Raw genomic sequence first — 102,390 nt, forward strand, 5'->3', positions numbered from 1 at the left:
GCTGCATCGCTATCTGCGTCAGCATCGCCAGGTCACGGACCTGTTGGTGACCGGTGGCGATCCCATGGTGATGAAGGCCCGCCACCTGTCGTCCTATCTGACTCCCTTGTTGAGCGCCGATCTGGAGCACGTTCAAAGCGTACGTATCGGTACCAAGTCGCTGACTTTTTGGCCCCATCGATTCGTCACCGACGAGGATGCGGACGAGATGCTCGGGCTGTTCGAGCGGCTCATCGCGGGCGGCAAGCACGTGGCCATCATGGCGCACTACAATCATCCGCGGGAGCTCTCGACTCGAGTCGCGCGCGAGGCGATTCGTCGATTGCGCGATGTGGGTGTCGAGATCCGCAGCCAGGGGCCGTTGCTGCGTCATATCAACGACGATTCCCGCGCCTGGTCCGATCTCTGGTCGACCCAGGTCAAGCTCGGGATCATCCCCTATTACATGTTCGTCGAGCGCGATACCGGTGCCCAGCACTACTTCGCGGTGCCGCTGGGACGGGCCTGGGACATCTATCGCCAGGCCATGCAGCGCGTATCCGGGCTCGGCCGCACGGCACGCGGTCCCTCGATGTCTGCGGGTCCAGGCAAGGTGGAGATCCAGGGCGTCGCGGAGATTCGGGGTGAGAAGGTCTTCGTCCTGCGCTTCATTCAGGCACGCGATGCTGACTGGGTACAGCGGCCCTTCTTCGCCAAGTACGACCCGGAGGCGACCTGGCTCGATCAGCTCAAGCCGGCCTTCGGAGAGGACCGTTTCTTCTACGAGGACGAGTATCTCGCGATGTGCAAGGGGCAGGTGAGACCCATCCAATAAGTGCAGCGTCCCATTCGGGTCGCATCCTGACAGGCTCAGTCGTTCGACGCCCCGTGTGAGGGGCGTCGGCGCGTCCTGTGGGTTAGAGTCCATGTCATTCCGCTACCTGGAGATCGTCGATTGGAAACCTTTACCGTTTCGTCGTGGAGCGAGTTGCAAGAGGTGCTGTTCGCCGATTCCTGGGTGCCCGAGATCGGACGTTTCCGCTCGCGCTACGCCTTTCGAGGGCTCTCGGATGTCGACTATGCACTGGAGACGACCTTGATGCGTCTGGGCGGGGGCTACGCTCAACTCGAACGCCATCTGCTGCGCAACTTTCGCAAGTATGCCCATCGGCGGGTGGTCGAGCGCGATTCGGTCTGGCATTGGCTCTCGGTTGCCCAGCACTATGGTCTGCCGACCCGGCTGCTCGACTGGACCTATTCGCCCTTTGTCGCCTTGCACTTTGCGACGGCCCACATCGACAAGATCGATCGCGATGCCGTCATCTGGGCGGTCAACTATCTCGAAACGCACCGTATGGCACCGGAACGGCTGCATTCGCGACTGGAGATGGAGGGCGCAAACGTCTTTACTGTGGAGATGCTGTCGGAGACGGTCAAATCGCTTCAGGAGCTGGACCAGCTGTCCGAACAGCCCTTTACGCTCTTCTTCGAGCCGCCCTCGATCGACGACCGCATCGTCAACCAGTTCGCCTTCTTCTCGGTCAGCTCGGATCCCATGTTGGCCATGGATCGCTGGCTCCTGGACTATCCGGAGATCTGTCGACGGATCGTCATCCCCGCTGAACTGAAGTGGGAGATTCGCGACAAACTGGATCAGTCGAATGTGACCGAGCGGGTGTTTTTCCCGGGGTTGGAAGGGTTGACCGCCTGGTTGAAACGTCACTACAGCCCGCGCTGCTAACGCACAGGGCGGGCCGCCGACTCGAAAGCCGAGCGATCCGCATAGTCTGTGTGGCGCGGCCTATTTTTCGTCTTGGATGCGCTTCTCGCCGCACGGCAGATAGCCGGCGGTTGGGGAGGGGGCATTCTTGAGCGCCTCGGTGAGGGTGTCGCAGATGGTGCTCAGGACCTTGACTCGTGCATAGGGCTTGTCATTGCCCTCGACCAGGGTCCAGGGTGCGTGCTTGGTGCTGGTTCGCACGACCATCTCGTTGACCGCCTCCTTGTACTGGGGCCATTTCTCGCGGTTGCGCCAATCCTCCTCGGTGATCTTGTAGCGCTTGTAGGGCACGTCCTCGCGGTCCTTGAAGCGCTTGAGCTGTTCGTCCTGGCTGATGTGGAGCCAGAACTTGAGTAGGACGACGCCGCTGTCGACGAGCTGTTCTTCGAATCGGTTGATTTCGGAGTAGGAGCGACGCCACTCGGCGTCGGCGGCGAAGCCCTCGACCCGTTCGACCAGGACGCGCCCGTACCAGGAGCGGTCGTAGATGGTCATGTGTCCGGCGCGCGGGATGTGACGCCAGAAGCGCCAGAGATAATGATGGGCCTTTTCCTCGTCGGTAGGGGCCGCGACCGGAATGGAGCGGAATAGCCGGGCATCGACGGAGCTGGTGATGCGCCGGATGGCGCCGCCCTTGCCACCCGCATCCATCCCCTCGAAGACCAGCACGATGGAGCGCTTCTGGTTGTAAGCGGTCCAGGCGAGTTCGTTGATCTCGGCCTGCAGCTTCTTGAGGCGGCTTTTGTATTCGTCGCGCTTGATGCTGCGCGATAGATCGAGCTGGTCGAGCAGCGTGATCTGGGCGCTGGAGCTCTCCGGGAGTTCGGGGCCGCCGAGCTGTCCGTTCGGCTCTTCCGTCGTGGATTCGGCGAGCCGCGAGCGGATGGCGTGGAGCAAGGTCTTGCCGACCGTGAGATCGCGATAGCGCCGGTCGCCGGCCTCAATCAGGTACCAGGGCGAGATACCTCGGTCGGTGTGCAGGATGATCCGCTCGGCGACCTGTTCGAAGGCGGCATAGTGCTCGGAGAATTTGCTCTTGTCTGGCACCATCTTCCAGCGGCTCTTGTCGTCGCGCGACAGCTCCTTGAGCCGGGACTTCTGGTCGGATTCGGACATGTGGAACCAGAACTTGACGATGAGTGCACCGTCCTGGGTCAGCATGCGCTCGAAGTCGACGATGCGGTTGAGTTCGCCGTCGAGCTCTGCCTCGCTGCAATATCCCTTAAAGCGATGCTCGATGGGTGTCTGATACCAGCCGCCGAAGAGGATGGCGATTTCGCCGCGCTGCGGCATGGAACGCCAGAAGCGCCAGTAGCGCGGGCGTTCGCGTTCCTCGTCGGATTCGTCCCAGAAGGCGAAACTCTGAACCCCCCGGGTGTCCAGCCATTCGTTCAGGCGGTTGACGACCTCGCCCTTGCCGGCGGCCTCGATCCCCGAGACCAGCACGATGACCGGAATGTTCGAGGCTCTCAGATCACGCTGCACGGCCAGGAGCTGTGTTCGGAGCTCCTCCTGCTGTTCCTTGTAGTCCTGCTTGCTGACCGTGCGACCGACCTTCGTTGCTTCGAACATGCCTCGTTTCCTCGTGGGACTGATTCAGGCGGGTGAGTGTAGGTCAAGTTGGGGACGTCGCGGCAAATCGAGAATAGGCGCCCGAACCGCTCGTCGACCGTCTGATCAGGGGCTGCGATGGGGTTCGCTTGATTTATATCAAGATTTCAGAATCTTCTTATGGAGCGGCTTCCAGACATTACTTTAATGTTCCGGCCCGCTCTCTCGCTCGTTGATGTACCGCAAGCATGCCACTCAGATCCCGCGCCCATGACCTGGGATCACAACGACCACCTTGGAGGACTTCCCATGGCTTGGAGCATTCCACGCCTGTCGCGTCGTGCGTTCCTGAAAACATCGGGATATGGCGCGGCCGGGCTGACGCTGTTATCGCCGATTTCGCATGCTGTGAAGGATGCCGTTGCCAAGGATGAAGTGACGGAAGAGGTGTCCTACAGCATCTGCAATTTCTGCTCGTCGCTGTGCAATTTGAAGGTCACCAGCCATACCCGTAACGGAGATAAGCGGGTGGTGAAGCTCGACGGCAATCCGCACTCGACGCTTAACCGAGGCAAGATTTGCGCCCGTGGCCAATCCGGATTGCGTCAGACCTACGATACCGACCGGCTCAAGACCCCGCTGATTCGTGTCGAGGGCAGCAAGCGCGGCGAGTACGCCTTCCGCGCCGCAACCTGGGAAGAGGCTTACGACTACATCGCCCAGAAGACCCAGGCGGCCGAGATCAAGCCCTGGGAATGGACCATGGTCGGCGGCTGGACCTCCTGTATCTTCTATATGAGCTGGGCCGTGCCCTTCGCTATGGCCAACGAGGTGCCGAACATCGTCGCCTCGCCGATGCAGCATTGTGTCACCACGGGCCACATCGGCACCGATCTGGTCACCGGCAACTTCAACATCCATGACGAGATGCTGCCGGACTTCGACAACGCCAAGTACATCCTCTTCATGGGCAACAACGCCTCGATTGGCGGGGTTTCGACCTGTCGCATGGTGCGTTTCGCCCAAGGGCGTAAGAAGGGGGCGAAGATCGTCTCTTTCGATCCGCGACGCTCCGAGACGGCGGCCAAGGCCGACGAGTGGATTCAGATCCGGCCGGGAACCGATCTGGCCTTTCTGCTGGCCATGATGCGCATCCTGATGGAGGAGGGGCTCTACGACGCGAGCTTCCTGCGCAAGCACACCAACATGCCCTTCCTCGCCTATCGCGACGAGGATGGCGAGCTGCGGCTGTTGAACGATCCCGAGGGACGTCCGCAAGTCCTGGTCGAGGGCACCAACGAGGTTCGCACGCTCAAGACCTTCACCAACGACAACAACATCGATGTCGATGGCAACGCCTTCACGCCGTCATTGCTGACCCCCGTGGCCTACAGTCTGGACGGCAAGGCGGTGATGACCGTCTTCGAGGCCCAGCTTCAGGAGCTCGCCTCCTATACGCCCGAATGGGCCGCCGAGATCACCGGCGTTCCGGCGCAGACCATCGTGCGCATCGCCCACGAGTTCGGCACCACGCGCCCGGCGATCATCGATCCGGGCTGGCACGGCGCCCGTTACGGCAGCATCATGATGCAGCGTCGCGTGCAGGCCATGATCCAGGCCCTGACCGGCGGTCTCGACCGCACCGGCGGCTGGATGAACTCGGCCGAGGTCCATCACAAGGCCGCGCGCATGTACGAGGCCATGGAGCACGGCTACGAGATGGGTTCGCCGCTCGCGACGCTCGCCGGGATGGCCTTCGCCAAGATGGTTATCGGCGCGCTCTCGAACGGTGACAACTTCTCGCACGGCCACCCGGGCTGGGCCTGGAGCTGGAACGCACAGGAAAAGGCGGCGGGACGTTTCAACGTCGCGCTTCCGGTCATGACCGAGTCCGGTCTCAAGGAGTCGGTCGAGGGGCGCGTCAAGCATGGTGACGAGCCCTATCTGACCCGCGGCTTTCTCATCAATGCCTCCAATCCGGTGCGTCACTATTATCCGGATTCGCGCTGGAAGGAGACGCTCAGTCACGAGAACGTCGAGCTGGTGGTCATGATCGAGGTGCTGCCCTCGGACACCGCACCCTATGCCGATGTCATCCTGCCCAACACCACCTATCTGGAGCGCGACGAGCCGGCCATCTACGGTAACGGGGTCAATCACGACCTGGCGCTGACCACGCGCTATGCGGCCATCCCGCCGCTCTACGACACCGAGGAAACGGCCGACATCCTGTTGCGTATGACCGAGATCATCTCGGGCAACACCGATGTCTTTCACGAGTGGGTCGAGAAGCTCACCGGGCTCAAAGCAGAGCCGATCAAGGCCGCCCTAGAGCGCAATCGCCAGACGATGAAGAAGGGCGCCTATCAGATCGCCTGCCGCGAAGTGTCCTTCAATCAGACGGCCGAGCGTCTCGGCGTGACCCCCGAGCATATCGACGAGGTGCTGCGGGCCAAGGGCATCTATCACGAGCGCGACCGCGAATACATTCTCGATCATCACGCCATGCCCTGGCGCATGCCGGTGCCGACCGAGTGCGGACGGGTGGAGTTCTTCTCCAACCTCATGCGTCAATTGCGCGACGACGGTCATCTGGAGCCCAACTTCGGCGTCCTGGCGACCTATATCCCGATCAAGTTGCGCTCCGGTTCGCCCCAGGAGGTGTCGGCCCCGCTGGCCAAGGACGAGTTCTATTTCACCTATGGCAAGACCCCGACCGTCTCGCACGCCTCGACCAACAACAACAACCCGGTCCTGGCCGCGATCAACGACTTCAAGAGCGACGTCTACAAAGGGGTCTGGATCCATCCGGACCGCGCCAAGGTGCTAGGGATCGGAATGGGCGATTCCATCCAGATCACCAACACCCAGTCCGGTCAGCAGACTGGCGGACACGCCTACGTGACTCGTCTGATTCATCCGGACGTCATCTTCATCTACAGCTCGTTCGGAGTGGAGAACAAGGCCCTCTCGCGTACCCACGGAGACGGCACTGCCACCAGCAAGCTCATTCCCTACCAGGTGGAGCCCGTGGTGGCGGGCTTCCGCTCGCAGGAATTCACCGTTCGCATCGCCAGGGCCTGAGGAGGACCGAGATATGCCACATTTCGCGATGGTTATCGACCTCAACACCTGCGTCGGCTGCAACGCCTGCATGGCGGCCTGCGCGATGGAGAACCAGGCTCCGGTCTGGGACAAGGATAAATGGCGCACCTATGTGCACGACAAGGAGATCGGTCTCGGCTCCGACGTCAATCGCCGCTTCTTCCCCCGGCTGTGCAACCACTGCGACAACCCGCCCTGCATGTCGGTCTGTCCGACCGGTGCGACCCAGAAGAAGGCCAACGGTATCGTCTTCGTCGACCAGGAGCTGTGCATGGGGTGCCGTGCCTGCGCCATGGCCTGTCCCTACCATGCTCGGGTCGCCATCACCAGCGACGACATGCGCGAGGGCCGGGAGTTTTACGGCTCGGACTATCGTCGCACCAGTCCCAGCATGGACAAATGCTCCTTCTGCGATCACCGCGTCGAGCAGGGCATCAAGCCCGCCTGCGTCGAGACCTGTGTCGGCTCGGCACGCATGTTCGGCGACCTGGACGACCCCAACGATCCGGTCGCCCAGATGGTGGCGAGCGGCGCCGCTCGGGCGCTGATGCCCCATATCGGCACCCGACCGAACGTCTATTACATCGACGACATCAAGTGGAGGGGCTGAGCGATGGACGTCAACATGACCTATGCCACCCAGGACATCTGGACCTGGTGGCTTGCCATCTATCTCTATTTCGGCGGTTTGGGTGCGGCGACGCTCGCGGTGACCTTCCTGACCGACATGTATCTCAAACCCCACCGCCATCTGGTGATCTGGGGCGCCGGTGCCGGCGTGGTGCTGCTGGCGCTGGGTTCGCTCATGCTGTTCGGCCATCTGCTCGACAAGACGGCCGTGCTCAACGTCCTCAATCCGATGATCCTCTTCCGCAAGCCGGATGCCTGGATCGCCTGGGGCACCCAGTTCATCATCTGGATGATGGTGTGGGGCGTGCTCTATGCCTTGCCCTATGTGCGCGAGACCGACTTCCCGCGTAAGGTGCCCGGACTCAGGAACCTCATCGATCGACCCTTCGTCGTCACCATCGGCACGCTGGTGCAGCGCTTCCATTACACGGTCGGCTGGCTCGCGGTTATCAACGGGGTTGGGGTCGCGGTCTACACGGGCCTGCTGCTGCAGTCCTTTCCGGCCGTTGCGCTCTGGCACAATCCGGCGGTGCCGCTGCTCTTCACCGTCTCGGCCTTCTCGACCGCCATGGCCTTCCTGTTGCTGCTGATGTACACCCTGATCAACGATCAGGCCGACGAATACATCCGGGTGCTCTATGAGCGTATCGACTTGGTGCTCATCGCCGCCGAACTGGTCATCCTCTTCTCGCTCTACCAGTACCTCAAGAACGGGTCCGAGTCGGGGGTGCGCTCGCTGGAGCTGCTCTGGAACGACTACGGTTGGCTGATCGGCTTCATCGGTTTCGGTCTGATCGTGCCCTTTGTTCTGGAGCTCAAAGGCGTCATCAAGGGCTGGGCGACCCGTGTGCCCATCATCACCGCCTCGATCCTGGTGCTCACCGGCGGCTATTTGCTGCGTTACTACTTCATGTACGCCGGCGTCTACGCCTATCCATGGTGAGTCAGAATCCGAGCTCTGCCGGGGCCGTTCAGGGTGCCGGAACACGCCATGCTCCTGCGCATCTGCGCCGTCTCTCCGTCCTGCTGTCCATGCCGGAGGAGGGGGCGCTCGATGCGCTGCGCGAGATGTCCGATCAGGTCCCTTGGCTCGGGGAGGCGGTCGCCGAACTGGAGGGCGTCGCCCTGGATCGCTGGCAGGCCGAGCACACCTGGCTCTTCGTCAGTGGCTATCCCAAAACACCCTGTCCGCCGTTCGAGTCGGCCTATCGCCAGGGACAGATGGGGGGCACCATGGCCTCGGATCTCGTCGCCTTCTATCGGCGCGTCGGTCTCGAGCCGGAAGGCGTGCCGGCGGACTATCTGGGAACGCTTCTGGAGTGTGCCGCCTATCTCGCCGACCTGGCTCGCTCAGAGGAGACCGAATCTGCCCCCTGTCTGGTGGTCGCGTTGGAGCGCGAGCTGTGGCAGGAGCATCTGGGGCATTGGCTGCCGCGCTTTGCGGTCGATCTGGAGCGTGCCGCCCAGCTCAAACTGTATCGTGCGCTCGCCGTCCAGCTCGGCGCGCTGATGGAGGAGTGCGCGATCGATGGCGATGGATGAGGTCGGTTGGCGGGTTCTGGGTCCTGAGTTCGGCGACGACGAGGCGCTTTCCGCCGAGGTCTTGGCGGTGCACCGGTCCTTGCTCGATGGTCCATTGGCGGGCGATCCGTCGCTCAATCTGGCGCTGCCGATCCAGGTCCGTGCCCTGAGGCGTGTTGAGGACTGGCGGGTGCTTCTGCTGCTCACGCCTTGGATGTTCGCGCGCCTGCTCTTTCCCGACCGGCCGCTCGACCTGGATCTGCCGTTCGGCTGGTCCGCGGCCGAGCGTGACCAGGCCGACTATCTGGTTCTGGGGCCTATGCTGACTCCGGAACTCCTGGGTCGGGTCCAGCGTGCCCATCTGAACTATCACCCCAGACTTGGGCATTATCTGCTCCAGCCCATCTGTCTCGATCTGGAGCGCTATACGGATCCGGAGTCGGTGTTCGAGGAGTGGAATGCCGTTATCCGGACCCGCGACGAGAACATGGAGCAGGCCAAACGCGACTGTCCCATGCAGCAGGAAATCTCGCGCCGCGAGCTCTTTCGACGCCTCAAGCCGAATGCCTGATCGACCGCTCTTTCCGGTTCGTCCGGGTATTACGGCAATCTGCGAACCAGCTCCCGCTTTGTCCCCCAAGAACGTCCTAAGCTGATATCGAAAGGAGACGTTGAGGTAACGCGAAACCGCTGGATACCACATCAATGGTGACGGATCTGAAAGGATCCGGTCCTCCCGGCCTCGGATACCAGGTGTGCGATGGACCGCTCCACGCAGTCGGTCAGCCCATGGGAGGTGTCCAATGACATACGTCTATCAATGGTTCGGTGCGCTCAACGGCTGCGCCTTCCTCTACGGTTGCATGCTCGGGATGACCTCGCAGATGATGCGTCAGGCCGGTAACCCGCTCTATCTGCCGCGCCCGACCGGAGCGGCCGGCACGCCGAGTCCCCACGACCCGACGGTCGACCCTCGACCTTCCCACTGAGGCCCCATCGAGCGCAGCGGAATCCAGGAACGGGTCTCGGTCAACGCCAAGATGTCGGCTTGACGAGACGCGGTCCCTGGATTGCGCTCGCGCTGCATCCGGGCGACGCGGGGATCTTCAGGCCACTCCCAATCGGTTTGCGATCCGCGTCCATAAGGCCGTTACGGCCTTGGTGGCGGCATGATCTTCGCCCTCGTCGATCAGGCTGTGTCTGTTGGCGAGTGCGCGATGCACCGCTGGATCGAAGGGGATGTCTCCGGCGATCTCGACGCCCGCGCCATCGCACCAGTCGCGAATCATGGCGCTGTTCTGGGGACTCAGGTCGTGCTTGTTGATGCAGACCGTCAGAGGAACCCGGAAGTGCGCGCACAGCCCGGCGACCCGTTGCAGGTCGTGCAGTCCGGAGGGCGTCGGTTCGGTAATGGCCAGGACCAGATCGACGCCCGTGATGGCCGCCGTCACCGGACAGCCGGTACCGGGCGGCCCGTCGTTTAGGATCAGCTCCGCGTCTTCTTCCTCGGCCAGCTGTCTGGCCTGGCGTCGCACCAGCGTCACCAGCTTGCCGCTGTTGTCCTCGCCGATGCCGAGCCGGGCATGGACCAGGGTGCCGCGTCGGGTGTCGGAGATCCGCCAGTCGCCGCAGATGTGGTCTTCCATCTGGATCGCCCATTCGGGACAGATACGGGCGCAGAGACCGCAGTGCTCGCAGGCCAGTTCGTCGATGACGTAGCCCGCATCGAAGTCGAGCTGGATGGCGTCGAAACGGCATTGGCTCTGACAGATCCCGCATTCGGCGCAGAGCTCGGGGTCGATACGCGGGCTGCGCATGGCGCTGAATGGCTCGACGCTCCGGGGCTCGGGATCGAGCAGCAGGTGCAGATTGGAGGCGTCCACGTCGCAATCGGCCAGCACCTTGCGATGGGCCAGCGCGGCGAAGGCCGCGCTCACCGTGGTCTTGCCGGTGCCGCCCTTGCCGCTGATGAGGGTGAGTTCCTTCATGCGGCCATGTCCTCCTGAATTCGCTGATACAGTGTCTGGAAGCGCTCGCGCCAGATGGGATCGGCCTCGACCCAAGGCTTGCCTTCTGCATAGGCCTCGGCGAGTCCTCGGTCGAATGGGATCTCCATCAGCACGGGGACATCCTCCTTGGCGCAGAAGTCCTGCACAGCGCGGTCTCCGATGTCGCTGCGGTTGAGCACCAATCCGCAGGGCAGGCCGAGCCTGCGCGCCACGGCGAGTGCGAGCTCCAGGTCGTTGAGCCCGAACGGCGTGGGTTCGGTGACCAGCAGGCAGTAATCGGCCCCGTGCAGCGTTTCCACCATGGGGCAGGCGGTGCCGGCCGGTGCGTCGAGGATGCCGATACGTCCCGGTCTCAAGCGTTGCTTGGCCGCCTTGATCACGGCCACAGTGGCCGTTTCGCCCAAATTCAGCAGACCCTGGGCGAATCCGATGGAGTGTCGATCACGCTGTATCAGCCCGCATTCGATCGATCCGATCTCCTGGGCGGTCTCTTCGATCGCACCCGGTATCCGGCACACCTGTTCGCAGACCCCGCATCCGTGGCAGAGCTCCGAGAACAGCAGGACCCGCTGTTTGGTCAGGGCCAGTGCGTTGAACTCACAGGCATCGGCGCATTCGCCGCAGCGGGTGCAGAGCTCGGGATCGATGCGTGGCAGCGGTTTGGTGACGGCGGAGCGTTCGAGGAGCTCCGGGTGCAGAAACAGATGCCCGTTCGGTGTCTCCACATCGCAGTCGATGTAGTCCGTTTCCGTCAGGGCGAGCGCCAGACTGGTGGCCACCGACGTCTTGCCGGTGCCGCCCTTGCCGCTGGCGACGGCGATCGTCAGTGGTCTCATGAATCAGGTCCGTCCGCGACGGCCCAATCCCTTGCCGGCACCCGTGCCCCGTCCGGCGCCGCGACCTCCACCGCATCCGCCACCACCGCCTCCGGCGCGTCTGCAGCGACCGGCGCCAGGTCCAGCGCCCATGCGCGATGGGGTGAGGGCGACGGCTGGCGCCGTAGACGTCACCAAGGCCGATGCCTCGCGCACACTGCCCGAGGCGCCCTCGACGATGCGCAGACCGCTGTCCCGAAGCACGGCTGTGGCCTTGGGACCGCACTGCCCGGTCAGCAGGACATCGGCCTCCTGATCCAGGACCCATTGGGCGGCCTGGGTTCCGGCGCCGCCGGCGGCGTCGAGGAAGGGGTTGGAAACGGCCTCAATGGCACCGGAATCGGTGTCGAGGCGGACGAAATAGGCGCAGCGCCCGAATCTGGGGTCCAGGGCGGCATCCAGATCCTGACCGGTGGATGTGGCAATGATCTTCATGAGTTGACTCCGATGGCAAGGCGTCGAGGTGAATTGGCGCCGGATGAAATGGGTTGCATGCGCTGTGGGATCAGTGCTTGTGGTCGCATTCGGCGATGCCGTCGACCGCGCCCGCGAGATAGGCGTCCAGGGTCTCTGCAACACTCGGACGCGCCCCCGTGACGACCTGGATCCCGAACTGGCTGAACCATTGGATGGCCTTGGCGCCCATGCCGCCGGCGACGACCACGTCGGCACCGAGCGAGTGGATGAACTCCGGGATCTGGCCGGGCTCATGGTGCTCGGCATAGGGATTGGCATGGACCTGGGTGTCGACGATCTTGCCGTCCGCGTCGATCTCGGCCAGCAGAAAGTGGCTGCAATGTCCGAAATGCATCGACATTTCGCCAGCAAGACCACGGTCGTCATTCGCCGTCAGTACGATTTTCTTCATCTTGGATTCCTGAATGTTCGGTGGGTGATTGATCGGTCGCCGCGTCGAGTGGCTGCCCCTTGATGGTTCTCTGGGTCGCGTCCGTTGCGTGGGCATCGGGCTCGACCAGCAGTCGCTTGCCATGGATCAGTGCCTCGGCAAGCTTGCGCCGGGCCTCGGCCAGGGTGCGCGACAGGGTGCTGCGCGAGATCCCCATCCGTTGGGCGCTCTGCTCCTGGTAGAGTCCTTCCAGGTCGGTCAACCGCAATGCCTCCAGTTCGTCGGCGCGCAGGATCAGTGTCTCCAGCTCGCGGCTCTCGCGTCCGCAGGGCTTGAAACAGCGCACGCTGGGCGTGAGTCCGATACAGCGGGCACGTCTTCGTCTGCCTGGCATGAGGTTCTCCTAGGGGTGAGCTACTCGTCACTCGGGATCTCATTAAAATGCACATATGTGCATTGGTGCATTGAGAATTATCAGACCGATCCGGTGGGAAATCGCGGCGCGCTGGATTCTCCTTGAATGAAGGGAGAGGATGCAGCGGTGTTTTTCATGCCTTGCGGCGCGACCGATTCGGGCGGCAATGACATGAAAATTCATAAAATTAGAAGACTCTAAAATTTGATCGAACCGTGTTAAGATCCGCGAGATTTTGGAGCGAGGAATCAACTAATGACCAACGCAGAGAACACATCCGCCGATGTCAAGTCGGCCTCCGGAGCGACGCGTCCGAAAGGTCGCTCGCTCGTACTATTGACCTTCATCTTGGCCATCGTCTTCGTCGGTTCTGGCCTCGTCGGTCATGCGCCCTGGAAGCTGCACGAGGTGCAGAGTCTGGAGATGGTGCAGACGATGGCCGACAGCGGCGATTTCGTCGTGCCCATGCAGGCGGGGCAGCCCGCGCTCGATACGCCTCCACTCTATGTCGATGCCGCCACCCAGATCATGGAGCGGCTGGCGGATGGCGTTCCCAAGGCCGATGCCGCGCGTGTGACCAGCGGCCTCTTTCTGGCGGTCACGTTGCTGTTCGCCGGACTGCTCGGTCGGCTGACCTGGAAACCGGCCGAGTCCAAGGGTGTCGGGCCGGCCGGGTCCATGACCGTCCTGCTTCTGATCGGCACGCTGGGCCTCTTCTGGTTCGGGCATGACGCGGTCGCCGACAGCGCCCTGTTGGCAGGTGCCACCATGGGGCTGTACGGTCTTCTGCTGTTGCCGAAACGTGTCCTTTTGGGCGGGCTTTGGTTCGGTACCGGACTCGGTATCGCCTTCATGGCGAAGGGTCTGCTCGGGCCGGCGATTCTGCTGATTACCGCCCTGGCGATGCCCTTCCTGGCCACCTGGGGTGGATTGGGCCGACAGATTCGCGGGATCATCGTCGGACTCCTGTTCGCTGCGCCCTGGCTGCTGTTCTGGCCCTGGCTGCTGCATGAGCGCGATCCGCAGCTCTTCGATCAATGGCTGTGGGGCAACACGCTCGATCTCTATCTGAACAACCTCGCCCTCGGCACCCCGGAAGAGAATATCCGCTGGCTCTGGACCGGACTTCTGATCGCCTTCCCGGCCTGGTTGCTGGCCCCCTTGGCCTTGCTGGTGCGTCCCTTCGCCTTCTTCGGTCTGCCCGGTGTGCGCCTGGCCCTGCTGGCGTCTCTGGTCGGCTGGGTGGTCATGCTGGTTGCCGAACCGGCCCAACCGATCGATGCACTGATGCTGCTGGTGCCGCTGGCGGTGCTCGGAGCGGGTGCCGTCACCCGCATGCCTGGCATCCTGGTGCTGCCGATCAAATGGTTCTCCGCGCTCCTGTTCGCCGCCGTGGCGATCGCGCTGTGGGGGCTGTGGGGCTATCTGCGCTTCGGTGCCCAGTTGCCCGAGATCGCACAGCTGAACGCCTTTATCCCGGCCGACTACAGCTTCGTCTTCCAGCCCGGGCTCTATCTGGTTGCGGCCTTTGCGACCGTCATCTGGCTCTGGATCGTCATGCGCTTCCGTTCGCCCAATCCGTCGGCGCTGCTGGTCTGGCCGGCTGGTGTCGTCATGGCCTGGGCCTTGCTGACCCTGCATCAGCCTCTGATGGATCAGATCATCGCCGAGCGCGGCATGATCAAGGAGCCTGTCGTGGGTCAGATCGCGCTCCTCTTCCAGGAGCCGAGCGAGGCCGAAGCCTCTCCAGCCACTTCAGCGGCATCGGTGCCCGCCACCGAGCAGCCCGCTACTCAGGCCGTCGAAACGCCTTGAGCCCCGTCCTGGAGGCGCGTTTCGCGCGCCTCCAGGTCATTCCTCCTCGATACTTCTGGTCTGGATAGATCCGAGACTGTTCCCTGGATTGGTGCGCCGCATCCAGGCTGCGCAGGTCTACGGGGGCTGGGTGCGAGGCAGTTCGATTCTGAATTCGGCACCTGGTTCGCGGCCGATCAACTCGACCCGTCCATCCATGGCGAGTGTGAGGCGTCGGACCAGGGCCAGTCCGATGCCGGTTCCCGAGATGGCACGCTGCTTGGCTTCCTCCCCGCGATAAAAGAGTCTGAAAACACGGTTGCGCTGGCCTCTAGGGATGCCCGGTCCGAAATCGCGCACGCTGAGACAGATCCGTTGCTCGCCACGAGACTCGCATGCGATCCGGATGCGGCGCTCGGGGGTATCGGCTGCGAATTTGAGTGCGTTGTCGACCAGGTTGATGAAGATCTGGACGAAGGCATCCGGATCCACCTGTACCCAGCCGGGCGTGTCGCACACGATCTCCAGGACGAATCCAGCCCGCTCGACCTGGGCCGCGACCCGCTCGTGCACCGTTTGCATCAGTGTCTCGACGGCGATTGGCTGGATCTCCAGGACCAGTGCGTCGCGTCCGATGCGGGCGAGTTGCAGCACGTTGGCGATGAGTCGCGACAGACGCTCGCTCTCTTCGTGGATCAGGCGGTAATAGGTCTGCTTGCGATGCTCGGCGGCGAATCCGGCACTCAGCATCTCGGCGTACATGCGGATCGATGTAAGCGGCGTCTTCAGTTCGTGGCTCACCGATGACACGAAGTCCTGTTGCTGACGGACCAGCTCGATCTGTCCCATCCCCAGCCGATACATGAGCCAACCGCCGGCCAGGAGCACCGAGGCCAGGGCTGCCGCCATCCAGCCGATGACGGCTGCGCCCGGCGGGTTGGGTAATCGGGTGACGCTGAAGATGAGTTCGAGTCCGCCGAAGGGCTCTTGCATGCGCGTGCGATAGAGCGGGCTGCCGCTCAGCGCCGGCGTGCCGCTGACGAGGGTGCGTTCCGGTGGCGAGCGGAAGCTGGCGAGCGATTCGCCTCGATAGGTCAGTGTCAGATCGCAGTTGCGGGCCAGGGCCGTCGTCTCGAAGGTCTCTCCGGCGATCGCCTCCAGGAAGGCCCCTTGCTTGATGAGCGCGCCCTGGATGATGCGCTCGCCGTCGCGCCAGACGCTGCGGAACAGCAGGAAGTGCCCGCTGTCCAGCCGACCGACCTCCATGGGTTCGATAGCGGTGTCGAAAAGCTGAACGGAGTGTCGGTTCGACAACTCGGCAACCGGTGCGCTGGGCGTGCTTGCAGCCGCTGGCGGTTCCTCAAGCCCGAGGCTGTCACTCGGTTCGCTCGGTGATGATTTGGCCTGCGCTGTCTCGGCCTGTTCGCTCAGCTCGGCAGACCGCTTGGCACGTCGCTTGGTGAGCGACGAGACGTCGCTCGTCGCATCCTCGGCGAGTCGCTCGAAGGCGGCCTGAGAGAGTCGGTTGGATGCCGGACGGGGTGATGGGTGCGCGTTGAGCGAATTGTCCTGGGTCCTGTCGTATCGGTAGGCGCTCTGTTCGTTCGCATGTCGTTCCAGCTCCGCAGTCTGGATATCGGTCCGAGCGGTGGGGGTGTCGAGTTCGCGCGCGCCGCGCTCGACCAGCCGATTGCCGACCAGGATGTCTTCGATCCGCTGAGATTGTGCCTGGCGTAGCGCGATCTGGCCCGAGTCGAGCCCGAAATCGGATGGCGATACGCCAGGTTCCGGGACCAGCGGTGAGCTGAAGCGGCCGTCCGCGCGGACCTGGAACCAGCCGACGAGTCCGGGGATGGCCTGGGTTGCCGTCAGCTCGGACAGTGGCGAGCGGCGAGGATAGGCGCTTGCGGTCCCGATGACGAAACCATAGTCGTCGATTCCGCGCGATTCCTCGTCGCGAACCAGTTGGGCCAGGGCGCGGTCGATCCGGGCGGCGAATTCCTCGGCGGCGATCTGTTGCTGGCGGAAGGACTCCCATTTGATCTGGTCGTAGGCCTTGTCGACCAGCAGGAGGCTCGGGATGGCGAGCGCGAGCACGAACGACAGGATTCCGAGCCGCAGCCGGGTCCGGGCGTTGCTCATCTCCAGTCCGCTCATTCGACCAGGCGGTAGCCGACACCGCGCACCGTGACCAGACGAGACGGATCGCTCGGATCCGGTTCGATCTTACGGCGCAGCTTGGCGATATGGATGTCGACGGTGCGTGTCTCCAGACCGCAATCGCGGGCGTATCCCCAGACCTTGTTCAAGAGTTCCTCGCGCGAGACCGTGCGTCCGCGATGCGCGGCCAGGTAGGCGAGGATGTCCATCTCGCGGCGGGTGAAGAGGAGTTCTTCGTCGCCACGTCGTCCGCACAGTGACTGGTTGTCCAGCTCAAGATCGCCGATACGGATCGGCGAGTCGGTGTCCTCGCGTCCCTGCGCGCGGCGCAACACGGCCTGGACCCGTAGAACCAGTTCGGTGACCGAGAAGGGCTTGGAGACATAGTCGTCGGCCCCGAGCCGCAGCCCTTGAATGATGTCGCTGTCCGCGCTGCGGGCAGTCAGCATGATGATCGGCTGGGTGCGGTCGACCGCGCGGATGCGGTCGCAGATGGCGAATCCGTCGAGTCCAGGCAACATGATGTCGAGGAGCAGCATGTCGAAGGTCCCGGTCAGCGCCTTGGCGAGCCCGGTCGGTCCGTCGGAGGCCGTTTCGACCTCGTACCCGTGATAGACGAAGAGGTCTTCCAGCCCGATGCGGATGGCCGCTTCGTCCTCGACGATCAGGATGCGCGGCTTGGTCGAGGTGCTCATAGTCGGTGAGAGATGCTCCAGTTTGGGCGCTTTCGGAAGGCTAACACCCGTGCGTTCTGGCACGGGTAAATTCACTGTAAAAGATGCGTGTCGGGTTTTACCAAACCCTGTCTGGGTGCGTCGCCGCGTCCTCCGTAGACTGAAATCGCTATCACACGAGCGATGTCGGAGGTATGACGATGACGATCCTGTTCCGAATGGCGCGACTGCTGCGCGCCGATATCCATGCGCTGCTCGACCGGTTCGAGGCGCCCGATCTCATTCTGTCCCAGGCGCTGCGCGAGATGGAGCAGGCGCTGGATCGCGACCGTCAGGAACTGGCGCGGCTGGAGCGCGAGTCCAGATGGTTCGCCGAGCGCGAGGCCGAGTTGCAACGCCTGGCGCGGGACGAGGAGGGTGCGTTGACCGACTGTCTCGTCGCCGGCCAGGACGATCTGGCGCGCTCGGTCATCCGACGTCGTCTGGAACGCGAGCGCCAGGCTGAATCTGTCCGTCGCGGCGCGGCGGGCATCGCCGAGACCCGCGCGGGGCTGGAGCGAGAGATCGCCGCGAGGTCGGGGCGTCTGGCCGAGCTGCGCGCCCAGGCGGCGCTCCATGAAGAGACCCAGGTCGAGGATCCGATGCATCCGCGCGCGTTCGACCTGGATGCCGTTTCGGTCGTGCGCGATGCCGATGTCGAGATCGCTCTGTTGCGCGCCAAGCGTGCGCGGGAGTCGCGGTCATGAAGAAACCCGGTTTCGGTGAAGGCGTTCTGGTCGCCCTGGTGGCGGCGATCCTGGGCGCGGTCGTATTCGACGGCTTGACCCTTTTGGTTCCGGCGTCTGTCGCGGCGAATTGGGTGCTCATGGGGCTCGGGTTTGGCTATGTCCTCTACCTGCTCGGGCGCGCCGATCCCTCGGTGGGGCGGCTGCCGCTGTTCTTGCTCTGGCTGGCTGTCACCCTGGTGTCCTGGTCGCTGACCTCGGATTTCGGGATTTTCTGTCTCGCTCAACTGGCCGTTCTCTGGCTGGTGCGAGCACTCTGCTTCCATGCCGGTCCGGTCGCGGCTGCGATGGATCTGGGGCTGTTCCTGCTTGGCGGTTTGGCCGGGTTCTGGGCCGCTCAGCGCACTGGTAGTCCATTCCTCGTCATCTGGACCTGCTTCCTCGTCCAGGCGTTCTTCGTCTACATCCGTCGGCCAACAGGGGCAGTGTCCGGTGCGTCGGTTGAGTCTGACGCCTTCGGCCAGGCCGAACGGGCCGCAGAGCGCGCCTTGAGCCGTCTCTCCCGGTTCTGAAGCAAATCACACACCGAACTTCACACGCAGAGGTCCATCGCCATGAAATCGCAGTCCATCCGATCCGCTTTCAAGAACCGCCCCGCGCTCAAGATCCGGCTGTTGGCCGTGAGTCTGCTCGGGCTCACCGCCGCCGCCTTGCTCTATTACCCGAGCCTCATGTCCGCCGAACGGGGCGTCCCCGACCAGCCGGTCCAGCAGCCGGCGGTGCTCGGTATGCCGGATAGCGCCCAAACGCCGGTCATCGAGGCCGTTTTCGTGCTCGACACTACAGGCAGCATGGGCGGTCTCATCCAGGCCGCCAAGGACAAGATCTGGTCGATTGCCACCAGCATGGCATCGGCGCAGCCGGCCCCCGAGATCCGCATGGGGCTCGTCGCCTATCGCGACCGGGGCGATGACTATGTCACCCGGGTGGTCGATCTGTCGTCCGATCTGGATGCCATTCAGGCCCAGCTCATGCGCTTTCAGGCCCAGGGCGGTGGCGATGGGCCGGAGAGCGTCAATCTGGCGCTGAACGATGCGCTGCACCGGATCGGCTGGAGTCAGGGGGCGGGCGTCTATCGGGTCATCTTCCTGGTCGGCGATGCCGAGGCGCATATGGACTATCAGGACGAGGCCCAGTATCCGGCGATCCTGAAACAGGCACGCCGTCAGGGGATCCGCATCAATGCCATCCAATGCGGCGACCTCTCGGGGACGCAGGAGCAGTGGCGGCACATCGCCCAACTGGGCGATGGGAGCTATTTCCAGGTCGGCCAGTCTGGAAGCGCCGTGGCCATCGCCACGCCCTTCGACGAGACCTTGGCCAAGCTCGGTGCCGATCTCGACGACACCCGGCTCTATTACGGCGCGGCGGACGAGCGTGCGCACAAACGCGACAAACTGGCCGCGACCAAGGCGGTCCAGGCCGAGGCGTCTGCGGCTAGCCAGGCGCGCCGCGCCGAGTATGCCTCGACCAAGAGCGGCGCGGCCGGTCTGCTCGGCGACAAGGAGTTGATCGAGGAGGTGTCGACGGGGCGGCTGGCGCTGGAGGATCTTCCGGCCGAGCAATTGCCCGAGCCGCTCAAGGCGCTGGAGGTCGAGCAACAGCGTGAGCTGATCGCCAATCAGGCGGCCAAGCGCGATGCGCTGCGCCAGGAGATCCAGCGGGTCTCGGCCGAGCGCGCCAAGTATCTCAAGGATAGGCTCTCCGAATCGGGCGATGCCGAATCTTCGCTCGACAATAAGATCTTCGGCGCAGTCCGTGAGCAGGGGGCCGATGTGGGCCTCTCATTCGGATCTGCGGCACCGGCCTATTGAGTCTCGACGGAGACCGAGACATCCGTGCTCGCTGGTGGTGCGGATGTCGCCCCATCTTGACCCTGCAAACCGCTCACGCGATAGTGCCGCGCGTTTCCTCCATCAAGCAGATCTACATCATGTCAACATCCACTCGGGAGAGCGTCTCCCTGGTTCTCGGAAGCGGTGGCGCTCGGGGTCTCGCTCATATCGGAATCATCGAATGGCTGAACGATCACGGCTATCGTATCGCCTCGATCAGCGGTGCATCGATGGGGGCGCTGGTCGGCGGTATCTATGCCGCTGGCGAGCTGGATGCCTACAAAGGCTGGGTCTGCTCGCTGGGGAGGACCGACGTGCTGCGGTTTCTCGACTTCGCCTTCAGCGGTGAGGGGCTGCTCAAGGGGGATCGCATCATGGATACGCTGCGCGAGATGGTCGGGGAGTGCGCGATCGAGAATCTCCCGATCAACTTCACGGCGGTCGCGACCGACATCGAGCGTCAGCGCGAGGTCTGGATCACCGAGGGACCACTCTTTGACGCAGTGCGGGCCTCGATCGCCGTCCCCGGTGTCTTTACCCCCTATGAGTACCAGGGCATGACGCTGGTGGACGGTGGCTTGCTCAATCCTGTTCCGATCGCGCCGACCTTCCGCGACTTCACCGATCTGACCATCGCGGTCAATCTCAACGCCAAGGCGTCTCGATCGAAGCGGACGGATCCGCCGCCTACGCCCCGAAAATCTGAGCCGGATCGCGGCTATCAGGCGCGGATAAGGCAGTTTCTTGACGCGATCGGGGAGAATTTGATGAGTTCGGGGGATCAGCGGTTGGGCGTCTTCGAGCTGACGACGCGCTCCTTCGAGACCATGCAGAACGCCATCGCGGCGACCAAGATCTCGGGCTATCGGCCCGACGTGCTCATCGATGTCCCGCGTGACTCCAGCGCCGCGCACGAATTCCATCGTGCACGGGAACTCATCGACTTGGGGTATTCGCTCGCGGAATCGGCGATGGGGGCTGGCCGAAACTGAGTCGCGGAGATCGGGAGTGCCGCGAGCCTCCGTGGACGATTCGACTCAGTGTGCGGACGCCTTGATGGCCTCTTCGCGGGTGAAAAAGGCGTTGTCACGGACGAATCCGGAGACGATTTCTGTGCGTGCCGCCGTAACGTGGCCTTCGGCGTCCCGATCGGCGATCCAGGACTCGGGCAGGCCGTCCAGTACATGGATCGGGGCCAGGGTCCCGTCACTGAAGCGTGACAACAGATATTCGCCGGTGATGCGGTTGAGATAGCCGGGACGGAATCCGTCGTTGCGATTGTTCTGACTGATCCCGCGTGTCTGGGCATAGAGCCGGTTTTCGTCACGTAATGACATTTGGGTCAGTGCACCGCGCAGGCGCTGTGCGCGCTCGCGCTCCCGCTCCCGCTGGACATCCTGGGTGATCGTGACGGTCTGAAGCTGTTCGTTGTACATATCTTCACTCCCCATTCGGAGATTCGGCGGCGGGTCTTTCGGCTTCGAGTCAACCAATGCCTCTTTGGCACTGTTAAACCAAGCAAACCTCGCGCCAGTCCCGCCGAATTCGTCTCGCCCACTGTTGGGTGAGGCGCTTCATTTAGGTTATCGGCAGATTCGTCCGTTCCAGTACCCTTCTGAGAACGAAACTGGAATGTACCCCTGAAACACCGTCGATGCGTGTGATCCTGTTCAATAAAAGCTCTTGATAGGCATCCATGTCACGAACAATTACCTTAAGTTGGTAATCTGCGTCACGTCCCGTGATCAATAGGCACTCCAAGACCTCTGGCATCTCCTGCACGGCCGTCTCGAAACGCTCGAAACGCTCCGGTGTGTGCCGATCCATCGAAATGCTCAGGATCACCATGAGGTTGAGTCCGAGTCGCTGGGCATCCAGCCAGGCCCGATAACCACGGATGACGCCCGACTCCTCCAGCGCCCTGACGCGTCTCAGGCAGGGCGAGGGGGAAAGCCCGATGCGTTCCGCAAGGTCCTGATTGCTCATGCGTCCATCCTGTTGGAGTTCCTCCAGGATGCGTCTGTCGTAGCGGTCCAATGTGACCCTCTCCTCCTCGATACACGCGAGGGATCTCTTTGATGAACGCCTTCTTGGCGTGGCGAATATTGGCAGAATATTGCTGATTATCTGCTTCATGCGCCTTTATTCGCAATCCTCTGTCGTGCGGCTCGACGTATCCTTTCAACCGTCGACCAACCAGTCGGCATCTGCGGCAAGCGCTCACGAGGCGCGCGCCATCAGGCTTCGGATCCTAACCCGGATCGGAGCGGCCCGAGCCCTACCAGGGAGAGGCCAGAGATGTTTTTCACGCCAATCAATTCCAATGATCAGGGAGAATTCCATGAGCAGTTTCGACCACCGCAGATATCGCCCCGGCCCGGTGGTGCATCTGCCCAACCGCCAATGGCCGAACCGAACCGTTCAGACTGCGCCCGCTTGGACCAGTGTGGACCTGCGCGACGGCAATCAGGCACTGATGGAGCCCATGGGCGTGACCCAAAAGCGCCGTCTTTGGAACCTGCTGGTCGGAATGGGATTCAAGGAGATCGAGGTTGGTTTCCCCGCCGCCAGTCAGCCGGATTTCGATTTTGTCCGCTGGCTGATCGACGAGCGACAGATTCCAGAGGACGTGACCATCCAGGTTTTGGTTCAGGCGCGCGAGGATCTGATTCGCAAGACCTTCGAGGCACTGCGGGGTGTCTCCCGGGCCATCGTGCACGTCTATAATTCGACCTCGCCTGCTCAGCGCGACTGGGTGTTCGGTCAGGATCGTGACGGCGTGAAGGCGATCGCCCGCCGGGGCGCCGAGTGGGTGCTGGCCGAATCGCGCCGCTATCCGCAGACCCACTGGACCTTCCAGTATTCGCCGGAGAGCTTCACGGCTACAGAGTTGGATTATGCGCTGGAGGTCTGCGAGTCGGTCCTGGACGTTTGGGAGCCGACCCCGGAACGGCCCAGCATCATCAACTTGCCGGCGACGGTGGAGGTGGCCAGCCCCAATGTCTTTGCCGATCAGGTGGAATATTTCTCCACCCATATCGGGCGACGCGAGGCGATCGTACTCTCGGTTCATACCCACAATGACCGTGGTGGCGCGGTCGCTGCTGCCGAGCTGGCCCTGTTGGCGGGGGCCGACCGGGTCGAAGGAACCTTGCTCGGCAACGGTGAACGGACCGGCAATGCCGATCTCCTGACCTTGGCCATGAACCTCTACAGTCAGGGCGTGGATCCGCGCCTGGATCTGAGCAATCCGGACGAGATCGTGCGGGTTTGCAACGAATGCACCGGTTTGCCGGTGCATCCGCGCCATCCCTGGGTCGGCGAGCTGGTCTACACGGCCTTTTCGGGAAGTCACCAGGATGCGATCCGCAAATGTCTGGCGCGCCAAACGCGCGAGGAGCCCTGGCAGGTGGCCTATCTGCCGATCGACCCGCAGGACTTGGGGCGTAACTATGAGGCGGTGATCCGGGTCAACAGCCAGTCGGGCAAGGGCGGGGTGGCATTCGTCTTGGAGCGAGAGTACGGGCTGGTGCTGCCGCGCTGGATGCAGGTGGAAATGGCCCGCCTGGTTCAGAAAGAGACGGAGACGCGTGGCGGCGAGATGGATCCGGCCAGCATTTACGCCATTTTCGAGCGTTGCTTCATGACGGATCGCAGCCCGTACCGCTTGATCGGATACCGTCTGGATCGCAATGACAGCGATCGCATCGAGGTCCGGATCGGTTCTGCTGCGGGCGAACAGATCCTGCATGGCGCGGGGCAGGGGGCCATTGCGGCCTATGTGGACGCCTGGACGCGTTGGAGCGGACGATCGCTGCGGATCATCGACTATCAGGAGCATGCGATCGGTGCCGGGACCGACGCCGAGGCCGTGGCCTATGTGCAGCTGGAGATGGAGGGAGTCCGGGTTGCTGGCGCGGCGATCGATCGCGATACGGTCGCGGCATCACTGCGCGCGGTGCTCGCGGCGCTGAACCGGAGCGGGGCGGAGTGGATGCAGGCCGCTTGAGGTTTGGTACGCAAAAAAGCGCGAAAAATCTGGCGCGACGTCAAGGGGGCGGGTCATATGACCCGCCCCCTTGAACTTAGGCGATATGCGGAAACCGCCTTACCGTCAGGCCGACAGAAGGTCTGTCTCGGCGGCTGAGGTGTCGAACGTGGACGAAGAATCCTGCGGGACGACATTCAATGCGTTGCTGAGAACGCGCGGTGTCCGGCGAAGAATCTCGGGATGATCGCTTAGAACCACTACGGTGGCTCCAATGCGCTGGAGCCGTTCGTTCAGCATCCAGAGTAGCGCAAGCCCCGAGTCGAAGACTCGATCGAGCCTGGTGAGATCCAGGATGCAGGTGCGCAGGGTCGTAGGGATGGTGGCTGAAACCAGACAGACGTCTTCGGATATTGTCAGGTCGAGATCGCCATGGAAGGACAGGTCCAATCTGTCTTCACTCGGAATAAACGACGTAATCATCGGCATTAACCCATCCTCCTGTGGTGCGCCGTGGGCCGATACCCCAAGGCTGCAGCAATGAAAACTGGTCCTGATCGGACCGCTACAATCCCGGAAACCGGCTGCGCGTCGATTATGGACCCATTGATCCGTATTGCCCAGTATTCTTTTTAGGTATTTATCGCAAGGCTCTGAGCTAGATCGGAGGGATCGGTTTTAAGCCTATATTATAGAAGGAAATAAGACGAGAGTGTAGTCCGTAAGATTACTTACCGTGACGTTTGCGGGGTGCGATCCATGTGGGCTCACGTCGGCAATCGATCTCGGAGGCGGCCCCCATTGAGCGGTCAAGAGGGAAGTAGAAGCAGCTCCGGGGGGTCGATGCCCCAGTTTTTCGGCAGTTCGGCGCCGACGATGCGTTCCTCGGATGCCTTGTTGATACGGGATAGATCGAGATCGCTGACTGCGAGGAAGCGCCGCTGCTTGGCGTCCATGACGATCCGGATCACCGGCTTGAACAGATCCTCGCGTCCGGATTCGATGACCACGCCCAACCTGCCACTTCGCAGTTTTACCAGGGTGCCTACGGGATAGATGCCGACGCAGCGGATAAACTGCTGGACCAGTTCCGGATCCAGATGATGGCGCCATTCCAGGAGTTTGCGTAGCGCTTGATGCGGCTCGACCCCCTTGTGATAGACGCGCTCGCTTGAAATCGCATCATAGATGTCGACGATGGCGGCCATTTTGCCGTAGAGCGAGATGCCTGGGGCGGACTTTTTGTTGGGGTAGCCGCTGCCGTCCATGCGCTCGTGGTGTTCAATGGCGACCGCCAGGGCGATCGACGGGAAGTCGGGAATCTTGGACAGGATGTGATGGCCCTGATCCACGTGCCCGCGCATGATGTCGAACTCCTGCTCGGTCAGTCGTCCCGGTTTGTTGATGATGCGACCGGGGATCATGGCCTTGCCGATGTCGTGCAGTATGGCTCCAAGGGCGATGTCCTCGATCTCTTGTTGCTCCATGCCCATCGCTCTGGCGAAGCAGGTCATGAGGACGGCAACGTTGACCGAGTGCTCGAACTGATAGAGCCCGACGCGCCGAATTCGGCTGAATGCAAGCAGGGCATCCGGATTGCGGAACACGGAGGACACCAGATCGCTGATCAGCGGGCGTGCCTGATCCAGGCTGGGGGCCTTGCCGAGACGGGCGGCGCTCATGAAGTCGCCGATGAGGGCGATCGCTTCGGTATGAATACGTTTCGCCGCGAGGCGCTCGACGCTGAGCGGAACCTCGTGCGCCTCTCCGCCGCCCTCTTGGGCGACCTCGGCCAAATTCTCTTCCAGCGCCTGGTTGACCTCCGTTTCGGTCGGCGCCTCTTCGACGTCCAGCCCGTACTCGGTATCGATGTAGAGTTCGCGGATTCCGAGCGTGCGGATCTTTTCCAGGGCGTTGTCGCTCTTGAGCATGAAGCGGCTGCGGATGAATCCGTGATCCAGCCAGCCACAGTTCAGATCGTGGATGTACATGCCGATCTGGAGTTGATCCACCGCGATCTTCTTGATCATATCGATGCGTTCTCCGGCAATAGCGGGGATAGATATCCGGTTCGACCTAGACGTCTATCCGGTCCAGCATTTCGCTAGCGTGTTCGCGTGTCTTGAGAGTGATCTCCGTTCCGCCGAGCATGCGGGCGATCTCCTCGATCCGGTTTGCGTCGTCCAATGGCTCGATGCGCGTATGGGTCTGGCCATCGATGGCTTCTTTGCGCACCCGATACTGTTGGTGGGCCTGCGCCGCGACCTGGGGCAGGTGGGTGACGCAGAGCACCTGGCGCGAGGCGCCGAGACGGCGCAGGAGACGTCCGACGATCTCGGCGATTCCGCCGCCGATACCGACGTCGACCTCGTCGAACACCAGGGTTGGGACGCTGCCGCAACTGGCGGTGGCGACCTGGATCGCCAGGCTGATGCGCGAGAGTTCGCCGCCCGAGGCGACCTTGACCAGTGCCTGAAGTGGCTGCCCCGGGTTGGCGCTGACCAGGAATTCGATCCGTTCCAGACCGCCGCCTCCGGCGCGTTCCGGCTCCAGGTCTTCGATTCGAACCTCGAACCGGCCTCCGGCCATGCCGAGTTCCTGCATGGAGTCGGTGACCGTCTCACCGAGACGCGATGCGCTCTGGGCGCGGGCCGCACTGAGTTCGCGTGCTCGGTCGAGGTAGTGCTTATAGGCGGCGTCGCGCTTCGCGCGCAGCGCGTCCAGGGTGATGTCGGCCGCCTCCAGCGTTTCCAGTTCGGAGCGACGTTCGACCAGAAAATCGGGTAACTGGTTGGGAAAGACCCGGTATTTTCGCGCCAGGTCGTGAATCAGGGCGAGACGCTCGGCGACGGTATCCAGTGCGCCCGGATCGATTTCGAGTCCGTCGAGATAGTGTCTCAGGCTGGCGGCGGCCTCTGCGGCATTGATCGCCGCAGTTTCGAGCAGATCCCGGCAGACGCCGAGTTCGGGATCGATTTCCAGAAGTTCGTCGACCTCGCTGGTTGCCGATCTCAACTGGTCCTCCAGCGAAGGCTCGGTTTCCGACAGAGTCTGGAGGATGCGCGCCGCGCTCTGCTGGAGTCGATCCAGATGTCCGAGTCGGCGCTCTTCCTGACTCAGTGCTTCGATTTCGCCCGGATTCAGGTCGAGACGCTCCAGTTCATCGACAGTGAAGCGCAGCAGGTCGAGCCGGGCGGCCCGGTCATGGCTGGCCGCTTCCAAGGTCGAGAAATGCTGTGCCAGTGCGCGGTAGTCGGCAAAGGCCGCAGCGACCGTCTGGGCGAGTGCGGTCTGTCCGCCGTAGGCGTCGAGCAGATCGCGCTGCGCCGTGGCCCGCAGCAGTGACTGGTGGGCGTGCTGTCCGTGGATGTCGACGAGTAGATCGCCCAACGCCCGCAGTTGGCCGCCATTCGCTGGTCTTCCATTGATATAGGCCCGCGATCGGCCCTTGCGCGGGATCAGGCGGCGCAGGATGCAGACGCCCTCGTCGTCGTCCAAGTTCTGTTCGGCGAGCCAGCGGGCTGCCGGGGGGCAGTGCGTCAGGTCGAGTTGAGCGACGATTTCGGCGCGCTCGGCACCCGCGCGGATGAGACTGGCCTCGGCCTTGTCGCCCAGGACCAAGCCGAGTGCATCGATAAGGATCGATTTGCCGGCGCCGGTCTCGCCCGTGAGCGCGGTCATGCCTGCGCTCCAGTCGAGTTCCAGGCTGCTGACGATCACCAGGTCGCGAACGAGCAGATGGCTCAGCATATCGACTCCCGAGTCGCGGGCGTGTTGTGTCCCCAATGCAGTTTGGCGCGCAGGATCGTGTAATGATCGTGCCCCCTAGGGTGTAGCAGGCGCACCTGGTTGGGGTGGCGTGCGATCTCGACGACTGAGTCGGGCGGCAATTGACGGATGATTTGTCCGTCGCATGTCACCTGGACATGCCCCAAATCGTGTGCGAGCACGCGAATCTCGATGCGCCGGTTACCCGGCACCACCAGCGGACGGTTGCTCAGATCGTGCGGGCAGATGGGGACGAGCAGGATGGCGTCGAGCGCGGGATCGACCAGCGGACCGCCGCCGGAGAGCGCATAGGCGGTCGAGCCGGTCGGCGTGGATACGATGAGGCCGTCCGAGCGTTGGATGTTGACGAAGACCCCGTCGATATAGGTCTCGAACTCGATCATCCGTGCGGTATTCCACTTATGGATGGCGACCTCGTTGAAGGCGGGGTAGGGCTCGCTGGTCTGCGTACCGGTGCGCACCAGGGCGCGCAGCATGGAGCGGGACTCGGATTCGAACTCACCGGCGATTACCTGGTCGATGGTGGTTTCGATTGCGTCTGGAGACACGTCGACCAGGAAGCCGAGCCGGCCCAGGTTGATGCCCACGAGCGGCACGTCGTGGACGGCCATGCTGCGGGCGGCGTGCAGCAATGTGCCGTCGCCGCCAACGATGATGATGAGATCGCTGCGGGCGCCCAATTCCGACGCGGCCACCGCCGCGCCGACATCGGCATCGAGCAGATGTGCGCCTTCGGCGTCCAGTAGGACCTCCAGGGCATGTGAGCGTAGATGATGGACGAGACGGCGCAGCGTCCGTTGCACCCGCTCGGGATCTCCTTGTTTGGCAACGATGCCGACGGTTTCGAATAGCGGCATGGATCTTCTGAATGATGGATGGGCAAGGCCGGGGAGAGAGAACGCACAAACGTTAGCATGGGGTCCAAGTGACGCCAATACCGCCGCTGAAGTCGGGGCTGCGACGGCGGGTCTTGGTGTTCATCGCATTGTGCTCTGATGTTGGTGGTTTCGGTGCGTCTTTTTTTCAGTGGCTTAGGTGCTCTAGATACGGTTGTTCATCCCCGCGTCATCGCGGAAATGCTGGCGATTTCGGCCTTCCTGGGGGCGGCTCGAACGTTGGTTCGGCTGGAACGAGCCTTGACAGTATCCATGCGAATCCCTAAATTGCGGTGTTAGCACTCTATGTAGGTGAGTGCTAAAGCACGGATCCGGGAATTGGCCCGGTTACGGCACAATAATCAACGGGTATCGGTGGCAAGACTTGGCTAACGACACGCGAAGCGGTGACTCCCAGGTAAGCGATCGTGCGCAGCATTTCCTGAAGGCGCTGGTCGAGCGCTATATCAGGGACGGGCAGCCTGTCGGCTCGCGAACCTTGGCGAAGGATACCGGGCTGGAGCTCAGTCCCGCCACCGTGCGCAATGTTATGTCCGATCTGGAGGATCTGGGGCTGGTTGTATCGCCCCACACCTCGGCTGGACGGGTCCCGACGGCGGCCGGATACCGGATGTTCGTCGATTCGCTGCTCACGGTGCGGCCACCCTCGCCGGATGATATCGCTTCGCTGCAAGGCCGTTTCGAATTCGGGATGGATTCGAAGACCCTGGTCGAGACCGCATCGAATCTGCTGTCCGGGATCACGCATCTCGCTGGCGTGGTGATGCTGCCGCGCCACGAGCGTACCGCCTTTCGCCAGATCGAGTTGCTGCCGCTGTCCGAGAATCGGGTGCTCGCCATTTTGGTGACCAGCGAGGGCGAAGTCCACAACCGGATCGTCAACACCGACCGGAGCTTCACCGCGTCCGAGTTGGAGCAGGCGTCGAATTTTCTGACCCAGCTGTTCACCGGTCAGGATATCCGCGAGGTGCGCAAGCGTCTTCTGGACGACCTCAAGCACACGCATGCCAACATGGATCAGATCATGGTGCGTGCCCTGGCGCTCGCGCAGGGTGTGGTCGAGTCTGCCGAGTCGCGTGACGATTGCTTCATCGCCGGGCAGACCAATCTGATGGAATTCGGTGAACTGGCGAGCATGGATCGGCTCAAACAGCTATTTGACGCCTTCAACAAGAAGCGCGAGATCCTGCATATCCTGGATCGTTGCATCGCCGCCGACGGCGTACAGATCTTCATCGGCGAAGAGTCCGGATACGGACTTCTCGACGATTGCAGCCTGGTCACGACCAATTATCGCGTCGAGGGCAAGGTGATTGGCGTGCTCGGTGTGATCGGGCCGACGCGCATGGACTACCAGCGCGTCATTCCAATCGTCGATATCACGGCGCGGCTGCTGTCCGCCGCGCTGCGACAGTAATCATAAAGTCACATTTATCCCCGCCGTCCCTGGCGCCGACAGTTGGTGCTGGGATCAGGCTGTACAGAGAATCGGAGGTCATGATGAACGCGGATCCACATCGCCCGGAGTCCACGGAGGAGGGCAGTACGCCACAGGTGGAGGATGCGTCTCTGCGCGCGGCCGTGGATGCCTACATGGAGACGACGGCGGCCGAGCCACCGGCGCAGCAGGGCGCGTCGGGCGAGTCGGAGGCTCAGGCCGAGGGCGAGTCCGAGCAGATCTCGGCCGAGGAGTTGGTCGCCGCGCTTGAGGTGGCGAAGGCCGAAGCCGACGACCATCGCGAGCAGGTGCTGCGCGCGCGCGCCGACATGGAGAATCTGCGTCGTCGGCACAGTGCCGAGCTGGACAAGGCGCACAAGTATGCGCTGGACAATTTCGTGCGCGAACTGCTGCCGGTGCGCGACAGCCTGGAGCTGGGACACCAGGCCGCCATGGACGAGACGGTCGACATTACCAAGCTGCGCGAGGGGACCGAGCTGACCCTGAAGCTTCTGGGCGATGTCATGGATAAATTCGGCGTGTCCCTGATCGATCCTCAGGATCAGCCGTTCAACCCCGAACTGCATCAGGCCATGACGATGCAGCCGCGCGAAGACGTGCCGCCCAACACCGTGGTCGGGGTCATTCAAAAGGGTTACACGCTCAACGGCAGACTGGTGCGTCCGGCGCTGGTCATGGTGTCGCAGCAGGCATCCTGAACCCAGGCTTGAACGGGGTCTGATCCTCCCCAATTCGACTGAATTATTCGGCGCCTCAGCGCCCCTGAAACATTTTTGGAGAAGAAAAAATGGGAAAAATCATCGGCATCGATCTCGGTACCACGAACTCGTGCGTCGCCGTGATGGAAGGCGACAACGTCAAGGTCATCGAGAACTCGGAAGGCGATCGCACCACGCCTTCGATCATCGCCTTCACCGGCGACAGCGAGGTTCTGGTCGGTCAGTCCGCCAAGCGTCAGGCCGTCACCAACCCGGCCAACACGCTCTTTGCGATCAAGCGTCTCATCGGCCGCCGCTTCGAGGATGGCGTGGTCGGCAAGGACAAGGACATGGTTCCGTACAAGATCGTCAAGGCGGATAACGGCGACGCCTGGGTCGAGGTGAATGGCAAGAAGATGGCTCCGCCGGAGATCTCGGCCAAGGTCCTGCAGAAGATGAAGAAGACCGCCGAGGACTATCTCGGTCATGGGGTCAGCGAAGCGGTCATTACCGTTCCCGCCTACTTCAACGATTCGCAGCGTCAGGCGACCAAGGATGCCGGACGTATCGCCGGTCTTGAGGTCAAGCGCATCATCAACGAGCCGACTGCGGCCGCGCTCGCCTACGGCATGGACAAGCAGCGCGGCGATCAGAAGATCGTCGTCTACGACCTGGGCGGCGGCACCTTCGACGTCTCCATCATCGAGATTGCCGAGATCGAGGGCGAACACCAGTTCGAGGTGCTCTCCACCAACGGCGACACCTTCCTCGGCGGCGAGGACTTCGACCTGCGTATCATCGATCATCTGGTCGAGACCTTCAAAAAGGAGCAGGGCTTCGATCTGCACAACGATCCGTTGGCGCTGCAGCGTTTGAAGGAGGCCGCCGAGAAGGCCAAGATCGAGCTCTCCACCAGCCAGCAGACCGATATCAATCTGCCCTATATCACGGCCGATCAGACGGGTCCGAAGCACCTTAACGTCAAGCTGACCCGTTCCAAGCTGGAGTCGCTGGTCGAGGATCTGATCGAGCGCACCATGGCCCCCTGCCGTACCGCGCTCAAGGACGCGGGCGTTAACGCGGGCGAGATCAACGAGGTCATCCTGGTCGGCGGTCAGACCCGCATGCCCAAGGTGCAGGAGAAGGTCGCCGAGTTCTTCGGCAAGACCCCGCGCAAGGACGTCAACCCGGACGAGGCGGTTGCTATCGGCGCAGCCATCCAGGGCGGCGTGTTGGGCGGCGAGGTCAAGGACGTGCTGCTGTTGGACGTCACCCCGCTGTCGCTGGGTATCGAGACCCTCGGCGGCGTCATGACCAAGCTGATCGAGAAGAACACCACCATCCCGACCTCGGCCCAGCAGGTCTTCTCGACCGCCGACGACAACCAGACCGCAGTGACCGTTCACGTGCTCCAGGGTGAGCGCGAGCGCGCGGCCAGCAACAAGTCGCTGGGTCGCTTCGACCTGACCGACATTCCGCCGGCGCCGCGTGGCGTGCCCCAGGTCGAGGTCAAGTTCGACATCGACGCCAACGGCATCCTCAACGTTTCGGCCAAGGACAAGGCGACCGGTAAGGAACAGTCCATCGTCATCAAGGCCTCTTCCGGTCTGTCGGATCAGGAAGTCGATCGCATGGTGAAGGACGCCGAGGCGCACGCCGAGGAGGATCGTCAGTTCCAGGAACTGGTCGCCGCGCGCAATCAGGCCGAGGGGATGATCCATGCGGCCCGCAAGTCGATGGAGCAGCTCGGCGACAAGATGGAATCCGGCGAGAAGGAATCCATCGAATCCGCGATCAAGGAGCTCGAAGAGGCCGTCGCGGGCGAGGACAAGGACCGCATCGAGGCAGCGAACAAGGTTCTGGGCGATCTTTCTGGCAAGATGGCCGAGCGCCTCTATGCCAACGCCGGGGATGCTTCGGCGCCTGGCGCCGAGGCTGGCGAGAACGCCTCGACCGGGAAGAGCGCGGATGGTCAAGACGATGTGGTCGATGCCGAGTTCGAAGAAGTCAAGGACGACAAGAAGTGAGGTGACGAACTAGCAGCTGACCCTGGGTCCTAGGAGCGAAAGCGTACAGGTGCCAACACCCGTACGCTTTCTGCTTGATAGGGCTGTTAAACTGATCAGTTGCCGGTAGCTGGAAGCAAATCAATGTCAAAACGCGATTACTACGAAGTCTTGGGCATCCAACGCAATGCGAGCGAGGCCGACGTCAAAAAGGCCTTTCGCCGTCTGGCGATGAAATATCACCCCGATCGAAACACGGGGGATGCGGATGCGGAAACCAAGTTCAAGGAAGCCAAGCAGGCTTACGATGTCCTGAGCGATGCGAAGAAGCGCTCGGCCTACGATCAGTTCGGCCATGCTGGTGTCGATTCGGGTGCGGGAGGCTTCGGTGGCGGTCCAGGGGACTTCGCTGGCGCGGGCTCCTTCTCCGATATCTTCGGCGATGTCTTCGGCGACATCTTCGGTGGACGTACCGCCGGTGGCAGACGCAGCCAGCGCGGGGTGGACCTGCGCTACGACCTGTCGCTGACCCTGGAAGAGGCGGTTGCCGGCAAGGATGTCAAGATCCGTATTCCCACTCTGGTGGATTGCCAGTTCTGTGGCGGCAGCGGGGCCAAGCCGGGCACCCAGCCCAAGCAATGTCCAACCTGTGGGGGCATGGGGCAGGTGCGGATGCAGCAAGGCTTCTTCTCCATTCAGCAGACCTGTCCGGATTGCCGCGGCGCGGGCGTCGTGATCGACGAGCCCTGCTCGCACTGCCGTGGTCGCGGTCGGACTCAGGAGGAGAAGACGCTGTCGGTGAAGGTTCCGCCGGGCGTCGATACCGGGGACCGCATTCGCCTAGCCGGGGAAGGCGAGCGTGGCGAGCAAGGCGGTCCGCCAGGGGATCTGTATGTGCAGGTCCAGGTTATGGAGCACCCCATCTTCACCCGCGAGGACAGCAATCTCTATTGCCAGGTACCGATCGGCTTCGTTACGGCGGCGCTGGGAGGCGAGTTGGAGGTCCCGACGCTCGACGGCAAGGTGATGCTGAAGATCCCGGCGGGTACCCAGACTGGCAAGATGTTCCGAGTGCGCAATAAGGGCGTGAAGCCGGTACGTGGCGGCGTGGTGGGCGATCTCATCTGCCGAGTGACGCTGGAGACGCCGGTCAACCTGACCGACCGTCAAAAGGAATTGCTCGAGGAGTTCGAGGTCAGCGTGCGCGAGGGTGGCTCGCGGCACAATCCGCAGTCCCATTCCTGGCTCGACGGCGTCAAGAGTTTCTTCGAAAAAATGGGTCTTTGACCGACCGGACCCGGTAACAGCACAGGTTGGATGCCGCCGAATGCATGGCGGTTTGACCTCGCCGGCCCCGATCCGGCATGCGCGAGCGTCCCGATTAGGAGTCGAATGAATATGAGTGAGATCAGAATCGCCGTCGCCGGCGCGGGCGGGCGTATGGGGCGCAACCTCATCCAGGCGGTCACCGAGGCCCAAGGATTGCGATTGGGTGCCGCGACCGAACAACCCGAGAGTTCGCTGCTCGGCACCGATGCGGGCGAATTGGCCGGTGTCGGCCGTTTGGGCGTTCCACTGGTCGCCGATCTGTCCGAGGTGATCGACGATTTCGACGTTCTGATCGACTTCACCGTTCCGACCGCGACCATGGTGCATCTGGCGCTCTGTCGTCGTTCCGCAAAGCGAATGGTGATCGGTACCACCGGGCTCGATGAGGCACAGCGGGTTCAGGTGACTGCCGCTGGCGAGGAGATCGCCATCGTGTTCGCGCCCAACATGAGCGTCGGCGTCAACCTCTGTCTCAAGCTGCTGGATATTGCGGCGCGGGTTATGGGTGACGACGTCGATATCGAGATCATCGAGGCCCATCATCGTCATAAGGTCGATGCGCCTTCCGGAACGGCACTGCGGATGGGCGAGGTCATCGCCGACGCGCTCGGGCGCGATCTCAGAGAGGTTGCGGTCTACGGTCGGGAAGGGCAGACGGGGGCGCGCGAGCGTCGGACCATCGGATTCGAGACCATCCGCGCGGGCGATGTCGTTGGCGAGCACAGTGTCTGGTTCGCCGCCGAGGGCGAGCGGATCGAGATCGCCCACAAGGCGTCGAGCCGCATGACCTTTGCGGGCGGTGCCGCGCGTGCGGCGGGTTGGATCGCCGAGCGCGAGCGTGGTCTGTTCGACATGCAGGACGTCTTGGGGCTGCGATCCCTTTGAGGGTTCCGGTTATGGGTGGCGAAGCCTCGTTTCGTCACCCAACCTATTGATACATGCGGCGCCGGGCTTCACCCGACATGTCAATCCTCGCAGGAATACCCGTGGGCGATGAGCCCTTCCGTCAGGTGGTCGGCGATCATGGGGTGCGATAGCAGATAGGCGGCTGCGTTCAGCGAATAGTCTCCGATCGCGTCATCGACCGCCGACTCCCAGTCCTCGATGGCGTAGTCTCCGCGTCCGAGCCACATGAGCGCGACCAGTTCGGCGCGTTGGCGCTCGCTCATTGTTCCAATTGTCTGCATCATCTCCTGGACGCTGTAGTCCTCGCTGTGATCGGCGAGGACCTGTAAAGCCCAGTCCTCCGTGGGGCTCGACGGGCTGTCGGGGATCACCACCTCCTCCTTGGCTTGGAACTCCCGTGCCTTCGCGACGATGTGGCACAAGGTCTCTAATTTGAGGTGCAGCATACTTGGTGTCCTCTTCCACCTGTTTCAGGTCGACCCATCGCTTCGCCAGGATGGCTGTCCGTAGGGTGACGCTCGGTCTGATTGGAGTCCATTGTACTGCGATCCACCCGGTTGTCGGGTCGAACGCAGATCAGTATTGGCATGATCCTCGGTTCCCGAGGCGCGCCCGATGCCACCAACATTTATGCGTTCGATGGGTTGCGCTCTGGCGATAAGATCTCTATACTTGTTTCTTCTGATGCGGGGTGGAGCAGTCAGGCAGCTCGTCGGGCTCATAACCCGAAGGTCGTAGGTTCAAATCCTGCCCCCGCTACCAAATTAAAAAGGCTTAGAGTTTATGACTCTAAGCCTTTTTTCGTTGTGTCCGACCTTGAGTGGGGTGCTCGTCCTTGCTGCACCTTGGATTATGCCGAGGTCTGTTGTGCGGGAGAATCGGACGTTGTCATTGTGCGCTGCGTCGCGATCGTTTGCGTGCGACCAGAGCGGCGAGGATGGCAAGGCCCGCTATGACATAGAGAAAGAGGCTTGCGTCTTTCGGGAGCGAGTGCGGAATATATTCGCCGAGATAGAAGCCGATCAGGCTGAAAATCGTGGCCCAAACTGAGGTCGCGATAGCGCTGAAAATCAGGAATCGGCGCAGAGGAATCTCGCTCAATCCCGCCATCATCAGAAAGAGCGTTCTCATCCCGTAGAGATAGCGATAGGTGAGCAAGAGGAGCATGGAATGCTTCTTCAGCCAGACCTTTGGGGCATGAAGACGACTGGAGAGTACGGGACTCTTTTCGATCCGTTCGGCGCCGAAAAAACGCGCCATGATGAAATAGAACCAATCCGCTAAGAGCGTTCCGGCGAGTGCGGCAAGAAAGACCCAGTGAAGCGTCATGAGGCCGCGTTGGGCCGCAAAGGCCGCTGCGATGAGGGTCAGTTCACCTTCGAACATGGCGCCGAAGGATATGCCGAGATAGATCAGCATCGAAGGGTTTCCATTGCAAGGGATTCGATCATTGATGCGGCGGGAAGTGACGGCTGTCGACGTGGGCCCGAGCATATTGCGACGTTTGTCGAGTGAGTTGGATACACTATCACCGCTCGGGATCGGAAAAATGCCGTTTTTGGCGGCTCTTGAGTATGCTGGTGTTTTAACACTCTTTTTGGACGATTCGAAGACGTCGGGTGTCGCGCGTCGATTTCCCATCTTCGATGAAGATCATGGCCATTGATAATGTCGAATCGAAACGATGTCTCCTCGTTCTCCTCTGGAAGCCCAGGGCAGCTATCCGAGAGACATGAGGAATCATCCATCTCGCATCTGTTCCCGCGCCTTGGTTTCATCTCTCTCTACGTGCTCAATCTGCTCACGCTAGGCCTGTTGTCCTACCTGCTCGCTCCCTTTACGAGTCTCCTCTTCTTCGACGATCCGCGTTTCTGGCGGCACTGGCACAAATTCCACAAGCTGACCCTGCGCAGCATGCATCACACGCTGGCACTGTTGCGTCAGTCCGAGTATTCCCAGGTTTTTCATGTGCCTTGGCTCAAGGCGCCCAGGATGTCGCCGGATCGAACCCGTCTGCGCGTCAGGCCCGAGTGGCTGCGTTTGCATGGCGAACACTGTGACGGCTGCACGACCTGCTGCGAGCGGATCGACTGCACGCTTATCGATCCAGACGTCAAGGGTTGCATGGTCTACGGCTCCTTTTTCTGGAAATACTTCACCTGCGGCCCCTTTCCCGAGAATCGGCGTCAGATCGACTACTACGGCTGCGAAAAGTGGCAGTCGGACGTGTGACATCGGAGCTGGATTTTCCGCGTTCTTTGATCCGTCGACGAGGTTGATGTCGACGGAGCGTCCCAGGCTACGCGGCCTTTCTGAAGGGCGGTCTCTGCCGCTGACAACGGGTGTCGTCAGCGGTGTTCCCGCTGACGCTAGAGTCCGACCTTGAACTGACCGATCTCGTTGCGTAGGGCGCTGGCCAGGCGTGCTAATTCCTCGGTCGAGGTGCTGACCTGCTCGGTCGCGCTGGCGACACGCGCCGTCTGCTCCTTGAGGTTGCCGACGTTGCGCGCGATGTCTCCGGCCACGGCGGTCTGTTCCTCGGTTGCGGTGGCGATCTGGGTGGTCATGTCGTCCATGGTGCGCACCCTGGACACGATGCCGTCCAGCGCCTGGTCGACATGCTGGGCCTGGTTGACCACGTTCTCGGTCTGCTCGCGGCTATGGTTGATGCGCTCCACGGCCAGGCGCGTACTGCTGCGCAACTGCTCGATGGTCTGGCGGATCTCCTCGGTGGAGTTTCGGGTGCGCCCGGCGAGCGTGCGCACTTCGTCCGCTACCACCGCGAATCCGCGTCCCTGCTCTCCGGCCCGTGCGGCCTCGATCGCGGCGTTGAGGGCGAGCAGGTTGGTTTGATCGGCGATGCTTTTGATCACCTCTACCACGATGTCCACGGTCTCGCTGGCGCGCCCGACCTCCTCGATCACGCTTGCGCTTTCCTGGATGTCGCTGTCCAGGGTACGGATCGCGATCAATGCTTGAGCCTCGGCCTCGCGACCTTGGCTCGCCTCGGTACGTGCCTGATCGGTCGCCTTCGCCGTGTCGTGAACATTGCGCGACACCTCTTGCAGGGTCATCGACATCTCTTCGACTGCTGCGGCGACCTGCTCGGTTTCGGCGACCTGTTGTTGAATCGTCGTGCGATTTTCTTCGCTCACCATATTCAGCTCTTCCGCCGACGATGCCAACTGTGCGACTGAGCCTTGGACCGCGCGGACGATCCCTTGGAGCTTATCGACGAAGCGATTGAAGCTGTGGGCGAGTGCGCTCAGTTCGTCCCGCCCGTCAGCGGGAAGACGGGTCGTGAGGTCACCATCACCATCGGCGATATCGGCGAGCATCAGGTTCATTTGGCGCAGTGGACGGGTGATGGCCCGAATGACCATCCAGGAGAGCAGCACGCCGAATATGACGGCGACGCTGGTCAGCACGATCAGGCGCAGCTCGGTCTCATTGAACTGGTTCTCGATGCGCTCGGATTGCTGGTTCAGGGACTCGGCGACGCTAGTACGCAATGCCTCGGCCTTCTCCGCGATCTGGGGTCCGATCTCGTCCAGCGTTTGAATCCCCGCGTTTCGGGCCTCAATGACCCTGACCACTGTATTGAATGCCTCCTCATAGCTGGATAGAAGCCCTGCCACCTTCAGGGTCAGCGCACGCCGCTCGGGTTGGTCGCCAATGGCGCTCAAGGCGTCGTTCAGCGGTACGAGTTCCCCTTTCACTCCCCGCATCGAGTCGGCATCGTTTTCCAGCAGATATTTGACGACAAAGAGGCGCAGTTGCAGTAGATGCCGTTGGGCGACACCCACGCGGTAGCTCGTCTCGATGTCCCCATTGCGATGCGCGGTTTCCATCATCTCGGTCAGCGCATCCGCGATCTGGGGACCGATGACGTCGAGCTTCTCCTCGACGAGCGCATTGCGCTGCTCCATATTGGTCACGATCGTCGAGTCGAACGTGTCGATGTATCGGGCATTCAATGCGGCGATTTCCTCCATCAGCTTTACCCGGCGCGGTTCCTGGATCGCCTGGCGCGCCCGCTCCAATTCCGTCTGGCTCGTTGCACGTTCCTCTCTGAACGTTTCGGCGTCTCGCGGGTCGCGCGATTTCAGGTAGGACTTCACCGCAAGGCGCTGTTGCAGCAGATCGGAACGGATTTTGGCGGCGACATCGGCGTTCGGGATCAGGTTCTGGGTAATCGTCCCGACCGCTCGATCCACCGTTCGATTGGCCTGGAAGGCCACGATTCCTTCAGAGACCAGGAGGAAAATCAGTAATCCGGGTACGAGCCAGATTTTGAAGCCAACGGATAGCTTGTTGAGCAATGACTGCATGTCCTCGTTCCTTCATCAATGTAGGAATGGTCCCAGCTGAATCGGCATCAGGCGATGACAGCGTTGACTGGGGTTAGGGGGGGCTGTGCGTTGAATCGGACTCTATGCCGTTCTCGCACATCTGCATTCGACCGGTGCGAAGAATAGCGCCGCCGCTGGAATCGAAATGAGGTGGGTATCGCAGAATTTCGCACTAATAAGGTCGGGATTGGGGCGCGGGGGATAGGCGGTGGCCAAATCGAGTGCATGCGAAGAAAACGTGAATGGCGTGCATGCTGGAAAACATTCGTGCTTGCTGCGTTACTTCATCGTGAGTTCGGCCCTGCTTGCGAGTCGTGCTCTGCGATCTGGACTCGGTTGCGGCCTTGTTCCTTGGCGTCGAGCAGGGCATCGTCGACACGCTTGAGCAGGGATTGGATCGGTTCCTCCAGTTCGGCTTCGGCAACCCCGAGGCTCACGGTGAACTGCTCCAGCGGAGGAATCCGCAGCGACGCAACGCAGGCGCGCAAGGTTTCGGCAACGGTAGCGGCGGCACGCAGTCTGGTGTTGGGGAGCAGGATCATGAACTCCTCTCCCCCCCAGCGGGCCAGTTTGTCGGTTTTGCGCAGCCGCTCCGAGAGTGTTTGGGTCAGGCGTGTGAGGGCAAGATCGCCCACATCGTGCCCGAAGGTGTCGTTGATCGATTTGAATCGATCGATGTCGAGCATGATCAGCGAATAGGGTGTCCCATGACGCTTGGCCAGATCGTGCGCCATCTTCAGCATCTGTTCGCAGTAACGACGATTCCAGATGTCGGTGAGTGGATCGTGATGGGCGGCGTGCTGGAGTTCGGCCTCCAGGATCTTGCGGTCGGTGATGTCGATCAGTACGCCGTTGAAGAGCGTGAAGGCGTTGGTATGCTGGCGTGGTCGAGAGCGTCCGAGCAGCCATTTGACGCCTTTGGGTGTCTTGACGCGCCACTCGCATTGCCAAGGGTCGTGGCTGCGAACGGCGCGCTGAATGCTTCTGCTGAGCAGCCCCTGGTCGTCTGGATGGGTCGTGGCGAGCAAGGGAATGGGATCGGGCAGATCCGGCTCTTCCGGTAGACCGAGCAGTTTTCCCAGTCCGGCGCTGACGAACAGCATGTCGATCTGGCCGTTGGCGTCGACCTGCATCTGGAAGACGACGCCGGGAAATGAATTGGCCAGATCGATGACCTGCGCCTCGCGCGCCTTCTGTTCGGTTAAATCCGAGAAACTGACGACGACGCCGACACATGTCCGCGCTCGCACGATGGGTGCGGCGTAAAGGAGGGTGGGTATCTGTACGCCGTCGCCACGGATCAGCCATTCCTCGTGGTTTTTAAGTGCCTGTCGGTTCGTTCCCACGCCTTGAATCGCGTAGGTCTTCGATTCGCTTGCGTCGGGGAATATGGTCCGCAGATGCGCGTTCAGCAGTTCGCTCTCATGGCGATATCCGAGTAGGCGCAATGCCGCTGGGTTGACGAAGGTGAAGCGGCCGTCCAGGTCGATGCCGAAGACGCCGTCATGGATGCTGTCGAGCAGGAGTCGATTGAAATGCTCCGTCTCTTTTTGTGCGGTGATGTCGTGGATGATCGAGAGGAGTAGACGCCGGTCACCCACCTCTACGGGACCTGCGTAGGTTTGTACATCGCGCAGACTTCCGTCCGCGAGACGATGCTTAAAGTGCAAGGGTTTGTGGCCGCCTTTCCAGGAGGCGATGCGTTGGGTGATGGGCAGGGCGGATCTGCCCAGTGAGTTGATTTCCCAGACATGCAGCGAACAGAGTTTATCGTAGGGATATCCGTAGAAGGCGACTGCGGTTGGGTTGGCGTCGACGATGGCGCCTTCCCGCTCCGGATCGATCAGCAGCATGGGGGCCGTATTGGCGCGGAACAGGCTTTCGTAGAGCGTGCGCTCGCCGTTTTGATCCGGGCCGGATGCGCGTGCCGTTTCGGCATTTGGATGCGGGTGGGTCTGGATGCGAGTCGACTGTTGATGGTGGAGCGCTGGCGCCGGATGTCCCTCTGCAAGCCAGCCGATGCGCCCGTCGGCGAGCCGAGTCTCGAAGCAGTGGCAGGTCATGACGGTCTCGGCTTCGGGCGAACGGATGTGCCAGATCTCGGAAACCGTTGACATTCGGTCGGCTTGAGCTGCGCAGATGTCGGAACGCGACGCATCCTGGTGTTCGTCGACTCGGCGCTCGAGTTGCCCGTGCGTTGGACCATCCCAGTATTCACGCGCGCTCGGGTTTGCCCACAGTAGGGCGTCCGTTGCGGGATCGATGATCCATACTGGGGTCTGAAGTCGGGTCAGGATCTGCAGCGCGTCTAACATCGGGAGGCCGTCTTGTGGGGCATGGGGGTTGGATGGAGCTTGGGGGTCAGGTGATTGCAGGAGATGGAATCGTCCAACGATCTCGGCGTGGATCGATGGTAAACGAGGGCGAGCCTGAATAGCGGGGTCTTGATCCGATCTATATTCGCGTACCCGTTCGATTGACCGCGCGCTCGCCTGACCTCATGCTTGAAAGGCCAGCAGCCAATTCCGTCGGTTCCAATGGTGTTCTCTGCGCGTTCCTTGTGGTGTTTGCCGATCATCCTTCTGTGCGTGTCCGCTCCATCGATGGCGGGGGATTGGCGGTCCGTCGAGGCGTTCGACGAAGCGATCTCGGTCTCGGATCTCAGCGAGGTCAGCCATCACCTGATCCGGGCCTCGGATGGGGAGAAAATTGAGGCGCACCTCGTTTTTTTCACCTCCAGCGCCTTTCGTCTCAAGGTCGTCGACCTCGGAGACAGGGCGCTGACCGGCCATATCGATTTGGCCGATGCGCTCAGATCCGCCGGATGCGTTGCCGGCGTCAACGGCGGCTTTTTTCATCGCGATGGCAGACCGCTCGGTCTGGTGATCGCGTCGGGGCAGAGGATTAACCGCTTCGAGACCTCAAGGCTGCTCAGCGGCCTGATCTATGGCGATGCGCGTGGGATCTATCTGATACGCCGGGGCCGATTCGAGGATCGCCCGGGCATCGATGCCTTGCTGCAAAGCGGGCCCTACCTGGTCGAGGCGGGCAGGGCGGTTCGAGGGCTCTCGGACGCTGCGACCGCCTCAAGAACCTTCGTCGCCACCGACTGGCGCGGTCGTTGGCTGCTCGGCGCGATGCATGCTCGCATTACCTTGGCCGAGTTGGGTGAACTGCTCGCGACTTCTGGGTTGCTGGCGCCCTGGCGGGTCGACCGCGCGCTCAATCTCGACGGGGGCTCGTCGACCGGCTTCTTTTTCGCCGGTGCCGCCGATCGGTCCTCAGTGATTCTCCGCCCGCGTAAGGCCGTGCGCACGCTGCTCGGAATCGTGCCACGCTGACATTTGCCGACCACTTCCAATCGGAGACCGCACGATGCCTTTTTCACATGGCTATGCGTTCGACCCAAGCTACGGCTTCGACCTTGAGCGGCTTCTCGCAATCGCGCCTCCCCAGGAACCGGACGATTTCACCGCCTTTTGGCGTGCCAGGCTGGAGCGCGCGCTCAGGGTCGAGACGAATCCGCGTCTATCGACATCCACACTGGTGGATCCGCATTTCCGCGTCATCGATCTCCAGTACCGATCGACCGACGGCTTTCAGATCGGTGGCTGGCTGCTGATTCCGATGCATGCAGACATCCGGCGCGGCATCCTTTTGGGACACGGCTACGGCGGTATCGATCGGCCTCCCATCTCCCTGCCGCGCCAGGATTGCGTCTATCTGGTTCCCTGTTTTCGAGGCCTCTCGCTCAGCCGACGGCCACCCATTTCTGAGGATCCGAATTGGCACGTCCTGCATGATATTCAGAGCCCCAATCGCTACATCATCGGTGGTTGCGTCGAAGACATCTGGACCGGCGTCAGCGTACTGCTGGATCTCTTTCCCGAGGTCCAAGGACACGTCGGCTATGCGGGCATCAGCCTCGGGGGCGGATTGGGGGCCATGGCGATGGCCTGGGACGCACGTATTGGGCGCGGACACCTCAATGTGCCGACCTTCGGCCATCAGCCATTACGGTTGAAGTTGCCGAGCGCCGGCAGCGCCGAGTCGGTGCGAGACTTCGTGAACGATCGCGGTCGCGTACCCAACGCCTTGCGTTACATGGACGCCGCAATCGCCGCGCGTTACATCCGCCAGCCGATGCACATCGCCGCCGCGCGCTTTGACCCCGTGGTTCCTCCGCCCGGTCAGTTCGCGGTCTACAACGCCATTCCGGGCGACAAGCGACTGATGGTGCTGCAGGCCGGGCATTTCGACTATCCGGATCGGGTGGGCGAGGCGCGGGAACTGGTCAGTCAGCTGTGGAGCTTTTTCGCACCCTTGTGAGGGTGTTTGCGCGCGCGATGCGTCTCTTTCAAGTCTCAACGGCTCATTGGCAGCAGGAGTGCGAGTCCTGGGAAGGCGATCAGGGCGCCGATGCGGATGAAGTCCATGGTGACGAAGGGTAGGAGTCCGTGAAAGATGCTCGACAGGGGCACGGTTTTGGTGACCGACCGCAGGACGAAGGCGTTCATGCCGACCGGCGGTGTGATGTAGCTGATCTCGGTGGCGACGACCACGAAGATGCCGAACCAGATGAGATCGAAGCCGGACGCGGCTACCACGGGATAGAGGATCGGCACGGTCAGCAGCACCATCGACAGGCTTTCAAGCACGCTGCCGAGCAGGAGATAGACGCCCAGGATGGCCAGAATCAGCAGGAGCGAGCTGTCTGCGAGCGGCCCGAGCGCCTCCCGGATGTCGGAGGCCATGCCGGAGAGGTTGACGTAGTTGGAGAAGGTGAGGGCGCCGAACAGGATGAAGAACATGATGGCCGTCAGCTTGGCCGTCTCGGCCAGGGTCTCGATGGTGCGCCGTATCTGGAGTTGCCCTCTGAGCGCCGTCAGCAACATGGCACCGGCCGCGCCCATGCCGGCCGCCTCGGTGGCGGTGAAGACCCCGAAATAGATGCCGCCCATCACGAAGGCGAATAGGACCATCGCACCGGCGACACCGCGCAATGCGGCCAGACGTGCTCGCAGTGGAAGTTTGGGTTCGACGGGGATCTCGCGGCCCTTGCCGACCGACACGCTGAACCGAACCGCCACCATGTAGCCGACGACGCCGAGCAGTCCGGGCAGAATGCCGGCCAGGAACAGTTTGCCGATGTCCTGCTGGGTCATGATGCCGTAGAAAACCAGGATGACCGACGGTGGAATCAGGATGCCGAGCGTGCCGCCGGCAGCAACGGAGGCCGTCGCCAGACCGTCCGGGTAGCCGAAGCGCCGCATCGAGGGCAGTGCGATCCGCGACATGGTCGCCGCAGTCGCCAGCGAGGAGCCGCACACAGAGGAGAAGCCGCCGCAGGCGACGACGGTGGCCATGGCGAGCCCGCCGCGCCGATGACGCAGCCAGGCGTAGGCGGCGTCGTAGAGTTCGTGGGCGATTCCGGACTGCACCACGAAATTCCCCATCACCAGGAACAGCGGCAGCACCGAGAGCGAATAGGTGCGACTGTTGTCGAAGACGGTCTGTCCAAGCAGCGACAGCGCCGGGTCGACACCGATCAGTGTCGCGGTGCCGAGCGTGCCGACGAGGAGCATGGAGGCGGCCAGCGGAACGCCGGCCAGCATCAGAATGACGAGCAGAAGAATACCGTAGGGCCAATCCATCAGGGTCTCGGGGCGGGTCAGTGGGGTAGGCTGCTTGAGTTCAGTCGATGCATGGGGCACCGTCGGTCTGGCGATGACCCTGGGTGCGGAAGATCACCATACCGATCAGCAGGACCGAGGCCAGCCAGCAGAGTACCGCCGCCCCATAGGCGAAGGGGGCGATCGGTAGGCGCAAATAGATGCTCGTCTGGCCGTAGCTGGCGAGCATCCCGCCCATGACCAGGAGCCGCCAGCCGATCACGCCCAGCACCAGGGCATTGACGAGCCGCGCCAGGGTGAGCAAGGGGGTGCGCGTCCAGGCCGGCAGGCGCTCGGTGAGGAGATCCACCGTGACGTGACCATCGGACAGCGAGACCAGCGGAAGGCCGAGGAAGACCACGCCGACGAGCATCAGCTCGGTGAGTTCGCCGGCCCCCGGCAAGGGCGCGGCGAACAGATAGCGGCCGATGACATCCACCACCGTCAGCAGAATCATCGCCAGCATGGTCAGGGCGCAGGCGCCCCCGAGCAGTGCCGAGCCGATATCAGCGAGCGAGCGGCTTGGCATGAACGGCAGTCTCATCGGGTCTCGGCGGCGATACGGGCCTTCATATCGTCCATGGCCGCCTTGGCGTCGACACCCGTCGCCGCGATTTCATCGAGTTTCGACTCGATGACCGGATCCAGCATCTGGTGCAGTGTGCCGAGCTGTTCCTCGGTGGCGACATGGAGCTGGACCTTGCCTTCCAGCGCGTCGCGTCCGGCTGCGTCGGCTGCGTCCCAGGCCTCGCCGGCGAGACGGGCCAGTGCCTCGCCCGAGACGCTGTCGATGGCGGCCTTGTCGGCCTCGGACAGACGATCCCATGTGCGCCTGTTCATCACGAAGAAGAACGAGGTGTTGTAGAGACCGCCGGGGACCACGAAGCCCTGGTCGACCAGGCCGTCCAGACGAAAAAAGGTGACGGATTCGAAGGGGAACAGGATGCCGTCCGCGACCCCGCCCGAGATGAGCTCATAGGCCTTGGACGAGGGGCTTTGGACCGGGACCGCGCCGAGCGCGGTGGCGACGTCGTTCGCCATGCCGCCGCCGATGCGCAGCTTGGCTCCGGCGATACCGTCGAGCGAGGAGAGATCGCGTCCCTTGGTGAAGACCTCGCCGGGACCGTGGGTGAAGACGCCCAGGACCTTGACGCCTGCATATTCTCCAGCCGCTTCGAGCCGCTCCTTGAATACCTGCCAATAGGCGATCGAAATGGCCTCGGAGCTGTCACCCAGGAAGGGAAGCTCAGCGAGCATGGAGGTCTTGAAACGGCCCGGCGTGTAGGCCTGGGCGCCGAAGGTGATGTCGGCAATTCCGTTGGCCGCGAGATCGTAATGGGCCGGCGGTGGTCCGAGCGGCGCGTCTAGGATCTGGATCGAGACGCGTCCTTCGGTCGCCTTCTCTACAGCCGCCTTCCAGGGCAGCATCACATCCTTCACGACCGGATGGCTCGTCGGCAGCCAGTTCGAAAATCGAAGCGTCTCGGCGGAGGCCGATCCAGCGAGCGCGATCAGTCCGGCGGTTACGCCGGTCAACAGGGCACGGAGCATAGAGATCCCCTTAGATTATCGGTGTGTCCGAGCCGAGCGCGGCATTTCCGGACACTTTATGCGGAAAACGTAACATGGAGAAAGTCGCCGAGAAAGCGGAATTTCGAATCAGTCCACGAACCTCATCATCGCCTGGGTGAAGCGCAACGACACTCCGGAGCGCTGCCAGCGCCCTTTCGGTGCGCGTTCGCGCCTGGCCCCAATGGGGACAACTTCCTCGAAAAGGTCATGCGATCGTCACTCGCATGTCATAGATCCTCAATCGGACCTGCTTAGCATCCTTCTCGAATTCGACGTCCAGGCGCGCGCATGGCGCGGTTTCGGACCCATTTCCACAATACGAGAAACGACGATGCAGACATCGACACGGGGAATCTTCCTGCCCTCCTTGCTTGCGATGGGGGTGGCCATGGCGACTCAGGCCCAGGCCGATACCGGCTGGAATGGGGTATCAGCCACGATTTCCGACCTGAGATCCGGTGAGGTTGGCGCGCGCTTTCAGCGCATCGCGACGTTCGGCAACTATCTGAACCTCGATGCGGAGGATCTCGACGAGGAGACCGTCTCCGAAATCGTCGCCGCCACCAAGGATGGCGAGACGCTCGTCTATACCGACAGCCCGGGCGAGTCGATTGGGTTCGTCGATATCAGTGATCCCACCAAGCCGATGCCACTCGGCCGTGTTGCGGTGGGCGGCGAGCCGACCTCGGTCGATGTGATCGGCAACCTGCTGGCACTGGTCGCGGTCAACACGAGCGATGATTTCCTGAATACCAGCGGCCGACTGCTGGTGGTGAACATTCCGCGACAGACCCTTGTCGGCTGGATCGAGCTCGACGGTCAGCCGGATTCCATCAAGATCAGCAGCGATGGCGACTATGCCGCCATCGCTATCGAGAACGAGCGTAACGAGGAGGCGACGGTCGACGGCGTTGAGGGCGGTCTGCCGCAGGATCCGCCCGGCTATCTGGCGATCGTCGATATCCATGGCACGGATCCGAGCGGCTGGAATCTGCGTCGCGTGGAACTGACCGGTCTCGCCAGCTACGGCAGCAGCGATCCCGAGCCCGAATTCGTCGACGTCAACGCACAGAATCAGGTGATCGTCTCGCTTCAGGAGAACAATCATCTGGTGGTCGTGGATCTGCCGAGCGGCGAGATCCTCAAGGACTTCGACGCTGGCGCGGTGGATCTCACCGGGGTCGACGCCACGGAGGACGGCATCATCTCGCTCACCGAGACGCTCGACGGCGTTGCGCGCGAACCGGATGCCGTGTCCTGGGTGCCCCTGGATCCGCGCGGCGACAGCCATTTGATCGCGACCGCCAACGAGGGCGATCTCTTCGGCGGCAGTCGTGGCTTTTCGCTCTTCGATCCGAAGCTCGGAGGCGACCCGCTGGTCTTCGACAGCGGGGCCTCGCTCGACGCCATCGCGGCCCAATTCGGTCACTATCCAGAGGACCGCTCCGAGAACAAGGGGAGCGAGCCGGAGGCGGTCGAGTTCGGCCGCTTCGGCCGCCAGGACTATCTCTTCGTGGGATCGGAGCGCGGCAGCTTTGTCGCCGTCTACAGGATGAACCAGGGACAGCCGGAGTTCTTCCAGCTTCTGCCGGCACCGCTCGGTCCAGAGGGCCTGCTGGCGATCCCGTCGCGCAATCTGCTCATCGCCTCGGGCGAGAAGGACGATCCTTCGTACGGCGTGCGCTCGAGCATGATGATCTATCAGCTCAAGCGCGGCAGACCGGACTATCCGCAGATCCTCTCAGCAGACGACGGCACCGGCGCACCGATCACCTGGGCGGCGCTTTCCGGGATGGTTGCCGACCCCAACGATTCGAACCGACTGTTCGCCGTTTGGGACTCCTTCTTCTCCGAGAGCCGCATCCTCACCATCGACGTCTCACAGTCCCCCGCCGTCATTACGGACGCCATGACCATGAGCGGCGGCACCGGCAACTATGACCCTGAGGGTATCGCCATTGCGCCGGACGGTAGCTTTTGGATCGCCAGCGAGGGCAACAAGGACGACTCGCGCCCCAACCGCTTGCTGCAGGTCGACTCCAGCACCGGCACGGTCCTGCAGGAGATCGGTCTGCCGAGCGAAATTCTCGCCTGTCGCGCGGCCTCCGAGGAGACCGCGACGCTTGGTTCGGGCTTCGAGGGGCTCGCGGTTCAGGGCGATGCCTCCGGGTACCGTCTGCTGGTCGCCCAGCAGCGCGGCTGGAACTACACCACCTCGGCCTGTGAGGATCTGGATGACGATGCCGGTGGGCTCGATGCCAACGGCCAGCCGCTACGGACGCGGATCTGGACCTATGATCCGGTCAGCGGCGACTGGGGCCACATCGGCTGGGAATTGGCGGCGGTTCCGGAGCATGCGAGCTGGGTCGGTTTGTCCGAGATCAGTGCCATGCCGAACGGCGCCTATGTCCTGATCGAGCGCGACAACCGCTCCGGCGATTTCGCCGTGACCAAGAACCTGGTCGAAGTGAGCGCGGCCGCCATGACCGATGGTCTGATTTCCGCGTCGGAAAAATCGACCTTCGATCTCATCCCCAGCCTCAAGGCCACCAACGGCTGGATGACCGACAAGCCGGAAGGCGTTGCCGTCACCCGTCGAGGGCGCGTCTATCTGGTGACCGACAACGACGGTGTCGATGGCTGGTCGGGTGAGACCTGGTTCCTCGACCTGGGTCGTTATCCGCGTCTCTTCGACTGAAGCAGACCCTGATCGGAGGTCCCGCCCCGCGTCGGGGCCTCCGATGGCACGACCGGGCGGGTTGGACTGAATACCCGGTGGATATATTTCGTCAGTGCTGTAGCATATCCCTCGGCTACGCAATGTGGCCGATTGGATCGGCACCCTCGTGTGCCACATCAAGACGGCGGCTTCTGACCGCCAACTCAATCACAGTCTCTGTGTTCAGCGCGGGTCTTCGCCCGCACGACACGACGCAGCATCCGCGTCGATCGATCGTTCGTATCTTCTGGAGTCTCGAGCATTCGCGTGCCTTGACTTCGCACAAACAGGGATGGCGTGTGCCTGCTCGGCATGCGTCTTTCGCTGATTGCATTTCCATTCCATTGACGGGAGTCGAGATCGCATGATCAATACAGCAGTCAAACAAGAATTCGGGTCGAACCCACTCAAGGTTCGCGACACGAATCACTATCAGGCCGAGTACGTTCATTCGTTCGTCGATAGATGGGATCAGCTGATCGATTGGGACCGCCGGGCCGAGAGCGAGGGCGACTTCTTCATCCGTCTCCTCCAGGAGCAGGGCGCCAGGAAGGTGCTGGACGTTGCGACGGGGACCGGTTTCCACTCGGTCCAGCTGCTCAAGGCCGGTTTCGAGGTGACCAGTGCCGACGGCAGCCCGGTCATGCTCGGTAAGGCGTTCGAGAACGCGCGCAAGCGCAACCATATCCTGCGGACCGTGCATGCCGATTGGCGCTGGCTCAATCGCGACGTTCACGACTATTACGACGCGGTCATCTGTCTCGGCAACTCCTTCACCCACCTGCACGATGAGAAAGATCGGCGCAAGGCGTTGGCCGAGTTCTATGCGACGCTGAGGCACGACGGCGTGCTTATCCTCGATCAGCGCAATTACGACGCCATCCTCGACCACCAGATCGAGCCACGCCATAACTTCTATTATTGCGGTGATAACGTCCGTGCCACCCCAGAGCACATGGATGACTCGCTGGCGCGCTTCCGCTATGAATTCCCGGGCGATGAGGTCTTCCACCTCAACATGTTCCCGCTGCGCAAGCAGTATATGCAGCGTCTGTTACACGAGGTCGGCTTCCAGCGCGTCACCACCTATGGCGACTTCAAGGAAACCTACCGCGAATCCGAGCCCGACTATTTCATCCACGTTGCTGAGAAGCGTTACATCGAAGGGGGTGACGAGGAATGAGCGCAACCTATTCCAACGTGGTCGAGACGGCACGGACCTATTACAACAGCGAGGATGCGGACAACTTCTACTTCCATGTCTGGGGAGGGGAAGACATTCACATCGGTCTCTATGAGAGCACCGATAGCCCGATCGCCGAATCCAGCCGCCGCACTGTCGAGCGCATGTCTACGAGCGTGCAAGGGTTGGGCCCGGAGACCCGTGCGCTGGATCTCGGCAGCGGTTACGGTGGTGCGGCGCGGTATCTGGCGAAGACCTTCGGCTGCAGCGTGACCGCGCTGAACCTCAGCGAGCGCGAGAACGCGCGCAATCGCGAGATGAGCCAGGAACAGGGTGTCGGTCACCTGATCGAGGTCGTCGAAGGCAGCTTCGAATCCGTCCCGGCGCCGGACGCCTCCTTTGATCTGGTGTGGTCGCAGGACGCGATCCTGCACAGCGGAGAGCGCGATCAGGTCATCCGTGAGGCGGCTCGTGTTCTGCGTCCCGGGGGCACGCTGATCTTCACCGATCCCATGCAGGCAGACGACTGCCCGGATGGCGTTCTGCAACCGGTCTACGACCGCATCCATCTCGACTCGCTCGGTTCAATCGGCTTCTATCGCGCGGCTGCGGCTCGTCATGGTCTGCAGGAGGTTGAGGTTATCGAGCTGACGCCGAATCTGATCGTCCACTATGCCCGAGTCCAGCAAGAACTCGAACGGGTTCGGTCCGACCTCGACGGCCTGGTTTCCGAAGCCTATATCGACCGCATGCTGGCCGGATTGGGCCATTGGGTCGAGGCCGGAGAGAAGGGCTATCTGAGCTGGGGCATTCTGCACTTCAGTAAGCCGAGCTCCTGATCCCGAGGCGCGGCGGGCTTGGCTCGCCGCCCGGACGAAGCGCGGTTCAATCCGGGGATGCCGTCAAGGCAAATTGCTGTCGCTTCGGTCGGACGTCCATCCCATCGCGGTGCGCTCGAATTCCCAGCGCTTGGCCACGTTGAAACGCGTGCCATCCCAACGCATGGCGTCGATGCGGATCTGCCGCGTCGACGCCTCGATCCGATTGAAGGCGTTCGGTTCGCCCTTACGACGCCTTGAGATGGCGGTGCCGGCTTGTGCGACGACGATCCCATGGGTCGTTCCTGCATCGCTCTGGTGCAGGTGTCCGCCGAGAATGAGGTCGATCCTGGCCGAACGCAGTCCGCCCAATACCTCCTGCGCACGACCGACGAGTCCGCGTCGACGCATGGCGTCGGACAGTAGGAAGGGATGGTGTGCGACCAGGATACGCATTGCATCGGGTTCGGCGGCACTGGCGAGCCGCACGACGCGCCCTAATTGATCCAGATTGATCCGACCTCGCGACCAGTCCAGGTGTAGCCCCCAGCGCCGCGCGGTCTTGACCCCGATCGCAATGAATTCCTGTCCTGCAATGCTGGATTCCAATTCCTCCGAGATGTGTCTGCGCCACATCCGCCAGGGATGGATGAAGCGGCGCCATGGACGCCAGCCGGGCAGGTCGTGATTGCCCGGCACCACCAGCAAAGGCTCGGGGAGCATGCGGATGAATTCGGCTGCGGCGGCGAATTCGCGCGGTCGGGCGTGCTGAGTGAGATCGCCGCTTAGTGCGACCAGTGTGGGTTCCATTCGCCGGATCTCGGTACTCAATGCCTCGGCCAGGCGCGGCAGATGGGTCCCGAAATGCAGATCTGAGATGTGAGCGATACGCATCATGCTGAAAAGAGCGGCCTAGCCGCGAGCAGAGGGATCAGGTCGGGGGACCAGCATTGCGACGCGGCGCGGTTCGATGCGGAATCGGAGCGGCGTTTTCAAACGCCGGATCTCGCCATCCAGCATGACGCTAATCGTGCCGCGCCCGGAGATGGACAGGCTCGCCTCGGTGGCGGCGGTGGTCAGCACGGCATCGTCGGCCTGCCAATTGCCCAGCATCAGTCGAGTGAAGAGACGTGTGAGTTCGCGAAAGGTTGCCTTGCGGACCGCATAGATGCCGAGCACGCCGGCATCGAGGTGCGTCCTCTGGAGCAGTGTGCCGAACGCGCTGTCGAGTAGATTGTTGGTGACCACCACCGTGTGCGAGTGCAACCGTTCGGAGTCCTTCTCCGTGACAAGTCGCATGCGCCGATGCGGATAGATCCGAAGGAGCTTCAGGCCGCGCCAGAGCAGTTTGGGCCAACGGCTCCAGGGTGCCGTGTATCGTTCGCGCTCGCGTTCGCGTCCCACGAGAGTCCCGACGCCGATCATGCAGGCGCAGAGAAAGGGCTGATCGTTGACCTGGCCCAGATCCAGGGTCTGGACGCGGGCTTCCAGCAGGGTCTGGATGGCTGCATCCATATCGAGCGGGATACCAAGATCCTTGGCCATCCAATTCATGGTGCCGCGCGGGAGGATACCCAGTGGTATGGAGCACGGACCGAGGGCCTCGACGACGCTCAGCAAGGTGCCGTCGCCGCCCGCAACGTAGATGGCGCGGACATCTTCGTCGAGCCTGTTGTGCAGACGTTCGGCGAGCCCTTGCGGCCCGAATGGAATGATCTGGATTCGGATGCCGCGTTCGCTCAGGCGGTGCTCCAGCAGATCGAGCAGTGGATCGACGCCGCTCGCATCGGCGTTGCCCGATGCTGGGTTGATGACGACGAGGATGCGGGATCCTTTCATGTCGAATGCCGTCTCGGTCGATGTCTCGATAGTGCGTGTCGCAAGCATGCCCTCTCTCTAGGGGTGGAGTGAACCGCTACACTTGAGAGTGGTGGTCCACAGGCGTTGATGTTTGGGGCGTGACCCTGACTCTGCCAAGTACCCAGCGTACGCCTGTCCGGCGCATGGCTTACCACACTGCATGAGGGATCGAATCGATGACGACGCCCCCTAATGCCATCACAGATGCTATCGGTCTTCGATTGCAGTGCGACCTGCTCGACAGGGTGCGCGATGGACTGATCGTGGTGGACATCGTTGCTGGCCGGATCCTCTTTGCCAATAGCGTCGCCTGCCGTTTGCTCGCGACCAGCAAGTCCCATCTGCTCGGAACCCGTGTCGAACATCTGTCTATCTGGCCGGAACGCCGGTTTTTCCAGGACGCCGTCGACATCTTGAGCAAGGCCGACGCGGAACAACAGGTTGCGCTCGACGTGCCTCGTGACGACAACCCGCTTGAGATTCGACTGAGCCGATTTGCGAGCGGCGATGCCGACCTACTCCTGATGACTGTCTGCGATCCGCATGACCGTCTTCAATCAGAGACCGCTCTGCGTGAGAGCGAGGCGCGCTTTCGCGGCATCCTGGAACAATTGCCCGCGATCGCCGTACAGGGCTATGACGAGCAACGTCGGGTGACCTTCTGGAATCAAGCGAATGAAGGCATCTACGGCTACCGTCCGGACGAGGCCCTAGGACAACGGCTGGAGGATCTTATCATCCCGGAGCCGATGCGCGATGGCGTGGTCAGAGATGTCACTGACTGGTTGGAGCGTGATATCCCGATCCCGTCCTGTGAACTGACGCTGCGTCGCAAGGACGGCTCGCCGGTGAGGGTCTACTCAACCCATGTGATGCAGTGCAACAGCTCGGGTCGCAAGGAGATGTTCTGTGTCGATCTGGATCTGAGTCCAATCCGTGCCGCCGAGGAACGTTTGCGGCTTGCCGGCACCGTTTTTGACAGCACGGCGGAGGGCATCTTTTTGACCGACCCCGGTTCGCGCATCGTCGAGGTCAACCGCGCCTTTACCGAGGTCACCGGCTACCTGCGCGAGGAGATCATCGGCAAGCCGTTGTCGTCGTTCAAATCCGGGTGCCATCGGCCGACGTTTTTCCAGGCCATCCGCCGCTCGTTGGCTGAAAATAACCACTGGCGTGGAGAGATCTGGGTCCGTTTCAAGGATCGCAGTATTCATTCGGCATTGGTCAATCTCAGTCGGGTCGAGAACGAGCAGGGACAAACCACGCATTACGTCGGAGTCTTCTCCGATAACAGCATGGTCAAGAATTGGCAGGAACGGCTCGACTTCCTGATCCATCATGACGCCCTGACCCATCTGCCCAACCGCGTGCTTTTCGAAGCGCGTCTGGATCATGCGATCCGCCGAGCCGAGCGAGATCAAGACCATCTCGCCGTCCTGTTCATCAACCTCGACCGCTTCAAGGGAATCAACGACAGCCTGGGACATCCAGGCGGAGATCGGCTGCTGTGCGAGGTTGCCAAGCGTCTGCGCGACGGGCTGCGCCGCGACGATACCCTTGCCCGCTTCAGTGGTGACGAGTTGATGGTCATCATCGAGGATATGGCCGACGATGCGGACGCCGGCCGGATCGCTGGAAATCTGCTGAATACCATCGTGCGTCCCTTCCAGATCGGTGGACGCGAGATCTTTATCACCGCGAGCATCGGTGTCGCGCTCTATCCGCGCGATGGCGGCGCAAGCACAAGCCTGGTCCGCAATGCCGGCTTCGCCTTGCGGCAGGCCAAAAAGGCCGGCGGAAACGGTTACGCCTTCTATACCGATGCGCTGACCGAGGACGCCAGGAGCTATGCCCTGCTCGAAAACGGCTTGCGCCGAGCGGTCAGGACCGATGAGTTGCGTTTGTACTACCAGCCTCAGATCCGTCTCGGCAGCGGCGAATTGATCGGACTCGAGGCACTGATCCGTTGGGAGCACCCCGAGTTGGGGTTTCTGCTGCCGGGGCGTTTCATCCAGATCGCGGAGGAGAGTGGCATTATCGCGGCCATTGGGGAATGGGCGCTCCACAGCGCTTGCGCTCAGGCCCGGTCATGGCTCGACAGTGGGCTCGAATTCGGACGGGTCTATGTCAATGTCGCCCATTCTCAGATCCATCGCGGCGACCTGCATCGTGTCACGCGACGGATTCTCGACCAGACCGGTCTGCCCGCCGAGCGTCTGGGGCTTGAGATCACCGAGGGCGTGGCCATGGAACGCGGCACCGACTCGATCATCGCCGAGTTGGACCGACTCAAGAGCGATAACGTCGGTCTCGCCATCGACGATTTCGGTACCGGCTACTCTTCGCTGTCGCGATTGAAACAGTTGCCGGTCGACCAACTCAAGATCGATAGCTCGTTCGTCCGCGATATCGGGGGCGGTGGTCGCGACCTCGACATCGTGCGCGCGATCATCACGCTCGGCCATACGCTCGACCTCGAGGTGCTCGCCGAAGGCATCGAGACCCAGGAGCAGCATGCCTTGCTGCTCGCCGAGGATTGCCGATTCGGCCAAGGCTTCCTCTATGCCAGGCCCATGCCTCCGGAAGCCCTGTCCGGATGGCTCAAGGACTGGTTGCCTGCAGTCTAGAACCGGTCGGGGTCGTAACCTGGCTGCAGCGCAGCGGAACCCATGTCGTAGGATGGACGTAGAGTGGAAATCGGCTTGATCTTTGCTTTTAATTATTCAGTCAGCGCTGTCTCGCGCAGACTGGATTGGAGCGTCCTGATGAGGATGTGGGCAGGCTTGCCTGCTTCCAGGCGACTCCATTGGGTCAACCAATAGATCAAATTGTCGCCATGTCGTCCATGCTAGATCAGTCCGCTTTTCCATTCTTTCCGCTCGATCCCGATCGGGAGCGTCTTGCCGACTTGGAACGGCGTTCGCTGCTCGCCGAGCAGGCCCGGCAGCAGGCTCACCATCTGCGTACGCCGTTGAGCGTGATCAAGCTGATTTCCGAGACTTTGCAGCTGGATCTCTTCGACGATCGCAGCCACCGCGAGCGATTGCAGCGCCTGCTTGGGGCGGCCTCGACCCTGTCTAACGGGTTGAGCGATGCCGTGCGCTCGACGGGTTTCGGTGACGGTCCCCAGCAGCGGCTCGATGGGCTGGCCGTCGCTGCCGATGTCATGCGTCTCCATGGTGGCCGCGTCGTCACGCCCGACGACGGCATGCGGCATTCGACAGAGATCGAGATCGAGCCTGACAGCTTCGAGGCTGCGCTTGTCCATTGTCTGCGGTTTCTCGGAATCGGCACCGATTGCGGCTGGAGCAGGGGTTCGGTCCCGGTGATGGACTGCGAAGCGGGCGAGGGGCGTCTCAGGCTACGACTGAGCGTGGAGGGGGGCTTCTCTCCCGATATTCCCACCGAACGCGCCGACCTTCAGCTCATGGCTCTGGCGGCAGAGCGTTGCGCGCGCGATTGCGGCGGTACGCTGACACTGACCGCCGAGAGCGCGACCTTCGAGCTGCCATTGGCACCTCCGCGGGAGGGAAGTGCAGCCTGAGGCCGATGTCGCCGCGCCATTCTCGCGTTCGGGCGGCTGCCTTGGCGGTTTCTCTGCTTGGCGTATGGCTGAGTTGGAAGCGAACGGGGCTAGAATTATCCAGATTCAGGTCCGAAATCGTTCGTGTCGGGGTCCGTACCCAGAAATACGGGCTCAAGGATGAGCCGCAATTGGACGCGAACGGCGATTCTGTCTGACCCTCTCGACTCGTCTTCTCCCACTTCCCACTGGTGCCTTTGCCCCATTAGCCGGGGCTAAACCACCAAATCCTATGTGCTTCACCAGGCTACGGGGTAGCCCGAATATGGAGGACCCTTGTCATGTCTAGAAGCAAGCCAAGTGCGGGGCTTTCCCGCGAGGAAAGGCACGAGGTGTCCGAGCGTCTGAGCCTGAGGTCGTTGCAGGTGTTCGAGATCGTGCGCCAGGAGGGTGTGGAGGAGTTGTCGCGGCCGATCAATTCGCTGTTCTGGTCCGGGATCGCTGCGGGGCTGTCGCTCAGTTTGTCGGTCTATTGCATGGCCTTCCTGCATCAGGCGTTGGAGGGCAGTCGGCTCCAGCCCGCACTGGTCGGTTTTGGCTACAGTGTGGGATTCGTCATCGTGATCCTGGGACGCCTGCAACTCTTCACCGAAAACACCATTACGGTCGTGCTTCCGGTCTTGAGCGATATCAGTCGCTTCAAGATTCAGCGGACTCTGCGGCTCTGGGCCGTCGTCTTCATCGCCAACATGATCGGGACACTGGTTTCGGCACGGGTTGCGATTTCGGGCGGCATGCTGCCGCCCGAGCAATTGGAGGCGGCGCTCCTGGTCTCGCAACACCTGCTGCAGTATTCCGCGCTTCAGATCCTGCTCTATGGCATCCCGGCCGGGTTTATGGTGGCCTCGATCGTCTGGTTGATCCCGAACGCCAAGGGCGGCGAGTTTTGGATCATCGTGCTCATCACCTACATGATCTCGGTCGGCGGGCTGACGCACGTCGTAGCCGGATCCACCGAGTGGTTCCTGCTCGCCATGGACGGGGATTGCACCTGGGTACACGCGGTCTTCTCGGGAATCCTGCCGGCCTTGATCGGTAACGTGATCGGCGGGACCGGACTGTTCGCCCTCATCACCTATGCCCAGGTGAAGGATGAGATCTGAAATCCAGTGGCGCGAATAGGTGGGTTCAATTCAATGACACATGTCATTGATGTCAATCCGCGAAAGGGAATTCCGCAAAAGAGCTCGTTGCGATAGGGAAGGTGGTCGGGTGAATGTCCGTCAAAACAGACTGCATTGATTGGGTATATCGGTCTCGTGATTAAGTCAATGTTTTTATTGTATTTTGATATTTAAATCAATGTCTTGCGTTTGATTTTTCTTGTGTCTGCATGGACGCTTCATGTGCTATTTGTGAACTGGTTATCAGGTTCATGATTTTGGCGCTGTTAACCTGAATTGGCTCTTGCATACCGTTGCCAGACGGTTCGGGAGAGGAATGTTGTAAACATCATGGAAATGGAGAAGTTAAGATGAAATTCCGTTTTGCCCTTGCTGGCGCTATCACCGCACTTCTAATCGCTTCGCCCGCCGCTTTTTCCGCTGACGATTTCGCCACTCCCCAGGAGGCAGAGGCGATGGTGCAAAAGGCCATCGACCACATTCATGCCGTCGGCAAAGAACAGGCCTTTGCGGACATTACCGGCAAGAAACCCGGCTGGATCGACCGTGACCTCTATCCCGTCGTCTTCGATCGCGAAGGCAACAATCTGGCCCACGGCCAGAACCCGAAGATGGTCGGAAAGAACTTTCTCGGCGTCACGGATGCCGGCGGTACGGCATTCATCTCGGAGCGCATGGAGCTCGCCAAGACGCATACCAGCTATTGGCACGACTACAAGTACAAGGATCCCGTCACCAAGGCCATTCTCCCCAAGACGAGCTATTGCCAGACCAGCGACGATCTCATCGTCTGCGCCGGCGTTTACAAGCGTTAACTGATCGCGCGCCGGGATTATCTCGCCATGAAACTCAGGCACAAGATATTTGCCGCACCAGGCATCATCCTGATATTCCTCGTCGTTTTCGGACTCCTCGTCCTCGACTCGATGCGTCGCCAGAACGCGGCGCTCGACGAGATCTACGTTGTCCGGTTCGGCGATTATGAATTCGCGACGCACCTCGCGGGTACGATCGACGACGTTCAGGCCCGCGCCTATCGTCTGATCAACTGGATGAGCGCCTTCGACGACTCGACGATCGACAGCGAAACACAGGGAATCGTCAAGAGCCTCACTCAGGTGACCGATGCGCTTGCTGAGGCCGCGAAAGCGGGACAAGGAGACGCCGATCTAGATCAGACGTATGGCGAGATTCTCCCGGCGGTTAAGACGTATTCCAAACAGATCAGCGATGCCCTCGACCTCGCGACCATGGATCCCAACATGGGCATGGCCATGATGGAGAAGGCCGACAAGAGCTATCAGCAGTTTGCGACTCGGCTCAAAAACCTGATCGAGACCGATCGCAAAGCGGCGGGCGAAAGCTATGATATGGCTCGGGCGCAATTCGGTCGCGCCTTGGGTATCGCCGGGGTCGTGCTGGGTTTGGCCCTGCTGACGGGGATTCTGGTCAGTTGGATCCTGGGGCGCGGCATCATGAAACCGTTGCGCTATGCCGCCGATGGTTCCAAGAAGATTGCGGCGGGGGATCTGACCGTTGCGCTGCACAGCTCGGCGAACGACGAGGTTGGCGATCTCATTCGCGCGCTCGACGCCATGCGTGACAATCTCAAAGGCATGATCGAGTCCATCCACGAGACGGCCGGGCAGCTCGGCACCGCTACGGATCAGCTCGTCGATGGGGCCACCAAGGTCGCTCAGGCATCGGAATCGCAGTCGGAGACGGCATCCTACGTCGCGACGGCCGTCGAAGAGCTCAACTCATCGATCAACCACATGGCCGACAACGCGCGCCAGGTGCAGGAACTGTCGCGCAACTCCAGCCAGGTTTCCCATCAGGGCGGCGAGATCATTCGCCAGACCTTGGACGAGACCCAACGGATCGCCTCCGAGATCACCCGGGCCGCCCAGACGATCGAGGGGTTGGGCGAACAGTCGTCACACATCTCGGATGTCGTCAGCGTTATCCAGGGGATCGCCGCTCAGACGAATCTTTTGGCCCTGAATGCGGCCATCGAGGCTGCGAGGGCAGGGTCGCACGGTCGAGGATTTGCCGTGGTCGCCGAGGAGGTCCGCGAACTCGCCCGGCGTACTGCGGGCTCGACCGACGAGATTCGCGAGATGGTCGAAAAAATCCAGCAAGGTTCCAACGACAGCGTTGCAGACATGCGGCGTGCGGTGGCGGCCGCCGACGGCGGTGTCAATCGCGCGGTCGAGGCCGGTGAGTCCAGTCGCGAGATTACGGCGGGCATGGAGGCCATGCTGCGCGAGGTCGATGCCATCACCGGCGCGCTGAACGAGCAGGGCACCGCCAGCCAGGAGATCTCCTCGAACATTCAGCGCATCGCCGACATGGCCACGGAGAATAGCACCTTCGCCTCCCACTCGGCTGGAGCGGCGAAGCAGCTGCAGGAGATCGCCGCAATCATGCTGCGCCAGGTCAGCCGTTTCCAGATCGTTGCCGTTCCGGCGCCTTCCTCTGAACCGACCTCCCTGAACGACGGGTCGGAGGATTTGGAGATGCATCAAATCGATGGGGAGACTGTCGTGGCGCTCCAGACCTGATCTCAGCGCCGAGCGTCGGGTGGCGGGGTGGAGATGCCCCGCGCTCGGCGCCGGTCTCCTCGTGTCCTTTTCCACGTCGCCCGCTACACCGCCTGCCCGGCCTCGTCCGTGAGGACGGTTTCAGGGCGCGTGCCGCACGGATGCCGGTCTGTCTTGGCTGTCGCCAGAAGGCGGGCGACTTCCTCCGATTCTACCCAGTTCGTCGTTCAACCAAGCCTCAGGTGAAGGCGGGAGTCGTACATGATCAACAGCCTATTTGCCACGCGTCTGCTGACCGTGGCGGTCCTCGCCGCCTCGACTGCGCTCGCGGCCGAGGACTCAATCAAGACGCCGAACGGTGCCATGCGGCCCACGATACAGGTCATGAACGCCGCCGTGTCGGCGCCGGACCAGTATTCGGCACTCGCGGCCATCGAAATCTTCAAGGCTGGTGGCAATGCCATCGACGCGGGGATCGCCGCGACCATCGTCTCCAAGGTCACTCAGCACGCCCACGACAGCTGGGGTGGCGAGACGCCGATCATGATCCACCATGCGGCGACGGACAAGACCACCTACATCTCCGGCATCGGGCCCTCGCCGCAGTTGGCCACGGTCGAGTATTTCCAGAAGGTCCACAGCGGCATCCCGACCACGGACAGTGTCGACATCGCCTCCGTGCCGGGCAGCCTGGCAGGCCTCGCCCTGGCCCTGAAGGAATACGGCACCCTGCGTCTGGCGGACGTGATGGCGCCGGCCATCGAACTGGCGGAGGAGGGCTTCCCCATCTCGCCCATGCAGGTGAAATGGCTCAAGAAATACGAACCCATCTATTCGAAGTGGCCCGACTCCAAGCGCGTTTTCATGCCCGAGGGCAAGGTACTGGAGGTCGGCGAGATCTTCAAACAGCCCGATCAGGCGCGGATGATGAAGGCGATGGTGGCCGCCGAGAGCGCCTATCCGGACGACCGCGCGAAAGGCATTCAAGCCGCGGTCGACTACTTCTACAAGGGTGACGTTGCCAAGGAAATCGACCGCTTCATGCACAACCTTCCCGATGTCGGAATCCCCGACCAGGGACTGCTGAGATACGGCGATTTCGTCAAGTTCATCGACGAGGTCCAGATCGAGTACGCCCCGCTGCATACCACCTACGAGGACTCGAAGGGCAACCGCTACGACTTATACGCCGCCAACACCACGACTCAGGCGCCGGCGCTGCTGATGGCGGTCAATATCCTCGATGCCTACGACATCGGCGCGATGGCGCACAACAGCCCCGAGTATCTGCATCTGCTCGTCGAGACCATCGATTTGGTCATGGCCGATCGTTACACCTATTTCGGCGATCCGGACGTGGTGTACGTCCCTCAGGAGCAGCTGGTCTCGAAGGCATATGCCGACGTCCGCCGTCCCCTGATCGATCCGAAGAAGGCCGCCCCGCACTTCGAGCCGGGCGATCCCCGCGCGATGAAGGCGCGACTGGCAGGGACGCTCAATCTGGCCCAATCGGACGGCCCTCCGAGCGATTGGGAGACCAGCACCGTTCAGCTGGCCACGATGGACAAGGATGGCAACATGTTCAATGCCACCTCCAGCAACAACATGGGGGTCAAGTTCGGCGTGGTGCCGGGCAACGTCGGTTTCCTGCTCGGCGGACGCATGCGCATGTTTTACATGGATCCCGAGAGCGCCAACCAGGTGGGTCCCTTCAAGCGTCCGCGCGTCACCCCGTGCCCGGTCCTGGTGTTCAAGAACGGCAAGCCCTGGCTCAACCTCGGCACGCCGGGCGGCGACCAGCAGATCCAGACCATGCTGCAGCTGTTCATGAATATCGCCGAATTCGGCATGCCGCTGCAGAACAGCGTCGAGCAGTACCGCTTCAGGAGCTTCGCCTTTCCCAAGGCCTTCTATCCCGGCGAGATCCTGGATTATCAGATGGGCATCGGCCACCTGGCCAGCCCGCAGGTCCTGAAGGGACTCGAAGCCTTGGGCCACCAGGTGAAGGTCGAGGATACCTGGAAGGAGCCCTATGGCGGCGCTGCCCTGGTTTCGTTCGAGAACGGGGTGCTCTCGGCGGGGGCCGATCCCAGGCGTGAAACCTACGCGCTCGGATACTGAGGGCGTCCGGGGTTCCGGCGACTGGAGTGGGAGACCTGGACGTTGGTGCTGTCTGAATGCCGTCGCCAACGTCCGCCCTGGTGCTCCGGTCAGAGCAAAATCAGGGTGGCCAGTCCCAGGAAGGCGAAGAAGCCGACGATGTCGGTGACCGTGGTCAGCACCACGCTGCCGGCCAGGGCAGGGTCGATGCCGAGGCGCGACATGAGTAGCGGAATGGCGACCCCGGAGGCGGCGGCACAGAGCAGGTTGAGCAGAATGGCCACGGCGATGATGCCCCCAATGGTCCAGTTGCCGAACCAGACGATGGCCAGTGCGGCGACTACCAAGGCCCAGAGCAGGCCGTTGAGCAATCCGATTCCCATCTCCTTGAGCAGCAGGATGCGGGTGTTGCCGCTGCCGAGCTGACCGGTCGCCAGCCCTCGGATGACCAGGGTGAGGGTCTGACTGCCGGCGATGCCGCCCATGCTGGCGACGATCGGCATCAGGACGGCGAGCGCTACCACCTGCTGCAGGGTGCCTTCGAACAGGCCGATGACCCAGGCTGCGAGGAAGGCGGTGATGAGATTGATGCCGAGCCAGACCGCGCGCCGGCGGCTGCTGGCCAGCACTGGCGCGAACATGTCGGTCTCTTCGTCCAGGCCGGCCATGCCTAGAAGGGCATGGGCGCTCTGCTCGCGGATGACGTCGACCACGTCATCGATGGTGATGCGTCCGAGCAGGCGTCCCTCGGCATCGACCACCGGGGCCGAGTTCAGATCTTCCTGCTCGAAACGCTGCGCCACCGCGTCGCTCTTCTGGTTCGCTGGAACCGGCTCGAAATCCGTCTCCATCAGTTCCGACACTGAGGTTTCTGGGCGCGCGGTCAGCACGCGCTCCGTCCGCAGCGTGCCCTGGTAGCGGTGCTTGCGGTCGATGACGAAAAACTTGTCCGTATTCGGCGGCAATTCCTCGCGCAGGCGCAGATAGCGGAGCAGGGTGCCGACCTTGATGTTGCTGCGCACCTCCACCTGGTCCATGTTCATGAGACCGCCGGCCGTGTCCTCGGGATAGGAGAGCATCGACTGCAGGCGTTCGCGCTCGCGTTGATCCATGGCGTCCAGGATCTGACGCCCGGTGGCTGTCGGCAGGTCTTGGATGAGGTCGACCAGATCATCGGGCTCGAGTCCGCGCGCAGCCTCGACCAGATGCTCCATATCCATCTCGGAGGCCAGACGCCGACGTACCTCCTCGTGCAGGTGCCGCAGAACCTTGGCGGTGCGCTCACCCTCCACCATGTCCCAAACGCTGGCTCGCTCGGTTGCCGGCAGGGATTCCAGCAACCCGGCAATGCGCGCCGGATGCAGCTTGTGAAACAGCCGGGCGATCCGCTTGAGCTTGCCCTGATCCAAGGCCTCCAGGACCAGACGCAACTGGGTCTCCGGTTCTTCGTCGACACGGCTGTTTGCAGGCGATGCGCCGTCCTCGGACGGACCCATATCCGCATCCAGCTCATAGGCCAACTGGGTACGGAGCGCGCTGGACAGGTAGGACAGGACCTTGGGCTCGGTTCGGGCGTCGAGCTGATGCAAGGCGTCGACCCGCTGCTGGGGCGTGAGTCGCTCCAGGAGGCTGGCGATCTTCGCTGGGTGCATCGTCTTGAGCAGTCGGCGGGCGCGTTTGATCTGATCGCGCGAGAGCATCTCGCGGAGCTGATCGATTTCGGTTGCGACGGACTCGGATTGATTCTGTTGAGGTGTCTGCTTCAAGTGTTTTTTCCGATTTTGAAAAGCACTGACATGGGCCAAAGGCGGGGTGGGAAAAGAGCATTCGACGATCCGCTGGGATTGCGGTCTTTTGAGATGTCGGGCCGCTCTCGGTGAATCCGGCTCATGCATGTTGCGTTGGTCTTATTCTTTCGCTAGAGGCTGCTCGCTATTTTGGGGCGGATCGCGGTATCGCGCGTGGATTTCTGGTGGTCGAATGGGCTGTAACGAGACTGATGTGATGCCATGTTTTGATGGTTGCGATAACACAGAAGCCTCGGCAAGTCTAACGATATTAATATTGCCGAATTATGTTTAATAAAAACATTGACTTGTGATTGTTTGGTGGTGGGAATTCATTGGTTTTTGATGGTTTGGCTGTATTATTGCGTTAGAGTGCGTTAGCATATTTCGCAATAGAGGCAGGCAATGGCGAGCCTTTTTTCGATATTGCCAGTATGCGTTTCTGGTTCGACGTTTCCATAGCGAGACATCGCACGGTTGCTGCGGTAACCGTTCTCCTGTCGTACCAGGTCAGGTGTTTTTCGCATTCGATCATCGAGTTGATGAACGCGAAAATCTGTGGTTGCCTTTTCGGTTGCCGATCTGTTGATCGAATTCGAAAATTCTGTTATTGGTCTACGTATCGCATCGATTGTCTGCGAACCGCGTGGCAGACCAAATCCGCAATATCGAGCGTCTTCCTGCTTGCGCCGTATGCTTAGACGAATGAATTCCTCATTCGTCATACATAGAAGGAGCAGTCATGACGGACTCTCAATCCGCCCATACCGAAGAACGTGATGTCACCAAACTGATCGGCGTAACATCCGCCAAGCTCGACGAGCTGGAAAAATACTACGATAGTTGGTCGGCCACCTACGAGAAGGATCTGACTTCCATGGGGTACAATGCCCCGCAGATTGCTGCGAAAGCCATCGAGAAGCACGGGATCGATCCGTCCCTGCCGATTCTCGATGCCGGTTGCGGTGTCGGTTTGACCGGGCATCATCTCGGCGAGTTGGGCTTTAAATCCGTTATCGGTGTCGATTACTCCAGCAAGTCGCTGGAGCGCTCCGAGGAGCGCGGTTGTTATTCCGAACTCATCCGAGTGGATTTGAACAGGCCGCTGGATTTCCCGGACGATCATTTCGGCGCGGCCCAGTGCATCGGAACCCTCACCTACATCGAGAACATCGACGGGCTGATGCGTGAGTTCCATCGCGTCGTCAAGCCGGGCGGGATCGTGCAGCTGAGCCACCGCGTCGACCTCTACGACGACGACTACAAAAAGGCGCTGGCGAGTCTGACCGAAAAAAATCTCTGGGCACATGTCCATCATTCGGACCCGCATCCCTATATCCCCGGTCACCAGGACTTCGGCGACGACCAGGCGATCATCTTCGACATCTTCCGGATCCATTGATCCGAACGGGGTTCTTCCCCGGCACCATCCGGGCTGCGTCTCGGATGGTGCGCCATCAGCGTTTCCCCCCAAGTTTCCCCTTCATGCCGAGCGGCTGGTTACAGCGGTGCATTTGAACCGGGCGATGGTTCATAGAACCCGTTGCAGAGTTTCCGCATCCCCGGTGTTTTAAAAAAAGACTTTTTGAACAGTGGCTTGCTTGGTTTGGCATTCGCTTTGCATTGAATGTGGAGCGAGTGCGAGATCGGCGGTCCCCTGTTGGCGCAGGCTGCGCTTCAAGCAGGGCTCTTGATCTTTTCAGATAGACGCCGAGATCCGCTGTGACCCTACACCCCACTGTCGTCACACGAATGTGGCGCAATTTTGAAGGAGCGACCTTTATGAAGATCATGAACATGAGCAAGACTGGATTTGCCATTCCTACGGCCATCGTGTTGGCCATGATGCTGACGGCGTGCGGCGATACGGACGACGGTAAGGCCGAAAAGATGGGCGCCCAGATCGACCAGGCCGTTGAACAGGCCAAGAGCAAGGTCGAGGAGGCGAAGGATTCGGTGTCGAACGCCATGGAGAGGGCCGGCGACAAGATGGAGGAGGCGGGCGATCGCGTCGAGGACAAGACCGACTGACCTGCGGTTCGCTTACAAGGCTTGCGCAGGACGTCGTGACTCGATGATCCGCGTCCCGACTCCTGCGCTGTTCGCCCTCGGCGACCCACGCTTGGGTGCGTGGGGCGACCTCTCCGTTTATTCAGTACACCTCAATTTGGAGCATTCAAGATGAGTCAATCCGCTATCGCCGAAGAGCTTGAGTCTCTGCCTGGAGACCTGCCTCGCAACTGGGGCGGGTTGGTGGCGCTCGGCGTCGTATCGACACTACTCGGCCTCTTCGGACTCTGGTCGGCTTTCTGGCTCACGCTTGCCGGCGTGCTGATGTTCGGCGCGCTGCTGGCGCTCGGGGGCGGTCTGCAACTGTTCGATGCCTTCAAGTGCAAGGGCTGGAAAAGTACCTTCGCGCATGGAGGCATCGCATTCATCTATCTGATCGTCGGCGGACTGATGATCTTCGATCCGGTCGGCGCCGCCGTTGCGCTCACGCTGGTCCTGGGCGTCGCCTTGCTGACCGCCGGCTCGCTGCGATTGGTGATCGCCTTTCAACATCGCAACGAAATCGGCTGGAAGTGGGCCGCCGGAGGTGGTCTGCTCTCCATGTTGCTCGGCGCGCTGGTTCTGGTGCAGTGGCCGGTGTCCGGCGTCTGGTTGATCGGCCTGGTGATCGCCATTGAATTGCTGATCAATGGCTGGACCGCGATCTTTCTCGGCCTCGTGTTGCGGCGGGCCAAGCGTTTGGCTTGAGCCAGACGTGTCTTACGCAGGTCGACCGGCGAGAACGCGGTGCGACTCATATGGAGGATGAACCGATGTATGGTTTTGCCATCGAAGTCGATCTTGAATTCGACGCGGCCATCGACCGCGTGATCGAGGCATTGCAGGCCGAGGGGTTCGGTGTGCTCACCGATATCGATGTTCAGGCGACGCTCAAATCGAAGCTTGGCGTCGACAAGGGGCCCTATCGGATCCTGGGTGCCTGCAATCCACCGCTTGCCAGTCAGGCGGTGGATCTGGAGCCCGACATCGGCTTGCTGCTCCCCTGCAACGTCGTGGTACGTCAATCCGACGAGCAAAAGGTCCGTATTGCCTTCATGGACCCGAAAGCGGTATTGAATCTGGTCGATAACCCGCAGGTGGCCAGGCTCGCTTCGGATGTCCGGGACCGTCTCGACCGGGTCGTCACCGCCCTCGGCATGCTCTGAGGAGCGGCGGCATTCCGGATTGGGCTGCGCGTCGTCCGGGGAGGTCGTCGCGCGTGCTTATTGGGCGGGCGTCAGGATGGCGTACGTCATATCGGGCATGTATCCGGTATCCATGGACGGATCGAACGGCCACTGGGGGTCGCCCGAACGTAATTGTCCGCCGACATGAATCAACTCGCAGGCGTAGGACATCGTCGCAGAGGGTGCCGCGCCTGTCGCATGATTCGGGACGAGGATCGTGCATGCGTCGCTCGACGCACATCCGCGCGGCTTCAAATCCTGTCGAACCCGAAGTGTGCCGCTGTCGCTCGCGGCGACAATCGCCTTGACCGCGTCGCATGCGAGGGCACCATACCCTGCGAAGTTGGCCGGGTACCCGCCATTGAATGAACTGTCGACGAATTTCAGGTCGTACAGTTCGCCTCGAATCTCCACGTTCACCACATCTGTGATCTCGCCGTTGTCGACGACGAGCGATCCCGCTTGAGCCTGGCAGGTCGCGCCAATGCATATGACCGCCATGGCCAACCCTGAAATCTTTTTAAATATCATATCTATCCCGGTAATCGTGTATCGGCATGGGTTTTCTGCCCCGTTGTCGATCCCCGCTCTGTCCTTGATCCGGACGAAGAACGGACGTTCATCGATCAGGAACCCAACGCGATAAACCCCACAATTTCGACCGAAAGATGCGCTGGGTAAATGCAACCAGCATTAGGGGTAACTTATACTCCGCAGTGAATCGTCATGCTGGCATTGCGATGATCTTTCTGCTTAATGGACCGAGCGATGTCCATGACATCTTTCAAGTTTTAGATATTTTGGATGAGAAGGGTTATATGCACACGGTATGGGTAATGAACGGCAAGGGGGGCGTCGGTAAGTCGGTGCTCCTGATGGCGCTGGCCTGGCTGTACGAGGCCATGGGCCGCCCTTTGCGTCTGGTCGATGTCGACGACAAATCCAAATTGGCGGAATTCGTAGGGGCCAGCAATGTGCTGTCTCTGCACATCGGTGCAGACGCGGAGGCCCTGCGCGCCGATCCATCGTTGGCCTACAGCTATTGGGATCAACTGGCGGCCGAGATTCTGGAGCAGGACACGGCCGTGGATTTCGGGGCCAACATGGATCGGCACATCCTGGAGTGGGCCAGCAAATCCGAGCTCGGTGAGCTGCTGACCGACAGTGGGGTCAGTATGGACATCTATGTCCCGATCACCGCCGATCCAGTCGCGGTGATGGCGGGCATCGAGGTGTTGGAGGCCACGACCAAGATCTTTCCGCAAAGTCGCCGGATTCTGGTGCTGAACCAGGTCGCCGGCTCCTTCAATGCCTATGAGTCCACGCCCGAATTCAGCCGCATCGCGGCCATGCGGAGCGAAGGGGTCCTGGTGGTTGGCCTGGAGTCCTGCATGAGCGAGGCATGGATCGACTTCGAGCGGCTCAAGCTTCCGCCATGGCGCATCATGGAGATGAATGCCGCCACCGTGGCGCAACAGACGGGTTTGGGCATCCTGGCCGCGAAGCGCGCGGTCGGGGATTACGCCTCCTGGCTCAAACAGTTTCAGCAGGTCTACGCGCCACTCATCGCGAAGCAAGACGACTGACGCACCGGAATCTCGAGATCCTTTTATGGAACCACGCTGGCTCTCTTATCTCGACGCTCATATCGCCAGAGGGATGGTCGCGACCGAGGCGGAAAGCGCAGACACCCTAAGCTGGCTGCTGAAGCTCGAGCCCGAGCAGCGTTGGTGTCTTTTGCTGCGACGCGATCCCTGTCTGAAACGTCTGGTCGCGGACGATTATCGACGGATCTTGACCCTGATGGTCGAGCTGGAGGCCGACGCGCTGTCGGAGGCCTCCAGTTCCACGGAGCCCTGTGTCGATCCGGGATCGCTGCCGTCGTCGGAGCATCGATTCATGATCGCTTCGCCCCACCAGGAACAGGAGTCGAACCTCGGCCGACGTTCGATTGCCAGGTCCCGTACGACGCCCTGGATTCTGACGGCCTTGACGCTGGTCGGGGCGGCGGCCGGCCTCTGGCTGTTCGTTCAGCAGGAAGGGCATCGCGTGCAGGCCCTGGCGCAAACGACGGCTGCGCTGCAGGGGGATGTGGAGCGCAGACTGACGGCGTTGGATCAGGTCCAGCGGCAGGTCATCGCGGGTGTTCGGGACATCGATCGGCAGCGTCGCGCGACTCAGTCCCTATTGGCGCTTAGCGATCTGTCCGAGAAACTCGCCGCCGGACAGCCGTTTGCGTCCGAACTGACTGCGCTCGAAGCCGTTTGGAGCGAACCGGCACAACTCGATTTCCTCAAGCCACTAGCGGAGCAGGGCATCGCAACACCCGCGACCCTGGTTGCCGAGCTGATTCGGTTGAACGAGACGCTGGACCAACGTAACAGCACCCGATTCGCTCGACGCGCTCCCTACGGAGCGACCTCGGCCTATCCTTACGCCACTTACCCCGCCTTCGCCGCAACAGGCGTCCAGCAGCAGGCACGAAACCAGGCCGGAACCAAGGCACTCGAACAGGCGCGGGCAGGAAATTGGCAGGCGGCTATCGACACGCTGCGACAGCGTGGCGATTCGGTCTATCGGGACTGGATCGAGCGGGTAGGGCGTTGGCTCGCGACCTATCGTCAGGTTGCGGATCTGCGTCAGCGCCTTTGGTCTTGGGGAAGCGCCGATCTGGCGGTATCAACCTCGCAAACCGCGCTCAGTTTCCCTCCGTGATGAGCGACCTGTCCGTCACCTTGGCCATCCTGATCGGCGTGGTGGTGATGATCTGGCTCATTCGGTGGTTCCAGGTTCGCGCGCGCGCCACCTCGCCGAGACGTCCGCTCCCCCACGCCCTGGCGGCCCCGGCCGATCCGGCCATCAGCGATCACTCCAGACCGCCGATAGCCGAGCTGGGCGTTTGGCGCCCACCTCCGCGACATCAGCTGCTGGCGCGTCAGAGCCTAATGAGGCTCGCGGCGGCCGAGCAGGCCGGTGCCCCCTCGACGGAGCAGACGCCTCGGCGAATCTTGACCGATCGATCCTATCGCCAATCCATCCGCGCGCCCGAGAGCATCGGCTCCAGTTCTCCGGGGCCGCCGGATCCGCCTGTGATCGATCGGGTCGCCATCGCACCTGCCGTCGAACCGTCGGCATCGCGGATTGGACGTAAACGCCAGGGACTGGAGAGCCTCATCACTGAATTGCCTGCAGTCACCGAGAACGATCGTCATGACTCGAACGCTTGCTGAGCGGCAACCGACCTCACCTGAAATCATCGCCGTGGCCAGCCAGAAGGGCGGTGTCGGTAAGAGCACCACGGCCCTCAATCTGTCCATCGCGTTTGTCGCTGCCGGACACAATGTCTTACTCATGGATCTGGATCCGCAGGGCAATAGCGGCTACACCCTCATGTCCGGGATCCAGGCGAGCGGGACGGAACGCATGCTGCGCGAGGCCACGCTGACGCGCGACATGGTGACCGCCACCGAGATCCCGGATCTCTTTCTGGCGCCGGCCACTCCCGGACTGAGTGGTCTCGAAAACGATCTGGCCCAGTTCGGCGACAGTCGGACCCGTCTGCATCAGGCGCTCGCGACACTGCCCGCGCTGCCGGTTCATTTCGACCATATCGTGATCGACTGTCCGCCCTCCGTGGGACTGCTCACCCTGAACGCACTGGCCGCCGCACATCAGATCCTGTTGCCGCTGCCCTGTGATGCCGTCTCCCTCGAAAGCCTGCCTGCGCTGCTCCAGACCATCGAGCGATTGCGCGCCGGCCTGAAGCAACCACTGCACGGTGTGCATCTGCTACTCGTCCAACGCGCCGCCTTGCGTGCTTCGGAGCAGGCGGTCGCCAGAACCCTGCGTCAGGATTATGGACATCTGGTGCTGCGGACCGAGATTCCCTACGGCGACGCCGTCCGGGAAGCCGCCGACCGTGGTCGGCCATTGTTGGCCCACAATCCGCATTGCAATGTGAGCCAAGCCTATCTGGAGCTGGCCTGCGAATGTCTGTTGGAATACGACGAGCGTCTGCAACCGGAAAACAGTTGGTCTTTTCGCGGACGTCAGGAGCGCATGGAGGTCTACCGCGACAGGATGCTCAAGCGGATCCGAGCCTGGCTCGTGGATCCCACCTCGCTGCTCTATGACGAGACCTGGGAAAGCCGGCACCTGCAGGATGCGCTGGTGCTCAATGAACTGTTCACCGTCAAGCGTCCGCCGAGACGGGGGCGATTCCTCGCGCTGCTGTTGTTCATGCTGGCCTTGTCGGTAGGTCTCCTTCTACAACTCAGGCTGTCGGATCTGAACTGGTGGTCGAATCTGGGCGAGCCGCTTGCGCAAGAAGTCGTGCCACCGATGACGGCGAGCGAGGAACCCACCACGCGCCCGATCGAACCGACTGAATCAAAGCAGCCGGAATCTGCTGTCGCGCCCGATCGAACGATGACGATGGCCGATTCGGATCAGACGGAAGGGTTGGTCGAGTCCAAACCGTCCGAGGCACCGCTCGAATCGGATCAGGCATCAGACCCGTTGCGGGAACCGCCACCGCCAGACCTGACAACAGATCCGCCGGTTGAGCCACAAACAGCCGAACAGAAAGAACCTGTCGACTCGGGATTATCCCTGACTGGAGAGGCGCCTCGAGACAAGGGGGCGGTGGAAAACACCGGGGAAACTGCCGAGTCCGACAGTCCAGACCAGCCAGCGGACATCCAGGAGATCACCTTGACGCCCAGTGCCTATCGCTGGCAGGTGCAGGTCTTGGCGGGACGTTCGCTCGACAAGGTCAAGGACGACAGCCAGCGTTTTATGCGGGAATTTTCATCCATGCTGGAAGGGCGCACCCTCACCATCAGCCCGCCACGCGAGGACACTACAGCGAGCCCGTTCTATCGGTTGCGCGTCCTGGACTGGGGGACCCGAAGCGAGGCCGCAAACTGGTGCGCTCGCCTGCGCGCACGGGGTCAACAATGCTTCGTGATCGGGGCCGTCGTGGAGAATCAGTGACCGGATTGCGCCGCCGCCATCCCGAGGCACGGGGGCGACTGGTTCCTCATCTGCGTTTCCCGTCATGGCATCCGTATGCGTTGCGGCCGAGACATGGACCACTGCACGGTCAGCACACTCGAGAGCACCATAAACAAACCCACCAAAGAGGTACCGGTCATCGCCTGCCCCAACAGCACCCACCCGAGCACCACCGCTGTCAACGGACTCAGCAGACTCAGCGAAGACACCGCCACCGAAGGCAAGCGTGCGATACCGCGAAACCACAGCGCGTAGGCCAACAAGGCGCCCGCGAGGCACAGATAGGCATAACCGGCCATCTGCGTCAGTGACAGCACCGGCAGGGGAGCGTCCGCAATCCAGGCCACCGGGGCCAGCATCAGACCACCGAGCAGCAGTTGCCAGCCAGTCAGTGCGAGCACCGGCAGATCCGGTTTCCAGCGTCGGGTGAGAAAGGTGCCCGCCGCCATGCAGGCTGCGCCCGCCAGTGCGGCAATGATTCCCACCGGCTCCCAAACGCTATTGGGCGAGAGCAACAGCACAGCCATCCCTAAGACGCCCAGGATGCTGGCCCACAGGGTCAACCGGGCTGGTGTGTGCCGGTCCAGGCTCCAGGCCAGCGCCATGACCAATAAGGGCTGAGTCGCACCCGCGACGGCCGCCAAACCGCCCGGCAGCCGATAGGCCGCAACGAACAGGAGCGCCTGAAAAACACCGATATTCAAGGCGGCCAGCACCAGCAGTCGGAACCGGTCTCCAGGCGCGGGCACGCGTTTCATGAGCAAGACCAGCAGCAGACCGGCGGGCAGTACCCGAATCAAGGCGGCGGTGAAGGGTCGGTCTGGCGGCAGCAGTTCGGTGGTGACGATATAGGTCGACCCCCAGATGGTCGGCGCCAAGGCGGTCAGCAAGATGTCGCCCCAGACCGAGGGCGTGAGTGATTTGGGCATCGAACTATCTTCAATTCAAGATAAAATAGCAGCCTGCCGTCAAACTATCTTGAAGTCAAGACATATGAGGGATTGCAATGACCGATAGGCTACAGCCCGACGCAGTGGACGCGATCCTTGCGCAGTGGAAGCGAGAGCGACCTGATCTCGATGCCAGCCCGATGGGGCCGATTGGGCGCATCATGCGCTGCTCGGCGCTGCTTCAGCGCCGGCTGGGAGAGACCTTCTCGACATTCGGGATGAGTGCGGGGGAGTTCGATGTTTTGGCAACGCTTCGGCGGTCGGGTGCACCTTATTGCCTGTCACCCAAGGCATTGTTCTCGACCCTGATGATTACCTCAGGGACCATGACCCACCGGTTGCAACGACTGGAGGCCAATGGGTGGGTGCTGCGTGTGCCCAACAGCCAGGATGCGCGCAGCATGCTGGTGCAATTGACGCCAGCCGGGTTGGAGCTGATCGATCGTGCGGTCGAGGTCCACATCGAGACCGAACGCGCCATTCTGGCCTTGATCGAACCAACGTCGGTGACGGCGCTGGATGTGCATCTCTCGGCACTGTTGTCCGAATTGGAGCGCCCAGATTGCGAGGCGCCGGTCAAGGGCGGTCGCTAAAACAGCGGGGGCTCAGTCTCCCGTTGCGTTCGGTTACTGGTCCGTCAAATCACCCTCTTGGATGACCGCACCGATCGCGTCTTCCGCTTCAGCATCCCGGTAGTAGCGTGCCCGCACCGCTGCGGGCGCGTAGACCGGCAGTGTTTGGAGCAGGGGGAGATCGCAGTCGAAGACCACGTCGCTGCGCTGGCGCCGCCGCGCGCTGAGAAAGGACGCTGCCGCCGAGTCGTGCGGCCAATGTCCGAGCTTCCCGGCGCGCACCAGCGAATGTCCTGGCTCGCCCGGATAGAGGAGCGGCAGCACCGCTTGGTGGATCGAGCGCCGTCCATCCATCCAGGTGAGATTGGCTTTTGGATGGGTGTGAGCGGCGTTGATCAAAGCCAGCCGAATGGGTTCGTTGCGATCGTGGCGCTGCTGCAGGTCGAGAAAGATGCGCCAGTCGGCCTGTAGGCGGCTGTCGTTCTCGATGGCTCCGCGCAGCCGCTCCAAGCGCGTGCGCAGCTCATCGATCGAGATGGACTTGAGCCGGCGAGGTGAGGCCCAGGTGAAGCCCACCGATTCCGGCGCTTCCTCAAACACCTGAAGCTGGCGTTTGATGCGATGCAGATGCGCCCGCACGAGACCGAGCGAGTGGAGCAGGTAGGGCAGCAGCGGCTTGCCAACCTGGATGCCCGAGCGATCGTCCTCGGGGCCGACCAGCAGCTTCTTGGCGTTGATCTCCTCGATCACCTGAGTAACGGCCGCTTTGGCGGCGTTGACGGCAAGGGCGGCGTCGATCAGGCGTGGAGAGGCGCTGATGAGACCGGGGGCGAGATCGTAGCGCAGGTACTGGTTGCGCAGTTGCGCCGAGAGCGCCTCGGAGGGGTCGCGCTGGCGCGGCACCTCATCGTCCTCAAGGGTCAGGCGGGTCGCATTGGCGATCGCGCGCTGGCGCAGCGGCCGAGGGTCGGCGCCGTCCTCCCACGCCGGCGGTCGCCACCACCACTCGGCATAGATCTCTGCGTCATCGTCCATCAGGGTGGCGAACGCCTCCTGTGCCTCGCGCAGCCGACTGATTCCCGCGATGAGATCGAGTCGGTATTCGATATGGCGTTTCGTGTCGTCTGCTGGCGGTGATTTCGTCATCTCCGATACCCACAATCGCACTATATCTAAATCATATTATGCCAGTTCAACACTAGAGATTCCACAACTCACAAATAGCTCAACCCTCAAACGCCTAAAAAAGCTACAGCTCAGCAATCAGCCTTGCGTCGATGCGAATGTATTCGCACCTCAGGCGGAGAGGAACGAACCGCATCATGCTCGGTGATAGCTGAGAATCTGCCCTTTGAACGGCTGTTCAAAATCGTCGGAATGCTGTGGTCTTTCCTGGGTGTGGGAGTACCCAAGAGTCACCATTTTCTTACTGAAGCGGGCGTGATACCCACGACCCGGATCGACGAGAATCACATCGCAGGCCGCTTTCGCGTGCCGCTCGATAAAAGATGCCAGCACTTCGACGTGGCCGCGCTCATAGAGCAGGTCGCTGCCGATGATGAGATCGAACTTTCCCAGCTCGGAGTCCTCGTCCTCCCATCCGGTACAGACGAATGGAATCTCCTTGCCATCGTTGAGCTTGACGTTGTGTTGGAGAAAGCCTTCCGCTTCCGGATGGTAGTCGGTGGCCGTGATATCCATCAGACGCTGATTCAGGACCAGGCTCGCCAGACCGATTCCGCACCCGATTTCCAAGATGCCCAGGCCTTCGACGTCCTGATCGTGCATCAGGCGGGCGAGAATCTCTCCCGATGGCCAGATGACCCCGAATAGCGGCCAGAGCGCCGAGGAGATGCCCCGTTTCAGGGCCTCTCCGCCATCATCCGAATACTGTTGTTTGTCACGCAGCGTTCGAACGTGAATATCCGTATCGCCGAACTCGATGGTTTTGTAGCACACGCGTATTTTGGGCAAAGATGGACCTTTGATGTGAATGTCCTCTACGGCCCAAGGTGCGGTTCGTAGTGGTCGATGTGACGGCCAGCATTCCAGCTGGACGTGATGGGGCGGTTCGACGACCGGCCGGGTCAGGCCAGCCGCGCGCATGAAGGAACTGCGCTACGCCTGCAATCGTTCCTGGTACATCTAGCCGAACTCAAGGGAATCGCCGACCGCGAGTGGGCCGAGCGGCGAGAATATTGAGAATAACACCGTCAAGGCGGCACCTGGAGATTATGAGCATGGACGCTTCACCCAGGGCTGGGTCTATTGCATGGGTTGTCACTGAGGATTGGGGGTCACGATCGATACCACTTTCGCCTTCGGGTGACAGGGTCCGACTGATCTTCGCCTCGGGGCGCCTTGCGCTCGCTGCCGCATCCGCTCCTTGCCGGCAGCAAAGGTCGTGCCTCCTTCTTTTGTCCTGTTGCTACAATCCGCCGGGAGCAACTCGACACAGGGATCGCGCCATGCATCAAACACTGATCGTTCGTCATACAGGTGAGTCCAGCTTTCGGGTCGAACGCCAGTCCGATGGCAAGGTGTCGCAAACGGTCACGCTCCAGGCGCCCGACGCGGTAGCGGTACCGGGCCGCTCCGAAAGCCATATGCTGCGGGATCTTGGCTGGTATCTGGAGCGGTTCCTCGACTATCCCTTTACTCCCAACACCGAACTGGCCGACCGCATCCAGGACGCGCTGACGGCCTGGGGCGAGGACTGCTTCGCGCGACTGTTCGCCGGCCAGGCCCTGATCTGGTACCACGCGGCGCGCCAGGCGGGGCTCGACCGGCTCACACTCAAGATCGCCAGCGACGAGCCGCGCATCCTCGGCTGGCCCTGGGAGGCCTTGCGCGACCCCGATGGGACCACCTTGGCCCATAGCTGCCGCATCGAGCGCCAGGTGAGCGCGCTGCACGACCCCTTGCCGCTGCCCGAGGGGTTGCCGACGGATCGGATCAACATCCTGCTGGTCATCGCCCGCCCGTATGGCGACCAGGATGTCGGCTATCACGCCCTGGCGCGCCCGCTGGTCGAGCGGGTCTCGGCGTGTGGCCTGCCGGTACGCATCGAGGTGCTGCGTCCGCCGACCTTCGACCAATTGCAACACCACCTGCACCGCCGCCCCGGCTTCTACCACATTCTCCATTTCGACGGACACGGCGGCTACGGCGAGGCCGCCTACAGCGTCAATGGCGACTGCTTCCGAGGTGCCGAGGGCCGGCTGATCTTCGAAACCCGGGACGGCGCGGACGAGGCCGTCAGCGCCGACAAGCTCATTCCACTGCTCAGTGAGTACCGCATCCCGATCATGGTGCTCAACGCCTGCCAGTCGGCGCGCATCGATGAGCGCGCCGACGATCCCTTTGCCTCGGTGGCCGCGGCACTGCTCAAGGCCGGCATCCGCTCGGTGGTGGCTATGGGCTACAACCTCTATGTCAGCGCCGCCCAGCAGTTCGTGCCCGCCTTCTACGATCGACTGATCGAGAGCGGTGAGGTCGCCGAGGCCACCCGCGCCGGGCGCCGGGCGCCGGGCCATGCTCGCCCAGGACGCGCGTGTCTGCGCCCGTGGGAGCTATCCGCTGCGCGACTGGCTAGTGCCGGTGCTCTATCAGCAAGAGGCACTGGTTCTGCCCGTGGCCGAGCTGCGATTCGCCCCCGAGCGCGTGGAGCGCCTGCCCGAGGAGGCGCGCAAGCTCGGCGATTACGGTTTCATCGGCCGCCAGCGTGCCATCCAAGCACTGGAGCGCGCGGTCCTGACCCAGCCCCAGGCGGCACTGCTGATCCACGGCATGGCCGGGGTGGGCAAGAGCACCCTGGTCATGGGCTATCTGCGCTGGCTGGAGCAGACCCAGGGTTTGGGCGACCCGGAGGAGGGCGCTCCGTTCGCCAGCGTCCTCTGGCTCGGCTTCGAGGACATCCGCAGCGCCGAGTTCGTCGTCAATGCCCTGGTCGAGCCACTATTCGGCCATGCCGCCACCGCCGCGCCTCTGGACGAAAAGCTCCCGGCCCTGACCCAGGCATTGCGCGATACGCCACTGCTTATCGTCTGGGACAACTTCGAGTCCGCCGCCGGTATCCCGGGTACCGAGGTCACGCCCCAGCTCCCGGAGACCGACCGCCAGCAGCTCGGCGCATTGATCAAAGGGTTGCGCGGGGGCAAGAGCCGGCTGCTGCTCACCAGCCGCTCGCGCGAGACCTGGCTCGCCACCACGGCGGTCTATCGGCTGCCGCTGGGCGGCCTGCAAGGGGAGGAGCGTTGGGAATACTGCAACGCCGTGGTGGCGGACCTGGGGCTCCGACCCAAGCGCGAGGATGCCCACTACGGCGCGCTGATGGACGCGCTCGACGGCCACCCGCTGGCCATGCGCGCGGTGCTGCTGCGTCTGGGCGAGACCTCGGCCGAGACGCTCCTGGCGGAGCTTGAAGCCGCCTTCGCCGGCTCGGAGGGGGATGAAAGCACGCGACGCATCTTCGCTGCCCTGGCGCTACTGGACGCGGGCCTGCCGGACGCCTTCGCCCCGCTGCTGCAACTGATCGGACTGCACCGGCGCTATGTGGATATTGATGACTTGGAGCAGATCGCCGAACGCGCAGGCACGCCGGTGACGCGCGAGACCCTGAACCCGTGTCTCGCAGCGCTCGAGACCGGCGGCCTGCTGCACCATGAGGGGCAGGGCATCTATCGCATGCATCCGGCCCTGAGTGGCTTTCTCGCCGACCGTCATCCGGCGACGGAGGCGGCGCAACGGGGATTCGTCGATTTCATGGGCCGTTACGCCGATCAATTGGCCCCCAAGGAACTGCACGAGCAGCGCGGCCACTTCGCCATCCATGGTGCGAGCTTTCACCAGGCACTGGGGCTGGCGAGCGGGTTGGGCATGCAGGTCCCTGTTCTTGCGCTCACCCAGTCGCTAGCGGCTTTCGCCCTGAACCGGCGGGATCTCGCCGCCGCCCGGCAACTCTTCGAGGCGCAGGCAACACAGGCCGAGGCGGCAGACAATCAAGAAATGTTGGCTGGCGCCTACCACCAATTGGGGGTGATCGCCGAGGAGCAACGCGATTTCGCCAGCGCCGAGGCCTGGTACCGGAAGTCGCTGGCGATCAAGGAGCAACAGGGCAACGCGCACGGGGCGGCGACGAGCTACCACCAATTGGGGATGATCGCCGAGGAGCAACGCGATTTCGCCAGCGCCGAGGCCTGGTACCGGAAGTCGCTGGCGATCAAGGAGCAACAGGGCAACGCGCACGGGGCGGCGACGAGCTACCACCAGTTGGGGAGGATCGCCGAGGAGCAACGCGATTTCGCCAGCGCCGAGGCCTGGTATCGGAAGGCGCTGGCGATCGATGAGCAACAGGGCAACGCGCACGGGGCGGCGACGAGCTACCACCAGTTGGGGAGGATCGCCCATGAGCAACGCGATTTCGCCAGCGCCGGTGCCTGGTTCCTCAAGGCCATCGAACGCTTGGCCCAGTCCAATGACTCGCATTACCTGGGCATCGCCGTTCGGAATTTCGCCCGCCCCCTGCAAGCGGCGGACGCCCCGGTCCAGACCGCCCTTCGGCAAGACTGGCGGGAGGCCGGATTGGATCGACTCATCACACTCGAAGACCTCGAACGCCAACTCAGGGAGCAAGAACCGAATGACTGATCCAGCACTCACCGATGCCCGAATCTCGGGTCTGTTGCGCACCCTCGCCACGGCCGATCCGGATTTCGATGCCTTCGCGCAACGCTATGCGAGCCTCGCCGCGCAGCCGATCCCCGAGGATCAGGCGGCCGCGCTCTCTCGCGAGCTGCTGGACGTGTTGCGCGAATCGCCCGAGCAGGGGGAGCGTATCGATGCGCTGGCCCAGACCGCCGATCCACAGCGCTTCGACGGCGGCCTGGTCAGCAGCGTGCCGGTGCTGGTCGCCATCACCTTTCTGCTGCGCACCCACATCCGCTTCAAGCGCCATGCCGACGGCACGTGGGAGCTGGAGATCGAGCACAAACCGGCGGACAGCAAGCTGCTGACCCAGTTGCTCCAGAAGCTATCCAGTTTGCTGCCGGGTGGGGAGGGGTGAGGCTGTCCGCATCGGTTGGTGCCAACAGATCCCCTGATTGTTGCTGGTGCGAGGCAACAGGCTGCTCCACAACGCGCTGTGCCAGCCGTCCGTCTTCCAAGGGCGCTGCATAGGCGCATGTCGACACTGGACTTAAGTGCGCTAGCGCACCGAAGTCACGGTCTGTTCGGAATAGAGTGCGGAGAACCGGGGGATCGTAGGCGGACCGAGGTCATGCAGGTTCAGCGTCGAGCCCGATTGATCTCGCCGCACTCGATCTGACACGCCCGGCATCGGTCGTTGCGCCCAGTCCCTTAAGAGCCGATGGCAGCATTGTGGCGTAACGACAGCGGAACTCACCGCACCCCTAACAGGTAATGATGATGAAAAAGCTCGCGGCACTCATTTTTCTGATCGCAATGGCTGGATTGTCCGGCTGCAATACCATCGAGGGCGCAGGCAAGGACATTCAAAGCGGTGGTGACGCCGTGAGCGATACGGCCAGGGACGTCAAAAATGAGATGTGAAGCGGTACGAAGGACGTGGCCTCCGCAGGAAAATAGCAGTAAAGCACCGCTTTCCGGTTCGGTTATCTGGTCGGGCCGGGGCGCCGACATGGATACCCGGAAATCTTGTCACCCGCTGTCGAGAGATCACCCATGACCAAGGAACGAAAAAGCAACAAAGAAGCAAAGAAAAAACCGGAGCTGACGCTGAAAGAAAAGAGGAATGCGAAGAAGACCAAAGAGGAGTCCAAGACCGTGCTGGGTAACGTCAAGGGCGGACTGGTCTAGTCGTAGGACGGAAGCAACACCTTGGTTTTCTTCACTGTCGGTTCAGCTCCAAGAGGCTGATTTTCAGATGTCTCGATCGCCGTAGCCAGTCGGGGCGATCATGCCGCTGCAGAGCGTCGATCCTGCTACGCCGGGATCGCGCGGCTTTGCAGGGCGAAGCTCGGTCAGACGGATCCGAACTCACGAGCCTGAACAGCGTTGGCGAGAGGAGGCGACGCGGTCATGTTGGGGTTCGCTCCTCACCCAGGTAGGATATTCCGTAGATCGCCTAAGGGTTTGACGTGTGCGGTCTACCCTTCTAGCGAGCTCTTGCCAACAAACCTGGGAAGTCAGTGCGCTGCAATCATAAAAACGCAGTCAATCCTTCGTCTTGGCCTTTGTCGCCTGCGCTGCGGTTCTACCGGTCAGGCTCAAGGCGAGTCGTCACGGTAGGACTTTGGGTGCATGGGTCTACCGACGATGATGGCTGCTGATCACGCATCAGATCGGGCTGAACGCCGCGGTTCAACCTCGATTTCGGGGAAAAACGGCTCATTCTCTAGTATCCAATCTCTCGTTTTTTGGTGTTGGATCCTGCCAACACCAAAAAGAAGATTCGAGTAGTGTATAGATATCTCATTCGGGAAGAGCCCCCTGCTTCCCGGCCGACGACATTCTAAGGAGTACGGTGATGGCCTCAGAACCGATCATCCGCGCCATGACGCGCAACGAGCTGGACATCCTGGTGGACTGGGCCGCCGAGGAGGGCTGGAATCCAGGACTCAATGACGCCCAGATCTTCTGGGATACCGACCCTGATGGGTTTATCGCCGCCGAGCGGGACGGGGAGTTGATCGGCGGCGGTTCCATCGTCGCCTATGGCGAGCGCTTCGGTTTCATGGGGTTCTTCATCATCCGTCCCGATCAGCGTGGACAGGGGCTCGGTCGTCACCTTTGGCACATCCGTCGCGATCGCCTCAGCGAGCGCCTTCGCGAGCCGGTCATGATCGGCATGGACGGTGTGTTCGGTATGCAGGACTTCTATTCTCGTGGCGGCTTCGTACTGAGTCACCGGGATCTGCGTTTCGAAGGGGTTGGTTTTTCGGTCAAGCGGGATGCGCGTCTGGTCGATCTGGCCGAAGTGCCCTTCGAGCTCCTGGCCAGCTACGATGCCGCCCACTTTCCCGCGCCGCGCGAGGAGTTCCTGCGCGCCTGGATCGCCCAGCCCGGCAGCCGCGCCCTTGGAGCGATGGATGGCGTCGGGCTTCAGGGATACGGCGTCATCCGCCCCTGTCGCCAGGGCTTCAAGATCGGGCCGCTGTTCGCCGCCGACATCCAGACCGCCGAGGTCCTGTTCTACGGGCTCGTCGATCATGCGCCCGGCGCGCCTATCTTCCTCGACGTGCCCGAGAACAATCCCCAGGCATTGGCGCTCGCCGCGCGCCATGGTCTGCACGAGGTTTTCGGGTGTGCCCGCATGTACCTCGGTCCCTTTCCGACTGTGCCAGACGCGGAGGTTTTTGGGGTCACCACCTTCGAACTCGGTTAGCCATGGATGTTTGGCATCCGCGCGATCTGCAGGGGTATGGCCGCCATCCACCCCATCCGCACTGGCCTTGCGGTGCGCGTCTGGCTCTGCAGTTCGTCGTTAATGTGGAGGAGGGCGCCGAGCGCACGCTCCTCAACGGTGACGACGGTTCGGAGGACTATCTGTCCGAGCTGTCCGGCATCCAGCGGCGTCTCGGACAGCGCCATTTCAGCGCGGAAGGGCTGTACGACTATGGCGCCCGGGTCGGCTTCTGGCGTCTGCTGCGTCTGTTCGACGAACGTACGATCCCCTTCACCGCCTTCGCCTGCGGGCGGGCGCTGGAACTCAATCCCGAGATCGGCGCCGCGCTCGGCGAACTGGGACACGAGGTCGCCGGTCACGGCTACCGCTGGATCGACTATCGCGATGTCGACGCGGCGACCGAGCGCGAGCACATCGCTCATACCTGCCGGATCATCGCCGAGACCTGCGGCCAACGACCGGTCGGCTGGTACAGCGGACGGGTCAGCCCCAACACCCGCAGGCTCCTGGTGGAGCATGGCGGCTTTCTCTACGACTCCGACGCCTACGACGACGAGCGGCCCTATTGGTTGAGCGAGAGCGGCCAGTCTCACCTGATCGTGCCATACAGCCTGATTACCAACGACATCCGTTATCTGCTGTCTCCCGGCTGTGCCACGGGGGACGATTTCTTTATCCTGCTGCGCGATGCCTTCGACATGATGAGGGTAGAGGGGCGGGAGCGCCCGGCCATGATGAGCGTCGGGCTGCATGCGCGGATCAGCGGTCATCCGGCGCGGGCGCAGGCCCTGGCGCGTTTTCTCGACTATGCTGCCGGATTCGATGATATCTGGTTCTGTCGCCGGCGCGAGATCGCCGAGCATTGGATCGCGCACTTCGAACAGCCGGCGGCCAAGCGGAGCACTGCATTATGAGTCTTTCACCGATTTCAGGTTTCGAGCTCAACGACATGGGGCGAAGTCGCATCGGTCCGCACGGCCGCGCGGGCGCGGTTCTGATTGCGGTGCTGCTGGGCATGTTCCTCGGCGGTTGCGCGCAGCCGTTCGGCACGACTCGACCGCCCCTGACGCTCCGAGTGACCGCACCGATCGAGATCCCCCCGCAGCGTGCGCACGCGATCCTGCAAGGCGGACGATTGGCCAACTACGGCAACCGGACCGAGCCGTATTGCGAGCTGGAGGTCCGCCAGGTGTCGGGCGACGAGCCCCAGTGGGTCAGGCAGGGCGAGTTCCAGGTCGGTCGCATCAGTCAGCAGGTCTTGATCGATCCCACGACCCGGATTCCGGACTTTCTCGTGACTAGGGGCTGTTCGGACCCGGTCTTCCAGGAAAGCGTCTGGTGGCTGGAATCGCGCGTGCCGAGCGAGGTGCTCTTTCTGCGCTGTATTGCGCCTTACTTCGATTGCCACTTCGGACCGCCGCTTTCGGTCGATCAGGTCCAGCAGGTGGTTGGCGACTATCTGAGCGTCGGTATTGGCGAGCCGCTCCCAGGGATCGCCAATCCTTCGGCCGAGGTCAGTACGCGATGAGTTAGGATGCAAGCCGCTCGATGTCTGCTACCGGTTGGTCCCTGGACCGCATAAAATAGGCCGCTTAGGATAGTCGAGTCGAACCAACTCTCATGCCAGAAACGGGTCAGCCATTCGGGTTCAGCCCTGCCGCGCGTTTCCTGCTGGTCGCCGGTGCCTTCGTCGTGGTCGTTGCCGGACTCAAGGCCGCCGCAAATCTGATCACGCCCTTCCTCCTTGCGGTTTTCATCGCCGTGGTGCTGCAGCCGCCTATCCGCTATCTGCGCGCGCGCGGTCTGCCCGGCTGGGCGGCCATGCTGCTGGTCGTGGCGGTACTCATCGGCGTTGGCGGCGCCATGGTCGGACTCTTCAGCAGTTCGCTGAACGCCTTCAACACGAGCCTTCCGGACTATCAGGAGCGGCTCAAGGCCATGACCGAAGAAGCCGCGAGCTGGTTGGATCTCGTCGGGGTGCACATCTCAAAGGATGCGCTGAACTCGATGGTCGACCCCGCACGCACCCTCGGTCTGGCGGGCGATCTGATCAAGGGGTTGGGTGGGGCGCTGGCCAACGCCTTCCTCATTCTGCTGACGGTCGTCTTCATCCTGCTGGAGGCCAACAGCCTGCCGAACAAGCTCCGGGCGGCCCTGCGCGCGCCAGAGATTTCTATGGGGCACCTGCGCGAGGTGCTCCAGACCATCAATCGCTACATGTTCATTAAGGCCAATACCAGTTTGGCCACCGGGCTGTTGATCTGGATCTGGCTGACCTTTTTGGGCGTCGATTTCGCGGCCATGTGGGCGACCCTCGCGTTTCTGCTCAACTTCGTGCCCACCATCGGTTCGATCATCGCCGCCGTTCCTGCGGTGCTGCTGACGTTGGTTCAGCTCGATCTGGAATCCGTACTTCTGGTGGCCATCGGTTACCTTTGCGTCAACGTCCTGATCGGTAGCTTCGTCGAGCCGCGCGTCATGGGACGCGGACTCGGACTCTCGACACTGGTCGTCTTCGTCTCCTTGGTCTTCTGGGGCTACGTCCTGGGTTCGGTCGGCATGCTTCTCTCGGTTCCGCTGACCATGGCGCTCAAGATCGCGCTCGACGCCAATCCTCAGACCCGCCCATTCGCCATCATGCTCGGCCCGGAGATCGAGGCCAAGCACGCCTTCGACTCGGCTCGACGCGAGATCTCGGGAATGGACAAGGACCAGACCTAGAATTTCACGCAGTCGACGAAGTAACGTACCTCGCCGTCGACGGTTTCCTTCACCAGTCCGTGGATATCGGTCTCGAAACCGGGGAAGCTGGTGTTGAATTCGCGAGCGAATTGGAGGTAGCGGACGATGGTGGCGTTGAACCGTTCACCTGGAATGAGCAGCGGGATACCGGGCGGGTAGGGGGTCAGCAGCACGCTGGTGATGCGCTCCTCCAGATCGTCGATGCTGACCCTGTCGATCTCGCGATGCGCCATTTTGGCGAATGCGACGGCCGGTTTCATGGCCGGGACGAAATCGGAGAGATACATTTCGGTGGTCAGGTGGGCGACGTCGTTGGCCTTGTAGATGCCGTGGATCTGGTCGCAGAGATCGCGTAGCCCGACCTTTTCGTAGCAGGGATAGGCCTGGATGAACTCGGGCAGCACGCGCCACAGCGGCTGGTTGCGGTCGTAGTCGTCTTTGAACTGCTGCAGCTCGGTCACCATGGTGTTCCAGCGGCCCTTGGTGATGCCGATGGTGAACATGATGAAGAAGGAGTAGAGGCCGGTCTTCTCGACCACGATGCCGTGCTCGGCCAGATACTTGGTGACGACACCCGCCGGAATGCCGGACTCGGCGAACTCGCCGTCGACGTCCAATCCAGGGGTGATGACGGTCGCCTTGATGGGGTCGAGCATGTTGAAGCCGGGGGCCAGGTCGCCGAACCCGTGCCAGCGGTCGCCGGCCTGCAGGACCCAATCTTCGCGATCGCCGATGCCTTCCTCGGCCAGATAGTCCGGTCCCCAGACCTTGAACCACCAGTCGTCTCCGAACTCCGCATCGACCTTGCGCATGGCGCGGCGGAAGTCGAGCGCCTCCATGATGGATTCGTGTACCAGCGCGGTTCCCCCCGGCGGCTCCATCATGGCGGCAGCGACGTCGCAGGATGCAATGATGGCGTACTGCGGGCTGGTGGAGGAATGCATCAGATAGGCCTCGATGAAGCTGTTGCGATCGAGTGTTCGAGATGCGGATTCCTGCACCAGGATCTGAGATGCCTGTGAGAGTCCTGCCAGCAATTTGTGGGTCGATTGGGTGGCGAAGACCATGGATTCGTCGCAGATCGCCCGATTCTGTCCGATGGCGTGCATGCCGACGTAGAAGTCGTGAAAGGAGGCATGCGGCAGCCATGCCTCGTCGAACAGCAGGGTGTCGATCTTGCCGTCCAGCAGCGATTTGATGGCGTCGACGTTGTAGAGCACGCCGTCGTAGGTGCTTTGGGTAATCGTGAGCACGCGCGGCTGGGACTTGATGCCCTTGGCGAAGGGATTGGCATCGATCTTCCGCTGGATGTTCTCCGGGCGGAATTCATCGAGCGGGATCGGACCGATGATCCCGTAATGATTGCGCGTCGGCATGAGGAACACCGGGATCGCGCCGGTCATGATGATCGAGTGGAGGATCGACTTGTGGCAGTTGCGGTCCACCACGACGATGTCGTCCGGTGCGACCGTCGAATGCCAGACGATCTTGTTCGAGGTCGAGGTGCCGTTGGTGACGAAGAACAGGTGGTCGCAGTTGAAGATGCGCGCGGCGTTGCGCTCCGAGGCCGCCACCGGTCCCGAATGGTCGAGCAATTGTCCCAGCTCGTCGACGGCGTTGCAGACGTCGGCGCGCAGCATATTCTCGCCGAAGAACTGGTGGAACATCTGTCCGACCGGGCTCTTGAGGAAGGCGACGCCGCCGGAGTGTCCGGGGCAGTGCCAGGAGTAGGAGCTGTCTGCGGCATAGTGGGTGAGGGCGCGGAAGAAGGGCGGCGCCAGGCTGTCAAGATAGGCTCGGCACTCGCGCATGACATAGCGCGCGATGAACTCGGGCGTGTCCTCGAACATATGGATGAAGCCGTGCAGCTCCTTCAGGACATCGTTCGGGATGTGGCGAGAGGTGCGGGTTTCGCCGTAGAGGAAGATGGGGATGTCCTCGTTGCGGACCCGAACCTCCAGCACGAACTCGCGCAGGGTGGCGAGCGCCTCCTGGATCTCTTCCGGCGAGCCGCTGCCGAACTCCTCGTCATCGATCGAGAGGATGAAGCAGGAGGCGCGGCTTTGCTGCTGGGCGAACGACCTCAGGTCTCCATAGCTGGTGACTCCGAGGACCTCTAGGCCCTCGCTTTCGATCGCCTTGGCGAGGGCGCGAATGCCAAGACCGCTCGTGTTCTCGGAGCGGAAGTCCTCGTCGATGATGACGACTGGAAAGCGAAAACGCATCGCGTTCTCCTGAATGAGAATCAAAATACCCTGGGGATGCTAGACCCTAGAAGCCGGTGTTTGAACCGCAAAGGCGCAAAGAGCGCGAAGATATTCTTTGCGTCCTTCGCGCCTTTGCGGTTCAAGTCTTATGGAAGTCGAATGGGGCTGCCTTGGGCCGGGCAGCCGTTCTCGATCAGCGCGGTTTGGGGGCGACGGCGATCATGGGATTCGCCGCAGAGACCGTGACGGTGGCCGTCGATTCGGCCAGTTCCGTCTCCAGATCGCGCACGCTTCCATCGAATGAGCCCGCGCTGCCCGGCTCGATCTCCTTGACCTCGGTCGGCAGACCGATTGTGTCGAGGATGGCGATGAACGGCTCAGGATCCAGCTCCTCGACGTTGACCATGGTCTTGGTGTCCCAGGTGCCATCGGCGATCAGCATGGCGGCGGCCACCGGCGGTACGCCAGCGGTATAGCTGATGCCTTGCGACTCGACCTCCTCGTAGGCGGCCTTGTGGTCCGAGACCTGATAGATGAAGACCTCGCGCGGCTTGCCGTCCTTGACGCCCTTGACGAAGTTGCCGATGCAGGTCTTGCCGGTGTAGTTGGGCGCCAGCGTCTTGGGGTCGGGAAAGAGCGCCTTGACCACCTTGAGCGGCACCACTTCCTGGCCGTCGGCGAGCGTGACCGGCAGATGGTTGAGGAAGCCGAGCGTGCGCAGCACGGTGAAGACGTTGATGTAGTGATCGCCGAAGCCCATCCAGAAGCGGATGCTCTCGGCATCGATGTTCTTCGACAGCGAATGCAGCTCGTCGTGACCGTTAAGATAGATGGGCGAGGGGCCGACCACCGGCAGGTCGTAGACGCGCTTGACGGTGTGGGTCGGATACTCCTTCCACTGGCGGTCGATCCAGGTCCAGACCTTAACGAACTCGCGGAAATTGATCTCGGGATCGAAGTTGGTCGCGAAATATTTGCCGTGGCTGCCGGCGTTGACGTCGATGATGTCGATCGTCTCGATGGTGTCGAAGTAGCGCTTGACCGCCAGGGCGCAATAGGCGTTGACCACGCCGGGATCGAATCCGGCACCGAGGATGGCCGTAACGCCCTTCTCGGCGCAGCGGTCCTTACGCTTCCACTCGTAGTTGGCGTACCAGGGCGGGTTTTCGCAGACCTTGTCCGGGTCCTCGTGGATGGCGGTGTCGATGTAGGCGACACCGGTCTCGATGCAGGCCTCCAGGATCGACATGTTGAGGAAGGCCGACCCCAGGTTGATCACGATCTGGGAGTCTGTTTCCTTGATCAGCGCGACGGTCGCCGGAACGTCTAGCGCGTCCAGTTGGCGCGCGTAGAGCTTGCGGGACGCATCCTTGACGTGACCTTTCCGCTGGATGCTCTCGATGATCTCCTCGCACTTGGACAGGGTCCGCGAGGCGATGCAGATGTCACCGAGGACATCGTTGTGCATCGCGGCCTTGTGGGCGGCGACATGGGCGACGCCGCCGGCGCCGATGATGAGGACATTCTCTTTCATGCTTTATCTTCTCGCTCAGGAAAGACTGCGTTTGAAATCGTCGTAGCCGAAGGTGCGGATCACCTCGATCGTTCCGTCAAGACGACGGACCGCGATCGAGGGCATGGCAACCCCGTTGAACCAGTTGGTCTTGACCATGGTGTAGCCGCCCGCGTCGGCGATACGGATCTCGCTGCCGACGCGCAGGGGTTCCGCCAGCTCGAACTCGCCGAAGATGTCGCCCGCCAGACAGGTCCGGCCGGCAATCATGACGCGATGCGTGCCCGCTCCTGGAGCGGCGACCGACGGCGTGGTTCGATAGACCAGATGATCCAGCATGTGCGCCTCCAGGGAGGCATCGATGATGGCGATATCCAGCTCGTTGTGAACCACGTCGATCACGGTCGTCACCAGTTCGGTGCTGTGAGTCACGGCGGCCTCGCCGGGTTCCAGATAGACCTGGATGTCGAACGCCTGGCTGAACTCGCGCAAGGCCGCGCAGAAGCGATCCAGCGGATAGTCGGCACTGGTGAAGGATAGACCGCCGCCTAGGCTGACCCACTCCATGCGCTGCAATAGGTCGCCGTATTCGCGCCCAATGGTGTCGAGCGAGGCGCAGATGCTCTCGATCTCGGTGTTCTCGCAGTTGAAATGGAACATGAGCCCCTTGAGCAGTGGGGCGACCTCGGTGAGTGCGTCCTTGTCCGCGACGCCCAGTCGCGAATAGCGGCGCGCCGGATCGGCGAGATCGAAGTGCGAATAGCTGATCCCCGGATTGACTCGCAACCCCAGGTTGCGACCCTCGACCTCGGCGTGATACTGGCGCAGCTGCGAGAGCGAATTGAAGATGATCTTGTCGGCGAACTCGGCAACCGCCTTGACGTCGTCGCGGGAGAATCCAACGCTGTAGGCATGGACCTCCTTCCCGAATTCCTCGTAGCCCAGACGCGCCTCGAACAGCGAACTGCTGGTGGTTCCGTCCATATACTGACGCATCAGATCGAAAACGCACCAGGTCGAGAAACACTTGAGCGCCAGCACCGACTTGGCGCCGGATGCCTCACGTACCTGCTGGATGATTTCGAGGTTCTTCTGGAGTCGGGATTCGTCGATCAGATAATAGGGCGTCGGCAGATCTTTCATTGAGATGTTCGGAGATCGTCGGGGGTGTCTTTTCGGGGGCGTGAAGTCTAGCATCGATCTATTTCAAAAAAAGGGCAACGCGCCGCATCCGCCTGGCTTGGGTGCAGCGTAGCGAAACCTGGGGACCGCATTGAGGGGCCAGCCCCGATATCCAACGACGAGGCCAACCTGGAAACAGACCATGCCAAGACCTGAAACTCCGCTCATCGCTGCCGATATATTGATCGAGCTCATCGATCGCCCCGAGCGCCCGATCGTGCTCATTGAACGTCGTTTTCCACCTCACGGCTGGGCGATCCCCGGCGGTTTCGTCGATGTTGGCGAGTGGGTGGAGTCGGCGGCCGTCCGTGAGGCATTGGAGGAGACGTCGCTCAAGGTGAACCTACGCGCCTTGCTCGGCATCTATTCGGATCCGCTTCGCGATCCTCGCGGCCACACGGTGACGGCGGTCTATGTGGCCGAAGCAAGCGGAGAGCCCAGAGCCCAGGACGACGCCAAGAACTTGGCGATCGTTTCGCTGGGCGATCTACCCGGCGAGCTCGCCTTCGACCATGCGCTGGTGCTCGATGACTATCGACGCTTCCGCGAAACGGGGGTGGCCGCGCCTCTTCGATTCGACACCGATCGGGATTTTACCTGACCAACGCCGTCGTTCACCTGAACCGCGCCCTCTCGGCCTGTTTCGTATCGGATCGTTCGAATGCCTTGCTGAGATTCTGGTTTTGCGGGTTGGTGCTCTTCAACATCAATGCCGGTAACCTACGATGAGTGAGATTTCTAGGTCGGATGCCGCAGGGAAGGAACAGATGATTCGGAAATTGAGTATCACCCAGGTGATCGAGAACGCAGCCGGCGCGCCAGGGTTGCTCGCTGAACATGGCGCGGCCTTCCTCGTCGAAGCCGACGACCAGTGCCTGCTGTTCGATACCGGGCAGGGCATGGTGCTGAGACACAATGTCGAGCGCCTGGAAATAGCGCTCGAACGGGTCGAGTCGATCATCCTCAGCCATGGCCATTACGACCACACGGGTGGTTTGCTCACCGCCCTAGAACTTACCGGCCCGGTCGATCTCTATCTGCATCCAGAGGCGCTGAGCCCAAAATACAACCGCAATGGTCGCGCGATCGGTTCTCCCGTTGAGGATCTGGAGACGCTGCGTCCTCTGACTCGGCGTCTCGTCGCGTCCACTGAGCCGACCCAAGTCGCGCCCGGCATCCTGCTCACCGGAGAGATTCCCCGCACCCATCCCATCGAGGATACCGGCGGTCCCTTCTATCGCGATGCCCAATGCACCGAACCGGATGCGTTGGCGGACGATCAGGCAATGGTCGTGGATACATCGGCGGGGTTGGTGGTTTTGCTCGGGTGTGGACATTCCGGGTTGGTGAATACGCTCGACTGGGTGCGGGAGCTGTTACCGGATCGTCCACTGCATGCGGTCCTGGGTGGCATGCATCTGCTCCGCGCGGATCGCGACCGCCTGGACTTTACCGCTCAGGCACTCGCCGAGCGTGAGGTTGCCTATCTGGCTCCCAACCATTGCACCGGGCTGGCTGCAATCTGTCATCTTCGCCAACGTTTCCCGATCCAGTTCAGGGAGTCGCCTGCTGGAACGCGACACGATTTCGGTCATCCGGACGTGCGCTGAGGTCATGTTCACCATGAAGCGCCTCAATGTATCCAATGCGGCTGTTCAAGGGCTGATCGCATGTTTGATTGCGCTGCTGTTTTCGCTCGCAATCTATTGGTACAGCCTGCGCGACGCGGGGCAGAGCTTTTTTAGTGCCCTCGCTTTTCGGGAAGACGCTCAACTCGCCTTGAAGGCGTCCACGCTCGATCGCGAAATCCAACATCTGAAGCAGATGACGCAATTTCTCGCGGCGCTACCGCCCATTCCTGGGATCGGGCGGACGCTCCTACACGGCGGCGTCGATCCGGTCAATGGCGAGACATTCAGCGTTTGGAAAGGTCGGCTCGATCAAATTTATCTAGGTTTTCTGAAGGCCGAGCCCAGGGTCTATCAGGTGCGTCTCATCGGGGTGCATGACGGAGGGCGTGAACTCGTCAAAATCGAACGATCTTCGAATGAAGAGCCGGTCGTCACGCCGTCCGAAGCGTTTCGGCGCCAGGCTCATCAAGCCTATTTTATCGATGCCGTCCAGAGTGCGTTGGGGACCTTGGTCGTCTCCGAGATCGCTCTCAATCAGGTCTACGACGGGCGCGAAACGTCCTTGTGGCCAACGTTGCAGTTCTCGACGCCCGTGGCGAACGAGAAGGGCGAAATCTTTGGCGTTGTCGTCGTCGACTACGATCTGACCTCGATACTGAAGAAGCTGCAAAATACCGATGGCGACAGCCATTATTTTCTGACGAATGCGCATGGACAGTATCTGCTTCATCCGGACGATGCGATGCTCGGGCACCGACATGCGCAAGACGATGTTGTTCGCTGGCGCGATGAGTTCAAACGATTGCCGCCCTCAATGCTTCCGACAGGATTCGAGGGTGGCCAGTTGGTAAGGGACTCGGTCTCCGAGAAGGCGTTCCTCTATTTCGAGCGCGAAATCCTTGGGCTCGGCGAGGGGCATGAAATCACCTTGCGAGCGATCTATCCAGTCGCCACGGCGATACAACGTATCAGGAGCGATGCCCTGTGGGCGATCCTGATCATCGATTTGATCGTCTATCTCTTGATCGCCTTGATCGCCTGGCTCTACTCGCGCACGCTCGCGCTACAGCACCAGGCACAGCTTCAACTCGCCTTGAATCAATCATTGGAACGGGCGCGCGAGGCGGCCGATCTGGCGAACCAGGCCAAATCCGAATTCCTCGCCAACATGAGCCATGAGATTCGAACCCCGTTGAATGCCGTATTAGGGTTGAGTCACCTGTTGGGGCTCGGGAGCATGGGGCACGAACAGCGTGAGTACGTCGCCAAGATTCAATCGGCCGGCAAGGCGTTGCTGGGAATCGTCGACGACATTCTCGACCTGTCCAAGATTGAGGCGGGCGAGCTATCGATAGAGTGCGTTCCATTCAATATCGTCGATCTCTGCGACGAGTCGGTGCGTATCGTATCGGGAGCGGCCGAGCGTAAAAATCTGTCACTCAAACTGACGATGGACCCGAAAATCCCGATCCTGCTGCTCGGCGATCCGATTCGGCTGCGTCAGATACTGCTGAATTTGCTCAACAACGCGGTGAAATTCACCCGATCCGGTGGTATTGAGCTGCGGGCGACGATTTCGGACTTGTGCGAGCACCATGGCTTCTTGTGCCTGGAGGTCGCGGATACCGGAATCGGTATTCCCGACGAGCTTCAAGAGATGCTGTTTCGGCCTTTCGTTCAGGTGGACGGCTCCATCACGCGCCGTTTTGGCGGAACCGGCTTGGGTCTGACGATTGTGCGCCAGATTACCGGTCTGATGGGCGGAACGGTCGAGGTCGAGAGCCAGGAGGGCGTCGGCAGCACCTTTTGCATCCGGGTCCCAGTCAATGTGCCGGGCGCGCAACAGCTCGATACGTTTGATTTGAAATTTAAACGTTTGGAGATCCTCATCGCGGAGGATGACGAAAATCAGCGCCGGGCCTTGATCGCTATGGCAGTCTCGCTGGGATGGCATGCCGAGGGGGTTGCGGACGGTCTGGCCCTCGTCGAGCGCGTGCTCGAGCGCGAAGCCTCCTCGGTCCCGGTCGATTGTCTGCTGTTGGATTGGCGGATGCCCAATTTGAACGGCCTGGAGGCATTGCACAAGCTTTGGAAGGTGCTCGGCTTGCAGCGGATTCCGGGGGCCATCGTGGTGACTGCGCAGGAAATCGAGGCGTTGAAAGCGGAGCCTCATGCCGATTTGGCGGACAGCATTCTGCAGAAACCGATTGCCCCCTCGTCCCTGTTCAATCAGGTGAACGAGGCCGTGGTCAAACGCCGTGGCTCTAACGATCGTGTCCTTGAGGGCTCGTCATTTCGATCGGCCGGTATTCAATGGCTGGCGGGCGTCAAGCTGTTGTTGGTGGATGACAGTGAACTCAACGTCGACGTCGCGCGACGGATACTGGAGCGTCAGGGCGCCTCTGTCTGGGGATGCACGAACGGATTGGAGGCGGTGAATTGGCTCTCGGATCCCCGCCATCAGGTCGATGCCGTGCTCATGGATGTGCAGATGCCGGTCTTGGATGGAATTCTCGCGGTCCAGCGGATCCGGCGCGAATTGCAGTTGACGCGGCTTCCGATCATTGCACTTACGGCAGGAGCGCTGTCGAGCGAGCGCCAACGCGCGTTGGATGCGGGCATGAACGATTATGTTACCAAGCCGTTCGAGCCGGACCAGATGGTACGCGCCTTGCGCCGACACATCGAGGCGGCTCGCGGTACACCTTTGCCCACGGCGCATGACGCCTCCTCGGAAGAAGGGACGTCGCCCCATTGGCCCAGCATTCCGGGGTTGGCGATGCCGGAGGTCGAACACCGCATGGGAAGCGATTGGTCGCTGTTTCAGGCGACGTGCAGGGGTTTTCTGACGGAGTTCGCCGATTTCCAAGAGGCATCGCCGGTTCCGATGAATGAGTCCGAACGCGCCGTGCTCGCCGATCGTCTTCACAAGCTGGCGGGCAACGCGGGGCTCATCGGGGCACGAGAACTCCTGGGCGTGGCCAAGGAGTTCGAGTCGAGAGTCAGGCGTCCGGGGCAGGCCGATTGCCATGTGTGCGCGACGACGCTTGCCGACGCGTTGCGCTCGGTGGCGGAGGCGGTGTCACCCTATCTCGATGATGCCAGTGCCGCCTCTGTCACGCAGGAGGTCACGCCGGCAACGGACGCGGAGATCGCCTCGCTGATGGCGACCTTTGCAGAGCGCAATCTGGCCTCGGTGGCGGCATTCGATGCACTCGGTCCGAGGTTGAGGGCGCGGTTGTCCGAGGATCGCTTCCGCGAACTGGACGCATCGGTTAGGGCGTTGCAATGCGAGCAGGCGATGCGGATCCTTTTGGAATCGATCCCATCGCTTGCGGATCTGTCCGATTCGCAATCCAACTCGGGGGCAGCTTCTTGAGCAAGATCCTCATCGTCGATGACGCGCCAGAGAACATTTTGGTGCTCGGAAAATTCCTGATGCACCGTTTCGAGGTCCTGATCGCCACCTCGGGCGAGGAGGCGCTGTCGGTCGTCCGCGAGCATTCGCCGTCGCTGATCCTGCTCGACGTCAAGATGCCAGGGATGGATGGCTATCAGGTGCTATCGAGGTTGAAGGCGGACCCGGAGATGCGGCGGATTCCGGTCATCTTCGTCACTGCGGACAATAGCTGCAAGGGCGAGACCGAGGCTCTGCGCAGCGGCGCGGCGGATTTCATTCACAAGCCGGTGAATCTGGATGTGCTCGAATCGCGCGTGTCATTGCAGCTTGCCCTTCGGCATCAGGAACAGGCCCTGCTAGAACTCAACGAGGCGCTCGAATGCAAGGTCGAGGCGCGCACGCGCGATCTGCGGATCGCGAAGGAGGAGGCGGAGGCGGCTAACAGCGCCAAAGGCAATTTCCTGCGCAATGTGTCGCATGAAATGCTGACGCCATTGCATCAGATCTCGGGTCTGCTTCAGCTGATTCAGATGAAGGCCGATCCACCTCAGATCACCACTTGGGTCGAGCAGGCTGCGGATTCCACACGGCGACTGACGGCGATGATCAATTCGGTTCTGCAGGTGGCCCAGATGGATTCGCGGCTGACGACGATCGATGTGGCGCCGGTCGATCTTTCCGCGCTCATCGACGCGGTGGTCGGGGAGTTGCAGGAAGCGGTTGCGGCGAAGCATCTGTCGCTGGATCTGCGTCTCGAGCCACTGCCCGCGTCTTTGGTGTCTGATGCCTCGCTCATCCGCTCGGCCTTGTACGCCTACCTGGATAACGCGATCAAATTCACCGAGAAAGGCGGAATCGAGATCGCAGTGGACCTTGTGGAATCAGCGGGCGATGAGGTTGTCGCGCGGTTTTCGGTCAGCGATACCGGAATCGGTTTCGATCTGGATGTTCAGAAGCGTCTCTTCCGTCTGTTCGAGCAGGGTGACAATTCACTGACCCGGCCGTTCGAGGGGGCGGGTCTGGGGCTGGTCACGGTCAAGAAGATCGCCGAGCGTCTGGGCGGAACGGCTGGCTGCGAAAGCACACCGGGAGTGGGAAGCCGATTCTGGTTCTCGGTGCGCATGATGGTCAACCGATAGGCGCCGTCCGGCGCTGCGATGCCTTTGCACCGGGCTGGAGCAGTCGGGACGCGGAACCGCGCCACGCTTGGGCGTTTTCGGGGTATATACTAGCTGACCTTGGCAAGAGCCCCGCCAGGGGCTTCCTTACGTATTTAGTTAGAAGCCCTGGGGGCGTATCGAGTGTCAACTGAGTTTTTGATGGGTAACGAGGCGATCGGCTTGGGTGCGATCGCTGCGGGTGTGGGCGTGGTGACCGGCTATCCGGGCACGCCATCGAGCGAGATCCTTCCGACGATCGCCCAACGCAATCCGGGCGGTATCCATGTCGAGTGGTCGACCAACGAAAAGGTGGCCCTGGAGGTGGCGGCTGGCGCGGCCTATGCTGGGGCGCGAACCCTGGTGACCATGAAACAGGTCGGGCTGAATGTGGCCTCCGATCCGCTGATGAGCCTCGCCTATGTCGGCGTCAAGGGTGGAATGGTGATCGTCGTCGCCGACGATCCGGGTCCCATCTCCTCCCAAACCGAGCAGGACACCCGCACCTTCGGGCTCTTCTCCAAGCTACCGGTCTTCGATCCCGCCTCTCCGGAGGAGGCCTACGCGATGATCGGCGATGCCTTTGCGCTCTCCGAGCGTTACGGGACCCCGGTGCTTTTTCGTCCGACGACCCGTGTCTGCCATGGCAATGCACCGGTCGAGGTCGGGGAGAGCGGTGCGCCGTCCGCGCCCGAGGGCTTCGTCAAGGATCCCAAGTGGGTCATCTTTCCCCGGCTCGCCTATCAGAGCCACCTGCGGATCGAACAGCGGCTTCCCCAAATTGCCGAGGAATTCTCGGACTATCGCTTCAACCGCTTGAGCGGCTCGGGCCGACTCGGTATCGCCACCCAGGGTATCAGCGGCGCCTATGTCGCCGAGGCATTGGCCGCGCTGGGCGATGCCGTCCCGGAGCACAAGCTGCTGCGGGTCGCCACGCCGCACCCGTTCCCACGTCGCATGGGGCTCGAGTTCCTCGAAGGATTGGACCAGGTGCTGGTCGTCGAGGAACTGGACCCGGTGATCGAGCGCGAACTGCAGCGGTTGGCGGGCGAGTGCCATATTCCGGTGAACGTGCTCGGCAAGGGCAGCGGTCATGTCCAGCAGGCGGGTGAGAACAGCGTCGAGTCCGTGACCCAGGCGTTGGCCGGGTTCCTCAGGGTTGAATGCACGCCGGCCGCGACCTGCGCCGCCGCGCCAGACATCCAGGTTGCCGAACCTCCAGTGCGTCCACCGGTGCTCTGTGCCGGCTGTCCGCATCGCGCCTCCTTCCTGGCGGTCAAGGAGGCGATGCGCAAGCGCAAGGCGGTTTTCGGTGGCGATATCGGCTGCTATACGCTCGGCAACGCCAAGCCGCTCGATATGGTCGACACCTGTCTCTGCATGGGCGCGAGCGTTACGGTCGCCCAGGGTCTCCATGTGGTCGAACCGGATAAGGTGCATTTCGCCTTCATCGGCGATTCGACCTTTTTCCATACCGGGATTCCCGGCGTCATCAATGCCGTCTACAACCAAACCCCGATCGTGCTGGTTGTCCTGGACAACTCCACCACGGCCATGACCGGTTTGCAGCCGCATCCGGGAACGGGCGAAACCATGATGGGTACGATCGCCAGTAAGATCGACATCGCAACCGTGCTGCGCGGTCTGGGTGTCCAGCATATCGAATCCTGCGATCCGCTCCAGCACGAGGCGTCCAAGGAGGCGGTGTTGCGTGCGGTCGAGGCCACGGCGAATGGCGTCTCCGCGCTCATCTTCGAGGCACCCTGCATCCATGTGGCGCCGTCCGGGCCGCGCTATGTGATCAACGAGGAGGCCTGTCGCTGCAATCTCTGCGTCACCCGGCTCGGCTGTCCGGCCATCAGTCGGGTCGATGGCCAGATGCGGATCGACGACGACCTTTGCTACGGCTGCGACCTCTGTGCGCAGATGTGCCCCTTCGATGCCATCGAACGGATCGCGCCAATGGAGGAGGGACGATGAGCCTGCGTACGAACATCATCATCGCCGGGGTCGGCGGTCAGGGCACGGTGCTGGCATCCAAGCTGGTGGCGCGCGCTGCCATGGATGCAGGACTTCAGGTCCGCACCTCCGAGACCATCGGCATGGCGCAGCGTGGAGGCTCGGTCGTGAGTCATCTGCGCGTTTCCGAGACCCCCATCGCCTCGCCGCTCATGGCTCCCGGCATGGCCGACGTTCTGATCGGCTTCGAGCCAGGCGAGGCGGTGCGCAGCCTCGGCTATCTGCGTCCGGGCGGCACCATCGTCACCAATGCGCATCCGGTCGCGCCCGTCGCAGCGTCCCCGGCCAGCGCCATCTACAGCGGCCAGTCGATGCTGGAGCGGCTCGACGGCTGCGGCGCGCGACTGGCCATAGTCGATGGTGACGCCATCTGCGCCGAGGTCGGCTCGACGAAGGTGCTGAACGTCGCCTTACTCGGCGCTGCTGCGGCACTGGGTGCGCTCGGCTTTACGCTAGAACAGCTCGAAAACGCCATCCGTGAATCGGTGCGCGCGCGTTTCGTCGATCTGAACATTCAGGCATTGCATGCGAGCGCCAGATCCATGAGCGCCCCCGCCTAATCACCGACAACGCCTTCTAGGCGAGAGTAGAGAGAACCTCCGTGAGCGAATCCCCATTCAAAACGCCGGCACAGCTCGATGCCATGCTCGGTCTGGTCAACGGAATCACCGACAAAAGCCCCTTCTATCGCGAGAAATTCGCGGGCATCGATCTCAACGGCATTCGAGGCTGGGAGGATTTCGAGCAGCTTCCATTCACCGAAAAGGCCGATTTGCGCGACGCCTATCCGCTTGGTCTGCAGGCCGTGCCGGACGAGGAGGTGGTGCGCATCCACTCATCTTCGGGGACGACAGGCACCCCGGTCATCATTCCCTATACCCAGCAGGACGTTACGGATTGGGCCGAGATGTTCGCCCGCTGCTACAGCATGGCTGGCGTGACCAACAGGGATCGAATCCATGTGACCCCGGGCTACGGTCTTTGGACGGCTGGGCTCGGTTTTCAGGCCGGTGCGGAGCGGATCGGCGCTATGGTCATCCCGATCGGTCCGGGCAACACGGATCGTCAGTTCAAGATGATGATGGATCTCAAGAGTACGGTGCTCTGTGCGACCTCGTCCTACGCGCTGTTGCTGGCCGAGGACATCGAGCGGCGCGGTATCGGCGACAAGATCCATCTGCGCAAGGGCATCATCGGTTCCGAGCGCTGGAGCGACAAGATGCGCCACCGTATCGCCAACGAACTGGGCGTTCAGCTCTACGACATCTATGGACTGACCGAGGTCTATGGTCCGGGCATCGGCATCTCGTGCGATCACGAATGCGGCATGCATTACTGGAACGACTTTCTCTATTTCGAGATCATCGATCAGCACAGCGGCAATCCGGTGCCGGAAGGGGAGATCGGCGAACTGGTCATCACCACGCTGCGTAAGCAGGGCGCGCCACTCGTTCGTTACCGCACCCACGATCTGACGCGTTTCGTCCCCGGCGACTGTCCCTGCGGCTCGCCCTTCCCGCGCATCGACGACATCCTTGGCCGCACCGACGACATGGTGAAGGTGAAGGGCGTCATCGTCTATCCGGCCCTGATCGACGAGATTCTGCACCAGATCGAGGGCGCGAGCAGCGAGTTCCAGGTCATGATCGACCATCTCGAAGGCAAGGATGTCATGACCGTCCTCTTCGAGACGCTGCCAGGCGCGCACCTGGAGGGTGTCGAGGCCGAACTGCGTCGTCTCTGCAAGGAGCGTGTCGGACTGAGCGTCGTTCCCAAGGCGGTCGCCATCGGCGATCTGCCGCGTAGTGAAAAGAAGACCTCAAGGGTGTTCGATAACCGCTATTGAGTGTTCACCGTGGTGTCAAGGTTCGAAATGGAACCTTGAGCCTAACGCTCCAAAACGTGAAGCTGGGGGTCCAGACCAAGATCGCACAAGGATGTGCATCCCTATCAATACGCTAACGCTCGCTGCACCTGCCTGGTGAAGACAGGATCCTTGCACCTCGTTATGGGCAATCCGTCGAGGGCGAGGCAAGATTCCAGTGGATGCGCACACGATCGAGCAACTTGAACCCGAGGCATCATCCGCGCCTGTGGGCCTCATCCCAAGCCAATCTGGGTAACGCCTTCCTAAAGCGAATCGTCGGCGATCCGCGCGAGAACATCGAGCGTGCCATCGATCACTACCGGTGTGCACTGACGATCTTCACCCCCCATGACTATCCGGACCTCTACTGCCGCTGTGCGGCGAACCTCGCCCACGCCTACGAGATTCGGATCGCCGGTGATCGGGAAGAGAACATGGAGGATGCGATCGCGCTCGGCCGCCTGGCGCTCAGAATCCATGAAGCGCTTCCCGACAATACCGAATGGGCGCGTCTCCATAACAATCTGGGGAGCATGTACCGCTCGCGAATCGCCGGGGATCGGGCCGAGAACGTCGAATCCGCCATCGGGCACTATCGAGCGGCGCTGCGCGTTTGGAAGCGCGCCGGTTTTGCCGACGACTGGGCGCGCGTGCAGCATAACCTCGGCGTTGCCTACCGCAAACGCGCTCGGGGCGATCCTGAGGCCAACCTGAAGCGCTCTCGGGGCCATCTGCGCGCGGCACTTTCGGTGCGCACGCTCGAACGCTTCCCCTCGGATTGGTTGCGCTCCCAGCACAGCCTGGCGTTGACCGAGACGCAGACCGGCAACTGGCCGCAGGTCGAGCGCATCGCCCGTGACGTCATGTACTTCCTGGGGGATGCCATCGCCGGACTCGGCAACTGGTACGAGATGCGTCGTCTGATCGGTGCCGCCAGCGCCACCAAGAATCTTGGAGTGCTCGCCATCGCCGAGCAGGGAAATCTGGCGGATGCGTTCGCATTTCTGATTCAGGGGCGGGGGCTCGTGCATCGGGCGCTGCTTGGGGCCGGACAGACATCGGGTGCGCTCGACGCGGGCGATGCCGATCCGAGTGTTCCACCTCCAGGGGAGGCCGTTATCGCCTTCTGCGTCCCGCCCCTTGACGGGCGCGACTTGCCGGTGTTCGTCGCCTGCCCGGATGATCGGGCGCAACCCGTGCGGTGGGTGCGTTTGACCGGACTCGACCGCGCGGCCTTGGAGTCGCTCTTCGAGCGCAAGGCGGGCCGTGAATCGAGCTGGCTCGACGGCTACCAGATGCTTCTCGATCAGGGCGATTCCATCGCATTTTCCCAGGCCATGGAACGGGTCGCGCAGGTTCTGGACGGGTATCTCGCCCCGCTGTGGCAAGTCCTGGATGCCTTGCCGGCATCGGTTCGGCGCTTGCGTATCGCTCCCTCCGGGGTCTTATCGCTGTTTCCTCCATCGATGTTGCGCGGCGGCGAGAGAGAGATCTTGAATCGCTTCGATCTGGTGAGCGCTGTGGGAGGGCGATCGAATGCCTCGACGTTCGCCGCGCGAGATACTGGTCGGCGCCGGTTGCTTTCGGTCGCGGATCCCACCGGCGACCTGCCTCACTGCCGGGCCGAGGGAGACATGCTCAATGCCCTGTTCGAGAGTGATGCGAGTCTGCTGGGCGAGCGCGCCACCAAGCGGCGCGTGCTGGACGCCATCTCCAGTGCCGGACCGTTGGATTACCTGCACTTTGCCTGCCACGGCCGCTTTCGGTGGCGCCACCCCGAGGCATCCGGTCTGCTGATGGCCGATGGCGAGGTCTTGCACCTGTCTGAGATCCTGGGGCGCATCCGCCTCGGGTCCGAGACGCTCGTGGTTCTATCGGCCTGTGAGACCGGGATCGCCGAGTACCGCGAATTGCCCGACGAGACCTATGGTCTGGCGCTCGCCTTTCTCGGTGCCGGTGCGAGCGCGGTCATCTGCTCTCTGTGGCCGGTGTCGGATCGATCCACCAGGCTTCTGATGCTCAAGCTGTACGAATACCTGCATGCCGGTGTATCGGCCCCAGCCGGAGTTAATGTCAAATCTGGTGTATGGCCTCCATCAGGCGGCGATCCGATCTGACTGATCGTTCACTTGCTCTCCATCGCGGAACGGGACGTTATTGACGACCAG

Annotated in this window: 87 protein-coding genes, 1 tRNA gene and 1 pseudogene (1 of these 89 cut by a window edge); 58 read left to right on the forward strand and 31 right to left on the reverse strand. The window is 61.9% G+C overall.

Annotated features, from left to right (window positions below; genetic code table 11):
• Together THIDRDRAFT_RS09270 and THIDRDRAFT_RS09275 are read left to right on the forward strand one after the other, a co-directional pair.
• Window positions 1–814: the 3' portion of a KamA family radical SAM protein gene (locus tag THIDRDRAFT_RS09270; RefSeq protein ID WP_007040576.1), read on the forward strand. 569 nt of this gene lie to the left of the window's left edge; 814 of the gene's 1,383 nt are visible here — the last part of the coding sequence; its start codon lies off the left edge, out of view; it ends in the stop codon at window positions 812–814.
• Window positions 815–934: 120 nt separating this feature from the next.
• Window positions 935–1,720 (forward strand): FRG domain-containing protein, encoded by a 786-nt coding sequence (locus THIDRDRAFT_RS09275; protein ID WP_007040577.1) that lies wholly within the window; start codon window positions 935–937, stop codon window positions 1,718–1,720.
• Window positions 1,721–1,780: 60 nt separating this feature from the next.
• Here the strand turns inward: THIDRDRAFT_RS09275 and pap are convergent, their stop codons facing one another.
• The gene (pap, locus tag THIDRDRAFT_RS09280; RefSeq protein ID WP_007040578.1) at window positions 1,781–3,331 is read right to left on the reverse strand and encodes a polyphosphate:AMP phosphotransferase; all 1,551 of its coding nucleotides are present in this window, start codon (window positions 3,329–3,331) and stop codon (window positions 1,781–1,783) included.
• A gap of 288 nt (window positions 3,332–3,619) precedes the next feature.
• Between pap and THIDRDRAFT_RS09285 the strand changes: the two genes are divergently transcribed.
• The 6 genes from THIDRDRAFT_RS09285 (at window position 3,620) to THIDRDRAFT_RS09310 (ending at window position 9,555) form a co-directional block, all read left to right on the forward strand.
• The gene (locus tag THIDRDRAFT_RS09285; protein ID WP_007040579.1) at window positions 3,620–6,394 is read left to right on the forward strand and encodes a molybdopterin-dependent oxidoreductase; all 2,775 of its coding nucleotides are present in this window, start codon (window positions 3,620–3,622) and stop codon (window positions 6,392–6,394) included.
• 13 nt (window positions 6,395–6,407) lie between these two features.
• Window positions 6,408–7,025, forward strand: coding sequence for a 4Fe-4S dicluster domain-containing protein (locus THIDRDRAFT_RS09290; protein ID WP_007040580.1), 618 nt, complete (start codon window positions 6,408–6,410; stop codon window positions 7,023–7,025).
• Window positions 7,026–7,028: 3 nt separating this feature from the next.
• On the forward strand, window positions 7,029–7,988 hold the full coding sequence (gene nrfD / locus THIDRDRAFT_RS09295; RefSeq protein ID WP_007040581.1) for an NrfD/PsrC family molybdoenzyme membrane anchor subunit: 960 nt from the start codon (window positions 7,029–7,031) through the stop codon (window positions 7,986–7,988).
• Window positions 7,982–8,587 carry a TorD/DmsD family molecular chaperone gene (locus THIDRDRAFT_RS09300; RefSeq protein WP_007040582.1) on the forward strand — a complete coding sequence of 202 codons (606 nt, stop codon included), beginning with the start codon at window positions 7,982–7,984 and terminating at the stop codon, window positions 8,585–8,587. Before nrfD ends, THIDRDRAFT_RS09300 begins: the two co-directional genes overlap by 7 nt.
• Window positions 8,574–9,137, forward strand: coding sequence for a [NiFe]-hydrogenase assembly chaperone HybE (hybE, locus tag THIDRDRAFT_RS09305; protein ID WP_007040583.1), 564 nt, complete (start codon window positions 8,574–8,576; stop codon window positions 9,135–9,137). The genes THIDRDRAFT_RS09300 and hybE overlap by 14 nt, the downstream gene beginning before the upstream one ends.
• Before the next feature lie 232 nt (window positions 9,138–9,369).
• Entirely contained in the window at window positions 9,370–9,555 is a 186-nt protein-coding gene (locus tag THIDRDRAFT_RS09310) for a hypothetical protein (RefSeq protein ID WP_007040584.1), read from the forward strand.
• Between the two features lie 117 nt (window positions 9,556–9,672).
• Here THIDRDRAFT_RS09310 and THIDRDRAFT_RS09315 read toward each other — a convergent pair whose 3' ends face one another.
• From THIDRDRAFT_RS09315 to THIDRDRAFT_RS09335, 5 genes are all read right to left on the reverse strand, one after another.
• Window positions 9,673–10,554, reverse strand: a complete 882-nt coding sequence (locus THIDRDRAFT_RS09315) for an ATP-binding protein (RefSeq protein ID WP_007040585.1) — start codon at window positions 10,552–10,554, stop codon at window positions 9,673–9,675.
• Window positions 10,551–11,411 (reverse strand): nucleotide-binding protein, encoded by an 861-nt coding sequence (locus THIDRDRAFT_RS09320; protein WP_007040586.1) that lies wholly within the window; start codon window positions 11,409–11,411, stop codon window positions 10,551–10,553. The genes THIDRDRAFT_RS09315 and THIDRDRAFT_RS09320 overlap by 4 nt, the downstream gene beginning before the upstream one ends.
• Window positions 11,412–11,414: 3 nt before the next feature.
• Window positions 11,415–11,885, reverse strand: coding sequence for a NifB/NifX family molybdenum-iron cluster-binding protein (locus THIDRDRAFT_RS09325; RefSeq protein WP_007040587.1), 471 nt, complete (start codon window positions 11,883–11,885; stop codon window positions 11,415–11,417).
• Window positions 11,886–11,955: 70 nt separating this feature from the next.
• A complete protein-coding gene (locus THIDRDRAFT_RS09330) occupies window positions 11,956–12,318 on the reverse strand; it encodes a NifB/NifX family molybdenum-iron cluster-binding protein (protein ID WP_007040588.1) in 363 nt (120 codons plus the stop codon).
• A complete protein-coding gene (locus THIDRDRAFT_RS09335) occupies window positions 12,290–12,691 on the reverse strand; it encodes a DUF134 domain-containing protein (RefSeq protein WP_007040589.1) in 402 nt (133 codons plus the stop codon). The genes THIDRDRAFT_RS09330 and THIDRDRAFT_RS09335 overlap by 29 nt, the downstream gene beginning before the upstream one ends.
• Before the next feature lie 276 nt (window positions 12,692–12,967).
• Between THIDRDRAFT_RS09335 and THIDRDRAFT_RS09340 the strand changes: the two genes are divergently transcribed.
• Window positions 12,968–14,527: an ArnT family glycosyltransferase gene (locus tag THIDRDRAFT_RS09340; protein WP_007040590.1), complete on the forward strand. Its 1,560-nt coding sequence runs from the start codon at window positions 12,968–12,970 to the stop codon at window positions 14,525–14,527.
• A 117-nt stretch (window positions 14,528–14,644) separates the two neighbouring features.
• Here the strand turns inward: THIDRDRAFT_RS09340 and THIDRDRAFT_RS09345 are convergent, their stop codons facing one another.
• Together THIDRDRAFT_RS09345 and THIDRDRAFT_RS09350 are read right to left on the reverse strand one after the other, a co-directional pair.
• Entirely contained in the window at window positions 14,645–16,648 is a 2,004-nt protein-coding gene (locus THIDRDRAFT_RS09345; protein WP_245535811.1) for a sensor histidine kinase, read from the reverse strand.
• An 11-nt stretch (window positions 16,649–16,659) separates the two neighbouring features.
• On the reverse strand, window positions 16,660–17,361 hold the full coding sequence (locus THIDRDRAFT_RS09350) for a response regulator transcription factor (RefSeq protein WP_007040592.1): 702 nt from the start codon (window positions 17,359–17,361) through the stop codon (window positions 16,660–16,662).
• Between the two features lie 179 nt (window positions 17,362–17,540).
• Between THIDRDRAFT_RS09350 and THIDRDRAFT_RS23725 the strand changes: the two genes are divergently transcribed.
• The 4 genes from THIDRDRAFT_RS23725 to THIDRDRAFT_RS09370 all read left to right on the forward strand — a co-directional run bounded on the left by THIDRDRAFT_RS23725 (window position 17,541) and on the right by THIDRDRAFT_RS09370 (window position 20,952).
• Window positions 17,541–18,086, forward strand: a complete 546-nt coding sequence (locus tag THIDRDRAFT_RS23725) for a PspA/IM30 family protein (RefSeq protein ID WP_007040593.1) — start codon at window positions 17,541–17,543, stop codon at window positions 18,084–18,086.
• The gene (locus THIDRDRAFT_RS09360; protein WP_007040594.1) at window positions 18,083–18,637 is read left to right on the forward strand and encodes a hypothetical protein; all 555 of its coding nucleotides are present in this window, start codon (window positions 18,083–18,085) and stop codon (window positions 18,635–18,637) included. The genes THIDRDRAFT_RS23725 and THIDRDRAFT_RS09360 overlap by 4 nt, the downstream gene beginning before the upstream one ends.
• 42 nt (window positions 18,638–18,679) lie before the next feature.
• The gene (locus THIDRDRAFT_RS09365; RefSeq protein WP_007040595.1) at window positions 18,680–19,939 is read left to right on the forward strand and encodes a vWA domain-containing protein; all 1,260 of its coding nucleotides are present in this window, start codon (window positions 18,680–18,682) and stop codon (window positions 19,937–19,939) included.
• A 119-nt stretch (window positions 19,940–20,058) separates the two neighbouring features.
• Complete coding sequence (locus THIDRDRAFT_RS09370) at window positions 20,059–20,952, forward strand: patatin-like phospholipase family protein (RefSeq protein WP_040844476.1); 894 nt, start codon at window positions 20,059–20,061, stop codon at window positions 20,950–20,952.
• A 45-nt stretch (window positions 20,953–20,997) separates the two neighbouring features.
• On the opposite strand, the gene THIDRDRAFT_RS09375 is transcribed toward THIDRDRAFT_RS09370, so the two are convergent.
• Window positions 20,998–21,396 carry a hypothetical protein gene (locus THIDRDRAFT_RS09375; RefSeq protein ID WP_007040597.1) on the reverse strand — a complete coding sequence of 133 codons (399 nt, stop codon included), beginning with the start codon at window positions 21,394–21,396 and terminating at the stop codon, window positions 20,998–21,000.
• 142 nt (window positions 21,397–21,538) lie between these two features.
• Window positions 21,539–21,997, reverse strand: a complete 459-nt coding sequence (locus THIDRDRAFT_RS09380) for an Lrp/AsnC family transcriptional regulator (RefSeq protein ID WP_007040598.1) — start codon at window positions 21,995–21,997, stop codon at window positions 21,539–21,541.
• Window positions 21,998–22,301: 304 nt separating this feature from the next.
• Between THIDRDRAFT_RS09380 and leuA the strand changes: the two genes are divergently transcribed.
• Window positions 22,302–23,969 (forward strand): 2-isopropylmalate synthase, encoded by a 1,668-nt coding sequence (leuA, locus tag THIDRDRAFT_RS09385; protein ID WP_007040599.1) that lies wholly within the window; start codon window positions 22,302–22,304, stop codon window positions 23,967–23,969.
• 105 nt (window positions 23,970–24,074) lie between these two features.
• Here the strand turns inward: leuA and THIDRDRAFT_RS09390 are convergent, their stop codons facing one another.
• The 4 genes from THIDRDRAFT_RS09390 to THIDRDRAFT_RS09405 form a co-directional block, all read right to left on the reverse strand.
• Window positions 24,075–24,437, reverse strand: a complete 363-nt coding sequence (locus THIDRDRAFT_RS09390) for a hypothetical protein (RefSeq protein ID WP_007040600.1) — start codon at window positions 24,435–24,437, stop codon at window positions 24,075–24,077.
• 320 nt (window positions 24,438–24,757) lie between these two features.
• On the reverse strand, window positions 24,758–25,978 hold the full coding sequence (locus THIDRDRAFT_RS09395) for an HD-GYP domain-containing protein (protein ID WP_007040601.1): 1,221 nt from the start codon (window positions 25,976–25,978) through the stop codon (window positions 24,758–24,760).
• A gap of 46 nt (window positions 25,979–26,024) precedes the next feature.
• The gene (gene recN / locus THIDRDRAFT_RS09400; protein ID WP_007040602.1) at window positions 26,025–27,698 is read right to left on the reverse strand and encodes a DNA repair protein RecN; all 1,674 of its coding nucleotides are present in this window, start codon (window positions 27,696–27,698) and stop codon (window positions 26,025–26,027) included.
• Window positions 27,692–28,594, reverse strand: a complete 903-nt coding sequence (locus tag THIDRDRAFT_RS09405; protein WP_007040603.1) for an NAD(+) kinase — start codon at window positions 28,592–28,594, stop codon at window positions 27,692–27,694. The genes recN and THIDRDRAFT_RS09405 overlap by 7 nt, the downstream gene beginning before the upstream one ends.
• 403 nt (window positions 28,595–28,997) lie before the next feature.
• Between THIDRDRAFT_RS09405 and hrcA the strand changes: the two genes are divergently transcribed.
• The 5 genes from hrcA (at window position 28,998) to dapB (ending at window position 35,010) form a co-directional block, all read left to right on the forward strand.
• On the forward strand, window positions 28,998–30,050 hold the full coding sequence (hrcA, locus tag THIDRDRAFT_RS09410; RefSeq protein ID WP_040844423.1) for a heat-inducible transcriptional repressor HrcA: 1,053 nt from the start codon (window positions 28,998–29,000) through the stop codon (window positions 30,048–30,050).
• Between the two features lie 83 nt (window positions 30,051–30,133).
• Window positions 30,134–30,790, forward strand: coding sequence for a nucleotide exchange factor GrpE (gene grpE, locus THIDRDRAFT_RS09415; RefSeq protein WP_007040605.1), 657 nt, complete (start codon window positions 30,134–30,136; stop codon window positions 30,788–30,790).
• 89 nt (window positions 30,791–30,879) lie between these two features.
• Entirely contained in the window at window positions 30,880–32,817 is a 1,938-nt protein-coding gene (gene dnaK, locus THIDRDRAFT_RS09420; RefSeq protein ID WP_007040606.1) for a molecular chaperone DnaK, read from the forward strand.
• A 123-nt stretch (window positions 32,818–32,940) separates the two neighbouring features.
• Window positions 32,941–34,083, forward strand: a complete 1,143-nt coding sequence (dnaJ, locus tag THIDRDRAFT_RS09425) for a molecular chaperone DnaJ (protein ID WP_007040607.1) — start codon at window positions 32,941–32,943, stop codon at window positions 34,081–34,083.
• Window positions 34,084–34,194: 111 nt separating this feature from the next.
• Window positions 34,195–35,010: a 4-hydroxy-tetrahydrodipicolinate reductase gene (dapB, locus tag THIDRDRAFT_RS09430; RefSeq protein WP_007040608.1), complete on the forward strand. Its 816-nt coding sequence runs from the start codon at window positions 34,195–34,197 to the stop codon at window positions 35,008–35,010.
• An 80-nt stretch (window positions 35,011–35,090) separates the two neighbouring features.
• On the opposite strand, the gene THIDRDRAFT_RS09435 is transcribed toward dapB, so the two are convergent.
• Window positions 35,091–35,477 carry a DUF3775 domain-containing protein gene (locus THIDRDRAFT_RS09435; protein WP_007040609.1) on the reverse strand — a complete coding sequence of 129 codons (387 nt, stop codon included), beginning with the start codon at window positions 35,475–35,477 and terminating at the stop codon, window positions 35,091–35,093.
• A 239-nt stretch (window positions 35,478–35,716) separates the two neighbouring features.
• On the opposite strand from THIDRDRAFT_RS09435, the gene THIDRDRAFT_RS09440 reads away from it, so the two are divergent.
• Window positions 35,717–35,793, forward strand: a tRNA-Met gene (locus tag THIDRDRAFT_RS09440).
• A gap of 126 nt (window positions 35,794–35,919) precedes the next feature.
• Here THIDRDRAFT_RS09440 and THIDRDRAFT_RS09445 read toward each other — a convergent pair.
• Window positions 35,920–36,672, reverse strand: coding sequence for a DedA family protein (locus tag THIDRDRAFT_RS09445; protein ID WP_083827456.1), 753 nt, complete (start codon window positions 36,670–36,672; stop codon window positions 35,920–35,922).
• 174 nt (window positions 36,673–36,846) lie between these two features.
• Between THIDRDRAFT_RS09445 and THIDRDRAFT_RS09455 the strand changes: the two genes are divergently transcribed.
• Window positions 36,847–37,263 carry a hypothetical protein gene (locus THIDRDRAFT_RS09455; RefSeq protein ID WP_216725621.1) on the forward strand — a complete coding sequence of 139 codons (417 nt, stop codon included), beginning with the start codon at window positions 36,847–36,849 and terminating at the stop codon, window positions 37,261–37,263.
• Between the two features lie 137 nt (window positions 37,264–37,400).
• Here THIDRDRAFT_RS09455 and THIDRDRAFT_RS23730 read toward each other — a convergent pair whose 3' ends face one another.
• Entirely contained in the window at window positions 37,401–39,362 is a 1,962-nt protein-coding gene (locus tag THIDRDRAFT_RS23730) for a methyl-accepting chemotaxis protein (RefSeq protein ID WP_007040612.1), read from the reverse strand.
• A 305-nt stretch (window positions 39,363–39,667) separates the two neighbouring features.
• Window positions 39,668–41,500 carry a sensor domain-containing diguanylate cyclase gene (locus THIDRDRAFT_RS09465; RefSeq protein WP_216725622.1) on the reverse strand — a complete coding sequence of 611 codons (1,833 nt, stop codon included), beginning with the start codon at window positions 41,498–41,500 and terminating at the stop codon, window positions 39,668–39,670.
• A 471-nt stretch (window positions 41,501–41,971) separates the two neighbouring features.
• On the opposite strand from THIDRDRAFT_RS09465, the gene THIDRDRAFT_RS09470 reads away from it, so the two are divergent.
• Together THIDRDRAFT_RS09470 and THIDRDRAFT_RS09475 are read left to right on the forward strand one after the other, a co-directional pair.
• Window positions 41,972–42,724, forward strand: coding sequence for a phosphodiester glycosidase family protein (locus tag THIDRDRAFT_RS09470; protein ID WP_245535812.1), 753 nt, complete (start codon window positions 41,972–41,974; stop codon window positions 42,722–42,724).
• Between the two features lie 34 nt (window positions 42,725–42,758).
• Window positions 42,759–43,712: an acetylxylan esterase gene (locus tag THIDRDRAFT_RS09475; protein WP_007040615.1), complete on the forward strand. Its 954-nt coding sequence runs from the start codon at window positions 42,759–42,761 to the stop codon at window positions 43,710–43,712.
• A gap of 35 nt (window positions 43,713–43,747) precedes the next feature.
• Here the strand turns inward: THIDRDRAFT_RS09475 and THIDRDRAFT_RS09480 are convergent, their stop codons facing one another.
• From THIDRDRAFT_RS09480 to THIDRDRAFT_RS09490, 3 genes are read right to left on the reverse strand one after another with little or no spacing between them, the layout of a single operon-like run.
• Complete coding sequence (locus tag THIDRDRAFT_RS09480; protein WP_007040616.1) at window positions 43,748–45,037, reverse strand: TRAP transporter large permease; 1,290 nt, start codon at window positions 45,035–45,037, stop codon at window positions 43,748–43,750.
• A gap of 40 nt (window positions 45,038–45,077) precedes the next feature.
• Window positions 45,078–45,599, reverse strand: a complete 522-nt coding sequence (locus THIDRDRAFT_RS09485; protein WP_007040617.1) for a TRAP transporter small permease — start codon at window positions 45,597–45,599, stop codon at window positions 45,078–45,080.
• Window positions 45,596–46,606: a TRAP transporter substrate-binding protein gene (locus THIDRDRAFT_RS09490; protein ID WP_007040618.1), complete on the reverse strand. Its 1,011-nt coding sequence runs from the start codon at window positions 46,604–46,606 to the stop codon at window positions 45,596–45,598. The genes THIDRDRAFT_RS09485 and THIDRDRAFT_RS09490 overlap by 4 nt, the downstream gene beginning before the upstream one ends.
• Window positions 46,607–46,958: 352 nt before the next feature.
• Between THIDRDRAFT_RS09490 and THIDRDRAFT_RS09495 the strand changes: the two genes are divergently transcribed.
• The 3 genes from THIDRDRAFT_RS09495 to THIDRDRAFT_RS09505 all read left to right on the forward strand — a co-directional run bounded on the left by THIDRDRAFT_RS09495 (window position 46,959) and on the right by THIDRDRAFT_RS09505 (window position 51,368).
• Window positions 46,959–49,325, forward strand: coding sequence for an esterase-like activity of phytase family protein (locus tag THIDRDRAFT_RS09495; RefSeq protein WP_007040619.1), 2,367 nt, complete (start codon window positions 46,959–46,961; stop codon window positions 49,323–49,325).
• A gap of 385 nt (window positions 49,326–49,710) precedes the next feature.
• Window positions 49,711–50,529 carry a glycine/sarcosine N-methyltransferase gene (locus THIDRDRAFT_RS09500; protein ID WP_007040620.1) on the forward strand — a complete coding sequence of 273 codons (819 nt, stop codon included), beginning with the start codon at window positions 49,711–49,713 and terminating at the stop codon, window positions 50,527–50,529.
• Window positions 50,526–51,368, forward strand: coding sequence for a class I SAM-dependent methyltransferase (locus THIDRDRAFT_RS09505; protein WP_007040621.1), 843 nt, complete (start codon window positions 50,526–50,528; stop codon window positions 51,366–51,368). The genes THIDRDRAFT_RS09500 and THIDRDRAFT_RS09505 overlap by 4 nt, the downstream gene beginning before the upstream one ends.
• 63 nt (window positions 51,369–51,431) lie before the next feature.
• Here the strand turns inward: THIDRDRAFT_RS09505 and THIDRDRAFT_RS09510 are convergent, their stop codons facing one another.
• Together THIDRDRAFT_RS09510 and THIDRDRAFT_RS09515 are read right to left on the reverse strand one after the other, a co-directional pair.
• Complete coding sequence (locus tag THIDRDRAFT_RS09510) at window positions 51,432–52,244, reverse strand: metallophosphoesterase family protein (RefSeq protein WP_007040622.1); 813 nt, start codon at window positions 52,242–52,244, stop codon at window positions 51,432–51,434.
• Window positions 52,245–52,259: 15 nt separating this feature from the next.
• The gene (locus tag THIDRDRAFT_RS09515; protein ID WP_007040623.1) at window positions 52,260–53,234 is read right to left on the reverse strand and encodes a diacylglycerol/lipid kinase family protein; all 975 of its coding nucleotides are present in this window, start codon (window positions 53,232–53,234) and stop codon (window positions 52,260–52,262) included.
• A gap of 149 nt (window positions 53,235–53,383) precedes the next feature.
• On the opposite strand from THIDRDRAFT_RS09515, the gene THIDRDRAFT_RS09520 reads away from it, so the two are divergent.
• From THIDRDRAFT_RS09520 to THIDRDRAFT_RS09545, 6 genes are all read left to right on the forward strand, one after another.
• Window positions 53,384–55,834, forward strand: a complete 2,451-nt coding sequence (locus THIDRDRAFT_RS09520; RefSeq protein ID WP_007040624.1) for a sensor domain-containing protein — start codon at window positions 53,384–53,386, stop codon at window positions 55,832–55,834.
• Window positions 55,835–56,043: 209 nt separating this feature from the next.
• On the forward strand, window positions 56,044–56,751 hold the full coding sequence (locus tag THIDRDRAFT_RS09525) for a hypothetical protein (RefSeq protein ID WP_040844432.1): 708 nt from the start codon (window positions 56,044–56,046) through the stop codon (window positions 56,749–56,751).
• 320 nt (window positions 56,752–57,071) lie between these two features.
• Complete coding sequence (locus tag THIDRDRAFT_RS09530) at window positions 57,072–57,893, forward strand: formate/nitrite transporter family protein (protein ID WP_007040626.1); 822 nt, start codon at window positions 57,072–57,074, stop codon at window positions 57,891–57,893.
• 371 nt (window positions 57,894–58,264) lie between these two features.
• Window positions 58,265–58,729: a cache domain-containing protein gene (locus tag THIDRDRAFT_RS09535; RefSeq protein ID WP_050984681.1), complete on the forward strand. Its 465-nt coding sequence runs from the start codon at window positions 58,265–58,267 to the stop codon at window positions 58,727–58,729.
• A gap of 27 nt (window positions 58,730–58,756) precedes the next feature.
• A complete protein-coding gene (locus THIDRDRAFT_RS09540) occupies window positions 58,757–60,478 on the forward strand; it encodes a methyl-accepting chemotaxis protein (RefSeq protein ID WP_007040628.1) in 1,722 nt (573 codons plus the stop codon).
• A 240-nt stretch (window positions 60,479–60,718) separates the two neighbouring features.
• On the forward strand, window positions 60,719–62,578 hold the full coding sequence (locus THIDRDRAFT_RS09545) for a gamma-glutamyltransferase family protein (RefSeq protein WP_007040629.1): 1,860 nt from the start codon (window positions 60,719–60,721) through the stop codon (window positions 62,576–62,578).
• 89 nt (window positions 62,579–62,667) lie between these two features.
• On the opposite strand, the gene mgtE is transcribed toward THIDRDRAFT_RS09545, so the two are convergent.
• Complete coding sequence (gene mgtE / locus THIDRDRAFT_RS09550; protein WP_007040630.1) at window positions 62,668–64,323, reverse strand: magnesium transporter; 1,656 nt, start codon at window positions 64,321–64,323, stop codon at window positions 62,668–62,670.
• A 763-nt stretch (window positions 64,324–65,086) separates the two neighbouring features.
• Here mgtE and THIDRDRAFT_RS09555 point away from each other — a divergent pair.
• From THIDRDRAFT_RS09555 to THIDRDRAFT_RS09570, 4 genes are all read left to right on the forward strand, one after another.
• On the forward strand, window positions 65,087–65,746 hold the full coding sequence (locus tag THIDRDRAFT_RS09555) for a class I SAM-dependent DNA methyltransferase (protein WP_007040631.1): 660 nt from the start codon (window positions 65,087–65,089) through the stop codon (window positions 65,744–65,746).
• Window positions 65,747–66,126: 380 nt separating this feature from the next.
• Window positions 66,127–66,375 carry a hypothetical protein gene (locus tag THIDRDRAFT_RS09560; protein WP_007040632.1) on the forward strand — a complete coding sequence of 83 codons (249 nt, stop codon included), beginning with the start codon at window positions 66,127–66,129 and terminating at the stop codon, window positions 66,373–66,375.
• Between the two features lie 150 nt (window positions 66,376–66,525).
• Window positions 66,526–67,101: an HdeD family acid-resistance protein gene (locus tag THIDRDRAFT_RS09565; protein WP_007040633.1), complete on the forward strand. Its 576-nt coding sequence runs from the start codon at window positions 66,526–66,528 to the stop codon at window positions 67,099–67,101.
• 65 nt (window positions 67,102–67,166) lie between these two features.
• Complete coding sequence (locus THIDRDRAFT_RS09570) at window positions 67,167–67,559, forward strand: DUF302 domain-containing protein (protein ID WP_007040634.1); 393 nt, start codon at window positions 67,167–67,169, stop codon at window positions 67,557–67,559.
• A 57-nt stretch (window positions 67,560–67,616) separates the two neighbouring features.
• Here THIDRDRAFT_RS09570 and THIDRDRAFT_RS09575 read toward each other — a convergent pair whose 3' ends face one another.
• Entirely contained in the window at window positions 67,617–68,267 is a 651-nt protein-coding gene (locus tag THIDRDRAFT_RS09575; RefSeq protein ID WP_139058689.1) for a hypothetical protein, read from the reverse strand.
• A gap of 131 nt (window positions 68,268–68,398) precedes the next feature.
• Here THIDRDRAFT_RS09575 and THIDRDRAFT_RS09580 point away from each other — a divergent pair, with 131 nt between their 5' ends.
• From THIDRDRAFT_RS09580 to THIDRDRAFT_RS23735, 4 genes are read left to right on the forward strand one after another with little or no spacing between them, the layout of a single operon-like run.
• Window positions 68,399–69,166: a nucleotide-binding protein gene (locus THIDRDRAFT_RS09580; protein ID WP_245535813.1), complete on the forward strand. Its 768-nt coding sequence runs from the start codon at window positions 68,399–68,401 to the stop codon at window positions 69,164–69,166.
• Window positions 69,167–69,191: 25 nt separating this feature from the next.
• Entirely contained in the window at window positions 69,192–70,295 is a 1,104-nt protein-coding gene (locus THIDRDRAFT_RS09585; RefSeq protein WP_007040637.1) for a hypothetical protein, read from the forward strand.
• A complete protein-coding gene (locus tag THIDRDRAFT_RS09590; RefSeq protein ID WP_007040638.1) occupies window positions 70,295–70,810 on the forward strand; it encodes a hypothetical protein in 516 nt (171 codons plus the stop codon). Before THIDRDRAFT_RS09585 ends, THIDRDRAFT_RS09590 begins: the two co-directional genes overlap by 1 nt.
• Window positions 70,791–72,575, forward strand: coding sequence for an AAA family ATPase (locus tag THIDRDRAFT_RS23735; protein ID WP_007040639.1), 1,785 nt, complete (start codon window positions 70,791–70,793; stop codon window positions 72,573–72,575). The genes THIDRDRAFT_RS09590 and THIDRDRAFT_RS23735 overlap by 20 nt, the downstream gene beginning before the upstream one ends.
• A gap of 62 nt (window positions 72,576–72,637) precedes the next feature.
• Here THIDRDRAFT_RS23735 and THIDRDRAFT_RS09600 read toward each other — a convergent pair whose 3' ends face one another.
• Entirely contained in the window at window positions 72,638–73,525 is an 888-nt protein-coding gene (locus THIDRDRAFT_RS09600) for an EamA family transporter (RefSeq protein ID WP_007040640.1), read from the reverse strand.
• A 77-nt stretch (window positions 73,526–73,602) separates the two neighbouring features.
• On the opposite strand from THIDRDRAFT_RS09600, the gene THIDRDRAFT_RS09605 reads away from it, so the two are divergent.
• The gene (locus tag THIDRDRAFT_RS09605) at window positions 73,603–74,139 is read left to right on the forward strand and encodes a MarR family winged helix-turn-helix transcriptional regulator (protein ID WP_007040641.1); all 537 of its coding nucleotides are present in this window, start codon (window positions 73,603–73,605) and stop codon (window positions 74,137–74,139) included.
• A 33-nt stretch (window positions 74,140–74,172) separates the two neighbouring features.
• On the opposite strand, the gene THIDRDRAFT_RS09610 is transcribed toward THIDRDRAFT_RS09605, so the two are convergent.
• Entirely contained in the window at window positions 74,173–75,264 is a 1,092-nt protein-coding gene (locus THIDRDRAFT_RS09610) for a DNA replication terminus site-binding protein (protein WP_007040642.1), read from the reverse strand.
• Between the two features lie 174 nt (window positions 75,265–75,438).
• Window positions 75,439–76,224, reverse strand: coding sequence for a class I SAM-dependent methyltransferase (locus tag THIDRDRAFT_RS09615; RefSeq protein ID WP_083827457.1), 786 nt, complete (start codon window positions 76,222–76,224; stop codon window positions 75,439–75,441).
• 500 nt (window positions 76,225–76,724) lie between these two features.
• Here THIDRDRAFT_RS09615 and THIDRDRAFT_RS27305 point away from each other — a divergent pair.
• The 9 genes and pseudogenes from THIDRDRAFT_RS27305 to THIDRDRAFT_RS09655 all read left to right on the forward strand — a co-directional run.
• Window positions 76,725–77,582: pseudogene (locus THIDRDRAFT_RS27305) on the forward strand (CHAT domain-containing protein); the annotation flags it as partial.
• 70 nt (window positions 77,583–77,652) lie between these two features.
• Entirely contained in the window at window positions 77,653–79,767 is a 2,115-nt protein-coding gene (locus THIDRDRAFT_RS09625; protein WP_007040644.1) for a tetratricopeptide repeat protein, read from the forward strand.
• Window positions 79,760–80,182 carry a hypothetical protein gene (locus tag THIDRDRAFT_RS09630; protein ID WP_007040645.1) on the forward strand — a complete coding sequence of 141 codons (423 nt, stop codon included), beginning with the start codon at window positions 79,760–79,762 and terminating at the stop codon, window positions 80,180–80,182. The genes THIDRDRAFT_RS09625 and THIDRDRAFT_RS09630 overlap by 8 nt, the downstream gene beginning before the upstream one ends.
• Before the next feature lie 359 nt (window positions 80,183–80,541).
• The gene (locus THIDRDRAFT_RS09635; RefSeq protein ID WP_007040646.1) at window positions 80,542–80,688 is read left to right on the forward strand and encodes an entericidin A/B family lipoprotein; all 147 of its coding nucleotides are present in this window, start codon (window positions 80,542–80,544) and stop codon (window positions 80,686–80,688) included.
• A 132-nt stretch (window positions 80,689–80,820) separates the two neighbouring features.
• Entirely contained in the window at window positions 80,821–80,955 is a 135-nt protein-coding gene (locus THIDRDRAFT_RS27095) for a hypothetical protein (RefSeq protein WP_007040647.1), read from the forward strand.
• A gap of 670 nt (window positions 80,956–81,625) precedes the next feature.
• Entirely contained in the window at window positions 81,626–82,483 is an 858-nt protein-coding gene (locus tag THIDRDRAFT_RS09640) for a GNAT family N-acetyltransferase (protein WP_007040648.1), read from the forward strand.
• Between the two features lie 2 nt (window positions 82,484–82,485).
• Window positions 82,486–83,418, forward strand: coding sequence for a polysaccharide deacetylase family protein (locus THIDRDRAFT_RS09645; protein WP_007040649.1), 933 nt, complete (start codon window positions 82,486–82,488; stop codon window positions 83,416–83,418).
• Entirely contained in the window at window positions 83,415–84,032 is a 618-nt protein-coding gene (locus THIDRDRAFT_RS09650) for a hypothetical protein (RefSeq protein ID WP_007040650.1), read from the forward strand. Before THIDRDRAFT_RS09645 ends, THIDRDRAFT_RS09650 begins: the two co-directional genes overlap by 4 nt.
• A gap of 92 nt (window positions 84,033–84,124) precedes the next feature.
• A complete protein-coding gene (locus THIDRDRAFT_RS09655) occupies window positions 84,125–85,225 on the forward strand; it encodes an AI-2E family transporter (protein WP_007040651.1) in 1,101 nt (366 codons plus the stop codon).
• On the opposite strand, the gene THIDRDRAFT_RS09660 is transcribed toward THIDRDRAFT_RS09655, so the two are convergent.
• The 3 genes from THIDRDRAFT_RS09660 to nspC form a co-directional block, all read right to left on the reverse strand.
• The gene (locus THIDRDRAFT_RS09660; protein WP_007040652.1) at window positions 85,222–87,471 is read right to left on the reverse strand and encodes an arginine/lysine/ornithine decarboxylase; all 2,250 of its coding nucleotides are present in this window, start codon (window positions 87,469–87,471) and stop codon (window positions 85,222–85,224) included. The genes THIDRDRAFT_RS09655 and THIDRDRAFT_RS09660 overlap by 4 nt on opposite strands.
• A 175-nt stretch (window positions 87,472–87,646) precedes the next feature.
• Window positions 87,647–88,987, reverse strand: coding sequence for a saccharopine dehydrogenase family protein (locus THIDRDRAFT_RS09665; RefSeq protein ID WP_007040653.1), 1,341 nt, complete (start codon window positions 88,985–88,987; stop codon window positions 87,647–87,649).
• A 15-nt stretch (window positions 88,988–89,002) separates the two neighbouring features.
• Window positions 89,003–90,109 carry a carboxynorspermidine decarboxylase gene (gene nspC, locus THIDRDRAFT_RS09670; protein ID WP_007040654.1) on the reverse strand — a complete coding sequence of 369 codons (1,107 nt, stop codon included), beginning with the start codon at window positions 90,107–90,109 and terminating at the stop codon, window positions 89,003–89,005.
• Window positions 90,110–90,290: 181 nt separating this feature from the next.
• Between nspC and THIDRDRAFT_RS09675 the strand changes: the two genes are divergently transcribed.
• The 8 genes from THIDRDRAFT_RS09675 (at window position 90,291) to THIDRDRAFT_RS23745 (ending at window position 102,339) form a co-directional block, all read left to right on the forward strand.
• Window positions 90,291–90,749, forward strand: coding sequence for an NUDIX domain-containing protein (locus tag THIDRDRAFT_RS09675; RefSeq protein WP_007040655.1), 459 nt, complete (start codon window positions 90,291–90,293; stop codon window positions 90,747–90,749).
• A gap of 166 nt (window positions 90,750–90,915) precedes the next feature.
• A complete protein-coding gene (locus tag THIDRDRAFT_RS09680) occupies window positions 90,916–91,758 on the forward strand; it encodes an MBL fold metallo-hydrolase (RefSeq protein WP_007040656.1) in 843 nt (280 codons plus the stop codon).
• A gap of 13 nt (window positions 91,759–91,771) precedes the next feature.
• A complete protein-coding gene (locus tag THIDRDRAFT_RS23740) occupies window positions 91,772–95,158 on the forward strand; it encodes a hybrid sensor histidine kinase/response regulator (protein ID WP_007040657.1) in 3,387 nt (1,128 codons plus the stop codon).
• Complete coding sequence (locus tag THIDRDRAFT_RS09690; RefSeq protein WP_007040658.1) at window positions 95,155–96,318, forward strand: ATP-binding response regulator; 1,164 nt, start codon at window positions 95,155–95,157, stop codon at window positions 96,316–96,318. The genes THIDRDRAFT_RS23740 and THIDRDRAFT_RS09690 overlap by 4 nt, the downstream gene beginning before the upstream one ends.
• 180 nt (window positions 96,319–96,498) lie before the next feature.
• The gene (gene iorA / locus THIDRDRAFT_RS09695; protein ID WP_007040659.1) at window positions 96,499–98,316 is read left to right on the forward strand and encodes an indolepyruvate ferredoxin oxidoreductase subunit alpha; all 1,818 of its coding nucleotides are present in this window, start codon (window positions 96,499–96,501) and stop codon (window positions 98,314–98,316) included.
• On the forward strand, window positions 98,313–98,915 hold the full coding sequence (locus THIDRDRAFT_RS09700) for an indolepyruvate oxidoreductase subunit beta (RefSeq protein ID WP_007040660.1): 603 nt from the start codon (window positions 98,313–98,315) through the stop codon (window positions 98,913–98,915). Before iorA ends, THIDRDRAFT_RS09700 begins: the two co-directional genes overlap by 4 nt.
• Window positions 98,916–98,956: 41 nt before the next feature.
• On the forward strand, window positions 98,957–100,201 hold the full coding sequence (locus THIDRDRAFT_RS09705; RefSeq protein ID WP_007040661.1) for a phenylacetate--CoA ligase family protein: 1,245 nt from the start codon (window positions 98,957–98,959) through the stop codon (window positions 100,199–100,201).
• A 200-nt stretch (window positions 100,202–100,401) separates the two neighbouring features.
• Window positions 100,402–102,339, forward strand: a complete 1,938-nt coding sequence (locus THIDRDRAFT_RS23745) for a CHAT domain-containing protein (protein WP_007040662.1) — start codon at window positions 100,402–100,404, stop codon at window positions 102,337–102,339.
• Window positions 102,340–102,390 lie beyond the last annotated feature (51 nt).

The organism is Thiorhodococcus drewsii AZ1 (assembly GCF_000224065.1).
In the GTDB taxonomy this organism is placed as follows: Bacteria; Pseudomonadota; Gammaproteobacteria; order Chromatiales; family Chromatiaceae; genus Imhoffiella; species Imhoffiella drewsii.

Coding starts and splice junctions, on each gene's coding strand:
- pap (WP_007040578.1), bottom strand. CDS start 3,331: ATGTTCGAAGCAACGAAGGTCGGTCGCACGGTCAGCAAGCAGGACTAC.
- THIDRDRAFT_RS09285 (WP_007040579.1), top strand. CDS start 3,620: ATGGCTTGGAGCATTCCACGCCTGTCGCGTCGTGCGTTCCTGAAAACA.
- THIDRDRAFT_RS09290 (WP_007040580.1), top strand. CDS start 6,408: ATGCCACATTTCGCGATGGTTATCGACCTCAACACCTGCGTCGGCTGC.
- nrfD (WP_007040581.1), top strand. CDS start 7,029: ATGGACGTCAACATGACCTATGCCACCCAGGACATCTGGACCTGGTGG.
- THIDRDRAFT_RS09300 (WP_007040582.1), top strand. CDS start 7,982: ATGGTGAGTCAGAATCCGAGCTCTGCCGGGGCCGTTCAGGGTGCCGGA.
- hybE (WP_007040583.1), top strand. CDS start 8,574: ATGGCGATGGATGAGGTCGGTTGGCGGGTTCTGGGTCCTGAGTTCGGC.
- THIDRDRAFT_RS09310 (WP_007040584.1), top strand. CDS start 9,370: ATGACATACGTCTATCAATGGTTCGGTGCGCTCAACGGCTGCGCCTTC.
- THIDRDRAFT_RS09315 (WP_007040585.1), bottom strand. CDS start 10,554: ATGAAGGAACTCACCCTCATCAGCGGCAAGGGCGGCACCGGCAAGACC.
- THIDRDRAFT_RS09320 (WP_007040586.1), bottom strand. CDS start 11,411: ATGAGACCACTGACGATCGCCGTCGCCAGCGGCAAGGGCGGCACCGGC.
- THIDRDRAFT_RS09325 (WP_007040587.1), bottom strand. CDS start 11,885: ATGAAGATCATTGCCACATCCACCGGTCAGGATCTGGATGCCGCCCTG.
- THIDRDRAFT_RS09330 (WP_007040588.1), bottom strand. CDS start 12,318: ATGAAGAAAATCGTACTGACGGCGAATGACGACCGTGGTCTTGCTGGC.
- THIDRDRAFT_RS09335 (WP_007040589.1), bottom strand. CDS start 12,691: ATGCCAGGCAGACGAAGACGTGCCCGCTGTATCGGACTCACGCCCAGC.
- THIDRDRAFT_RS09340 (WP_007040590.1), top strand. CDS start 12,968: ATGACCAACGCAGAGAACACATCCGCCGATGTCAAGTCGGCCTCCGGA.
- THIDRDRAFT_RS09345 (WP_245535811.1), bottom strand. CDS start 16,648: ATGAGCAACGCCCGGACCCGGCTGCGGCTCGGAATCCTGTCGTTCGTG.
- THIDRDRAFT_RS09350 (WP_007040592.1), bottom strand. CDS start 17,361: ATGAGCACCTCGACCAAGCCGCGCATCCTGATCGTCGAGGACGAAGCG.
- THIDRDRAFT_RS23725 (WP_007040593.1), top strand. CDS start 17,541: ATGACGATCCTGTTCCGAATGGCGCGACTGCTGCGCGCCGATATCCAT.
- THIDRDRAFT_RS09360 (WP_007040594.1), top strand. CDS start 18,083: ATGAAGAAACCCGGTTTCGGTGAAGGCGTTCTGGTCGCCCTGGTGGCG.
- THIDRDRAFT_RS09365 (WP_007040595.1), top strand. CDS start 18,680: ATGAAATCGCAGTCCATCCGATCCGCTTTCAAGAACCGCCCCGCGCTC.
- THIDRDRAFT_RS09370 (WP_040844476.1), top strand. CDS start 20,059: ATGTCAACATCCACTCGGGAGAGCGTCTCCCTGGTTCTCGGAAGCGGT.
- THIDRDRAFT_RS09375 (WP_007040597.1), bottom strand. CDS start 21,396: ATGTACAACGAACAGCTTCAGACCGTCACGATCACCCAGGATGTCCAG.
- leuA (WP_007040599.1), top strand. CDS start 22,302: ATGAGCAGTTTCGACCACCGCAGATATCGCCCCGGCCCGGTGGTGCAT.
- THIDRDRAFT_RS09390 (WP_007040600.1), bottom strand. CDS start 24,437: ATGCCGATGATTACGTCGTTTATTCCGAGTGAAGACAGATTGGACCTG.
- THIDRDRAFT_RS09395 (WP_007040601.1), bottom strand. CDS start 25,978: ATGATCAAGAAGATCGCGGTGGATCAACTCCAGATCGGCATGTACATC.
- recN (WP_007040602.1), bottom strand. CDS start 27,698: ATGCTGAGCCATCTGCTCGTTCGCGACCTGGTGATCGTCAGCAGCCTG.
- THIDRDRAFT_RS09405 (WP_007040603.1), bottom strand. CDS start 28,594: ATGCCGCTATTCGAAACCGTCGGCATCGTTGCCAAACAAGGAGATCCC.
- grpE (WP_007040605.1), top strand. CDS start 30,134: ATGAACGCGGATCCACATCGCCCGGAGTCCACGGAGGAGGGCAGTACG.
- dnaK (WP_007040606.1), top strand. CDS start 30,880: ATGGGAAAAATCATCGGCATCGATCTCGGTACCACGAACTCGTGCGTC.
- dnaJ (WP_007040607.1), top strand. CDS start 32,941: ATGTCAAAACGCGATTACTACGAAGTCTTGGGCATCCAACGCAATGCG.
- dapB (WP_007040608.1), top strand. CDS start 34,195: ATGAGTGAGATCAGAATCGCCGTCGCCGGCGCGGGCGGGCGTATGGGG.
- THIDRDRAFT_RS09435 (WP_007040609.1), bottom strand. CDS start 35,477: ATGCTGCACCTCAAATTAGAGACCTTGTGCCACATCGTCGCGAAGGCA.
- THIDRDRAFT_RS09445 (WP_083827456.1), bottom strand. CDS start 36,672: ATGGGAAATCGACGCGCGACACCCGACGTCTTCGAATCGTCCAAAAAG.
- THIDRDRAFT_RS23730 (WP_007040612.1), bottom strand. CDS start 39,362: ATGCAGTCATTGCTCAACAAGCTATCCGTTGGCTTCAAAATCTGGCTC.
- THIDRDRAFT_RS09465 (WP_216725622.1), bottom strand. CDS start 41,500: ATGTCAACGGTTTCCGAGATCTGGCACATCCGTTCGCCCGAAGCCGAG.
- THIDRDRAFT_RS09475 (WP_007040615.1), top strand. CDS start 42,759: ATGCCTTTTTCACATGGCTATGCGTTCGACCCAAGCTACGGCTTCGAC.
- THIDRDRAFT_RS09480 (WP_007040616.1), bottom strand. CDS start 45,037: ATGGATTGGCCCTACGGTATTCTTCTGCTCGTCATTCTGATGCTGGCC.
- THIDRDRAFT_RS09485 (WP_007040617.1), bottom strand. CDS start 45,599: ATGAGACTGCCGTTCATGCCAAGCCGCTCGCTCGCTGATATCGGCTCG.
- THIDRDRAFT_RS09490 (WP_007040618.1), bottom strand. CDS start 46,606: ATGCTCCGTGCCCTGTTGACCGGCGTAACCGCCGGACTGATCGCGCTC.
- THIDRDRAFT_RS09495 (WP_007040619.1), top strand. CDS start 46,959: ATGCAGACATCGACACGGGGAATCTTCCTGCCCTCCTTGCTTGCGATG.
- THIDRDRAFT_RS09500 (WP_007040620.1), top strand. CDS start 49,711: ATGATCAATACAGCAGTCAAACAAGAATTCGGGTCGAACCCACTCAAG.
- THIDRDRAFT_RS09505 (WP_007040621.1), top strand. CDS start 50,526: ATGAGCGCAACCTATTCCAACGTGGTCGAGACGGCACGGACCTATTAC.
- THIDRDRAFT_RS09510 (WP_007040622.1), bottom strand. CDS start 52,244: ATGATGCGTATCGCTCACATCTCAGATCTGCATTTCGGGACCCATCTG.
- THIDRDRAFT_RS09515 (WP_007040623.1), bottom strand. CDS start 53,234: ATGCTTGCGACACGCACTATCGAGACATCGACCGAGACGGCATTCGAC.
- THIDRDRAFT_RS09520 (WP_007040624.1), top strand. CDS start 53,384: ATGACGACGCCCCCTAATGCCATCACAGATGCTATCGGTCTTCGATTG.
- THIDRDRAFT_RS09525 (WP_040844432.1), top strand. CDS start 56,044: ATGTCGTCCATGCTAGATCAGTCCGCTTTTCCATTCTTTCCGCTCGAT.
- THIDRDRAFT_RS09530 (WP_007040626.1), top strand. CDS start 57,072: ATGTCTAGAAGCAAGCCAAGTGCGGGGCTTTCCCGCGAGGAAAGGCAC.
- THIDRDRAFT_RS09535 (WP_050984681.1), top strand. CDS start 58,265: ATGAAATTCCGTTTTGCCCTTGCTGGCGCTATCACCGCACTTCTAATC.
- THIDRDRAFT_RS09540 (WP_007040628.1), top strand. CDS start 58,757: ATGAAACTCAGGCACAAGATATTTGCCGCACCAGGCATCATCCTGATA.
- THIDRDRAFT_RS09545 (WP_007040629.1), top strand. CDS start 60,719: ATGATCAACAGCCTATTTGCCACGCGTCTGCTGACCGTGGCGGTCCTC.
- THIDRDRAFT_RS09555 (WP_007040631.1), top strand. CDS start 65,087: ATGACGGACTCTCAATCCGCCCATACCGAAGAACGTGATGTCACCAAA.
- THIDRDRAFT_RS09560 (WP_007040632.1), top strand. CDS start 66,127: ATGAAGATCATGAACATGAGCAAGACTGGATTTGCCATTCCTACGGCC.
- THIDRDRAFT_RS09565 (WP_007040633.1), top strand. CDS start 66,526: ATGAGTCAATCCGCTATCGCCGAAGAGCTTGAGTCTCTGCCTGGAGAC.
- THIDRDRAFT_RS09570 (WP_007040634.1), top strand. CDS start 67,167: ATGTATGGTTTTGCCATCGAAGTCGATCTTGAATTCGACGCGGCCATC.
- THIDRDRAFT_RS09580 (WP_245535813.1), top strand. CDS start 68,399: ATGCACACGGTATGGGTAATGAACGGCAAGGGGGGCGTCGGTAAGTCG.
- THIDRDRAFT_RS09585 (WP_007040637.1), top strand. CDS start 69,192: ATGGAACCACGCTGGCTCTCTTATCTCGACGCTCATATCGCCAGAGGG.
- THIDRDRAFT_RS09590 (WP_007040638.1), top strand. CDS start 70,295: ATGAGCGACCTGTCCGTCACCTTGGCCATCCTGATCGGCGTGGTGGTG.
- THIDRDRAFT_RS23735 (WP_007040639.1), top strand. CDS start 70,791: ATGACTCGAACGCTTGCTGAGCGGCAACCGACCTCACCTGAAATCATC.
- THIDRDRAFT_RS09600 (WP_007040640.1), bottom strand. CDS start 73,525: ATGCCCAAATCACTCACGCCCTCGGTCTGGGGCGACATCTTGCTGACC.
- THIDRDRAFT_RS09605 (WP_007040641.1), top strand. CDS start 73,603: ATGACCGATAGGCTACAGCCCGACGCAGTGGACGCGATCCTTGCGCAG.
- THIDRDRAFT_RS09610 (WP_007040642.1), bottom strand. CDS start 75,264: ATGACGAAATCACCGCCAGCAGACGACACGAAACGCCATATCGAATAC.
- THIDRDRAFT_RS09615 (WP_083827457.1), bottom strand. CDS start 76,224: ATGCGCGCGGCTGGCCTGACCCGGCCGGTCGTCGAACCGCCCCATCAC.
- THIDRDRAFT_RS09625 (WP_007040644.1), top strand. CDS start 77,653: ATGCTCGCCCAGGACGCGCGTGTCTGCGCCCGTGGGAGCTATCCGCTG.
- THIDRDRAFT_RS09630 (WP_007040645.1), top strand. CDS start 79,760: ATGACTGATCCAGCACTCACCGATGCCCGAATCTCGGGTCTGTTGCGC.
- THIDRDRAFT_RS09635 (WP_007040646.1), top strand. CDS start 80,542: ATGATGAAAAAGCTCGCGGCACTCATTTTTCTGATCGCAATGGCTGGA.
- THIDRDRAFT_RS27095 (WP_007040647.1), top strand. CDS start 80,821: ATGACCAAGGAACGAAAAAGCAACAAAGAAGCAAAGAAAAAACCGGAG.
- THIDRDRAFT_RS09640 (WP_007040648.1), top strand. CDS start 81,626: ATGGCCTCAGAACCGATCATCCGCGCCATGACGCGCAACGAGCTGGAC.
- THIDRDRAFT_RS09645 (WP_007040649.1), top strand. CDS start 82,486: ATGGATGTTTGGCATCCGCGCGATCTGCAGGGGTATGGCCGCCATCCA.
- THIDRDRAFT_RS09650 (WP_007040650.1), top strand. CDS start 83,415: ATGAGTCTTTCACCGATTTCAGGTTTCGAGCTCAACGACATGGGGCGA.
- THIDRDRAFT_RS09655 (WP_007040651.1), top strand. CDS start 84,125: ATGCCAGAAACGGGTCAGCCATTCGGGTTCAGCCCTGCCGCGCGTTTC.
- THIDRDRAFT_RS09660 (WP_007040652.1), bottom strand. CDS start 87,471: ATGCGTTTTCGCTTTCCAGTCGTCATCATCGACGAGGACTTCCGCTCC.
- THIDRDRAFT_RS09665 (WP_007040653.1), bottom strand. CDS start 88,987: ATGAAAGAGAATGTCCTCATCATCGGCGCCGGCGGCGTCGCCCATGTC.
- nspC (WP_007040654.1), bottom strand. CDS start 90,109: ATGAAAGATCTGCCGACGCCCTATTATCTGATCGACGAATCCCGACTC.
- THIDRDRAFT_RS09675 (WP_007040655.1), top strand. CDS start 90,291: ATGCCAAGACCTGAAACTCCGCTCATCGCTGCCGATATATTGATCGAG.
- THIDRDRAFT_RS09680 (WP_007040656.1), top strand. CDS start 90,916: ATGATTCGGAAATTGAGTATCACCCAGGTGATCGAGAACGCAGCCGGC.
- THIDRDRAFT_RS23740 (WP_007040657.1), top strand. CDS start 91,772: ATGAAGCGCCTCAATGTATCCAATGCGGCTGTTCAAGGGCTGATCGCA.
- iorA (WP_007040659.1), top strand. CDS start 96,499: ATGGGTAACGAGGCGATCGGCTTGGGTGCGATCGCTGCGGGTGTGGGC.
- THIDRDRAFT_RS09700 (WP_007040660.1), top strand. CDS start 98,313: ATGAGCCTGCGTACGAACATCATCATCGCCGGGGTCGGCGGTCAGGGC.
- THIDRDRAFT_RS23745 (WP_007040662.1), top strand. CDS start 100,402: ATGCGCACACGATCGAGCAACTTGAACCCGAGGCATCATCCGCGCCTG.